At 34.6% G+C, this 102,451-nt stretch carries 97 protein-coding genes (1 of these 97 only partly in view); 76 read left to right on the top strand and 21 right to left on the bottom strand.

Annotated features, from left to right (window positions below):
• Nucleotides 1–291: 291 nt before the first annotated feature.
• From ACQKN3_RS15280 to ACQKN3_RS15245, 8 genes are all read right to left on the bottom strand, one after another.
• The gene (locus ACQKN3_RS15280; protein WP_427712996.1) at nt 292–1,194 is read right to left on the bottom strand and encodes a hypothetical protein; all 903 of its coding nucleotides are present in this window, start codon (nt 1,192–1,194) and stop codon (nt 292–294) included.
• Between the two features lie 25 nt (nt 1,195–1,219).
• Complete coding sequence (locus ACQKN3_RS15275) at nt 1,220–1,906, bottom strand: hypothetical protein (RefSeq protein WP_427712994.1); 687 nt, start codon at nt 1,904–1,906, stop codon at nt 1,220–1,222.
• Entirely contained in the window at nt 1,893–2,525 is a 633-nt protein-coding gene (locus tag ACQKN3_RS15270; RefSeq protein ID WP_427712992.1) for a hypothetical protein, read from the bottom strand. Before ACQKN3_RS15270 ends, ACQKN3_RS15275 begins: the two co-directional genes overlap by 14 nt.
• A 112-nt stretch (nt 2,526–2,637) precedes the next feature.
• Nucleotides 2,638–3,576, bottom strand: a complete 939-nt coding sequence (locus tag ACQKN3_RS15265; protein ID WP_427712990.1) for a hypothetical protein — start codon at nt 3,574–3,576, stop codon at nt 2,638–2,640.
• Between the two features lie 1,052 nt (nt 3,577–4,628).
• Nucleotides 4,629–6,845, bottom strand: coding sequence for a hypothetical protein (locus tag ACQKN3_RS15260; protein WP_427712988.1), 2,217 nt, complete (start codon nt 6,843–6,845; stop codon nt 4,629–4,631).
• An 825-nt stretch (nt 6,846–7,670) separates the two neighbouring features.
• Nucleotides 7,671–9,143 (bottom strand): hypothetical protein, encoded by a 1,473-nt coding sequence (locus ACQKN3_RS15255; RefSeq protein WP_427712985.1) that lies wholly within the window; start codon nt 9,141–9,143, stop codon nt 7,671–7,673.
• A 520-nt stretch (nt 9,144–9,663) separates the two neighbouring features.
• Nucleotides 9,664–11,172, bottom strand: coding sequence for a hypothetical protein (locus ACQKN3_RS15250; RefSeq protein WP_427712982.1), 1,509 nt, complete (start codon nt 11,170–11,172; stop codon nt 9,664–9,666).
• Nucleotides 11,173–11,223: 51 nt separating this feature from the next.
• Complete coding sequence (locus ACQKN3_RS15245) at nt 11,224–11,649, bottom strand: hypothetical protein (protein WP_427712979.1); 426 nt, start codon at nt 11,647–11,649, stop codon at nt 11,224–11,226.
• A gap of 1,306 nt (nt 11,650–12,955) precedes the next feature.
• Between ACQKN3_RS15245 and ACQKN3_RS15240 the strand changes: the two genes are divergently transcribed.
• From ACQKN3_RS15240 to ACQKN3_RS15070, 35 genes are all read left to right on the top strand, one after another.
• Nucleotides 12,956–14,401, top strand: coding sequence for a hypothetical protein (locus ACQKN3_RS15240; protein ID WP_427712977.1), 1,446 nt, complete (start codon nt 12,956–12,958; stop codon nt 14,399–14,401).
• Nucleotides 14,398–17,418: a type IV secretory system conjugative DNA transfer family protein gene (locus ACQKN3_RS15235; RefSeq protein WP_427712975.1), complete on the top strand. Its 3,021-nt coding sequence runs from the start codon at nt 14,398–14,400 to the stop codon at nt 17,416–17,418. Before ACQKN3_RS15240 ends, ACQKN3_RS15235 begins: the two co-directional genes overlap by 4 nt.
• 341 nt (nt 17,419–17,759) lie before the next feature.
• Nucleotides 17,760–18,680 (top strand): S1 RNA-binding domain-containing protein, encoded by a 921-nt coding sequence (locus ACQKN3_RS15230; RefSeq protein WP_427712972.1) that lies wholly within the window; start codon nt 17,760–17,762, stop codon nt 18,678–18,680.
• Nucleotides 18,681–18,729: 49 nt separating this feature from the next.
• On the top strand, nt 18,730–19,674 hold the full coding sequence (locus ACQKN3_RS15225) for a hypothetical protein (protein ID WP_427712969.1): 945 nt from the start codon (nt 18,730–18,732) through the stop codon (nt 19,672–19,674).
• A gap of 307 nt (nt 19,675–19,981) precedes the next feature.
• Nucleotides 19,982–20,482, top strand: a complete 501-nt coding sequence (locus ACQKN3_RS15220) for a hypothetical protein (protein ID WP_427712967.1) — start codon at nt 19,982–19,984, stop codon at nt 20,480–20,482.
• Nucleotides 20,483–20,857: 375 nt separating this feature from the next.
• On the top strand, nt 20,858–22,312 hold the full coding sequence (locus tag ACQKN3_RS15215) for a hypothetical protein (protein WP_427712964.1): 1,455 nt from the start codon (nt 20,858–20,860) through the stop codon (nt 22,310–22,312).
• Nucleotides 22,313–22,334: 22 nt separating this feature from the next.
• The gene (locus ACQKN3_RS15210) at nt 22,335–23,303 is read left to right on the top strand and encodes an SAF domain-containing protein (RefSeq protein ID WP_427712962.1); all 969 of its coding nucleotides are present in this window, start codon (nt 22,335–22,337) and stop codon (nt 23,301–23,303) included.
• A gap of 9 nt (nt 23,304–23,312) precedes the next feature.
• Nucleotides 23,313–24,044 carry a hypothetical protein gene (locus ACQKN3_RS15205; RefSeq protein WP_427712959.1) on the top strand — a complete coding sequence of 244 codons (732 nt, stop codon included), beginning with the start codon at nt 23,313–23,315 and terminating at the stop codon, nt 24,042–24,044.
• 12 nt (nt 24,045–24,056) lie between these two features.
• A complete protein-coding gene (locus ACQKN3_RS15200; RefSeq protein WP_427712956.1) occupies nt 24,057–24,878 on the top strand; it encodes a hypothetical protein in 822 nt (273 codons plus the stop codon).
• Nucleotides 24,875–26,761 (top strand): ATPase, T2SS/T4P/T4SS family, encoded by a 1,887-nt coding sequence (locus tag ACQKN3_RS15195; protein ID WP_427712954.1) that lies wholly within the window; start codon nt 24,875–24,877, stop codon nt 26,759–26,761. The genes ACQKN3_RS15200 and ACQKN3_RS15195 overlap by 4 nt, the downstream gene beginning before the upstream one ends.
• On the top strand, nt 26,761–28,827 hold the full coding sequence (locus ACQKN3_RS15190; RefSeq protein ID WP_427712951.1) for a hypothetical protein: 2,067 nt from the start codon (nt 26,761–26,763) through the stop codon (nt 28,825–28,827). The genes ACQKN3_RS15195 and ACQKN3_RS15190 overlap by 1 nt, the downstream gene beginning before the upstream one ends.
• 158 nt (nt 28,828–28,985) lie before the next feature.
• Entirely contained in the window at nt 28,986–29,456 is a 471-nt protein-coding gene (locus ACQKN3_RS15185) for a hypothetical protein (protein ID WP_427712949.1), read from the top strand.
• A 147-nt stretch (nt 29,457–29,603) separates the two neighbouring features.
• Nucleotides 29,604–29,915, top strand: a complete 312-nt coding sequence (locus ACQKN3_RS15180; RefSeq protein WP_427712946.1) for a hypothetical protein — start codon at nt 29,604–29,606, stop codon at nt 29,913–29,915.
• Nucleotides 29,916–29,936: 21 nt separating this feature from the next.
• Nucleotides 29,937–30,488 (top strand): hypothetical protein, encoded by a 552-nt coding sequence (locus ACQKN3_RS15175; protein WP_427712944.1) that lies wholly within the window; start codon nt 29,937–29,939, stop codon nt 30,486–30,488.
• The gene (locus tag ACQKN3_RS15170; protein WP_427712941.1) at nt 30,475–31,467 is read left to right on the top strand and encodes a hypothetical protein; all 993 of its coding nucleotides are present in this window, start codon (nt 30,475–30,477) and stop codon (nt 31,465–31,467) included. The genes ACQKN3_RS15175 and ACQKN3_RS15170 overlap by 14 nt, the downstream gene beginning before the upstream one ends.
• Before the next feature lie 43 nt (nt 31,468–31,510).
• Entirely contained in the window at nt 31,511–32,119 is a 609-nt protein-coding gene (locus tag ACQKN3_RS15165; protein ID WP_427712938.1) for a hypothetical protein, read from the top strand.
• Nucleotides 32,120–32,341: 222 nt separating this feature from the next.
• Nucleotides 32,342–33,415, top strand: a complete 1,074-nt coding sequence (locus ACQKN3_RS15160; protein ID WP_427712936.1) for an S-layer homology domain-containing protein — start codon at nt 32,342–32,344, stop codon at nt 33,413–33,415.
• 223 nt (nt 33,416–33,638) lie between these two features.
• Nucleotides 33,639–36,512 carry a DUF5704 domain-containing protein gene (locus ACQKN3_RS15155; protein ID WP_427712933.1) on the top strand — a complete coding sequence of 958 codons (2,874 nt, stop codon included), beginning with the start codon at nt 33,639–33,641 and terminating at the stop codon, nt 36,510–36,512.
• 115 nt (nt 36,513–36,627) lie between these two features.
• Nucleotides 36,628–37,692, top strand: coding sequence for a diguanylate cyclase (locus tag ACQKN3_RS15150; protein WP_427712930.1), 1,065 nt, complete (start codon nt 36,628–36,630; stop codon nt 37,690–37,692).
• A 199-nt stretch (nt 37,693–37,891) separates the two neighbouring features.
• Nucleotides 37,892–38,353, top strand: a complete 462-nt coding sequence (locus ACQKN3_RS15145; protein WP_427712927.1) for a hypothetical protein — start codon at nt 37,892–37,894, stop codon at nt 38,351–38,353.
• 326 nt (nt 38,354–38,679) lie between these two features.
• On the top strand, nt 38,680–39,279 hold the full coding sequence (locus ACQKN3_RS15140) for a hypothetical protein (RefSeq protein ID WP_427712924.1): 600 nt from the start codon (nt 38,680–38,682) through the stop codon (nt 39,277–39,279).
• A gap of 14 nt (nt 39,280–39,293) precedes the next feature.
• On the top strand, nt 39,294–40,163 hold the full coding sequence (locus ACQKN3_RS15135) for a hypothetical protein (RefSeq protein WP_427712922.1): 870 nt from the start codon (nt 39,294–39,296) through the stop codon (nt 40,161–40,163).
• Nucleotides 40,164–40,335: 172 nt separating this feature from the next.
• Entirely contained in the window at nt 40,336–40,986 is a 651-nt protein-coding gene (locus ACQKN3_RS15130) for a hypothetical protein (protein ID WP_427712919.1), read from the top strand.
• Between the two features lie 83 nt (nt 40,987–41,069).
• Nucleotides 41,070–42,149: a DNA cytosine methyltransferase gene (locus ACQKN3_RS15125; protein WP_427712917.1), complete on the top strand. Its 1,080-nt coding sequence runs from the start codon at nt 41,070–41,072 to the stop codon at nt 42,147–42,149.
• Between the two features lie 172 nt (nt 42,150–42,321).
• Nucleotides 42,322–43,011 (top strand): hypothetical protein, encoded by a 690-nt coding sequence (locus tag ACQKN3_RS15120; RefSeq protein WP_427712914.1) that lies wholly within the window; start codon nt 42,322–42,324, stop codon nt 43,009–43,011.
• 429 nt (nt 43,012–43,440) lie between these two features.
• The gene (locus tag ACQKN3_RS15115; protein WP_427712911.1) at nt 43,441–44,016 is read left to right on the top strand and encodes a hypothetical protein; all 576 of its coding nucleotides are present in this window, start codon (nt 43,441–43,443) and stop codon (nt 44,014–44,016) included.
• Between the two features lie 173 nt (nt 44,017–44,189).
• Nucleotides 44,190–44,402 (top strand): hypothetical protein, encoded by a 213-nt coding sequence (locus ACQKN3_RS15110; RefSeq protein WP_427712908.1) that lies wholly within the window; start codon nt 44,190–44,192, stop codon nt 44,400–44,402.
• A 208-nt stretch (nt 44,403–44,610) separates the two neighbouring features.
• Nucleotides 44,611–45,687 carry a hypothetical protein gene (locus tag ACQKN3_RS15105; protein WP_427712905.1) on the top strand — a complete coding sequence of 359 codons (1,077 nt, stop codon included), beginning with the start codon at nt 44,611–44,613 and terminating at the stop codon, nt 45,685–45,687.
• A 156-nt stretch (nt 45,688–45,843) separates the two neighbouring features.
• Nucleotides 45,844–46,074, top strand: coding sequence for a hypothetical protein (locus tag ACQKN3_RS15100; protein ID WP_427712903.1), 231 nt, complete (start codon nt 45,844–45,846; stop codon nt 46,072–46,074).
• 24 nt (nt 46,075–46,098) lie between these two features.
• A complete protein-coding gene (locus tag ACQKN3_RS15095) occupies nt 46,099–46,560 on the top strand; it encodes an LPD11 domain-containing protein (protein ID WP_427712900.1) in 462 nt (153 codons plus the stop codon).
• Between the two features lie 647 nt (nt 46,561–47,207).
• Complete coding sequence (locus ACQKN3_RS15090; protein WP_427712898.1) at nt 47,208–47,678, top strand: hypothetical protein; 471 nt, start codon at nt 47,208–47,210, stop codon at nt 47,676–47,678.
• Nucleotides 47,679–47,765: 87 nt separating this feature from the next.
• On the top strand, nt 47,766–48,386 hold the full coding sequence (locus tag ACQKN3_RS15085) for a single-stranded DNA-binding protein (RefSeq protein ID WP_427712896.1): 621 nt from the start codon (nt 47,766–47,768) through the stop codon (nt 48,384–48,386).
• 87 nt (nt 48,387–48,473) lie between these two features.
• The gene (locus ACQKN3_RS15080) at nt 48,474–48,869 is read left to right on the top strand and encodes a hypothetical protein (RefSeq protein ID WP_427712893.1); all 396 of its coding nucleotides are present in this window, start codon (nt 48,474–48,476) and stop codon (nt 48,867–48,869) included.
• Between the two features lie 79 nt (nt 48,870–48,948).
• A complete protein-coding gene (locus tag ACQKN3_RS15075) occupies nt 48,949–50,064 on the top strand; it encodes a DUF6094 domain-containing protein (RefSeq protein ID WP_427712891.1) in 1,116 nt (371 codons plus the stop codon).
• A 318-nt stretch (nt 50,065–50,382) separates the two neighbouring features.
• On the top strand, nt 50,383–51,162 hold the full coding sequence (locus ACQKN3_RS15070; RefSeq protein WP_427712889.1) for a hypothetical protein: 780 nt from the start codon (nt 50,383–50,385) through the stop codon (nt 51,160–51,162).
• 444 nt (nt 51,163–51,606) lie between these two features.
• Here ACQKN3_RS15070 and ACQKN3_RS15065 read toward each other — a convergent pair whose 3' ends face one another.
• Nucleotides 51,607–52,998, bottom strand: a complete 1,392-nt coding sequence (locus ACQKN3_RS15065; RefSeq protein WP_427712886.1) for a primase C-terminal domain-containing protein — start codon at nt 52,996–52,998, stop codon at nt 51,607–51,609.
• Between the two features lie 758 nt (nt 52,999–53,756).
• On the opposite strand from ACQKN3_RS15065, the gene ACQKN3_RS15060 reads away from it, so the two are divergent.
• Nucleotides 53,757–55,328 (top strand): helix-turn-helix domain-containing protein, encoded by a 1,572-nt coding sequence (locus ACQKN3_RS15060; RefSeq protein WP_427712883.1) that lies wholly within the window; start codon nt 53,757–53,759, stop codon nt 55,326–55,328.
• Nucleotides 55,329–55,550: 222 nt separating this feature from the next.
• Here ACQKN3_RS15060 and ACQKN3_RS15055 read toward each other — a convergent pair whose 3' ends face one another.
• The 5 genes from ACQKN3_RS15055 to ACQKN3_RS15035 are packed head-to-tail and all read right to left on the bottom strand — an operon-like array spanning nt 55,551 to nt 57,195.
• Nucleotides 55,551–56,072, bottom strand: a complete 522-nt coding sequence (locus tag ACQKN3_RS15055; protein ID WP_427712880.1) for a hypothetical protein — start codon at nt 56,070–56,072, stop codon at nt 55,551–55,553.
• Nucleotides 56,073–56,086: 14 nt separating this feature from the next.
• Nucleotides 56,087–56,362 carry a hypothetical protein gene (locus ACQKN3_RS15050; protein ID WP_427712877.1) on the bottom strand — a complete coding sequence of 92 codons (276 nt, stop codon included), beginning with the start codon at nt 56,360–56,362 and terminating at the stop codon, nt 56,087–56,089.
• Between the two features lie 31 nt (nt 56,363–56,393).
• On the bottom strand, nt 56,394–56,603 hold the full coding sequence (locus ACQKN3_RS15045) for a hypothetical protein (protein WP_427712875.1): 210 nt from the start codon (nt 56,601–56,603) through the stop codon (nt 56,394–56,396).
• A 28-nt stretch (nt 56,604–56,631) separates the two neighbouring features.
• Nucleotides 56,632–56,796 carry a hypothetical protein gene (locus ACQKN3_RS15040; RefSeq protein WP_427712872.1) on the bottom strand — a complete coding sequence of 55 codons (165 nt, stop codon included), beginning with the start codon at nt 56,794–56,796 and terminating at the stop codon, nt 56,632–56,634.
• 12 nt (nt 56,797–56,808) lie between these two features.
• On the bottom strand, nt 56,809–57,195 hold the full coding sequence (locus tag ACQKN3_RS15035) for a helix-turn-helix domain-containing protein (protein ID WP_427712870.1): 387 nt from the start codon (nt 57,193–57,195) through the stop codon (nt 56,809–56,811).
• A 372-nt stretch (nt 57,196–57,567) separates the two neighbouring features.
• On the opposite strand from ACQKN3_RS15035, the gene ACQKN3_RS15030 reads away from it, so the two are divergent.
• The 27 genes from ACQKN3_RS15030 (at nt 57,568) to ACQKN3_RS14900 (ending at nt 83,247) form a co-directional block, all read left to right on the top strand.
• Complete coding sequence (locus ACQKN3_RS15030; protein ID WP_427712868.1) at nt 57,568–57,777, top strand: hypothetical protein; 210 nt, start codon at nt 57,568–57,570, stop codon at nt 57,775–57,777.
• A gap of 101 nt (nt 57,778–57,878) precedes the next feature.
• On the top strand, nt 57,879–58,064 hold the full coding sequence (locus tag ACQKN3_RS15025; RefSeq protein WP_427712865.1) for a hypothetical protein: 186 nt from the start codon (nt 57,879–57,881) through the stop codon (nt 58,062–58,064).
• A gap of 32 nt (nt 58,065–58,096) precedes the next feature.
• Nucleotides 58,097–60,199, top strand: coding sequence for an LPD1 domain-containing protein (locus tag ACQKN3_RS15020; protein WP_427712863.1), 2,103 nt, complete (start codon nt 58,097–58,099; stop codon nt 60,197–60,199).
• A 37-nt stretch (nt 60,200–60,236) separates the two neighbouring features.
• On the top strand, nt 60,237–60,401 hold the full coding sequence (locus tag ACQKN3_RS15015) for a hypothetical protein (protein WP_427712861.1): 165 nt from the start codon (nt 60,237–60,239) through the stop codon (nt 60,399–60,401).
• Between the two features lie 556 nt (nt 60,402–60,957).
• The gene (locus ACQKN3_RS15010) at nt 60,958–64,278 is read left to right on the top strand and encodes a helicase-related protein (RefSeq protein WP_427712859.1); all 3,321 of its coding nucleotides are present in this window, start codon (nt 60,958–60,960) and stop codon (nt 64,276–64,278) included.
• Nucleotides 64,279–64,365: 87 nt separating this feature from the next.
• Nucleotides 64,366–65,787: a hypothetical protein gene (locus ACQKN3_RS15005; RefSeq protein ID WP_427712857.1), complete on the top strand. Its 1,422-nt coding sequence runs from the start codon at nt 64,366–64,368 to the stop codon at nt 65,785–65,787.
• Between the two features lie 440 nt (nt 65,788–66,227).
• A complete protein-coding gene (locus ACQKN3_RS15000) occupies nt 66,228–67,202 on the top strand; it encodes a hypothetical protein (protein WP_427712855.1) in 975 nt (324 codons plus the stop codon).
• Complete coding sequence (locus ACQKN3_RS14995; RefSeq protein ID WP_427712852.1) at nt 67,203–67,766, top strand: hypothetical protein; 564 nt, start codon at nt 67,203–67,205, stop codon at nt 67,764–67,766. It begins immediately after the preceding gene.
• Nucleotides 67,767–67,955: 189 nt separating this feature from the next.
• Nucleotides 67,956–68,360 carry a hypothetical protein gene (locus tag ACQKN3_RS14990; RefSeq protein ID WP_427712851.1) on the top strand — a complete coding sequence of 135 codons (405 nt, stop codon included), beginning with the start codon at nt 67,956–67,958 and terminating at the stop codon, nt 68,358–68,360.
• Nucleotides 68,361–68,465: 105 nt separating this feature from the next.
• The gene (locus ACQKN3_RS14985) at nt 68,466–69,014 is read left to right on the top strand and encodes a metallophosphoesterase family protein (RefSeq protein WP_427712849.1); all 549 of its coding nucleotides are present in this window, start codon (nt 68,466–68,468) and stop codon (nt 69,012–69,014) included.
• A gap of 39 nt (nt 69,015–69,053) precedes the next feature.
• Nucleotides 69,054–69,224 carry a hypothetical protein gene (locus ACQKN3_RS14980; protein ID WP_427712847.1) on the top strand — a complete coding sequence of 57 codons (171 nt, stop codon included), beginning with the start codon at nt 69,054–69,056 and terminating at the stop codon, nt 69,222–69,224.
• Between the two features lie 84 nt (nt 69,225–69,308).
• Nucleotides 69,309–71,819: a DNA topoisomerase gene (locus ACQKN3_RS14975; protein ID WP_427712845.1), complete on the top strand. Its 2,511-nt coding sequence runs from the start codon at nt 69,309–69,311 to the stop codon at nt 71,817–71,819.
• Between the two features lie 14 nt (nt 71,820–71,833).
• The gene (locus ACQKN3_RS14970) at nt 71,834–72,187 is read left to right on the top strand and encodes a hypothetical protein (protein ID WP_427712842.1); all 354 of its coding nucleotides are present in this window, start codon (nt 71,834–71,836) and stop codon (nt 72,185–72,187) included.
• On the top strand, nt 72,187–73,209 hold the full coding sequence (locus ACQKN3_RS14965) for a hypothetical protein (RefSeq protein WP_427712839.1): 1,023 nt from the start codon (nt 72,187–72,189) through the stop codon (nt 73,207–73,209). The genes ACQKN3_RS14970 and ACQKN3_RS14965 overlap by 1 nt, the downstream gene beginning before the upstream one ends.
• A gap of 561 nt (nt 73,210–73,770) precedes the next feature.
• Nucleotides 73,771–75,033, top strand: a complete 1,263-nt coding sequence (locus ACQKN3_RS14960; RefSeq protein ID WP_427712838.1) for a hypothetical protein — start codon at nt 73,771–73,773, stop codon at nt 75,031–75,033.
• Between the two features lie 105 nt (nt 75,034–75,138).
• Nucleotides 75,139–75,339, top strand: coding sequence for a hypothetical protein (locus ACQKN3_RS14955; protein ID WP_427712836.1), 201 nt, complete (start codon nt 75,139–75,141; stop codon nt 75,337–75,339).
• A gap of 56 nt (nt 75,340–75,395) precedes the next feature.
• Complete coding sequence (locus ACQKN3_RS14950) at nt 75,396–75,563, top strand: hypothetical protein (RefSeq protein WP_427712834.1); 168 nt, start codon at nt 75,396–75,398, stop codon at nt 75,561–75,563.
• Nucleotides 75,564–75,879: 316 nt separating this feature from the next.
• Nucleotides 75,880–76,761 carry a hypothetical protein gene (locus ACQKN3_RS14945; RefSeq protein ID WP_427712832.1) on the top strand — a complete coding sequence of 294 codons (882 nt, stop codon included), beginning with the start codon at nt 75,880–75,882 and terminating at the stop codon, nt 76,759–76,761.
• A gap of 297 nt (nt 76,762–77,058) precedes the next feature.
• Complete coding sequence (locus tag ACQKN3_RS14940; RefSeq protein WP_427712829.1) at nt 77,059–77,475, top strand: hypothetical protein; 417 nt, start codon at nt 77,059–77,061, stop codon at nt 77,473–77,475.
• Nucleotides 77,476–77,521: 46 nt separating this feature from the next.
• Entirely contained in the window at nt 77,522–78,310 is a 789-nt protein-coding gene (locus ACQKN3_RS14935) for an ImmA/IrrE family metallo-endopeptidase (protein ID WP_427712827.1), read from the top strand.
• A gap of 6 nt (nt 78,311–78,316) precedes the next feature.
• Nucleotides 78,317–79,225: a hypothetical protein gene (locus tag ACQKN3_RS14930; RefSeq protein WP_427712825.1), complete on the top strand. Its 909-nt coding sequence runs from the start codon at nt 78,317–78,319 to the stop codon at nt 79,223–79,225.
• A gap of 358 nt (nt 79,226–79,583) precedes the next feature.
• The gene (locus ACQKN3_RS14925) at nt 79,584–80,249 is read left to right on the top strand and encodes a hypothetical protein (RefSeq protein ID WP_427712822.1); all 666 of its coding nucleotides are present in this window, start codon (nt 79,584–79,586) and stop codon (nt 80,247–80,249) included.
• A gap of 260 nt (nt 80,250–80,509) precedes the next feature.
• Nucleotides 80,510–81,037, top strand: a complete 528-nt coding sequence (locus ACQKN3_RS14920; protein WP_427712819.1) for a hypothetical protein — start codon at nt 80,510–80,512, stop codon at nt 81,035–81,037.
• A gap of 268 nt (nt 81,038–81,305) precedes the next feature.
• Entirely contained in the window at nt 81,306–81,617 is a 312-nt protein-coding gene (locus ACQKN3_RS14915; RefSeq protein ID WP_427712817.1) for a hypothetical protein, read from the top strand.
• 2 nt (nt 81,618–81,619) lie between these two features.
• Nucleotides 81,620–82,129, top strand: coding sequence for a hypothetical protein (locus ACQKN3_RS14910; RefSeq protein ID WP_427712815.1), 510 nt, complete (start codon nt 81,620–81,622; stop codon nt 82,127–82,129).
• A gap of 22 nt (nt 82,130–82,151) precedes the next feature.
• The gene (locus ACQKN3_RS14905; RefSeq protein WP_427712812.1) at nt 82,152–82,370 is read left to right on the top strand and encodes a hypothetical protein; all 219 of its coding nucleotides are present in this window, start codon (nt 82,152–82,154) and stop codon (nt 82,368–82,370) included.
• A complete protein-coding gene (locus ACQKN3_RS14900; protein ID WP_427712810.1) occupies nt 82,345–83,247 on the top strand; it encodes a DNA adenine methylase in 903 nt (300 codons plus the stop codon). Before ACQKN3_RS14905 ends, ACQKN3_RS14900 begins: the two co-directional genes overlap by 26 nt.
• A gap of 388 nt (nt 83,248–83,635) precedes the next feature.
• Here ACQKN3_RS14900 and ACQKN3_RS14895 read toward each other — a convergent pair whose 3' ends face one another.
• Both ACQKN3_RS14895 and ACQKN3_RS14890 read right to left on the bottom strand, forming a co-directional pair.
• Entirely contained in the window at nt 83,636–84,043 is a 408-nt protein-coding gene (locus ACQKN3_RS14895) for an ester cyclase (protein ID WP_427712807.1), read from the bottom strand.
• A gap of 46 nt (nt 84,044–84,089) precedes the next feature.
• A complete protein-coding gene (locus tag ACQKN3_RS14890) occupies nt 84,090–84,866 on the bottom strand; it encodes an MBL fold metallo-hydrolase (protein ID WP_427712804.1) in 777 nt (258 codons plus the stop codon).
• A 129-nt stretch (nt 84,867–84,995) separates the two neighbouring features.
• On the opposite strand from ACQKN3_RS14890, the gene ACQKN3_RS14885 reads away from it, so the two are divergent.
• Nucleotides 84,996–85,406: an Lrp/AsnC family transcriptional regulator gene (locus ACQKN3_RS14885; RefSeq protein ID WP_427712801.1), complete on the top strand. Its 411-nt coding sequence runs from the start codon at nt 84,996–84,998 to the stop codon at nt 85,404–85,406.
• A 248-nt stretch (nt 85,407–85,654) separates the two neighbouring features.
• On the opposite strand, the gene ACQKN3_RS14880 is transcribed toward ACQKN3_RS14885, so the two are convergent.
• Complete coding sequence (locus tag ACQKN3_RS14880; RefSeq protein ID WP_427713004.1) at nt 85,655–88,135, bottom strand: heavy metal translocating P-type ATPase; 2,481 nt, start codon at nt 88,133–88,135, stop codon at nt 85,655–85,657.
• A gap of 144 nt (nt 88,136–88,279) precedes the next feature.
• Nucleotides 88,280–88,600, bottom strand: a complete 321-nt coding sequence (locus tag ACQKN3_RS14875; RefSeq protein ID WP_427712798.1) for an ArsR/SmtB family transcription factor — start codon at nt 88,598–88,600, stop codon at nt 88,280–88,282.
• Between the two features lie 453 nt (nt 88,601–89,053).
• Between ACQKN3_RS14875 and ACQKN3_RS14870 the strand changes: the two genes are divergently transcribed.
• Complete coding sequence (locus tag ACQKN3_RS14870) at nt 89,054–90,259, top strand: AraC family transcriptional regulator (RefSeq protein WP_427713001.1); 1,206 nt, start codon at nt 89,054–89,056, stop codon at nt 90,257–90,259.
• Nucleotides 90,260–90,307: 48 nt separating this feature from the next.
• Here ACQKN3_RS14870 and ACQKN3_RS14865 read toward each other — a convergent pair whose 3' ends face one another.
• Nucleotides 90,308–91,078 (bottom strand): SDR family NAD(P)-dependent oxidoreductase, encoded by a 771-nt coding sequence (locus ACQKN3_RS14865; protein WP_427712796.1) that lies wholly within the window; start codon nt 91,076–91,078, stop codon nt 90,308–90,310.
• A 359-nt stretch (nt 91,079–91,437) separates the two neighbouring features.
• Entirely contained in the window at nt 91,438–91,788 is a 351-nt protein-coding gene (locus ACQKN3_RS14860; protein WP_427712793.1) for a short-chain dehydrogenase, read from the bottom strand.
• 418 nt (nt 91,789–92,206) lie between these two features.
• Between ACQKN3_RS14860 and ACQKN3_RS14855 the strand changes: the two genes are divergently transcribed.
• The 8 genes from ACQKN3_RS14855 to ACQKN3_RS14820 all read left to right on the top strand — a co-directional run bounded on the left by ACQKN3_RS14855 (nt 92,207) and on the right by ACQKN3_RS14820 (nt 98,624).
• A complete protein-coding gene (locus tag ACQKN3_RS14855; protein WP_427712791.1) occupies nt 92,207–93,505 on the top strand; it encodes a ubiquitin-like domain-containing protein in 1,299 nt (432 codons plus the stop codon).
• 20 nt (nt 93,506–93,525) lie between these two features.
• Nucleotides 93,526–93,786 (top strand): hypothetical protein, encoded by a 261-nt coding sequence (locus ACQKN3_RS14850; protein WP_427712788.1) that lies wholly within the window; start codon nt 93,526–93,528, stop codon nt 93,784–93,786.
• Nucleotides 93,764–94,342, top strand: coding sequence for a hypothetical protein (locus ACQKN3_RS14845; protein ID WP_427712785.1), 579 nt, complete (start codon nt 93,764–93,766; stop codon nt 94,340–94,342). Before ACQKN3_RS14850 ends, ACQKN3_RS14845 begins: the two co-directional genes overlap by 23 nt.
• Nucleotides 94,343–94,789: 447 nt before the next feature.
• Nucleotides 94,790–95,422: a hypothetical protein gene (locus ACQKN3_RS14840; protein WP_427712782.1), complete on the top strand. Its 633-nt coding sequence runs from the start codon at nt 94,790–94,792 to the stop codon at nt 95,420–95,422.
• Between the two features lie 248 nt (nt 95,423–95,670).
• A complete protein-coding gene (locus tag ACQKN3_RS14835; protein ID WP_427712779.1) occupies nt 95,671–96,105 on the top strand; it encodes a hypothetical protein in 435 nt (144 codons plus the stop codon).
• Nucleotides 96,106–96,130: 25 nt separating this feature from the next.
• Nucleotides 96,131–96,796 (top strand): hypothetical protein, encoded by a 666-nt coding sequence (locus tag ACQKN3_RS14830; RefSeq protein WP_427712776.1) that lies wholly within the window; start codon nt 96,131–96,133, stop codon nt 96,794–96,796.
• Nucleotides 96,797–96,816: 20 nt separating this feature from the next.
• On the top strand, nt 96,817–98,103 hold the full coding sequence (locus tag ACQKN3_RS14825) for a glutathionylspermidine synthase family protein (RefSeq protein ID WP_427712774.1): 1,287 nt from the start codon (nt 96,817–96,819) through the stop codon (nt 98,101–98,103).
• A gap of 32 nt (nt 98,104–98,135) precedes the next feature.
• Entirely contained in the window at nt 98,136–98,624 is a 489-nt protein-coding gene (locus tag ACQKN3_RS14820; protein WP_427712772.1) for a hypothetical protein, read from the top strand.
• A 359-nt stretch (nt 98,625–98,983) separates the two neighbouring features.
• Here ACQKN3_RS14820 and ACQKN3_RS14815 read toward each other — a convergent pair whose 3' ends face one another.
• Complete coding sequence (locus ACQKN3_RS14815; protein ID WP_427712770.1) at nt 98,984–99,613, bottom strand: hypothetical protein; 630 nt, start codon at nt 99,611–99,613, stop codon at nt 98,984–98,986.
• A gap of 270 nt (nt 99,614–99,883) precedes the next feature.
• On the opposite strand from ACQKN3_RS14815, the gene ACQKN3_RS14810 reads away from it, so the two are divergent.
• From ACQKN3_RS14810 to ACQKN3_RS14800, 3 genes are all read left to right on the top strand, one after another.
• Nucleotides 99,884–101,149 carry a hypothetical protein gene (locus ACQKN3_RS14810; RefSeq protein WP_427712768.1) on the top strand — a complete coding sequence of 422 codons (1,266 nt, stop codon included), beginning with the start codon at nt 99,884–99,886 and terminating at the stop codon, nt 101,147–101,149.
• Between the two features lie 276 nt (nt 101,150–101,425).
• Entirely contained in the window at nt 101,426–102,094 is a 669-nt protein-coding gene (locus ACQKN3_RS14805; protein ID WP_427712766.1) for a hypothetical protein, read from the top strand.
• Nucleotides 102,095–102,108: 14 nt separating this feature from the next.
• Nucleotides 102,109–102,451, top strand: partial view of a hypothetical protein gene (locus ACQKN3_RS14800; RefSeq protein WP_427712764.1) — the 5' portion only. It continues 95 nt past the right edge of the window; 343 of the gene's 438 nt are visible here — the first part of the coding sequence; the start codon lies at nt 102,109–102,111; its stop codon lies off the right edge, out of view.

The following is a 102,451-nucleotide window of genomic DNA, read 5'->3' as shown; positions in this document are numbered from 1 at the left end:
AGAATTATACGTTCCCAAAGCATCGTTTGGTAACATTTTGTCACTAACGTTGTATATCTGCATAGTGTCATACTTATTCCACAATCGGGCGCTTTTCTTGAATATTCGCATCCCGAAATAATCAAACTTTTTTATAAATAACAAACTGTTTTGATCAAACTTTGTTTCAAAACAGTTGGTATCTTTCTGTATAAAATCAGCGTTTACAATTTACTTTTAATCAAACTTTATTAAAAAGCTACAAGAGTTCACTTGTTAAGCTAACTAAGTGAACTCTCTTATTATTTTAAATTAGTAAGCTAAAAACTTTTTAGCATCGTAAATTTCGGGTGTACGTTCCAATGGATAGAAACGGAACTGTACATCGTTTTGCATTTGTTTTGGCATTCTGCTAATTAACTCTTTACAGATTAAACTTTTCTCATACTCTTTTAAGACGTTTTCAATGCTCACCATTAAAGTATATTGAAATTTTTCCGCGCCTAATGGAATGGAGATAAGCTGTGCTGTACCGATCCATTTTTCTACCTGTTTAGAAGTTGCCGATAAGAATATATTCCAGCTTTCAAATTCGCTAGAATACATATCAAATTGAATGAAAACTTCTGGTGTTATAAAGTGAATGTCATAAGGTGAAGCGAATACCATCGGTTGTGCCGACTCTTTTTCTTTTTCAAATTTTTCGGCATCATATTCCCCTTCATATCGTAAAGCAATATAACTACCGAAGATTGCCGTTTGCTCTAGCACTAACGAATAATGATCAAATCCATGTGGTAATTGATTTAAAACACGCAATGCTACCGATTGTGTGCCTGGAGAACGGAACCACTCATCACCGTATAGCGCCTGCATGTTTGGGCCAGTACCATTTCGCATAATATTTTCAGTCATATTCCAGAAATCTTTAGGAAATATCTTATCAGAATCCGCTACATCTTTATCTATTTCTAATTCGTTTTTCATTAACCAGTAGCCATGTGTAATTTGAGCAAAGATAACATCTTCAATAATTTCAGTAGCAACTGCTCTGTCGTCGTCAGAATTGAAGTAACTTACGAATTTTGTGCCGAAATAAGAAACGACTGCAGCAATCGATTTATTAAAATCTTTGTCCTTTTTCATTCTGTCCTTCAATAAATTAACCGCATCACTAAGGCTTACTTTTGTTTCAACAATTTCTTCATTTTCCATGAATTTATACCCTCATTTTTCTATATTATTGTTTAAGACTATATCCCGGTGAAAAATCATCATTTATAATTTTCCAAGCTACTGTATCATCATCTAGTTTGATATTTGTTATATAGTAAAGGACTTCACCATTTTCAAATGTATATTTACGGTAGAAGTAACGCTCTACATCTAATTGAATACTTTTTACTTCAGAAACCTCTAACGACACGATCTTATTTGAATCGTCCATATATTCTTGTTGGTATCTCGTTAGAAATTCTTCTCTTTCCTTTTCATCTTGTGGGAATACTTCTGCAAATTCTTCAAGGATGTGAGGTTTAAGTGCTGCATAAAATGAACGCCCATCTATTGCACTTGTATGATATTTGTAAAAGAGATTAGAAATATACAATGCAAACTCTGAAGAATCCGTAAACTTACCCTTAGCCGCAGGCACTTTACTACTATCAAGCAGCTTTACTTTTTCTAATCCGTTTTTACTTGCGTCAATTGCATCCTCAGCTGTAATTGATTTTGCTTTAGCCAGTGCTTCCTTTTGTTCATCGGAAAAGTTATACAGCTCTTCCTTATTAATTTCAACGGTATCTTTCTCCTTTTCAGAAACAGATTCCCCTTTATCAAGCATATTCTCCATAGCATTGTTACAACCAGTTAATAAAAATGAGGATACTAATACGAACGGTACAATTATTTTCTTAACAGTACGCATTTAATAGCTCTCCTTTTGCAAGTTTCCGCAATTTTGATAACGGTACATCGAATAATTTTGTAATTTCCATCGTTTGAATAGAAGGTCGATTTGTTTTAATAGAGTATAAAAATATGCTATTTAAATTTCCGATATAGAAACGGTCTTCAAGATAGACAATATATTTTGAATCAAAGTGTTTATAATAATTCTCTATAATTAAATTAGCCATGCTAAAGCTTAATTTCGGGTTAATAATTGTCGATTCATTTTTATCTTTATTTGCAAATAAGCATAGCCATAACATTAAAACAGAAGCATTTAACTCTTTTGCTGTCAGATTGATAATTTCCCCATTATGATCAACATGTTTTCTAAGGAATTTCTCGACAATGAGTGAATTGCTTAATGAATACTCATACCCTTCTGTTAAATCCACTTTTAAATCGATCATAAGATTCTTTGATTTTAAATAAGCGTATAATACAGATTCTTTACCGGCATCTAGTTTAAAATTAAGACTTCTATTACTAAATGGATCAACTTTCACATAGCTGTTACCAATAAGAACTGCCATTAATAATTCTTCTCTAGCCTGTATATTTTGTTTTTGTAGTAAATCTAATTCCAACGTATTCATCCCTTCTAAACAAAAAAACACCTAAAAAAGACATAGGTATACCCTTAAATAAGGGTAAGAAGTCTTTTTGAGGTGTTCTCAATAAGTAATATTCAATTAATATCATTAATAATCATAAATTTAATTGTAATTGCACGTCTGTCAATTCATTATAATCATTTCTAGTTAGGCGTTCAACATATTGCGTAACAATTTTTAAAATATTCTTTTCAGAACGGCCCAGCATACGACTAATTTCTTCAATCTGTTTATGCTCTTCTCGATATAAATAATTTACATAGACTATCCTAATATCGTCAGAACGTAGATTAAAACCAATTAATTCATTAATACATTGAACATAATAGCGAGTCAGGAATGGTGAGGATTGTTCATACTTATCATTCGTTTTACGGCTAATAAGGAATGTAGTACCGCGCTCTTTGGCTATTTCAATAGATTGATCCATTACCGCTATATCTTCGGGAGCAGTTATTTTAAAAGCCGCTTCATCGCCTTGCTTTGATGTATAAAAGATAGCATAGTAAGGATTTCCGACATTGTCCATTTCTTTGGTGCAATCTTTAATCTCTAACTTAAACATATCGCTTAATTGCACACCATGTAGGTAGAATACCATTAATTGCCTAGCAATTTGATTCATTTTAGGATGTTCTAATACCTTCTGTTTGGCTTCTAAGAGCATAGGGTAATTATAATCAATCGTACTGCCTTGATATTTTTTATCCAGCTGTAATGATCTGCCTTCAAAGTAATTATAGTCATACAATATATCTACTGGAAGTTGACGCGTTTTATATATAAAGCTGAAGAACTTCTTTAACGTCACTTGTTTACGATAGATAGTAGACTTTTGTTGCCCTTTATCTTCTTGCTGCTTTAAAAAACCCGTAACATGATGGGCATTCATCGCTATTAGTTCTATATTTTCATTAGGATATTCAAATTTTAGATAATCTAGAAATTGATTTATCGTGATTGCTTGAAATTTAGCGGTTTTAATATTCAGCTTACATTCATTAATTTGATATTTTACAAAGCCATGTGGCATTAAAACACACTCCTTCCAACTTATTTATAAATTAAATCACTAACTTTATAAGAATATACTACAAGTATATTTGTAGACTAGTAGACTTGTTAATTATACTAGTAGATTTGTAAATTTATTATAGCATGAACAACTATAATATTTATGTGTTTGGATATTTCAATTTTGATTCATTTGAAAAAGAGTGTTTTGATTGGTAAATCCTGTATAGCTCCAGTTCCCCAATAATATTATATATAAATATATAGTTACTGATGAAAAAGTAATTATACCTTTTGGGTATTCGTTATAAAAGATACCTTATAATAAAACTATATAAAAGATTCCTTCATACGTAATTATCCCCAGCAAAAAAACATTACAACCCCTACTTATGTTTCTGTTTATAAAAATGTACTAAGCCTTGATCTATATGCATTTATAAACTATTTCTTATTGAATTAATAATCAATAACAGACAAGCAAAGTCATAATCCAATAAAACATAAAAAGCACTATCTACAAATTATTCTATAAAATTATAACTTTTAGTATCTTTCCCTAAAAAAAAGTTGTTATTCACAAAAAAACGTATTATTAGATTTTTCAATTAATTTAGAGTTATTTTAGTTTTTTATAAGTTACATACAATTTTCCGTAGTTATTCACAAAAAATCGTCTAAATAATAATATTGTAAGGAAACTTTAACTTATTTGGGCAATAAAAAAGCCTGCATTTCAAAATTATGCAAGCCAAAAAGACCACCGTTTTCATTTTGAAAAAAAGTAGTCTGGATTGTTTATTAAATTTACTAAACCTTATTAAAAAACAGCATGCTAAATAAGCCTTATACCTGCAATTTTTAAAAATTTGAAGAGGATATAAGTAATTTTCTAAAAAGGGCATATTTAATAAGCCTCATACCTCCCATTTTAAAAAAAAATGGAGAAGATATAAGTAATTTTTAAAAAAAGGCACCTTTAATAAGCCTTACACCTTCGTTTTTTTGAAAAATTGAAGAAGATATAAGTAATAATATAAGTAGTATTAACGGTAATACGATTGAAGACGGTTAATATAAAGTCGTTTGATCAGTTTTTAAGTATCGTGGCTGCACAATACCATATAGTACTGAAGATTTTCGCATATAACGTTTGTCTGTATATGATAAAAATTCTGTTGCTGGGTTGCTGCTCATTTCAAAGCGCTCAATACTATAAACTGACACAAGATCATTAACTGCTGTAACTAATTTATCTTGCGCATGGGTAATCATTTCTTCATCTATAGTAAATTTCTTTGTTAAAGTACCATTAATTTCAATTTCATCAACCGACCAGGATAGGTTTTTTACGTACTCGTTAATATGCGGTTGAACAGCTGTCATAAATTCAGCACTTACTCCTTTTGCTACAGCTTCTTGCATTAATCTAAGCGGTAGTTTTTGAGCTCTTGTGATTATTTCATTCGTGTATGTAGCAACTACAGCTTCAACTTGAACATTATTCGTACGATGCTCAAATTGTTTTTGTACCGTTTTAATTAGTTCTAATAGAATTTCATTTGTACATGTACCAGTAGTTCTGATAAGACGCGGCAACATTTCAGCAAACGAACGGATGTCGATATTATAGTTATGGTTCATCACCAGTTCACGATATTTGTATTCGACGTCACTTTTGTACTTTTGTATAAATACATTTAACTTAGGGAATAATTCAGTCATTCTAGCAAAAATGCGTTCTACACGGTAATCTATCTCCGTGCTTCCTTCTGAAATGTCATATAAAAACGTACTGATTTCATCGTATGTAAGAACCGAAGAATGTAAGTTACCATAAACGGCCATAAACATAGCTAAATTTTCATACTGCTCACGATTTAAAATCATATTATAGCGAGGCACAATAATTTCATTAATGCTTGATGTACCAGTATCAATTAATAGTGTTGGTAGATGATTATTAACCTCGATCGCAACCATTTTAAACGCATCAACAAACAGTTTTCGTACCCGTGGCATAAAATAAAAATCTTTAAACATCGAATATAAGTTACCTGTTGCTGCATAGCCAGCAAATCCACTGTGATACTTTTCGATAAATTGTTCTAATGCTTCATTATAAATTCTTACTGCTACTGCTGGAGAATCCAATACAGCTGCTAATTCTTTTTTCAAATTAACCATTAGATTTAATGGATTTTCTTCTTGTATATAGTCCCCTTCTGTATTTACAAAAAGTTGACGTATGATTGGTGTATCAGTTAAACGTTCAGCTTTAAACGGGTAATAAGGACGTAATAACCCTTCAACTTGCACAGCGGAACTACAATTGTTCACGATGTTTTTACGGTAAATACCATTAATATTTACAAACAATTCATTTAGAAATGTTTCTCTATCTAATTTGTGCTCAACTAATACACTTTCAACTGCTTGTTCAAACGCATTCAAATACTGTTCTACAGATTGATATTTAGCGTTAGACTCCCAAGTAAATCCAATTGCTTTATGCTTTAATTTGAAAGTTACAAGTGAATTAAGAGAGTATTTTGATAAAGCTACAAACAAATCATTAAAATTATATATATTAGTACGCACTTTGTTTTTATATCCATTCCCACCTACTTCATAGAATCTCTTCACATTCGTCATCCAAGTATGGTGTGAATTTCTCAAACCTGATGTGTAAGCCAACGTATAAATAAGGAATCGATATTCATTTTTAGTTAAAACGCTGTTCACAAAGCCCCAATCTTGTAAGAAAGGAATGTTTTGTACATATTTTAACGTATCTTCTTGCCCTTTATAAATTGCGTCTACTTGACCATGAGTACGGTTAGTTGCAAAGAATTGCCCGTTTTTATAAAGCAGCAATTGTAATTCCTGTAATTCATCAATACTTTTAGTAAATGTATCACTTCGCATATTAATGAATTTACGGAAATCATTTAGATCAACCTTAATTGACATATCTAAATCAATAAATGGAGTAAGGTTATATAGGATGTGGAATAAAGTGCATCTATTAAAATCAGCATGGCGGTTAGCAAATGCTTCAGCAAAGTCACGGCTCATTTTAACCTGCGTCTTTTTCTTAGACTTAATGACTACGCTATATTCGCTTGTTGTATTTAATAATTGTTCTTCACTCAAATTATTAAGGACAGCATTAATCGTTTGTTGGGTAAATTTTTCGGCATTAATAGAATATTTATTATCTAAATTGGTAATGAATGAATTACCAATAGTATCTATATTAGTATTAGCCATAACTTCGTTAGTCATGGTACAACCTCATTTCCTCGTAAATTGTATGTTTATAATTAGAAGTACAATACAATTAACAATTCCAATCAGCTTGCCCTAAAATGTTTGTAGGTTAAATGAAGGTTATTTCTTATAAGAGGAAACCAATTTCGTGTGGAAATAATTGAAAATGGCAAATTTAAGAGAGTTCTATTGCTTTTTAATTTCAAATTGGATAAAATGAAAATGTAAAACAAAAAAACTTAAAACCTCATTTAGAAGTCTGATTGAGATTGTGTTGTATTTAGTTTTCGTTATTGAAAAATTATCTACCCCGCTTTCCTTTTGTGGCTTTTAAATGATCTTAGACAAGTCTGCTGGGCCTCGGAAACCTAGTAGGCTTTTTACTTTGTGCCAATTACTGAAAAGCTTCAGCAATTGTCGGAAAACACTCCGTAAAATAACGTTTCCTTACCTTATATAAAATCTTCGGAAATTCACAGACTAAAAAATAGTTGCACAAATACTATCGTCTGAAGTAGTAAGATTTTAATAAAAATCCAATTGTTCTTCAGAAGAGAATCTGCACGTTTTTAGCATATCAAAAATAGAGTATATTTTGCAAGTTAATTAAGGGGTTTATTTCATTACTTAGTAGAATAATGAAATCGGGTATTTCTTTGTTATACGAAGATTCTGTCATTTATGTTTTTATGGTTGATTTTCTCACACTTGCAATGTATTATATTAACTAACTTAATAATATTTCTAGGTGGTTGCACAAAACTATTTAGAGAATATGCACAAGAAAAGGCCTGTTTACTATGTATTATAGTAAACAGGCCTTTTCTTTTTGTTGGATATTTAATTGTTATCATTGTCTTCAATAAGTACAGCATCCGCTATATTTACTTTTGATTTACGAACCCCCACAGTCTCACTACGACCTTTAGATTCGATTAATCCGGTATTAATAATTGTTGAATCATTTTCATATATGCTATCTTTATTCGATACGAACTCATATTCGTTACGACTATCTGTATTTATATTATTTAATATTTTCAAAACTTCTTCTATTTTATTATCTACCTGAGCTGTTTTGTTAATCACCAACGGGGTACTTATCTGCTCATGTAGTAGTTGGTAATTTTCATCCTTTTGTTTATTAATCTCAATTAATTCTTTATTGAGGTTTTCAACTTCATCTACTATTGATAGACCTAATTTACGTACTTGTTCCTTTTCAGCAGCTATAACCGATGATGTTCTACCTTCGGAAATTTTACTTTCAAGTAAAGCTATTTGTTCCTTTTTAGCCTCAATTAAAGAAGTATAGTCTTTTTCAGCGGGTGCTTTTTTAAATAGCTGGAAAAAACCTGTATTAGCTTTAGAACTCCCCTTTTGCTCCTGTTCCAAGCGCTCAATCTCGTCTTGTAAAAAGGTGATTTTAGAAGTATCTTCATTTTCGGTAGCAATACGTTGATCGTATTCCTTGCTTAATTCATCATATCTATTCATGGACTCTTTTAATTTAGCAGTTAGATCATCAGAATTAGCCTTTTTAACTTCAAATTGACTAGTTAGCTCTATTTGAAGGTTCATTGCTTTGGTATTTAACATATAGTTGTTATTAACCTGATTCAGTATTTCCTCGTTATTTACTCTCATTGTATCTTGAACAGCATTGACAAATTGAATCATACTAGCTTTCATTAAATCGAAATTTTTATTCATTGTGGCTAATTCGATTAATGTTGGATCAGCCTGATTAGTTCGAGGTTTCGCAGATTTTGTTGTATTAGTGTCAATAACAGAACCATTATCCTCAACACTGTACCCCATTATATAAATTAATTGGTTAGTAGCATATTTGTGTTTAGGATTATTATATAAAAAGAAAAACATATACAGACGGAAAATAGATTCAATTGAGTATATGTAATTCGACCGTTGTCCTGAACCTTTTCGTTCAGGATTTACATATGTTAGTAACCCTTCCCCTTGCTCATTTCGCACTCGATTGTATGCGTTTAAAATAACTTGATTGTTCTCCAAACCTAAAACAGTAGCAGCCTGTACATTTTTTAAAGGAGCATAGTTTTCAATATTAATACGATAATAAAAGTCTGCTATTTCTATAGTATTAAATAAATCGTCCTCCAAACCTTTCGATAGTATTTCCGCGATTAATGGGTCGTCAGAACCTAGAAAAGCCGATTTAAAGTAGTGTACAGCCTGTAGAGCATTTTGATATGGTATTGGCTTGTTTTTATAATCTACCGAATCAAGATTGCTGCTGCCGGCAATAGTCTTGGAATCATTACTATTAGTCATATTTGTTCCCCATCCTTTCAAAGTGCATTCTATTTAAAACACAATATGCTTAATCTTTAATTTAAATTACATTGATTAAATTATAAAGTAATTTAAATTTAAAAAATTGTTAAGTAAAAAAAATTTAAAAAAAATTAACTTAAATTGTTGATTTAAAGCGATTTATAAGTCTAAAGCCTAGTATAAGTAAGGATAATTAAAATTAATAGAATTAATTAAAATTAATTATTAAATTATAAATTATTATAGGTTGTTAATTAAAATTAATAAATGCAATTAAAATTAAATTATATAATTTAAATTATAGATGATGTAATTTAAATTACAAATGAATTAATAATAATTAATAATTTTATACTTAAATATTCATTTATTTTGTATACAATTTTAATTCAAAAGCATCTAAAAATGCCATTATATCAATGATTTAAAAATAATTAAGTTTTAAATTATGCATTAATTTAATAATTATACAAAAAACACCTTGTACACTATGGAGTGTATAAGGTGTTACGCTTTATTATAAATTATCTAGCTCTATATCCGTAATACGACGACGTCCTGGTCGTTCAGGTCGGCTACCAGAAGGTCTGCGACGGGGTCCTTCATTAACTTCTAATTCTAAATCGCTAAAGTCAGTAGTGATGTCCGGTTTGAAATTGAAATTATTGTCTGAACTAGATGCGAAATTAGCGAATTTACTCTTTTGAGCTTCAATAGCTGCTAAACGCTCTTGCTCTCTTGCATTAGCAATTTCCACTTCAGCCTCGTAATCTTGAAGAATTGTATTCAAACGTGATGGAAGATCTGACGTTACATATGCTGCGAACGTTGTGATACCCGTTTGAGCGTTATTTGAAATCTGAGATAGTGCAACGTGTGCTGTAGAATGAGGTAATATTGCCTTCAATTCTTCAACATATTTACGAATTTCGTTTTCAGTAATGTCTTTAGGATAAAGAACACCTAACATTAAGCTTTTCCCTAATCGTTGTTTTTCATTAATAAAAGGATCATTATTGTTTAAAATACCTTCAATTTTAACAAACTCTTCGGCATATTTTTTAGAAATACTTTGTAAATTAGCTTGGCTTGCAATATCTTTCATGCTAACTAAATCGCGTAATTCATTAGCAAATTCGTTGTTTTGTAATGAACGTTGTAAATATAGATGCCCTGGAGTACCTAAAATTGTGACGAACTCATTGAAATCCAGTGTAGAGTTGGATTCTAAAGCAGTTAAAGAGTTTAGTTCCATTAATAAGGTTGCTACATAAGCGTTTGATAGCTTTGAAGCGTCCGTTTTGTCGTCAATATTCTTAGAATAATCAGCAAAAGCATTTGAATGATTGAAATGGTCATTATCTACATATAAAACGCTACCAATGCTATCCTCACCACTTTCATATAGCAAACGGTTAATCTCTGCAACAGCTTCAACAGTGTTCTTTTTAAATTCTATACCGGCTTCATCGGGAATTACTACAATTAAGCCAACTGAGTTAGCAATACGCTTCCCATAATTTTCGTAACGATATTTTGCTCGTATTTTTAATACAAGTTCTGCTGTTTGAATTACAGCACCACTACCAGTACCGCCACCCAATGAAGCACAAATCCAAACAAATTGAGCATCTTGGAACGCTTCTGTGTTTAAATGCTTAACATATTGGCCTCTATTTTCTTCAAAGAATACTTTCCCCAAATTACGTTGCTTAGCCGCGCCTTGAAATCCCTCGATTACATAGTTGTCTGCATCCATTGCCGGTGTAAATACTTTTTTATGTACATATTCTAGTGATTTCATATCTGATTCAGATGAATTAAATACTACCGTTGGTACACCGTAAGCCGCAAATTCGTCAGCAATACGTCCACCAGCTTGACCGATACCTACGACTGCAATTTTAATGAATTGGTCAACGTTTCTTTTTAATTCAGTAGCAATTAAATGTTTAGATAATATATCTTTTGATGTTTTTGAAGCATTTTCTAATGTGTATCCAGTTGTTTCGTAATTGTTATACATAATAAAACTCCTTTTAGTTGGTTGTAGTGGTTAATTAAATAAATTACCTGCTTATTTCTTGAATAAATCTGATTTTTCAATGACCGAAACAGTTTCGTTGACTGTTTCTTCATAGAACTTAGGTCTTGTCCTCTTTAAATCATAAATAATGTACTTTCCATTTTGCGTGATTATATACTCCTTAAACTTCCAGTTCTCTACTCTTTTGACAAGCAACATCGCTTCTAAACGTACTAATGTACGCTCAAAAACACGACGTTTGTACAATAGATCGTCTTCCAGCAATTTTAAATGAAACATTGTAAGGTTGTTCCCTGTTAATTGCTTAAATTTAAGAATAAATATAAAAAAATACCAGTCTTGACTATCTAATTGAGTTTGAAGATATTCCAAAGCTACATCGTCAAATACAAATTCGTTAATTTCTTCGTCAAAGTAATTCAATGAAGTAATTTGTCCTGATGGTTCTTCAGCCATAATATCACCTCGTTTACTCTATTTGATTATAGGTTATTAACATTATCTTCCGCAACATTATAACACAAAAAAACATCATGTGTACATATGTTAAGGTTAATTTTATAAAATTAACCTTAACATATGTACACATGATAAAACGTATATTAGCAGTATTTTTAACCCTTATTGAAGGGCTATTCCCTCAATTCCTTTATCATACGTACATTTGACAATTTATCATATGTACATCGGATGTACATATGATAAAGGCATCAGACGTACATCCGATGTACATATGATAAAACATAATTTTTTCTTTGAATTTGTAATTGTAGTATTTATACATTCATTTACGTCCTAAAATTTTTTTCCTCTGACAACTCATACGAAAATCATCTTTATTTAAAGTTGCGGTTATGAAATGAATTTGAAGTAATGTGTAAAAGAAGAGGGAGCTGCTTAATGTTTTAATAAGTCATTATTCGTAATTGTTCAAAACAAAGGCATATTGAATTTAGTTCATTTGTTTAAGCTGAGATACATGTAACGCTAAAAATGAAAAATCGTTTACGCAAATTAAAAATTCACCTAAATATAAAGCGTAAAGGTTATATGCTACAGCATAAATTACGAATGTATAACAGCGTAAAATCATTACCTTTACGATTATTCGAACTCTAAGTAAATTTAGGTTTAAATCTAATATGACTTTGCTGAAATTTGTGCGTTTTTACTTCAGTAGCTAAATAAAACCAAACAATTAAAATACTGAAAAATTTAATGAGTTCTAAAAATAGTTTATATAAAATTACATGTAAAATAGAGCTTCTAAAAAGCAAAGAGAAAATTGCGAGAATTCCTAAAGTGAATAGGGGAGAAAGCCTTAAAATCTGCTTTCCTTGATGGGGGGTATTTAACATTCAACGGAGGCACTTCTTGATGGGTGGTTTTACATACCAAATCCCCCCATCAAGAACCCCCGAATCTAGGAAGGAGGGTACTAACCTAATAATAGCAACATTTCGGAGGCTTTTCGGAAGGACTACTAAAAGGGGTTAGGCAAGGAATCATAACCCCAATTATTTGTACTTAAAATTTGGCCTAATGTTTCTGCTCTTAACAAATGATTTCCCCCATAATAAATCCATAAAAAATAACTCAATATTGGTATGACATAATAATTGTGATACAATCATCTAGGAAAAAAACAGCATATCAAATCGTAGGGAATCCCCCGCCGATCTAAATTACATTCTACGCAATAAGTAGGTGTATTTTAGGTCGGTTTTTTTGCGCTGTAAAAAGTTGAAGGGAGGTGAAAGTAATGAAATTAGAACCCAAGTTATCTCAATATGGCACAACCATTTACACGATTCCTAAAACAAATAATCATTCAAGATTGCTGTTACATGAATTTGAATTAGATTTATTGGAACAGGCAGTGAAGTACACCTATTTAAGGGCAGTCGAATTAGTAGATTACTTTGTAGTTATTCGTGAAAATAATGGTTTCACAACAGATGATGAGGTAAGGGCGAGACAGAATGCAGCTAAGAGGTTGATCCGTTTTAAAGAGGCAGGCGTACTAAAGGCAAATGATGCTAGTGAATACAAAGGGCACAACCTTTTGTATAAGCGTATTTTCTACACGTTTACTAAACGTACACTTGAAATTCTATACGCTCTAAACCGATTAACGGATAATGAGCTTGCTTATTATACAGTGGTATTAGAGAAAAACATGCGATTTAAACCGCCATCCATTCACAGTGTAGCCATCGCTGCATTAGGAACTCGGCTCGACTTACAGTTAAAAAGTAAATTGGGTAATGATGATTTCGTTATCAGTAAAGGTACGACACATCCACTCTTTAAAAACTATACCGATGATGCGGACCAAATTTTCCCTGACTTATTGTTAGAGTTTCCTGACCTTAACAAACTACTTGTTTTTGAAGTGGACGGAGGAAGGCAATTACGGGATGTAATTGAGAGTAAGTATTTCCGCTATAAGAAAATGTTCTCCAGTAATTATGTAAAAAAGTACAACAACGAATTACAGGCGCACGTAATCTTTTTACCAATTGACGCTAATTTCTTAACCGATGAAAACCGCAGTAGCAAATCACACCGGATAAAATATTTAAAGAACTGTATTCCTAGCTTCGAAAAGTGGGGCAGCAGTTTAAATATGTTCACCATTCGCTATAGTGCTATCGAGGAATTTGTAAATCGAACAATAACGTTTTCAGAACAATTAAGTGAATATGGTTTAAATGCTCTTATGAACCAGTGGATCTTCAATTTAGAAAGTGCTTTAATGCCGCTTAATTATAAAGTAACGGTTTTAACTGAACAGGAACTATTACCACAAACGAAACCTACAGCTTTTTCCCCGGATACTGTTATTAAGCTAAAGCAAGTTGGGAAGAAAGAGAAACATTACTTTGTTCTGTATATGAATAATGGGGAAATTCGAAGCCAGCAACGATATTTAGAAACGATTCAGCGCCTAACAGCCATTAACGAAAGTGAGTCCAACAACTTACACATTAACTTATTGCTGCTATATGGTACTTGTCATTCAAGGGCAACAGATGCATTAGACGATCTTGTTATATCTGATGCGCTACAAATCTTTGCTACAAGTGAGGAAGAATGGAGGGAACTTGCTACAGCGGAAAATATGGAGCAAGTTGTATTACCCCTATATGAGCAAAACAACAAATTGCTCAGCTATACTTTACGGAAGGAGAACTATCGCTTGTGAAGCAATCCGAACAACAAGAGAAATTAAAAGGTAATAAAGCAAATTCTAAATTGCCCCAATTAACCGAGCAACAGAAAAAGAATTTGAAAAAGCGATTGCCTATTACCATAGTGAGTGTACTTCAATTGATTACGCTATATTTTACAGCATGGTCTTTTGTTAAAATCGTTTCACTCATGGTCGGACATTATTACGGTGAACAGGTGTATTATTTACCATCACTATTTTTTAAATTTAATAATGTCGATATGTGGTTTATCCCAATCGTAGCCGTTGTATCAATTTACGGCTGGCTATTAAGTACGCGAGTTGTAAGATTCAAAAAACCGAAATGGCGAGTAGTTCTATTCTGGAACGCAATACTTAGCAATGCATTCACATTAATAGCATTCGGTATGTCACAGTTACAGAAGAACTTTTTACCGTTTTTCTACGAACGACTTAACCGCGTTATTTACACAGATGATGTATTAGACGAAATCTTATTCCAACAAGTACAAGGATTCTTCTTTACCGTCATGTTAATACCGCTAATCTTATTCGGCTTTTTATTTATGTTCCTCATGACTAAATATCGAAAGCATGATGCAGACTTAATTAAAGCTTTTTATCAGTTTGAATGGACGGGTGAACGATTACGTAAGTTTGAGAATATTGGTAAAACGGAAGACGTTATTATTGAATATCCTGACATTGAACTCGGCATGAATAAGAAAACAAATGAAATGGTTGTATTACCTGGTTTTGACCGTTCGCTTAACACCATGATCACCGGGAGTATTGGTACGGGTAAGACAGCCGCGCTTGGTCTTCCTATCATAAATCAGGATTTACACTATATTACTAGATTCATAAATGCCTATCCTACAATTCGTGAGGACGAGAATTACATAAGTGAAGAAATTCAAGGGCGCTTTATGAATGGTTTATCTATTGTAGAGCCATCAAATGATTTATGCCAAAAAGTATATAAACTAGCGAAAGCTCATGGGATTCCCGATGAAGCAATCACATATATTGACCCGACGAATCCGAATACACCATCTATTAACTTTATGCGCGGTCCAGTAGATAAAGTGGCAGAGGTTTTCGCACAAGTAATGCAAGGTATTAACGATAACGGAGGAGGGGGCAACCCATTCTTCGAACAAGCTCAACGTAACCACTTGAAGCAATTCATTTATTTACTGAAGCTACATGATCCAGAAGTTGAAGCAACTTTTGACATGCTAAAAGAAATGTATAACGATACCAACGTTGTACATGAAATGCACTTAAAGTTAAAAATCCAAATTGATAGAGAATATGGCAACGGCAAACAAATTGACCGTAAGCTAGAACGTGACCGTTATAACTTCTTTATCATTCTAAAAAACTTAGATAAATGGTTTGATACGGTAATCGTTCCAAAAGAAGAACGCGGACCGCAAGGAAATCAGAAAGTTTATAATGATGATGGGGCGCTCGTTTATGTCGATACCCAGGAATCGTATGTACAAGGATTACGAAATTTACTATCCGATATAGGGGCCAATCCTCTACTATCTCGTGTATTAAATGGACATTCTGACTTTGATTTTGATGCTCACATGGGGCGTGAAGGTGGTATTTTACTTGTTAATACTGCAAAAGGTCAGCTTGAAGGGTTATCTCCCGTATTAGGGAAACTCGTTTTAATGTCCTTACAAAATGCCGCGTTCCGTCGTGAGCCAAACGTTAGTACATTCCATCATATCCTTATTGATGAAGCGCCAGAATATTTATACTCTAACTTCGCCACATTCCCAACACAAAGCCGTAAGTTCAAAGTAATGTTAACGCTATTACAACAGACGCTTACACAATTGCGCGGTGCATTTGGTGAAGATTACATGAATACAGTCGTTGCAGCCATGCGTAACCGAATGGTCTATGCCGATGTATCAAGTTTTGACGGGAAGTATTTCAGTGATATGTTTGGTGAAGTGGATGAATTTGAAGAAGGGGAAAGCGAAAATGCGGTTTCTCCGTTACAAGACAGTCCTGAATCCCGCAGTGGGTCAAGCTATAAGAAAACACGTAAAGCTGCTATGTCTTCAGGCGATATTCTATTCCAAGAAGCGTTTGAATGTGCAGTAAAAATTGTAGTAAACAACAAATCTATGCCAGTACAACGTATCCAAGCAAACTTTGTACCGAAAGACGAATTTAAAGAAGCTGTTATTAAAGTAGATCCTGCAGCTGCAAATGTTTGGATTGAAAATCGCTATGCAGAACCAACAGAAGAAATGATTGTTGAAGATACAGACGATGCAGTATTAGACACAGTGGTTGATGCTGAATTACCTCCAGTAGCAGCCGTTGAAGAAAATACGAAATCAGTGGAAAATGCAGAAGTTGATAAAACAATCAATATTACGCAACCCGCTTATCCTAAGCCTACGCCTGTTGTTTCTGTACCAAAGCCGAAGAAAAGAGCACCTCAAAGCCCTGTACAGACGATCGTTGTTTTTGACGAGGAATCTGAAAAACCTAAAATGCGTCCAAAAGCAGAGCAACCAATCGAGGAAATGAAATCTCCGGTTGAGCAGACGATGCCACAAAAGCCTGTTCCAACAAAAGTAGTAGAAACCGCTCCGTTAGGCGAACTAGCGACTGGTTCAGCTAAATCAAATTCAACAGCAGCACCGACAGCAACTCTTACACAAGAGGCACAGCCGTTAGATACCGTTTCAATTACTACGACAGCGACTATTCCAAATGATGAAGGATTGCCAGAGGTTTCAATTGGTCGTAAAAAGGTGAAGGCCGAGCAACCAACAGCTCCAGTAGTAGAGGAATCTCCTGTACAAATTGAGCAAGATGGCGCGGCTCCAGCACCTAAAGAGAATGAGCCTGTCATTGAGACAGCACCCGTTGTGAAGAAAAAACGTAGTCTGTCTCAAAGCACAGAAGTCTATAAAGAGGCAGAGTTAGACGAAGCAACAAAAAACTTCGCAAAAGAACTACAAGATGGATTAGATAGTAGACGATCTTAAAACAAACACTTGCTAATATTGGCACAATTATTTAAGATAAAACTAATCCAACTAACAGATAGTTTGTAGTGGTCATCGTGTATTTTAAAATTTTGATGTCACTAATGCATCATCTACAATTATATAAAACAACAGAAGGAATACCCTTCTCGTATTGATAATGGCTATGTAAAGCCGTTTGCTTATAACAGCGCATTTGTTGCGTTTATTTAAGCATGGAATCAATAACGAGAAGGGTTTTTTTTCATTTCTAGGAATGTTGAAGAAAGAGCTACAGAATTACATTCGAGTTAGTATGGTTAATCAAATTAATTAACAAATATTTTAGGAGGCTATATAAAATGGCAGAAGAAACTTTCGTTGCATCGTGGGTTAGCGAAGATCAATTAAACGACATTACAACAATCCACCGTAATCATGAAATCATTGAGGGTATTGTACGTAGTATTTTCAAAAAGAGCTATCGAGTATCAGATGGACAAGGCGGTGCTAAAACCGTATCAGGAGAAGTATTAGTTATTGCAATGCCTAATGGTGTTACAGCATATTGCCCAGCTCCAGAGTTCTCGATTCGCCCGTATACATCATATCGTCATTTTGTAGGTCGTAAAGCTAAATTTATGATTGAGCGTATTGATTTAAACGAACAAATTGTTACGCTATCAGGTAAAAAAGCACAAGCAATTACAGTTGATGAATTATGGGAAACTGTTTTAGCAGCAAAAGAAGAAGACACACTTAGCGAATTAGTATATGAAGGTGTAATCACCGGGGTACAAGCTGATTTCCGTGGTCTATTCGTAAATATTGATGGATTCGATACATTCATGCCTCGTGCTGAATGGTCTTATAATACCCGTGACATTTTAGAAGTTGAAGCGGGCGAAATTATCCAAGTGAAAATCATTCGTGTAGATGAAGAAAATAGAAAAATGGTGGTATCTCGTAAATTAACATTGCCGGATCCATTCTTATTCTTACGCAACTTGCCACAGGATGCATTAATTGCGGGACGTGTTACTCGTGTGCACCCAGTAAACGGCATTCATGTTGAGCTTGAAAATGGCTTAGATGTGAAAGCAAGTAAGAAAAAAGAGTTAGAAAATCCTATTGTAGGTGACTTGGTAAGCTGTCGTATTGTTACACCAATTGAAATGGATAATGAACGTGGACGCATTAACGGTCGTGTATTAATCATTCAATATCCTAACGGGAAGCGTAAACGTAAAGAACTAGGCTCATTCTTATTCTCGAATGACTAATGATGTTCTTCATAACGTTTCGTACACGCGAGAAGATGGGACATATTCCTTGTGGGACCACCCACAGTTTAAAGCGATATTAAGGCTTCCCAAAGGTTTCCGACCTGCTTTAGAACTAACACCCGCTTTAGCTGAATTCTATTCGTGGCCCGAAGATATTCAAGAAGCTCGCTTAACTGTATTAACAGTGATCGGTGATGCCATTTGTGCGAATGAGGGTCAGCTACGTCGCTACATGATTTCTAAAATGACAGCATCACAAACAAGTCAGCATATTGAATATCTACGTAAAAAAGGGTTTGTACAGCGTTATAAATGCATTATTGATGGCTACAACGATGAAGATGGTGAGCCAATTAAAATTAATACACCTGCACCTATCAATTTAGGTCCGGCCGGCTATCTATTATTAACCTACCTGAACTCTGCTCGTTCTTATATGGACGCGGAAGCATGGATAAAGGGGAATGGATCTTCCATGATTCAACGTTTTGTAGCAGCAAATGAAATCCGTTGCAAATTCGTTGAGTCCAAAATTGCTCGTAGTTGGTCCTGGTATCCTTCGTTTGCCGATGACGGTTTTCGTCGGTTAAAAAAACCTATGGCCATTATGGGCGTAGGGGAAGATACAGAATTTGAAGATAGCCGCGCTTGGATGATTTTTGAACGGGCGCAGCTTAATCAGAACTTTATTGGTTACTTTAAAGATCGGTTAAACCTGTACCGCTATCTTTTTGATAAGTATGGTTATCTTCCAGTCCGAAATTATCCAGACGATGGGGAAAAAATTGTTGTCATTTCATGCTCCACTGTAAAAATTGCAGAAGCATTACAAGAAGAAATCGGCTTACATAAGTTTCCGTTTACAATTTGGGTATTGATAGATGAATGGTTTGACACTGCTGAAGATAGTACGGATATTACGAAAGCATTCGCTTCACCAGTGAAAACACCAACAGGCTATGTATTACGTCGCTTCAAAGTTAATTTATAACGAGAATAATGGGCTTGAACGATTCAACTAGAACTGTTCAAGCTTGTTTTCTTTCTATATCAAGTATCTTGGAATTATTAGGTGTAATGGGACTTATTTTAAGGGGGACATAAAAATCAAACATTATTTACAGTCTGAATTTAAATCGTACCTTAATGATCATAAGGCCAACTGTATAATTAAAAATTCCGAATCGAACTTTCTCCTGCAGCTAATTCATACACAGCTAACCCGGACAAATTTGGATAATTACTTTAAAACATTAGCAAAGGTTAATTATAGAGAAACACCCTATCTTTATTCCTTTTTGCAAAAACATATTGTTGCTAAAAACCACTATGACAAATGGTTACAACGCAATATATTAGTGACAGGAAAAACCGATGAAGATATAGAATGTATCACCTCAGAGTTTACGAATTACTTAGCGGAAGAGAATGACTCGTTTATTTGTATTCGCTATGCTTTTATGAAGAACTTTGATGTAGAAGGGCTTGAACGATTGGCTGATACGTGGGATACAGTAATTATACAATTCAATCACACTGACGACTTTTACTCCTTGTATAATTTATCTGAAAGCCTCCTAACAAACCTAGCCAAGCGAACAAGCATTGTTATTATTTGCCCTGAAGATATAAAAGAATGTGTGCTTCAATGCAGTAATGAAATTTGGAACTTTATCTTCCTGTTTGAAAACTATGTGCTCCGCATGATGGGCAGCAACAGGTACTTTAAAGTGATATCCAATAAGAAAATCGTAAACGAACTATTCGATTTATACCCTACATACTACAAAGTTGTATAATTTTTGTAATATAGTAGGAAAAACCGCTTTTTCATATTGATTTTGAATTGGCAATATGTTAAATTTATTACAGTCATAATTTACTTGTGACTTGCTCGGTCATTCTGTGACTTAATGTTACTTTTTAATGATCAAGTTTCTTGAATAATTTAATTTATACACTACTTGGCGGGGTTTTGGTTGGCTCTGCTAAGTGCCTTTTAAGGCAATAAACTTAATATTAAAGAATTGGGAATACCCCAATCTTATCATTTTGCAAACGTCAGCATGACTATGACCATTTGAAGGTCGTTATTGCTGTTTTTCGTTTGTTCGTTGATAAGATTGGGGTTTTTTGTTTGCTCTTTTTTTGTGAGCAAGGAAGGAGTTTGGAACGTGTCTTCATCTGTTTTATTAGCAATTGGGGAACCTGGTCTATCAGACAGTTTACGCCAGTTGTTAGAAAATGGTGGTCTGAATGTACTGCAAGACGAGGTTTTCTCATTGAAGTACCTTGATGACCATGTACAAGGGCAGCTACCAAACATCGTTATTATTCACGATTTGTATTTACCTTCTGACACCGAAAACCAAGAGGAAAAGGAAGAGGAAGTATTACAACTACTAGAGAAATGGCGTGCAGATTACGATAACGACTTACGTGTAGTTTACATGTGTGTGCGTGAACATAACGATCCATTCATCGGGCAGTTAGTCGCTCGAAACGTTCTTGATATTTTTCATAAAAAAGAAATTTCAGCTTCACGTTTTGTTGACCAGTTAATTGAGCCACCGCGCTTCAAAAATGTGCAACGGTTAGGTATCGGAAACCTTGACGTTGAATTTTTAGATGAGGAAGAAGTCGCTCAGCAACAGCCACAAAGCATAGCAGAAACACTTGAGTATGAAGAGGGAGAAACGTATAGCGAGCCTCAACCAACTAAAGAAAAGCCTATTAAAGAGCCTCTAGAAATCGGGAAGAAACTTGGAAACGTAGCTGGCAGTATTGCAAAAGGTACTTCAGGTCTGATGAAAGGTGTATCGGAAATCATGCCAAAAGGTTCGTCGTCGGAAAACGAACATAACGAGCTTATGATGAATGATCTATTAGACCTTATGCCGATTGAGGTTGATGATTCCAATGTGAAATCAGCCATTATCGGTACAGTATTAATTGCTGTCACTGGAACGAAAGAACATATCGGCTCTACGCATACAGCGTTATCCGTAGCAGCTTATTTAAGTAAAGTAGGGCATTCGGTAGCAATTATTGAATGCAATGATACGGATGATTTTGAAAAAATCCACGCCTTGTACGAAGGTACAAAGCAGTATTTGAAAAAAGAGCACTTCTTTGAGATTAACGGAATTCATCATTACAAGTACCGCTCAAATTTCGATTTAAACGAGATTTATTACCGATATGAATATGTAATTATTGATTACGGTGATTTAGACGAAGCCACAGGCTATATTGAGGAATTTAAACGTGCTCACGTTCGCCTAGTGGTAACAAGCGGTGATGAATGGAAAACTGGCTGGGTTCATGAATTTATGCGGAAAAATAAGACGATGAAAGAGGATTGCGACATTATAGTACCGGCTGTCTCTCGTGAGAAGGCGGAGGAATTTGCCGAATTGCTGAAATACGACCAGGTATTTGCTTTCCCTTGTCAGGATAATCCGTATGAAATTACAACGGAAACCGAGCAACTTGTACATACATTACTCGGTTCGTACATTAAAGCCCCGTTACATTCAAAAATGGTATCAACTAAAGTTGTTGTTTTAGCATGTGCACTCAGCGTCATTGCGACTGCCGCTATCGTAACAATCTTTAATTATCTATAAATCTTAAAGGAGGCACAAATACGTGGGTATTGTCCGTACTAGAAAAAAGAAACAACTTTATACAGCAATCGCTTCGGCGGGCGCAACAGCTATCATTGCAGCTGGTGGATTTTATTGGTTTTACCAAGAATCCAACGAACGTGAAATTGAATTAAAAAACAAATATCAAGCACAAGTAGAGGAACTAGAAAGTATCGCAGCTCAAAGTGTACTCGGTTACGCATTAAAAGAACCTGTCGCGCGCGGTGAGGTTATCACAGGCGACGACATTCAAGAGGTTTATGTATCCGAAGCGGGGGCCGGGGATCTGTTCTTATACAATCTTCTTGATAGTCCAGAGCATACATTTTATGCACGCGCGGATTTATCCGCTCAAACAACTTTAACAAATGCAATGGTATACGAGGATGAAAAAGTAAATGATGATACGCGTGAAATCGAGTATTCATTCATTGACCTACCTTCAAAAATTGCAGTAGGCGAATATATAGATATTCGTATTCAATTCCCAACGGCTGACGAATACGTGCTTTTATCTAAGAAGAAGGTTAAAGACGTGGTTGGCACTACAGTTTGGTTCGATATTGACGAAGGTGAATTATTAACAATGTCTTCTGCGATGGTTGATGCTTACTTAGAACAAGGTACTAAAATTTACGCTGTCAATTATGTTGATGATCAAATGCAACCTAAAGCATCTATGACATACCCAGTTAAAGACAATGTCAAAGAGATTATCCGTACTACACCTAATATTGTAGAACGCGCGAAATTAAACCTTGAAAAACAAAATCGTGCTCGTTTAGAACAAAACTTAAACGACATGGGCATTGATCAAAAAGCAACTGTTCAAACAGGTGCCGCAGCAGTTGAATCAAAAGTGAACCAAGAGAACGCTCAACGTTCTGCAGAAGAACGAGTGAATGCACTTAATGAGCAAACGCAAACTCAAGCTCAAACTCAAGAAGATCTAGTTCGTGGAAGTGAGTGATAATAACCCATGATTAAAGTGCAATTATTAGGTACTCGCAATAAAACTGATTTAGCAATATTTCTGGCAAATGCAGTAGTAGGGCAAGGCAAACGTGCTCTTATTGTCGATTGTACGAAAGAACAACTATACAAATATGGTTTTGGCCATACGGATAGCGACAGCGAAATTTTTGAAATTCAAGGTGTTGACGTTTTAACAGCTGCAGTTACAAGTTGGGACGACGTTGTAAAGGCTACACGTAAAGAAAATAGCGATGTAACGAATTATGAAATTGTTATTGTGGACTTTGATCACTTAGCTCCATTGCAAGGTGATTGGGCTGATTTCAACCGCACAATTTACACTGGCGATAATGATCGCTTTGCTATTAACCGTGATGTGGAGCTGTTACATAGCTTTATGGATATGGTTGGTGAAGATTTACCAATCCAACATGTACATTTTGAATCAGCTTACCACGTGCCGGCGGGCTACCTTGAACTATTAATGAACAACCGCCTTGAATTTAAAGATATTTACTATGAAATCGAATATGACGAACGTTTAGAGAGCATTCGCCAGTCCATGCAACATAACCGTATTATTCCACAAACTAAAATTTCGAAAGAATATCGCGTAATGATTAGTGAAATTGTGGCTTCCTTATATGGTGTGACAACGAATGAAGTAAGTGAAGGTGTAGAAAAACCATCTATATTCTCACGTATCTTCTCTAAACCAGTAAAAGCAGAAAAATAGGAGGTGTAGCTCATGGGTAAAACGATCCTGTCATGGTCGCCAATTCATGGTCAAGCTAATACGACGTCAAATATATCGTCGCTGGCCTCTTTACATGCGATGGGAAATGACTATACAAACCTAATTACGCATACTCAATTAACATTTTCTTCGCTAGAGTCACTTTTCGGAAAAGTGAACATAGCAAAAGGCTTTGAGGATTCGGGTATTGCCGCGTTAGAGCGACTTAATAAAAGTAATTTATTAAAATCGGATGCCGTTCGTGATTATACAGAAACGGTTTATCAAAATTCTTTAGACCTTCTCGGCGGTCGCAAACAGTTCAGTGCAGATATTGAACAAACCGAGCGCTTATTATTAACAGCTGCACAAGCCTACGATTTCGTATGGGTTGATGCACATAGCGGAGGACGTAATGCTTTAACAATCAGCTTGATGGAAAAAGCAGACTTAACACTCGTCAATTTACCGCAAAATCGTTATGTATTGGACCGCTTCTTTAGCGGTGAAGACTTCCCGGAAGTTTTAAAAGGGCGTAATTACATCATTTTGATTAGTTCTTACGATAAAACGTCTTCATTCTCTTTAAATAAAATCAAACGACTTTATAAAGTGAATGTACCAATTTTTGAAGTACCGTATTCGGTGCCATTTAAAGACGCAACGAATACTTTACAACTGGCTGAATATTTCTACCGTAACTACATGGCATATACGGACAAAGAAAATCCAAGCCATGATTACATTAAAGCACTTCGTAAAATCAATCATCACATTACAAAATCATTCGGCTTTACTAGGAATGGTGATGTAGAGGAGGACGAGGACGAATGAGCTTTTGGGTAAACATATCAATTATTTGTATAATTGTTGCCTTTATCCTCTTTATTATTGCATTACGTTTTGTTCAGCAAAAAAACTTGAACATTTTTAATAAAAAGTCAGAGGACAATCGTGCTTTGTATACGCAAGAGGCATTATTAGATTTCATTAAAAAGCGTATGACTGAAATTACTACTGTGAACTTATACTCCATGAATCTCACTGAAGACGAGTTCAAACGTAAAGCTCGTCGCCGTGAAGAACTACGCGAAGCTTTAAAAAACTGTAATACAGGTGATTTATCTTCAAAAATCTATGTACGTGAGTATATTTTCGAATTGTTACAAACGGAGTACGGCATCAATGAGGAAAATATTGATTGGGTTATCCCTTACGATTCACCTGCTGAAATGTCTGTTCGTGAAAAATTCGAAACATTACTGTACTTATCAGGTAAAAAGCATGGCAATAAAGGTTTTGGCTACTTAGCTGAAACGTATAAACTTGCTGAACCGAAGGAAGATGGCAGTTACCGCATTACGATTCTTGATGTGGAACGTATGTACAAAGACGTTGTTCGTGGCCGTAAAGTGCAATTTGAGGATAAGCTACGAGTTGTTACTCAAATCATTTATTCGCAATTTAAAGGCTTTGGTATTGTTGATGAAATTCGCGATATGGCGATTGATGGGGTGTCAGGCGGTGTTTCTGGCTTACCGGATCGTGTAAATGCAATGACTCACGTACCTCAAATGCTTGAAAAAGCAATGGAGCAAAAAGGCACGAGCTTAAATAGTGCATGGGTGATGTATAAAGGTAAAAGTATTCATTTATCGTTCCTATCATTTGGACATGAAAGTGAACTGCGCCGAGTAGTAACGAACATTTATAAGTTCGGCTATCCTGGTCAATTATCTGAGAGCCGCCCTTACATTATTAATGAGATGTACGATGGATCTCGTGTCACAGTTATGCGCCCAAAATTTTCGGAGAGCTGGGCATTCTTCATTCGTAAAAAGTTTGATGCGAAATTACTTACTTTAGAGCAGCTAATTACTGCACCACGTAATGTACTTGCAATAGATACGTTGAAATACTTAATGAAGGGTAACCGAACTTGTGCCGTTACAGGTGCTCAAGGTAGTGGTAAGACGACTCTATTAATGGCAATGATTCAACATATCCATACTGCTTTAAACTTGCGTATTCAAGAAACGAGCTTTGAGCTTAACTTACGTACGCTTTATCCAAACCGAAATATTTTATCTTTCCAAGAAACAGATTTAGTTTCCGGGCAAGATGGTCTAGACCTTCAGAAGAAAACGGACGGTGACGTTACGATTTTAGGTGAGGTTGCAACAGACCCAGTAGCAAGTTGGATGATTCAATCAGCACAAGTTGCTTCACTATTTACTTTATTTACGCACCATGCCAAAACATTCTCGAATTTAGTTTATGCATTGCGTAACTCGCTACTAAAAGCCGGTAACTTCTCAAGTGAATCGATTGCCGAGCAGCAAGTAGTAAGTGTTTTAGAGTTCGATATTCATTTAACTGCAGAAGTAGATGGCACACGTTACATCGAACGTATTACTGAATGTATTCCAATCGAATACGAGGATGAAGGGCTTGTAATGGCTGCTCTTGCAAAAGGGCAAAACACTCGTGAAGAAAAAATTGACACGCTATTAAACTTAGGAACAACTTTCCTACGTCAGCAAACGCAACGTAAACACTTCACTAGCCGCAACATTATCGAGTACCAAAATGGTGAGTATGTTGCTGTAAATCCTATTTCAGAAGAGCGTCAGAAAGAAATCATGCAGCGATTAACAACTGATGAACGTGAAGAATTTACGCAGTTTATCAATAAATATTGGGGGGCATCGGCATAATGGCAACGTTAGCAGGCTTGTCACAATACTTTGTCGCGATAGGCTTAGCTGGCTTCTTAATTGTGTTAGCTTACTTCCTTGCTATGAGCCAACGCGACAAAAACAATAAGCGTAAGGTGCTAGGCCAAAATAGAAGTAATAATAAAAATGCAACCTTCAATATCTATGCGCAAAAGGGCTACAACCAATTAATCCGTATACCAGGAGTTCGTAAAGTTGTTCTTCGTATCCGTAAACGTTTAGAAACACTATCGATTTACGATGAATATACGTTACGACGAGAAGTAATGAAGGTCGTATTTACAATTTTAAGTGTCATTTTAATCGTTGTAATTTTACTCGTACTTGTACGACCAAGTGTAATGGTAGTCTTTTGGATCCTTCTAGGTTTAGTTTTCCTAAGTGGTGCACTAATTGATTTCTTCGTACACCGAGTAGAAATGCGATTACTACAACAACTTAAAGCGTTCAACAACCGCGTGCGTTTCTATTACCAACAAACAAAAATGGTAGACGATGCCATATTTGATGCAACGGCACAGGTTGGACCGGAAATGAAAATTCAAGCTGAGCGTATTTACGACATTCTTACTTCGCTAGAGCCTGAAAAGGAATTAGCGAAATACGAGGAAGTTGCGCCAACTCGATTTTTAAAAGTTATCGCGGGACTTAGTTTACTTGTAAAAGAGCAAGGCGATAAGTTTTCGGAAAAGGGCAGTGCTTACTTACGTGGTTTATCTGCTATTAATGAAGAATTAAATAGCGAAATTTTATATCGTAATAAGCTGTCGTACCAATTACGCAGCCTTAGTACATTAACAATCGTTCCAATTTTCTTCGCCCTACCAATTAAAAACTGGGCGATTGATAAATTCCCAATCATGCAAAGTTTCTATGATTCTCGTATCGGCTTTGTATGTGAAGTTGCAGTATATGCTACAGCATTAGTTTGTTACTTGGTTATCCGTAAAATGCGTGAAATTCATGAAACATCTAATTCAATGGGTGTGAAACGAGTATTTTGGGAAGAAAAGATTTTCAAACGGGTACCATTCGTTGAAAAAATCTGTAAGGCCTTGTCACCAACGCCTTATACGAAAAAGCACTTTCAGTTACAACAGTTAATTAAAGATGCCAATTCACCATTAAAAATTGATTGGTTAATGCTTCACCGCATTCTAATCACTTTATCGGTAGTCATTTTCTTAACAGGCGGGTTGATTTTTGCCCATCTTCGTGAAGAAAAGAGCGTTTTAAATAGTTCACTTCCTTCTACACTATTTGCGGGCGAGCTGTCAGATGAAGAAAAAGGCATTTTAAAAGAACAAACGGCATTCGATAAGCGAGTGATCGAAGAGATTCAAAAATCAGATACTACGGTTACAGAGGCTGAAATGAAGTCATACCTAGCAGCACAGCTGGGGGTTGATGAAAAAGATCCAAAGGTAAATATCGCTTATGACCGTATTGCTGAAAAATGGATTGTTGTGAAAAATGCTTACCTGAAATGGTGGGAGTTTGTAATAGCGATAGCCATTGCTTTCGCTGCTTCATACGCTCCTATCTGGAATCTTCAACTTAAACGTTATTTACGCTTTAAAGATATGGAGATTGAAGTATACCAACACTTAATTTTAATCAGTATTTTAAAAGAATTTGAATCAATGAGTGTTTATAAAATCCTTGAATGGATTGAACGTTTCTCGATTGTTTTCAAAGAGCCCGTTCAAATTGCTTTGCAAAACTTTGATGCCGGCCCGGATGAAGCACTCGACAAACTAGGAAAAGATATTAGTTTTGAAGGTTTCCAGCAAATTGTTGAACGTTTACGGTTATCTATCATTCGTATCTCGATTCAAGAGGCATTTGACGACATTGACATTGAAAGAGAATTTTATTTTAACCAACGTAAAGAAGAACAAAATCGCTCAGTCGATAGTAAGGGAATCATTGGCGGCTATGTTGGTTTAGCTCCAGTCATGGTATTAGTGTTTTTATACCTAGTAATTCCATTGATTTACATTTCTTTAATTAAAACAACAGATACAATGCAACCTTTCTTATAATACCGGCTTGCATTGAACGGCTACGAATAGATTCGATTCAATGCAAACCAATTAAATTATTTATTAAAAGTGGCTTTAGAGGACAGAATAATCCCTCCTTTTTTTAACAAAGTCCTTTAAATCTACGAAATTAAAAAACAGAATGGAGAATTCATCTTATGTCAGAAACGGTATCAACTGCCCTCAAATTTGGTGCAGCATTATTCTTAGTATTAGCTTTAATCGGTTTAGCAGTAAATGCTTTCAGCCCAGCAACAGACGCAACAAAAACAGCAACAACAGATTTCTCGAACACAACAACAGAACTAAAAGATCAAAAGTACTTAATCTATGACAACACTGTAATTTCAGGAAGCCAAGTAGTAAACGCTTTACGTAAATTTGAAAAAGACGGTAAAACTCAAACAATCGGTCTTTATGTTGAAACAGGTAAAAACAACGGCGCGGGTGTATGGTACTACTCTGAATTCGCATCTGATAAATTAACAGAATCTACTACTCAAGATTTAACTTTAACTAGCACAGTAACAGATAACAACTATATCAATCCATCAGGAACTTTCGAGTCAATAGTAGATAGAGATAGTAACGGTGTTATTCGTGCAATCAAATTCACTCAACAAAAATAATCTTTCTTAAAAAAAAGGGGGGTATTGGGAATGACGTTGCTACTTATGTGGTGGCGGCATCATTCCCTACTTTTTATGAACAAATCAGTAATAGGAGTAATAGAATTAGCCTTTGCCACGATAGTATTCTTGGCAGCTTTAGTCTATATGATTTACCAAACAACCGACATAGCACCTGCATTTGACGAGATTGCTCCGTCACAAGCAACTGTGTACTCTATCCAGCGAGATATTCCGAATGAGGAAGATGTTGCATGGACGGGGGCACAGGTTGTTGGTAAATTATATCGTCTAACTGAAGACGATGTGGAAATCAGAGTAAATGGCGTTTCATTTAGAACAGACGCTGATGTAATTCGTCTTGGCGATACAATTAATAAGTACAGAAAATATACTCAATCAGTAAGTTACGATACCAATGGGAAAATGACGATGATCGACTTTACAACAATTAATTAAGTAGAGAGGAATGTATAAGGAATGCCAAATGCTATATCCAAATTATTTGCTGTCATTTTAGCAATATTGGTGTTGTACTATGTGCCAACCTATCAAATTTACAAAAAGCAAGAGGATTTGGCTTACTTAAATACGTATGAAACCGTTACGGCATTCGTCGATAATGTACGCATGAAAGGTTACATTACACCTCAGATGTATGAAGATTTTCAAAAGAAATTAATTATAGGGGATGTGCTGTATGACGTTGAAATGACGCACAAACATAAATTGTACGTGCCAGTTTATTCGGACCCGGCTAATCCAAATTCATTTACAAGGGAATATCAAGTACACTATAGCGAATATTACGAAACACAAATTTTAGATGTGCTCTATGGTGATCCAACCAAAAGTATTGAACAACGTACATACAAGCTAGAAAACGGTGATTTCTTCAGTTTATACGTTGAGAACAAAACAAAGTTTAAATCAACTATGGTTTTAGATTTCTTAACGGGAGCTATTACAAAAGATAATGAGGTTGTCGTTTCTGTACCATACGGAGGCATGATACTAAATGAAGATTACTGATTATATCATTGTATTTTTGATTGTTGCATTACCAGCTTTCTTCTTTATTCAAATGAAAGCGGAAAAGACAACCGATTTTGTTGAAATGAATCATCATAATGAATGGTCCTTAACTGTATCTGCTCACGACGCAATTAATGTGCTCTCTACAAATGTTGTGCCAAAACTAGAAGCAGGCTACCACTCCTATAAAATCAGTCCAAGCGATCCACAGCTTGCTTATGAAACATTTATCCATTCATTAGCTGCAAATTATCAAGTGCAAGATGGTGTTTCTGTAAATGTTTTAGAGCGATATGTACCTGTATTTGCAGTTTTGGATTACGATGGCTTACTGCTGAACGTGTACAAAGAATATAAAGATGCAGATGGCAATGTTATAAATGAACGTACATGGCTACCAAAAATCCCTTTCAGCTATACGGATAGTGAAGGGAACATTATTAACTTCACGATTGATGATACGGTTGAAATTTACGACAGTACATTAAAAGAATGGTACGACGGTAAACGTGGAGAACTGGCCGCAGACGAAGAAATTACGATTCCTTTATTAAAGGATGAAGATACGTTTGAAAAAGAGCGAACACAAATGATTGTTAATACATTGCAAGAGAATATTGCTTATTACGTAAATAAGCACAATGTTTATACAAAATCTTTAGATGTTACTTATACATTTACAATGCCGCTTATTGAAAAGGAAGATTGGTATAACACAGTTGATAATATCGGTGTTTTTGCTTTCTTCCAAGGCTATCAATATATGCTGAATGACCAACAATATAATGAATTTGCTTTTGTCGGCACTCGGCTTGATCGTAAAGATCGTATTATGGCCGGTATAGTGGATGGACATAAACGTTTTTGGTACGAATCATGTAATTTTCCATATCAAGCTACTGAACTTTACAGCAGTAAAAAAGATGCTGCTAAAAACGGATATAGCGAACTTTCATGCGTGAATCAGTATCAATAAAAGATAAAAAAAACAAACAATATGATGTTAGGGAGGAATTTCAATGGAAGCACCAATTAGTTTAACGAATCATTATATCCAAGTACCTTTTGCCAAAATTATTTTTCCGTACGACACAAGCCTGTTTGAACTGAAGCACAGTGAATTAGTGAAAGTGAAAAATGAACATGTTGCCAGAGGTACTTCTCACCAAGTCGTGTATTTAGATCGTGAAGAAGACGTTATGCAGTTAGATAGCAAACTTTATGTACAACAAGTTGCTCACCATAACCCGCGCATTACTTTTGGAAGAATAGAGCTGTTAGCGGATGCGAAAGTTTGTACTCGTACAGGCTTAGTACAGCGCATTGTGAAGGAAGGGGCGACTTTAAAAGTCCTTGAAGTGATACCTCATAAAGAAAATCCTGATATTGTTCGTTACCGAATTGGCAAAGATAGCTATATTTCATCATTAGAAGCAGTGAAATTTATCATTGGTCATATCACAGTAGCGAACAATGAAAAAGTGTATACGAATGGGACATTTTATAATTTAACTGCAAATGTGCCGTATTTTTACGATAAAGTACATGCAAACATAATTCATTTAACCGAATTAGATATTTGGGTGGATGTTTCAAAGCTTGGTACACATAGGTTTGAGTTGATTTAGTGAAAGATGATAAGTTTTTGTATTTAATTTTAATAACTAAAACTTGACACTTTAGCTATTTTACGATATTATTGATTTACACACTAAAGCCGTTCGTTCGGCACAACAAATCAATCACTATCACACATATCACAATCAGTAATACAATATCAGGCAGATTGCCCCTTAAAAAGAAGGTGATAAAAAAACGTTTCGAAAAACAAACAGTTGGAGGAAATTAACATGAAAAACAGCAACAAACTTTTATTATCTACACTTGCGTTAGCAATTGCTACACCGGCTTTCGTTATTCCTTATGACAGCACATCAAATCAAGTAGAGGCTGCTACTACATACGCTAAGACATTTAGTGACGTATCGAAAAAGAACGTTTATTACGATATCATTCATGAAATGGCTCAAAGTGGAATTATTAGTGGATATGAGGATGGTACGTTTAAACCTAGCGAAACGATCTCTCGTAAACATGCGGCTGCATTAATCAGTCGCGCAATTGATAGATTACCAAAAACAACGACTTTTAAAGCACCGAAAGATTTATCTACAAACAACGCTTATTACAACGATATTAAAAAGCTTATGGAAGCGGGAATATTAGCTGTCGATTCAAAGGGCAATATTAACCCGAACAAAGCTTTAACGCGTGGGGAAATGGCAAAAATTTTGGCTATTGCATATGACCTAGATACAACGGGGACGAATCCATTAACAGATGTATCAAAAGCGAATGCAAAGTATGTAAGTGCATTGTATAACAATGGTGTTACTACTGGATATGAAGATAAGACATTCAGAGAAAATGCTTCGTTGACACGCGCACATTATGCTGTATTTATGCACCGAGCGCAAAAATTTAAAGAAGCAAATACTATCACTATTGAAGATATTTCAAAAATGTCTCAAGAAGAAATAGATAACTTAAACTACAAACAGATTGTTAGTTTATTAGAGCCACAAAAATATGGTTTAGCGGGTGAAAAAGTTCCTTTACCAAAGGGCTATACGGATAGAGCAGCAGCAACTAAGGATGCTAAAGCAGTTTATGCTTTATTTCATGGACGACAAAGTTTAGATGCAAATAGTTCAACACCTACAATTTCAAATGTAGGAATGGACAATTTTATAAGAAATATTTCTAAACGTATTCAAAAGCCAACTGCAGATGTTATATCCATGATAAATAAAGTTACTTTAGAGGGTATTGCCATTACTTCAACAGAAGATGACCCTGTAAAATTCGCCATGTATTTCAATTATGAAGAAGATCGCTTATATATTAGCTTTAGAACTTTTTAGGTTTAGGAGCTAATATATGAAAGTAAAAAGAATAGCATTTTTATTTTTAATACTGACCATACTTTTTAATTCATTAGGTATAGAAACTAATTTTGTAAAAGCTTCGACCACCTTAGCACCTGGCACTTATGTTATTCGAAATGTATTAGCCCATGACCCCGGACAAAACCCTGGTCCTCAAACCGTTGCAGATATTTTACGATACGTAGATTCCGGTGGGGAAATGCCGGGGCGAACGGGTTGGAGTGCATATGAGTTAGTTTGCGTTAATGGTACTTTTGAAAAAGGGCGATCTGTTCAAACTTCTGACAGTGGACGTGATAAACGTTATTCACCTTCGGAATATAGAACAGAAATTATTAACAGCTTAAGGTCTGATGGCTATTCCTCTTCCGAAGCAGAAGCCATTTACCAAGCTGCTGTTAGTACAGGCGAAAGTTTAGTTTATCAAGCTGGTTCAAAAAGAGATGTTTCTTCAACTGGTGAAAGAAAATGGCACCCTTGTCGAGCAGAAGAACGCGGAGGATATTATAATAATTTAGATTTCGACCTAACTTTGACTATAACTATTGTTGAAGATGGGGGTCCGGTAATTTCACCTCCAGGTGGCGGGGGAGAACCGACATGTGAAGAGTTAGGGAATTGTCCACCACCACCGCCACCACCGCCAATAACGGTTCCTGGTAATAATGCTTGGCCATCCTGTAGTTTCAACATTATTTATCAAGGTAGTGGAGGAAGTATAAGGGATGGAGTCAACTCTCCACGACCGAGCGGAGAAATTAATTCGAATAATGGTCAGTTTAATGTTACGCAAGGCATTCCGACCAGTGAATTATTGAAAACGAATGCGCGGAGTGAAGAGTATATTTACGGGTTAAATTTTGAAAATAATACCGGCATAGTTGCTTATCAGATTACCGCTACAAAGACATTTAATTTAAATTGGTTTGTAGGGGATCAAGAGTATCTCAGCACAACAACAGAAAGTGAAACAGTTACCGTTACACGAGATTGGGCTTATTGGGAAGTAATCACATATTGGTTATCTCAGTTAGATAGCGCAACAATGAAGAATTACGCTTTGCCTAATGGCGAAGTAAACATGCCAGCAAATCTAAATGTTAGTGCAACTGCTTCAACAGATAAATTTCAAAATAATCACGTATTCCCAGCTCCTTGTCCGACGGTTGTATTACCATCGGAAAGTATTAATGGTTCGTCTGCACCTAGTTTTTATGGAGAAGCTAAAGCAGCAGCAGAATCCGCTACAGGTCTGACACAAGTTAGAAATGACCTTGCAACGTTTAAAGGTTCTACTATTATGAGTAATAGTTTAGCTACAACAAGCGGACCAAGACCAAGTACAATACCAGCTCCAAGAATGGTTGAGTTGAAAAGGGAAAACTTATTAATTGATTCCAACAAAACGAACTATTTTGAAGCACCAAGTACTGGGACGATGCATTATAGGTCCGTAGTTAATATTAATGGTCAAAATCCAGTGAATTTCCCGTTTAACGTCAACCATGTTACGGTACACACGCCTGTTGTTATTTATGCAAAGGCGACGGACGATAAAGAACATGACCAGCGGACAAATCCGCCTACTCGATCTAATCCTGTAAATAATGACACAGAAATTGCGGCGTTTGTTTTGGACAGACCATTTACAATAAGTATGCCAACAAAAGGACAGCATCGAAATATACCAGGATATGGAAATAGAGATTATGCTAAATGGACTCGTGAAAAATTGGTTCGATTCCCATTTGACGTTTATTCGGAAACAAAGCAGCGTTTCTATCCGGCTAATACATGGATTAACATTCCTGTTGATATAATAGATGTAAAATTCTTTTTACCAGTTTGGGTTCCTGAAGGACGTTATACAGTAGATTTCAAAACAATCGCTGAAAATGCTCCAGCAGCTAACGGAGGGGAAGAACACGAAGCAAACGTGACCATTCCTAATGGTGTTGTAGCAGGTCACCAATCAGCTGCCCATACTGCGACAGACAACATTAAAATTGATGTAGTGGGTCGTTTATATGATTTCAATGTAACTGATATTACAGATTACAACTGGCAAGACGTATTTAGAACTTCTGATGGCTTTACGTTAAATAACACACGCTATTTCGTTGGCAGTAATGGTATTGATGGCGATAGTCGAAACTTAGATAGTCAATTTGTTTTACCTGTAAATCATAGTTCGCATCCGAATGGCTATACGAATGTAGCGATTAAAAAAGGTTACACTTTCCGTTTTGATCTTAAAACAAAAGGAAACATGCAAGCTGATAATGATGCAATTCGCATTAAGCCGACATTCTACTTTGTAAATAAAGACGGTTCGAATAGACGTGAGGTTGATTTATACTATCACGAGGTTACAAATAACTTTGTAAAAGTAGGCTCTGAACAGGATAAGACTTATCGACAAGTTGTGCTAAATGATGCACAACGTAACATTACTGAAACTGAACTGATGGCAAACGCTGATTATTATTATCGTCATGCTGATATTTACGATGGTATGGAAGAATTAACGAAAGATTACTATGCTACATCATTTGCTCGTAAGTATTTACGTTCTTTCTCTAAAGAGGAACAAACTACTGGCCCTTATGGTTGGCAAATTCTAAATTGGAAGCTCCGTACATTTATCGGTCCAGAAGAAAATGAAGTACCTGCTAATACAATGGTACCTCCATCGGATGCTGTTGCTTCACAGCAAGCATGGTATGGTGAGTACAGTATTCCATCAAACGTATATGCAGTGGAAAAAGGTAAATCTTTAAGTGCAACAGGACAAAGTAGCGAAGGATTAAGCGGTAATAATGCCGTATTCCTAAATGATGGCTATATTATCGTCAATTTCGACATCGAATCCCTTGATTCAGGCGATCTTGATAACCCGCGCTTACAGTACATTAATGCACCGTTAGTCAACCAATGGTACACAATGGAAGGCTTCAAACGTTCATTCGTTGCCGCATTTGGCAACACATTTACTTCTAAAGATGGTGATGTTGCTTATTACCATGGTGATCAATCATCACAAAATGACTTTAATAGTTCCGTTACGCACTAAATACAGTAAACAATTTCAGCCCCTTCTACTTATTATTTCATAGTAGGAGGGGCTATTTTTAAGAAAATAAGTTGTAGATCAAAAATCTAAGTTTTGGACTAACAAGGAGAAACTAATGAATATTACATATGACATTTCAACAATCCCTTTGCTGAACGTAGCAATTTTACTGCTATTATTAACGGTTGTATCAACACGGATTTACTTTAAGACCAATATTAAAACGGATTTATATTTAACCTTCGCCTTTGCCCTTATAACAATTATTGCATTACCTTTATACTGGCACACAGGTGAGCGGTTATTTTGGAGCCGCACACAGCACATTGCTTTATTAAGTGTATTGGCTTTGACATTAGCAGTGTACTGGCTTGCGGAAAAACGTACACGATCGGAGAGTTTACCTATCATGGTACTTACCGGCGTAACTGTCCTAACTTTGCTTGTATCGGAACTCGCTGCAGGCTTTATAATTTCCATCACTTTATTTCTAGTGTCGATTTGGATGTTTTTACAAGGTCGTGCTAAGAATACTCTACAATATGTACGAGTAGTATTTTATGTTATTATATCTTTATTAATAGTGTTAGGCATCGTATTTATAGGACCGCCAGCAGCATTATTATTCTCATTAGTATTAGTATCTTTACTACTATATGAAGCAGTTCGTTACTTTGATCGTGTCGTAAATCTATTGAAAAATGCGGGTATCAATTCTATGACTGATGCTTTGACAGGGCTATTTAACAAAGGATTTTTACAAAAAAAATCCGCGCAGCTTGTAGCCAAACAACCAATTTCGATTATTTTCTGTGATATAGACAATTTTAAGAAGTTGAATGATACAATGGGGCACGAACATGGTGATAATGTTTTAATTGGTACAGGACGGGTAATAAAAGAATTGGCGAAAAATGTTGCCTATTGCTGCCGATATGGTGGAGAGGAAATCGTTGTAATTTCAATCTTACCATTAAAAGAAACTGCAATTCTTGCTGAGAAAATTCGGGAAAAGGTAGAGGCCGAACTAAATGTAACGCTAAGTATTGGCGTGGCAAATTCTACTGAAATTCAAGACGTACCTATGAATGAATTAGCAAAAAGAACAGTAAAGGTTGCAGATATGCGTATGTATCAAGCAAAAACTACAGGTAAGAACAAAGTTATATACAAAGATTAAGGAAATTTCTGAAAAATAAAAGGACAATAATATTTCATAAAGTGTAAAATTATGTATACTTATGTCCAATATTTGTATATCTTTCATTTAATGTTGTATATATTGCAAATTGTTAGTAAATTAGAACTAACGAAATATAGTTAGTGATACAATATATACTAGTTAAAACTTTCATTATAGTTCCGGGGGGAATTTTAGTATGAAATATACAATACCGACTAATGAGATTGTAAAAGATGTTGTTTTAACTCCGCCTGGCTATCGTACAGGGTTGAACTATGATAATGTCAAAAATGCAGTCGTTCATTGCTCTTATCAGTTTATTCGTACAAAGTGTAGAGCTGATAATAGCTCTAGTAACAATATTTTTTGTGCTTATATTTTAGCAACGAAAATTTTTATGTATCCAAAAACCGACGATCTTAAATTTAGCTTAGAAAATAAGCAATTTAAGAAAATTAGTCGTGTAGAGGATGAAGAACGTGTGTATCATATTCGATATAAAAATGAACAGGCAGGTTCATTAGAATTTCCTTTTATCGAAGCCTTACATGATGAAGACACTCAAATCGTTTTAACGGACGATGAATACCGATTGCTAACAGACGACAGTAAAACATCGCTATATGATTTTATAACGTTTAAATCTGAAAGTAATTAAATCAATCAGACAGCTTATAGCACATATTGTATTGTGTTATAAGCTGTTTGTTGTTAATATAAAGGTATAGCTTTTTACTTTCTTTTATTATGCCGATACCTTTTGAAACCATATTTTGATGTTTCAAATGTAGTAATCGAGTGACTTTGAACTTACAACAGCCTTTGGGTTGGATTTTATAACTTTGGATAACTATGTCCAAATTTAAAATTCTACCTGATTGGCTGTTTTTTTTATGTCTTCAAACGTCATTTTCAGCATTTTATTAGGTCGTAATAAGCTCTTTTTTTAATTTATTAATTATTCAAGAAGGAGCCAACCAACCAATGAACAACCAAAATTTATCAATTCAAACGAAAGTAGAGGTCGTAATGTGTATTGAAGGAAAAACTTTCGAGGACATTACAAAAGAATTAAAAGGTTTAAATTTCGCTTTAAATAAAGATGGATTCTTAGTTTATAACAGTCCATTTGTCAATCCTGGAGACAAACAACCTTTAATTTTCAAGTTCAAACCTTTAACAGAAGGTTCAAAAATTTATCGTGTGTGCATTGAAGGGCAAATGGACGGTATTCGCGCTATTTTAGAAACTGCATTTAGTCGCTACAACGTGAATTTCCGTATGCTGCAGTTTGATGTAGAGTTAGAAGACTATTCAGTGGCCAAATGCCAAAACATGATAGCAGAAGATACGAATTGGGGGAAAACAGAAGATGCACGCATTTTCAATGTTGCTTCAAATCGTAATTTAGCTTGCTTATTAATGGACACGTCGATCAAATTCCAAACTCGTGACAAGTTAGATACTTTCGAGCAAGTCGGAGCTGCTATTCAAGAGTGTAAATACCAAATGGATGTATTCGTTCCTACTACGGAATTTAATTTGTTTACATTCGAAGAAGTATTATCACTGTCGATCGCGTAAGGAGGAATTTGAAAATGACTAAGTTCGTAATTTTTGATGAAAAGCAAGCAGAGAAGGATTTATTAGAATATGTAATAACAGGTGCACACGCCGAGCGTTCTGCTTGCGAGAAGAACGGTACTGCCGCACAAGATGCATTGAAAGACATTCTATTGAGCAGCAGTGATGAAAAACGTCACGAGTATTCATTAGCAGGTCAGAAGATCATCGCGAAGTTTGTTGCAAAGGACATTAAAAATACTAACCATTCTAAACTCATTGAGGGCGTATTTGAATTTGTACGAAGTGAAGCCTTATCTCAAGCAATTACTTTAGATAAGGATAAACTTGCAGAGGACGGTATTGATATTGCTGATTTCAGTAATTACCTATATAAGCCTACATACTTTGTACGTTTTAGTCCTAACAAGTTTGCAAAGAGCTTCAATAATTCATTATTTACTGCGACAGATGATATGTATGGGTTGGAGACAGAGGAATTGGTACGTCGAATCATTTTTAACAAAGAGCGTCATGTGATGTTGGATGAATATTATACCAACGTCATGCGCCCGTTTAAAATGATGAAGGACCTGAAGTTTACTTCTAGTATGGGCACAGTTAGCAAAGTTGCTAATAAACCGGTATGGGATATTAACGCTATCATTCAAACTTACGGTGATGATTTTATCATTAAATACGGTAAGGCAAAACTTACTGAATTAACTCGGTTTGTTGAAATTGGAGCTATTCCAAAAAGTGTTATTTCAGAAAGTCAGATTGTAATCGATCGTCGTTTAGACTTTATGGTTATGACAGAGGAAGCAGAGCGAAGAGCAATGGATATGTACGGAAATATTCTAGCTCAAAAAGCAAAACGCAATTTGACACGTTCATTTGCATAAGAGTAGACAGTGAGAAGAATCGAGGGCATAACGTCCTTATTCTTCTCATTTTTGATTTTCAGGAGGATTTTGAAGGAGAAGGGAACAACTTATACCCTTTTACTTTATGTGCTTTAAAACGGCTTACAAAAGCCTTTAAATACACACTTAACATACATTGGAGGATTTTACCATGACAAAAAAACACATTATCACAGAACCTATTTCTCTATTCCCGGAGGCTATGCAAAAACATATAGCCTACGCACTGGTGAATAAAAGAATCAGAGGTGAAGCTTTAACGGATGCCTTAAATAGTCGGTTATGTGATTTAGAGGACACAATTAGCCTTGCAAAATATAAAAAAATGATTGAACAAGGCGTAGAAAAATTTTATGTAAAAGGCGACTTTTATGTAGGTGACGCTTGGTATTTTGAAATGGATGATAAGAGCGCGGTTGAGCGATTAACGTTTAGTAAAGAACTTAACCATGCTTATAAAATCAGTACAGAAACAGATGCAGATGGTTACTTTGTGACTACTCTTCATTTATACCAAACTCTGACACCACGTATGAAAATTGTTGGCGACTCGATCACGTACCCGTCTAATTGCAATCTGGAACGTAAACAGCTTGGTTGTGATACAGCCAGCTTCGTTTTAGGGTTAGGGGATTTACAAACGAGTATTAGTACAATGGCCGACGGTTATTATGGCGCGGTGTATTGGCTACCGAAACTTAATGAAGTGATTATTCAATTTGATTTAGATGGCGCTGCTATCAGTAAAGAATCGTTTGAACAAACGTTGAGAGCAGTATTGGAAAGTAGTTATAGAAAATAACAGCATCTTGCTAAGAGGGAACAAAAGGGTTTTTCGTATGTATTTATACGAAAAGCTCTTTTTTAAATTTGGAGGGAATCACAATGAAAAAATTAGGCAGTAAAATCGATTTATTTTCGAGCATTTTTAATGAAGTTTCAAAAGAGGATAAAGAGAAGCCAATTCAAATATTAGAACTTTTTGGAGGTATTGGTGCACCAAGAAAAGCACTTAAAAATTTAGGGGTAAAACATAAGCTTATTGATTATGTTGAGTGGATGGAAAATCGAGTGCGCGCTTACAATGCTATGCACCCGCATAAGCATGAACAACAGGATATTAGAGGTTGGAACTTACGACCATGTTTGTTAATACATGGAAGTCCGTGCCAAGATAATTCTGCTGCTAACCTCAACGATGATCAGGGTAGGTCAATGTTAATGCTTGAAACCATCCGAATTATTTCGGAAATGGGCGACTGGAAACCAAAGTTTGTTATTTGGGAAAACGTAAAGGGCGCGCTTTTTAAAGATAAGCTACCGATATTCAACAAATACCTGAAAGAAATGACAAATCTCGGCTACACAAATTCATTCGAAATTTTATCTGCAATGGATTTTGGTGTACCGCAGACACGCGAACGTATTTTTTGTATTTCGATATTAGGTAACGAAACTTTTGACTTCAGCAAATTACGTAGACGTCCGTTACGTCCAATGAGCAGTTTTAAACAGGCCGAACATGAAATTGAGGATATTGAAAAATACGTTGTAAACGCACCTTCAATGTTAAGTCGAATCAAAGATTTAGCGACTCCAGAGGAAATTGAACGTAACAAAACGAAATTCCGCTATCTTGAAACCATTAGTAGCTTTTGCAACACGATTACCGAAAGACCGGATCGTTGCCCTGCTGCAGGTGTGTTTCGTATGGAGGATGGTCGTTTTCGATATCCAACTGAGCGTGAATGGTGGAGGCTTATGGGCTTTGACGATTCTGACTTCGATTTAATGTTACAAGAGTTCCCAACTAAAAAAAATCAGCGTAACGCCACACTTTATGCGTTAGCTGGTAACAGTATTGTCGTTCCTGTCATGGAGGCTATTTTCGAAGTTATCCTAAGCGGTAATTACGCTGTAGCTCTACAAAGCAACACTACTGAATCAAGAGTATTAGCTTGTTAAACATAATGAAAGATAAACCATAAATTTGCCTACAAATCGGAAGCAATATGCTTTATATTCGGAAACCTTATGGTTTATTTTAGAAGCTTTATGCTTTTTTCGGAAACTTTATGGTTTACATCTTTTAATTAAAAGTAAATTTGAACTTTTTTATATGGAGGAATTTATAGTTATGGATATGATAGTGACAAATAATGTACAGGAATATAAAAAAGGTGATCAAGTTTATTACACACTTGATGAAAGAAGTCCTGTAGGTACAATCGTCGAGCATAACAAAGAGGATGATACCTTTTGCGTTAGAAAAAACACATATGAATGTTATTTTAGAAAAGGCATTATGTATAAAAAAACAGACGAAAGCGCGGATATGATTGTTCATAGGTCTATACTAAAACCTTATGTAAAACCAATAAATCCAACGTTAAAAGATATGGTTGGAGGAGAATTAGCAAAAGTAATCACAGAAGGTTTAGATGAATTAACGAATGCGGAGAAAGTGAATTTATATAAACATATTGGAGAGCTCATTAATTTTTATCAATCAAACGATAGATGGAATGAACGTAATGTATTTCCTACGTATTATGTGAAAATATATGAAACCATTGATTGGGGTTTTAAAGTAGGAGATAAAGTTATGGAGCTTTCATCCAAAAGATCTTCTGTAGCTGTAGCTGTGATTAAAGAATATTACAAAGAAAATAATACTTTTTTAATCCAAAAAGCAACAGGGGGGTTGGTTATTGTAAGAGGTTGTATACTAACTCCTTATACAGAACCGCAAGAGCCAAGTGAGATTGAACAAGTAGAAACAATTAATCATATGGATTTAGTTGAACAGTTATCTTTCACCTTTTAAAAAAGGTATAACGAAACAGAGGATTTTTAGAATTATAATATGAGCATGACTACCGTTTTTATTCTAATACGGGTGTTATGCTTTTTTGTGCATTAGACAGTTTAATAGAGAGGATAAGACTAAACGGAAGATAATTCTAGAAAAGAAGAATATTTTCTAATATAGGAATTGCTAAGCTATTACTTAGATGATAGAATTAAATAGTCTTATTTTATTTATTTTATTATGCTCACACAACCATTAATTATTGTTGTATTGTGAAGCACTTTGAACTTTTGCAGCCTATGGGTTGATGATTAGAAAAATAGCATCGGGTATCCGTATGTCATTTTTTAACATCCTCAACTTTCATTGGCTGCTTTTTTTGCGTTCAATTGTCAATAGGACACAAGCGTATTAAAAATCATCGAGAAAGGAGGAATGACTATTATGTTAAGTAATGTAATAGAGTTTTTTACAACAAACGTTTTATTAGGAGTTGTCATTGTCATTATTGCAGGTTTCATCCACTCTTTAACAATAGATTACTGCAAATTTAAAATGGACAAGAACAAACCAAAGAGTGAACTTGCAGCGACTACAAATACACCGCAAGAGGAAAAATTTATTGATGGCGAACAATTTTTATATATACTGTTTTTAACAGGAAGTATATTTTGTTTGTATTTACCAATGATGCTTTTAACTTTTTATGTATTAAACGATGCTGGCTTAGTCGAGATTGTTGTTAAGCGTATACAAGACGGGGCATTTCCAAAAACAAAAGTAACTTTTAGTCCCATGTTGTTATATGGCTTAGGACCATTTTATTTCTGGCTCATTAAAAAGATTATAAAAGCGGGTAGAAGTAAACAGTCAACAGAAGTGGAAGCGTTAGAAGGAAAAGTTAAGTACAAAAACATAATTGTAGTATTTGAAATTATGTATAATAAAGTACAAGACTTTAAAGAGAGAAGACAAAAAAAAGGGTCCTCAGAAGAAAAATCTGAAGACAAAGAAGTTTAATGTAATATTAGTGTAGGTGAACTTACTCAAAATGTACAGTAGTTTGCTGAAAAAACGTATAAACAATTGGCTCGTCACATATTTAACAATTGTTTATACGTTCCACTTGTATTTAAAAATCGTAGCACCTATGTTATAATTTTCATTAAATAAAGGGTGCAGGAGGAAAACATATGAATAACACAATGACAACATCTAAATGGTACTCGTTGACACCTGATGAATTACGATCGGTTGTTAATAGCCCTAAAAACGAAGGTTTAAAAGGCGGAATAATCACGTTTATTATTGTGATGGCAAACGTATTACCAATGTTTATTAAGTTTCCAATAAAATTTATTAAGACATACTTTAATGTGGTATTTACTAAATTTATTAAGGAATAATGAATAAACAAAATGACTATGTGAAAAATATGTAAATTTAACTTTATTATAAGGCATTGTTTTTAAAGATTTTTAATCAATTAAAATGTTGAACCAAAACAGAGGAATTTTAAATATTTATAAAGAGTAAAACGACTAAAAAAATTGTGATCTACAGCAGATTGCAATTATGGGTAGTCGTTTTTTTTTATTTAGGAGGAAAATCAAAATGATTAACGTTAAATTTAAAGGAAATGCAATTAATGGTGAAGTGATTTATTTCTATGATAATGAAAGAAACTACTGCACAAACACTTTTAATTTAGATGTGGTAAATATCCATGTTAAAGAATTAGAACATATCAGCGTTTTTAATGAATCCGTATTATATAACCCATTACTGAATCCTCTTATCGAGCATACATGCGTTATTTTGGCAGTTGGAAAGCAAGATTTAACGGTATATGCCTATTCGTTTCAGCTGGGGACAATTATTAGTGTACCTATAGCATGTATTATTGATATTCGTTTAGATAATGAAAGTAAGTTAAAACGTAAACATGATGTGAGTTTATTAGAAGGACTGAAAGAAAGTTTTAATAAATTATTGGAAGAGGCCGGAACATTTGAAAATCGCTTTATCGATCACGAGAAGATAGGTATATATGCGACTGAAGTACAAAATAAAGTACTAATTACTAATGAAGTTTTTCGAACAGTAACCCCGTATTGGCTATTTGAATCGATTGAGGAAATCTATTCTTATAGATATGGCAATCCATTTTTACAGCCGGTTTCAAAAGTCTGCCCAGAAATACAAGTGGAATTTGAAGAAGATAACTCACTTCGATTTAAGTATGCTGCACGTTTCCCTGTAAATTTAGACAGTGAATTTGAAATAAGAAATTCAATAGAAAAGTTTGCTGAAATTAAAGATGGTTTTACTTCTATTAGTGATGTAAGTATCCATCCTTCCAAACGTGAAGAACTGGAGCGTTATATCATTTCTTTAAATGACATTGATTTATTAGGGGAACTTGCGATTGTTGAAAACACATTACGTACAATTTCAAGAATCGTAACGCACCGAACGGATAGTTATTGTTTTGCAGAGGCGTTACCGCTGCAGCTTCATTACAGTCAGTGGAATAATGAACTTTTCTATAGATTAGAATTACATTTTAATTTCGGTAAAAACGCACATATTGGTGATTTTGAAGACTTATTAAAGCAAGCGTTCAATGACTTCTTTAACATTTTCAAAGATTCATTAAATGAAGTTACCGAAGAAGCGTTACCGTTTTGATTGGTACTATTATCTTTCTAATAGGAGGCGCGGCGAAATCGAACTAATAAGGGTAAAGAAGGAAATTTAAAATATAAGAGGCGGCGAAACGACTGATCATTCACAATCCATATTTGTGTTTGTTTAGTCGTTTTCTTATTACCAGGAGAACTAATTATGAATAATTTAACACTAGAAATTGGCGATGTTTTGATAACAACAAATCAAAATACAGTACGCATTGCATCAAAGAGTAACCTGGCGAAGAAATTTATTTCGCTTGAACAAGCAAATGAACTACTTGTAAACAACCAAATTGCACTTGTAGCGGTTGATTTTGGTGGGGATGAAGTATTTGTTACCCCGGCTGCTGCAATTGAACATAGAGCATTTACAGAGGAATTTTAAACTTACGAAAAGAGGGCATGTGAAATGGAAACGATTGTACTAAATTTTATTGGAAAAGATTCATGGGGAAGACCTGTTTTTAAAGATGGAAGCGGACAAATGTTTAAGGACTTAAATTTAGGAGATACACCTATTCATCTTTGCACAGCTTACGGAGATATTGAAGCTGAGCCAGACACACCAATTTCTTATATTGACCATTATAAAAATGTTCATTTTGAAATTAAGGGATTGGAAAGTGAACCCTCTAGTGAAGATCGATTTAATTATGTGATGCTAAGTCGCCTAAAAATGGATTGTAACTATTTTTTAGGTTTCGGAAATGGTCATGTAAAGCACCTTTATTACGACACAATTGACGAACATATCAGCGAAATGAAGAAATTATATAATTCATTTTCTGATGATAAAAAACCTGAATGGCTTACATTGGATGAAATTATAGATTATGAAAATAAAATGAAGTTGTACATTCGTAAACTTTAATTAAAGAAATTTGGCTACCAACCATTTTTTAGAGTTTAACCATATATTTTTTAAAAAGACTGTGCTCCTGCTTTTATTAAGCTGGGAGACAGTCTTTTTTTATGTAATGATAAATTAAAAAAGACCGCCGGCCCAATAATATATTGGTTTGGCGATCTTTTATTAGGGTTTAAGAGTTGCCCTCCAACAGAAGCGTAGAACGGTAATCCTTAAAATGTGTGATACAAAATCACTTGTAGCAATCAGCTAACTCAAAAAACAAAACTATACCATTCAATTATAAGACTTCTACAATTTTATAGCCATGACAATCCTTTGTTTTTTACGTTTTATTTTATTGAAAAACAATCTATTTTAAGTTTACTTTACGCTATATTATGTTAAAATAAGAGTATAACTTTTTACTTTATTTTATTATGCGAATCAGACACAACCACAATCATCACATTTTCAATGATTGGATCTGATTGTCAGCGACTTTGAACTAACACGGCCTTTGGGTTGAATTATTTTGGTATAGGATTTTTCTGGATTTTTCTAGATTTTTATCCTATTCTACCTAACTAATTCTTCCTGAAGGCCTTTTTTTGTTGTTCAAAATAACTTAAAAAGTGTATAAATTAATTTTATTTCAGGAGGTTCCAATCATGGAAACAACATTAAACATTATCACAGAAGGTACTCGCAGCTTAACAGCAGCAGAACAATTAACAAAGGAACTAAAATTCGAAAGCAGATTATTAGGTAGTAAAGACGCGTATATCGAAATAGAATCAGATAACGATTATGCATTTTATACTGACAAATTCTTCAACACACCTGCATTAGACCGCTCAGCTTACCGTTTAAAAGTATCATTTGAAGATAAATCAACAGTTTATTTCAAATTATGCGTAAACAATAAGAAATTCACACCTGAATATCACGCTAATTATTTAGTGCAAGATATGGTGAATATTTTAAAAGTTGATCGTGTTATCTGGAGCATTGATGGCTTTAAATCAGTACACTTTACTCAACCTAAATTAGTCGCTTTACGTCCAGGTTCACTCCTAGACAAAATGAAGAATTTTAAACGTACAGTCAATGAGTTTTTTACTTTTGACGACGAGTATTAATTTTAGTATTTGCAATTAATAATTTATCAAAAACAAAACTAAAAAACATAAAAGAGCAATAATAGCTCTACAGGAGGAAAATATATCATGGCTAACAAATCTAACGAAGCAAACTTTCAAGGACGTTTAACAAAGGACGCAGCATACTCAGTAACTCCAGGCGGTACAAAGGTTTTCAAACTTTCACTTGCAGTTCCAAACGGCAAACCGAAAAAAGAAAACGGACAACCGGTTATGGAAAATGGTCGTCAAGTGTTTACAGACGATGTACTTTTCATTGAAGCTACTGCATTTAATAATTGTGCGGATAACCTTGTAAACGGAGCCTTAAACCCTTTGCTGATTAAAGGTGCAACTGTAAAAGTTACCGTAAAATTTGAGGGTATTAATACTTATCCAAAAACGGACGGTTCTGGAATGGGAGCATCCGCTAACTGGTCGATTGGTTCCTATAGTGACGTTTCACTAGTGTCACCACCTAAGCCTAAAACTCAAGAACAAGGACAAGGGTATTCACAGCAGCATTCGCATGTAAATAATGGCGGTCAAACTCAATCGTATGGCAACCAACCAAACTTGCAACAGCAGCAGTATAATAACCAACCTTATGGAAATCAACAGTATGGTGGTCAACCTCAAGAACATTATGGCAACCAACAATTTGGTAATCCAAACGGTCAAAACCCAAATGATGATTTACCATTTTAAGAGGGATATTAACTAAATAAAGAGGGAGAAAAGAGCTTTTACGAATTATTTCGTAAAGCTCTTTTTCATTTTCTAGGAGGACTTTATATGAAAAATCAACGATTGAATGTGTTAGGCCGTAAAGTCAACAGCATGGGCTTAACCGAATTTCATTTTGATAATTTAAAGGAGCAACAAGAATTTTTAGAAGGACCTGTTAATGTGGAAGAGCTTATGAATGACATTAATTTATTTGCTAGTGACGATGTTGAAGCAACAATTGACACACTGAATGTCATAGTTTCATATGGTCGAGATGATTATGGCGATGATATACGACAACACATTTTTGGCAACTGCTATTTTGCAACCGTTGATGAAAATGGTAAAACAGTGGAATTATCAAAAGATCAGGTAGCCACATTAATCGAACATTCACGCTACGGTTATTTAAAAGTAAATAACCATCGCATTATGAATATTGATATGTCAGCTTTTATTTAAATTAAACTAACAGATATTTAAGAGGAATTAGCAGTACACACATTTTCTGTGCTGCTTCAACTATTAGGAGGAATCTATTATGACACGCATAGGAAACAAGATTAAGAGTGGTTATTACCCGAGCCAGCAGCCCCAAACTGTATATATGAAGCAATTACTAGAGTTTTCTGGTGATGCTATCGCTATAGATACAACTTGCGGAACAGGTGAGGTTTTAGCCTATTTAACAGCTCAGCCAGAGAATGAAAATGGAGAATCAGCGAACAATGTTGTAACTTATGGCGTTGAAATTGACTTAACACGCGGTGAGCTTGCCAAAGAAAATCTCGACAACGTAATTGTTGCACCAATTGAATCATGTATTATTTCAAATGATGCTGTTCAATTCGCTTACCTTAACCCTCCATATTTAGAAACGATTAAAGATCATACAGGAAAAACAGAACGTATGGAATTTATTGAGTTAGAGCGTATTTTACGTTACTTAGCTCCAGGTGGTGTATTAATGTATGTAATTCCTTATTATCGTCTAGGTCACGAACGAATTGCACGTTTGTTATCCACGCATTTCAATAAAGTTAGTGTCATGCGCTTTACTGATGAAAACTTTGACGAGTTCAAACAGGTAGTTATTATTGGCCACCGGAAAAAGAATGCCTATAAAGAATTCAGCGAAAAGCTATATGACGCGTTTATGAGAATTGCTAAATGTGACGTAGATGCAATTAAGAAATTATTGCCTACACTAAAAGATCATGCTGAAAATCCAGAAAAACGTTGGGTTATTCCGTCAACTACTGCGAGCAAATTAAAACGCTTTGAAACACGTTTAATCGACAAATCGGCTCTTGCTATGGCATTACACGAAAATGGTGAAATGACACGTTTTGTTAATAAAAACAGACCGAAATCAGTGGACTTAAACGGTAAAACTCCACCATTACCATTAGCAGCAGGTCAAATTTCTTTATTACTTGCTGCCGGCGGTATCAATGGACTAATGGGTATTAAAGAGGAAAACGGTTCAGTTATTGCGAATCCCGAGGATTTACATATCCTCAGAGGGCAGGAGCGCGTTTCAAAACAAGTAACTGAAGAAAAAACTGAAACAGGCGTTATTTATAAAACTAAAACTAAGCGTGAGGTTGCTATTAAAGCAATTTTACCTACAGGAGAAATTAAAAAATTCATGTAGTAATAACAAATTGAGTAGAAGTACAGAGCAAATAAAGTTGGAAATAGTTTATAAAAGTTGGAAACACATAATTTAGAAAGCTAATTTATCAAGGTTTCTTAATTTAAGTAATGAAAATTTGCTTTTGTGTTTCCAACTTTATTTCTAAAACTAATTAGTAGATGAACCAATGAGTCCTTATAAATTCAGACTTATAGTTTCTAACTTTATTTGTCTTAAATTAATACTTATTGAGCAAAAGTTGGTAATGTAACGAAAAGTTATATTTCCGGCTTTTTTGCATTTCTTTGTTAGCAACTACCAGGAGGAAAATTAAACATGTTATTTGTATCTAAATTAACTCCGATTGTTGGAGAATTATTGAAATTAAGTGTCTTTAAAAGCGTTGCAATCCGTGAAATTGAAGCCATTTCTGAAACAGAAAAGAAAGGGTATGTTGAATATTACGACACATATGCCGCAACACAAGTCCCAACAGAAGTATTAACATTTTACAATCGCGTACGCTTAAAAGATGGTAAGTACGGTATCTCTGCTTTACGCGTATATTTTCATGGTACTGAAGACCATTTACGTGTAATTGGATATACTAGCAATTATCCATACGTAAATCAAAGTATTTCTTATAGCTATATGAATGAAGAATTAAGTAAACAGTCTACATATGTAGGCGATGTAATCATTACTTCATTAGATCAGCTTTATGATGCTTTAAAACAAATGATTCTCGATGCGAAAGGATTTCTAGATATAAAACCAAACAAAAACATTCATCCATGCTTTGATGAACTAATTTCATTCATTACAGACGCTTACGGTCCTAATTTCTATGCATTGGATATGATGTCGCCACATATAACAGCGCATACTGCTTCGCTTGGTATAATTTGCGAAACTGGCTGGGGCGATGATTATTATTTCAATGTGACAAAAGACAAAAAGCATGTTGCAATGAAAGTTGATATTGACGCTAGAGAAGTTTTTGAAGGTGATAACTCAACTTATCGTGAACTCAAAGAAATAGGTGAAAAAGGTATTATTAACACAATTAAAGAGTTTTTTAAAGAACGAAACTTTATAAAAAATATAAATAATTAGTATTCTCACCCATATTAATCAAAATGGATTAATATGGGTTTTTTTATGTTGTTTTATTCCTCACAATGGGATTACCGCTACATCTGAAGAATTATCAGCAAATGCCAAACAGGTTACTAATATAGCCAACGGATCCGAAATAATATCAATAAATTTATCTACAATTGCTGCATCTACGAAGGAACAGACCTCTATTATGAATGAAACAAAACAATCCAAAATACAATTCCCCCTAAGAACCGTTAGCATAATTAAGAGCTCTAACAGTTTTCTTTATGAATTGGAATTAAAAATAGGGCCGGTTAGATCTCCAGTTATATTAAACTCATTACTAGCTTTTTTAAGATAGTTGCCATTAAGTATATTAACCCATGCATAACACGAACAAAGCGCTCCCGTTAATATATATGTAAAGGCAATTTGGAGTATTAATTAATAGAGTCTTTAGCTAGTATTTATTGCTATGTTTGTAGGCACATCGAATATACCAGTCGGAAGATTACTAGAGTGAGAATACTTCGTAATAATAGTATTGCGTAAATATTTTTTATAACGGCTTTTTGTTTCAGTAATCTCTTTATGTTTTAGTGCGAAATATTTAATAATAATATTGATTGTGGACCATTTTGTAACAGCTGCGCGGCCTTTACCGGTTACAACCTTAATGATCTTATTTGATTTTTTTAATAGGGCGTTTAATGTACTTTGTTGGCACCCAATTTGTTTGCAAATTTGTTTTTGAGTTAACGTAATGTATGGTGTATTGTTTAGTGGAATTGATTCCAAGTATGTTATCAAATCAGATTCCCATTCATGAATATGGCTGTATTTTCTTTCAGAGCGTACTTTTTTAAACTTGTACCAATTAGTGTAAGGTTGATCGATTTGGTAACCTTCTAAAATTTGATCAATATATATTTTATCAGGACCATTATATCTACCTGAATAAGCTGAACGAATAGAAGCTTGAATTTCTGTTAACTTTAATGGAGATTTTAACCCATTATTAAATTTGGATATTAATTTTGTTGCATCTGTAGTTGGTAAACCATCGGCATAACAAGCAAGTGCGATGGTAAAGATTGTATTGTTGCGGCCCAGTTTTCCTTTATGCCCCTGAATACATGTTAACGATAATATTTTTTGAAATGCACTGGACTCAAGATAATTCATATTCATTTGTTTTATATATGTTGTAAATAGGCTGCGTCCCTTATCATCATCCATTTTTTCAGACCAAGTAATCATCGCTTCAGGTGAATAAATGTCTCCTAATTGTAGCCAGACTATATTGCTTTCCTTTGGCACTCTAAAAAAACCGAAATCGTTACAATAACGATCCGCTTCTACCGATACAAGGCTTTCTTTTAAATTAAGGGCAATGCGTTTGGCTATATTCAGACTTAGGAAATTTCCATTACTGGAGATTTTCATTGGTTTACTTAATACAAAATAAACTTGATAGCCATTGGGAGTACGAATAACCATGGTTGGCGCACCAATGCTATTATCAATACATGCTAGGAGAATATCTTGTAATGAATATTTTAAAGTATCTATATCTACTACAAATGTATTGATTTGCTTTAAATTTTGTTCAGTAAAGCCATACAAACATTTTTCTGGGCTTTTTCTGGATAGAAGGTTATAAGTGTTTGGTGTGAAATGAGAGAGCTTACAAAGAGATTTGAGCAATATTTCATTTGATTGAAACACTTTTCCAGTCGAAGAAATATTAGAGAAATCTGATTTCTTTTCAACTCCAAATATGATAGCGTTATGATTATTTTTTAGTAAAGTAGTATAGAAGGATTCTATTTTTAACGCCATTCTCATATTTTTCACCGTCCACTTTAAAATAATAAAGATAATTATAATAAAGTAGTTTTAGGGGAATTTAGCTTCCTCTAGAAGTAAAATGAAACAAAACTAAAGGGTGTCTCAGGTGTTGGTATAACTAGGTTTTGAGCTGTTTCATTTTTTTGAAAAGGTGAACGGGTTTGGCTGAAATTGATACGTTTTGTTTCATATTTGAAATGGGGCTCAAACACTAATATAACAAGGTTTAAGGAGCTAATTGAAAGTTTTTAAATACTAAAATGAAACAAAATTAGGTCTTTTGATATGTACGCCTTTGGCAAAAAATGCTTTTTTGTTTCAAAATAATGAAACATTCCACTTTTATAGTAAAAAAATGAAACAAAGTTGTTTATCAAAAAAACACAGTTTAACCCTTGATATTAATGAGTTTATGCTGTTTCATTTCAATTCCAATGTGTACAGTATTGGCAACCGAAATAATAGAGAAAATTTTTAAAAATATTTTTAAAATTGATGATACCAATGTTTATATAAATTTTTGAAACAGAAGGTGTACGGGTTTGGCACTAAAAATGAAACAAGATTAGAATACGTATAAATTTTTGCAATAAATATACTAATATTTTGTATTTATATGTTTCAAAATAGAATTTTAAGTATTCTTGTTTCATTTTTTGCATATAAAGTGTACGGGTTTGGCTGAGTTGTTTCATTTTGTCGAATCATGCTATTTTAATAAATAAGTTTAAACGAATAATGGAGGTGCTAAGTTGATGAAAAGAAATAATACCAATAGCTCACTTCAAAAGTTAGCAGATTTTATTAGCGCTAAAGCTGATAGTGATATTATAACTCGGCCGGCTCTTGAGAGGGTTATACAGCAGCACCAAATTGAAATAATAGAGTTACTGTCACCGATTGTTGAAATTTCAGATACAGAGAGTATTGAGTCAGCATTAATGGCGTCTGTTTGGGAACTTTTATATGAAAAGGATTATATTTTTACTAATATGAATGCGGATTTTCAATTAATCCGTGACGTAGTTACCAGTCCCAAAAATTTTAACAAGCATAATGATGAGAAAAATAAGTCAGAGCTTATTGATTCACGGGGGGTTCTTCGTGGCGTTGCTGAAGTTCGATTAGATACCGATAATGAAAGTCCTTTATGGATACAACTAGTCGAACAAACTTTATCGTCTCTAGATGAATTCACTGCAGATCTGTTCGATTTAATATCATATCTATGGGTTGTTTCTCCCAAAAATAGTGATGGATATATTGTATTTGAGAGTGATTATGCTTTACGTTTACGGTTTGCTGATCCTCTGGCTGAAGATTTTAAAATACGAGAACGTGAACGCTTTAGTATTATGCGTCGTGTTGCAGCATTATCAAGTATTTGGATATCCATGAGAGACGATAACATAACTGTAATTAATTACGATACATTATTAGATGAGGACCGTAAAAATTATGATTTCCAGTCGCTTACTCAAATGTTCCATATAACATCTTTACAGATGGCATATGACCGAACAACTGGTGAAGCTAAAGGGATTTATTCATTACAAATTCGTCCTACTCCTGTAATTCAACGTTACTTAAATAATGCAAAACAAACATTTGGCCCTCTAGACATGAAAGTATTCAAATTTCATCATATTACGCAAAGGGAACATAAACGATTAACGCGTTTTTTAAATTACCAATGGAAAATACGAACTATACAACGGTCAGTAGCTCGCCCATTTAAAGTAGAGACTTTAGTAAATGTAATGAAATTTGCCGCACGGACACGCTTAAATACGCGTATGGAAGTGCTCAGAACTGTTTTAAATGATCTTGTCGAGACAGGGGTTATTAAAGACTGGTATTATGGCGAGGACTTCGATGAATCGAAGTTATTAAAGCGTGGAGGAAGTAAGATTTGGATGGAACAAAACGTCTTTATAACACCACCTGACACACTAACCGCGCTTAACAAAGAGAAAATTTTATTAGAGAATGTTAAAGAATCTTTTGCATCAAAAAAAGTTGAGGTTGTAAATACGGAGCAATTAAGTCTTCTTTTAGAACAAGGAAAAGAAAAGTTATCAGTTGCAAGCAGTAAGTCCAATGTGGAATCAATAACAACTGAAAAAAAACTGTCACTCATAAACGAATACATGCAAAATAATGGTTTTACATTACGGATGGTCAGCAATGAAACGGATGTATCCACATCCACATTAATGCGTTATTTAAATGGCAGTGTCAAAAATATGAAACAGCCTACTATAGATGCACTTTATAGTTGGTATGAAACGAAAATAAGTAATGGAAGTAACTATAATAAAGATTGATAATTAATTTTATAATAGTACACCTCGTAAAAATTTCGAGGTGTTTTTTATTTGAATCCATATCAAAACTAAAAAGGACAAAAAATATTCTTATATGCATAAGGTGAAATTTTAGTGAAAATATTTTTAAGTTTTATTTGTGAAGCTTTGAAATAAAGTTTGAGCAAAACACCTCATAAATTAAAACCCGATAGAGTTCTGAGAGTTCAGCAAAAAAGTTGACTAGGCTTTGTTCAAATAAACGTAATAATCCATCATTTCTTTGTATGAAACATTCCTTATATTAGCAGTAGGGAATTGCTTCATGAAAAAGTCGATTTCGGAATCGTGCTCAGTGCTTGCGAGTAGAAATACCATATTCTCTTTTTGTATCATATCTGAAACAATTAATTTCGATAAATATACGTTTTCACTGTATGCTTTGTCAGCAAATCCGTCTTTTATGTATAAATTTGAAATGAAAAGTGTACCGTTTTTTAAAGCCTCTAAGTCATCACCATCTTTGTAAAAAAAATGTGCGGCAGAGGTATAGCCTTTCCAGTTATCGATATGTAAAGTAGGAGAGCTCTCGTTAACTAAACCTTCCACTTGCATCATCGTAATTAATGGCTCAATTAACCGGTTTGGCTTTAATTTATAATCGCTTTCAGTGATGTTGATAATTAGTATACCAGGCTCTTTCGGAAGCTTCATAGGCTCTATAGGCGCTTTTTTGATGCCAAGTAATTTTAATACTCTACTCATGGTGTGCCGTCCTCCTAATTTAATGGCTTATTGTTTTGTTTTGCTAGTTGCAACTGTTGGGCAAAGCGGCTAATCTGGTTCTGATCAGACCAATCGCCTTGAAACTTTGTAAAGTGGAATGTAAAGTTAGTTTCGCTGTCAAAATAAACGATGGGGTGAAAAACGTTTGTTTTATCGCGAAATATACTTTCAGGAAGAGCAGAAGTATGTTTAAACAAATCCAATACATCCATTGTTATACCTGTTGCTTTATAATCTTCATCATTAAATGAAGAAAGTGATTTATACATAAACACATGACCTCAATTTATTTTAAGTATTTTACGGAGTAATTTTTCTATATTCCCAATCGCCATCCAATTCCTCAATGCCAGCTTCAATAAATTCTTCGTCAGATGGGATACTTTCGGTTGGCTCAATTTCGCCAACACTAAGTAAATATTCACGAATTTCCATGAACGTATCTTTCTTATAGCTAAGCGCGTCAATAATTTCGCCACTTTCTATATGAAGATATTTAGGATTGTACATAGTATCGGTCCTTTCTTTACGGCATAAATTAAATTTCCTTTGTATTTAAAGTTTTAAAGACATTGTATACTTTCATAATACTTTCTTTAGTATTTGCATATGGACCAAAAAATTCATTATTTATTTTTAAAATAAATTGATCAGATGTTTTAATAACAGCAATTTTACCGTTGTCAATTGTATTAATATCCATGATAAGCCTCCATTAATTGTTACTGGATTTATTTTTTATAATTATTTCTAACATGGCCCGCAATGTTGCAACTTCATCCTTTTCTAATAGGACGCCTTTATAAGTTATGGGAACCGATTGTCCAATAAAATGAAATAATTCGTTCGGGTCTTCTCTCACGCTATTTGTTGGTTCTGAAAGTGCAATAAGGTTCGAAACTTCGATGTTTAATTGGTCCGCGATCAGGCGCAAGTTTTTAGTAGAGGGAGTGTTTATACCGCGTTCCCATTTTGATACCATCGTTTTTGAAAAACCGCCAATTAATTGACCAAACCCCTCTAAGGTTAGACCTGCATTTAATCGTGATTCACGAAGAAAACGACCTAGCGGTGTACTATCATGATATTTGTATTGTTCCATATGTCACCTCTGTAAGTTTCTTTCTGTAAACTTTACAATGTGTAACGATCATAAACTATGTTATTTTGAATTACAACCACTAACTACATACCGTTTTGAATTTACAGCTAGTCATTAACTATAATTGTGATATAATATACGTATTAACTTTTTTTATTTTATTATTGCAAACTTTCGGGACACCACATTTACGTATCCTATAGAAATGTTTAGCAGACTTTGAACTTATGCAGCCTTTGGGTTGATTTACGATATGGAACAATTATGTCCATTTCTAGTAAATTAATCGATTGGCTGCTTTTTTTTGCGTTCAAAAATAAGTTATACAACCAACCAATCAACCAAATTTATTCAAGAAAGAAGGACATTAGTATGAACAAGAACACATTAGAAGGCCGCATGAAATTTAAAAAAGAGGAAGCGATTCAACTACTTAAGCAAGAAGCTCGTTATATCGAATTTAACGAAGATTTTGGCTTTATGTATGAGTTGAAAAAACAAGTTTACGGTAAATTAAACCGAATTGTAATTGGACTAAAGAAAGGTGATCTTAAAATTCACGCAATGGATGAAATTAATTAATTTTTCCAGTCCAATTAAAATTTAATATGAGTATTTGAAAGCCCGTTTTTATAGCATGTTTGCTATGAAATTGGGCTTTTATTGATTTATAGGAGTTAATTATGGATAGAGCAAACAAAAATATTTGCATGAGCAAATACATTAAATCGGTTGAGGCATCATTACACGACACACATTTACTTGAAACTGTAATGAATGACACCGTCCCCACTATCATTGAACGAAATTCAGAGGGCTATTTACGCGAACTATTATCAATGCACGATAAATTATCAAGCATTTACTAATCAGCGGCACAACATTTAGGAGGAAAATAACTATGCTATTTGATATGTCACAGTATACAAAAATTTTAACAGAGGGAACGCCACTAACAATCGTAACAACTTCAGCTGTAAAACAGGTTACCCCGGCAGCAGACGTTAAGGAAGACAAACCTAAGCGTACTCGCCGTAAAACGAAAGCAATTACAACTGAACCAACTGTAAAAGAAGTAAAGGCCACTGAAATTACAGTAGAAAAAGTTAGTGAACTAATAGAGCCGGAGCCAGCCAACCCGTTAGATGTGCGTGTTGAGAAGCAAAAAAATCGTCAAGTTTCCTATGATGTGGGAACAAAGGTAGGCGGATCGGCTAAAGATTATCACGCTAAATTAAAGGAGCTGGAGAAAGCCTTTTTAGAAAATCCGACTGCTCAACAGTTAGACAAACTTGCAGAACATGATGAATCAACTGCGAATGAGCTTGCTAACCGTAAAGTCGTATTCTCATGGTTTTCAATGCAAGCAGCTTATGATCGTGGTGTTGAAGTTTCAGCAGCATACGGTATGTCTCTACTTATTCGACGCTTACCGATTAATGTGAAAAAACTGAACCCAGCTTTAATGAATCGTGAACGCTATATGAAGGTTATGGAGTTTATTTCTGCAGAGTTAAAAACGGTTGTCACAATACAACAGCTACGCCATGTTATAAAACGTTTAGCCGTACTTGGGGCAAATCTGCATACGTTAGAGTATTACGAAAAGAGCATTGATTTTAAAACGAACCGTATTGACGTTTTATTGGAGAAATACAAAGAAGATCCAGAGTTTTACGAAGGCTTAATTTCTCGTATAAAAGCAGAAATTGAACTGGCTAAAGGATACGTTCAAATGTATGAATTAAACGATCAAACAGGAGTACGTCACCTTGATACGTTCACCAAATTTATAGTTGAACCTAAAAAGGTTACGAAATTCATTGATACCGCGAAAACGAAATATTCTACTTGGGAACACTATTTTAAAGAGAATACAAAGGTATCTGATGGTGAAGAGGAAGAAGAAAAACCGAAAAATGTTCGTAAGCCGGTATGGGAAAGAAAGTTGCCAATAAATCCAGTACGTAAAGGCGGTCCACTTGTACCTGAATTTAGAAAGCCGGAAGATTATTTATTACATTTCAATTTCCGCGCAGTAGAAATGGGTATTTGGATGAAAGATGAGGATGCATTAGCTCACTTGATTAGTAGCGGTGCTGCTTATACGGACCTGGCATACATTTTAGGAATTGATAAGCAACATATTTCTCTAGGTAATAAATTAGCAATGGCATTTGGTGCTCGTGGGAAAAGTAAAGCTGCTGCACATTTTGAACGTGGCTTCAATGTAATTAACTTTACAAAGACGCGCGGATGGATGGGGACAGCTGCACACGAATTTTTCCATGCATACGATTACTATTTATCACAAAAATTAGGGATAAATACTGCCGAGCTTTTAACTGAAATGGTAGACAAATCTGTTTTACCGTTAGAAGTTCAGTTTGCTGTAGAGGAATTATTAAATGTTTTCCGAGAAGGTTCTTGTACGACTCATTTTACAATTAATCCTACGAATCAATATCGTATTTCGAAAGTTTCTCGCAAAGTATTTGAGGAAGTCGATGGCGATATGCAGGCGTTTGTTGATTACTTCTTATCTGATTTTGATGAAAAAGTAAGCAACTCACTTTACAGCTATTATAGCGATTCTGTAAAAGAGAAATTAAAGGCGAAATACGCACGCAAGCGTACTAAATTATTAAGAGAAAAATGTGAAATTGCAGCGATTCTACACCTTGATAAAACAGGGGAGCAAGTTTACAGTGTACCTTACACAATTCACCAAACTCGTTATTATACAAATGCTGAAATTTTAGATCGTGGTAAAAAAACAAACCGCTACTGGTCTTCGGACGTTGAATTAGCGGCACGAGCTTTTGAAGCATACATTAAAACGAAAATGAATGAAAAAGGTATTGTAAGCGACTATTTAGTTTGTGGCTTAGATGCTGAAGCTTACCCAACTGGTGAGGAATTAGAGCGCATTAATCAAGCAATGGAAAAATTCCTAGAAGTTACGCTCCCTTATTTACGTGAAGAACCTGTTACTACTAAATAATGGACCCATTAAAACTAGAAAAAGGGAGTTATAAAAAATGAAATTTGAAGTATTAATTTCGGTAGAAAAAGTAATCAGTAAGTCTATTGAAGCGAGTACCGAAGAAGAAGCCATTGAAAAAGCCACTCATTTATTAATGACTGGTAAAGAGGATTTTGCAACTATACTAGATATAAGTGTCACTGAGGGTAACATAAGCTAAAGAAGGAATATGATATATCAATATAAGAACTGCAGCAAATACTAAAAAAGTATTTGCTGCTTTTTATTTGATATTGAAAATGAATCGAACTGACATTTTTTATGCTTTATTTTAGAGTCAATCAATGCTATATTAGTATTATTCTATTTTGTTTATTTTATTATGCTCACACAACTTTTTATACGTTATTGCGTAATTTGTTGAATGTGAAGCGACTTTGAACTTGTTACGACCTTTGGGTTGATTGATTTGAAAACGCGGGATTATTCTGTCCTTTTTCGTTTTCCAACAATTTATCCTGGGTCGTTTTTTTATGGGCAAATTAGGATTGTATCTTGAAATTTTAGGAGGGTTTACGTAATGTGATTTATTCTAATCGTTTTCGTTTAGAGCAAGGTTTTTATCATTACAAAAAAATAAGTATTAGTAATCGCACACCATTTAACGCTGCGGTACATACAAGAGGCTATTCGAACAGTTATTAAGAGCACATTTATCTCTTATAACGATTGTCGGGTAGTCTTTTTTTATTTCAACTAATTAGGAGGAAGTCAAAATGACAACTAAAGACAAGGAAATTATTTTAGCAGATTTACAGGATTCAAACGAAACACCAGCAATGTTACAGGTGCTTTCAGACAATACGTACCAACAAGCATTTGTATTCGCTTTAGCAGTAGAGCCTAACCCAAGTAAACGTGCATATGATTCAGATAAAATATTATTAGCAATCATTGCAGGCGCGGATTCAGCTTTACAGTCAATTAAAGGGAGTATTGATGTTGGTTCACAAGGTCTACGTTTTGGTCTAGCTGAAAAAACAGAGAAACAATTTGTGTTAAACAAAAAATTGCTATCACTTGGAGGCGAAAAAGGGAAGTACAGTCGTTTAAATATGCCGATTGTCAACTTACCTAATGCAATGGGGATTGTGCATGAGGAAGTGTCTACAAGCTCGAAATACGTGCTTTCAATGGACGACAACCCAGCTGATGCCATTGCAGACTTTATGGGTACTGCGTACAACTTACAAATTCTTAATGAATGGAAAGACATTCTATTCAATAAATTAGTTGAACTAGATTACGTAAAACAAGTCGATATGTATGTTGATCCGATTGCTTGTCCAAGTTTACGTCTATATAGCGTAAGTATGGATGAAGATCAAGCAGACGCATTCATGTCCGATATGTTGAAGTCGAAAGTAATTCAATTCCCATACGAAGGCGACGGCAGCCGTTTAAACGAGATCAATGAATTAGGGGATTACATGCTAGAATTTTCAGAGCCAATGGCCGAGAAGATTACACAGCAGGTTAAACCGCTTCATAATCCAGCGACAGACGAATATTTACCGGTGTTTGATACATTCGACCGTAAATTATTCCCTGTACAAGCTCATGCTAGTACAGCTATCGCAAAATTACTGTCAAACCCAAAAGATTCCTCAGTTGTGCTACAAGGTGAGATGTCCACAGGCAAAAGTACCATGATGGTTGCTTCGGCTCATGGTTATGCAACATTAAAAGGTCTAGAAGGTTACTTCTCAGCTTTAATTTGCCCACCGTCACTAACAGTGAAATGGCCTAAAGAAATTAAAATGGTTATCCCTAATGCAGAAGTTCATGTTATTAAACGTACAGAGGAATTTATTAAATATCACACTGAATGGCAGCGTGCAGGTCGTCCAAAACCGACTAAGCCGACATTCTTCATCTTCTCGTTTACTACGCTTCGTAACGATTCGGCTAATCAATCAATTGTTGACTACCGTTTTACTCGTACGAAACAGCAAGTGAAAGATGGTGCGAAACCATATCGTGATGGATACCATTGCCCTGATTGCGGTAAGCCACACCAAGTAATTTTATCAACAACATTTAAATTAGATGGCGATAAAGAGGTTGAAGAGCATACTACGCGTAACATGGAGGAAAAAGAGTTTGGTACTTCACGTCGCTTAGGGAAAAGTACTTCAAATCCACCAAATGGCTTCTGTTATTATTGTGGTGCTTCATTATGGTCTAAAAAAGTTAAAAGACGTTATGACAATTATGCTGATTATGCGAAGCGGTACCTTAATCCGTTAACTTCTGCTATTGCTAAAAACGATCAAGCCGAAATCATGGCATTACGTTCGAACCAACCAGAGTATCCAGCGAGTACATCTATGCCTCGTCGTGTTGCTGCTGCTGAATATATTCGTCGTAAATGTAAAGGTTTCTTTGAAGTATCAATAGCGGATGAGGTCCACGAATTAAAGGGAGGCGCAACTGCACAAGGCCAAGCACTCCACAGTGTTGTCAAAGCATCTAAAAAAATGATTGCCGGAACTGGTACTTTATTTGGAGGGAAATCTAGCGACGTTTTTTATCTTATTTTTCGACTATTCGAGAAAGAAATGATAAAAAATGGGTTTGACTTCCGTGAAATTACTCCCTTCATGGAGCAATTCGGTAATTTAGAGGAAATTAATTTTGTCCCTGATGGTGAAGGGCAAGAGTATACAAATAAAGCTTCACGCGGTGGTGCGAAAACTCACAGAAAGAAAGAGATTCCTGGTTATACACCAAGAATTTATCCAACATTCTTCTTGAAAAACGTTGTAAACGTTCGATTAAAGGATGTTTGGCCAAATCCTGTTGAGCTTGTTGACACGCCGACAATCTTCTGTGAAATGACACCCGAACAAAAATCAGCTTACGAAAGTATGATTTCTCAGTTTGAGAGTGAAATTGACGGACGTGAAGATGGTTTTAAATTATATACGCAAATGATTGACTATGGTATTTCATATGTAGATAACCCAAGTAAATTCCCAAGTGCGTATTACAACAATAAAGAGGAACAACGACGTGAGCTCATTTGGGAGGCGGAACATTTAGATGATGATGTTACGTATCCAAAAGAGCAGAAATTACAAGAAATTGTAACCAACGAAGTGAACGAAGGTCGTCCATGTATCGTATATGTTACCGATACTGGCAGCAGCGTAAAAGAGCGTGACATTAGACCGCGCCTTAAAAAGAAATTAGAGGACATTGGTGCAAAAGTTTGTATTCTAGATTCAACAACTACCGCTACAAACCGTCGTTCAGAATGGTTAGAGAAGAAAATTGTTGAGGAAGGCTATGATGTATGCATAGTGAGTCAAGAATTGGTTAAAGTTGGTTTAGACTTACTTTGTACGCCAACTCTTATTTATTACCAGTTTTCTTGGTCTTTATACACCCTTCAACAAAGTTCTAGACGTGCTTGGCGAATTGGCCAGACAGAGGAATGCCGACTATATTATTTGGCTTATGCTGATTCGTACCAACAGTACATGGCTACGTTAATTGCGAAGAAGGCAAAAGCGTCAAATTCAGTAAATGGCGGCGATGTTAGTGGTGATGGACTTTCTGCAATGTTAGGCGATGAAGAAGACTTGCAAACAATGTTATTGAAATCTATTAAAGAAGGTAAAAAATTAGACGGTCTGGCTGAGGACTGGATTGCGGATGCATCTGAAAGATCGAAAGAACTTTTAGCAAACATCGGTCAACCAAAACTTATCGAACGTCGTCTTAAAAACATTCAAGCTGCTGAAGTAGAAAACGTTACACTTGAAGTAGAGGAAGAAAAAGCGATTGAATTAGACGTAGATTACGGCGATTCTCGTGAAGATTTAGATAATGAAGCTGCGATGGATATTGCGGATGCATTTGCTGTTTCTGATCAAGTATCACAAGTAACTACGGATGTTGCAGTTGAAATTAAAACCAACATCATCACTTTAGGCGAAGTAAAAGCAAAAGCTGAAGTGAAAGCTAAAAAGTCAAAAGCGAAGAAAAAATTAAGCGACGATCAATTAACATTTGATTTATTCGCTTTATAAGAGTCACTTGAACACGTTTACCCCTTAATTGCGGGTGAGCGTGTTTTTATATAAATATTTGCATAAAAGCAGACGGAGGAAATTAAAATGTCATTTTTCTTAGGAATTATTTTCACAGTTACAGTTATCGGTACTATCTTTGCAGTAAAACGATTTGCATTAGCACAGCCAGCAGCAAAAAAAGCTGAAGACTTTCCGATTGTTATGAATCGCTCATTAATGCCATCTAATCGAGGGACGTTAGAAATCGTTGATACAACGAATTTGCCGGCATATTCAAAAGAAGATGTTAGCTCGGTATTCCCTAAAATCGTTTCAAATGCACACATGAAGCATGTTGAAAATGTTGAGGTATTTATAGAAGATGATCGTAATAATAATCAGTCAGAACAATCCTTAGAATCAATTTTTGCTATGTACGGTCAAAATAATGTACCTGGTACAACTACTTATGAAGAAACTTCAGTAGTAGAGCCGGTAGTAGTGCAACAGCAGGTAATTACTCAAGAAAAGCAACCACAACAATATGAAGAAGTTCCACTTGATGAAACGACAGAAGCATTTGTTAACTTCTTATCAGAAGGGCTTCAAAAGGTTGAACCAGCTCCAGTAATGGAAATGCATGAACCAATGAACACTTATTATGATCAAATAGCTGCGACCTATGTTGATGAAGAAGAAATTCAAAACGATGGTGACTATGTTTTTGGAAATGAGCAAACTCATTTACCAGTTGCAGAGGAACAGATTCAACAACCAATGGAAGTAACGGCAGAAGAAGTACAGCAAATAGAACCTTCAAATTTAGAAACAGGTGAAATGACTGTAAATACTAATGTAAAGCCATTGGAAAACAAATTAAACATTTTTGGTGATGAAGAGGAAGAACAAAATAATGAGGAAGAAATTATTTTTGCAGATAATCCTGTATTATCGACTGAAACAATTTCTGCTGCCCCAGTTGTAGCACCTTTTATTATTTCTTCAATCCCTAATGCTACTAAAAAAAAGAAGGAAGTTTTACCAGCAATGACTAAAGAGGAAAAGTTTTTAAACGATGTAACACACCAATTATTAAATGTAAGCCCAGTTGAAAAAGAGCTGATTAATAATTCGGTCGAGGACAATTCGGAAGAAGTCGAGCCAGTCGTGTTATCGCTAGACGATTTATACGACCCAAACAATCTTGATGCTCGTTTTATGCGAATCGCTGAATACTTTGCTGATGTATGTGAAAACACATTATCAGAAGGTACTCATGGTTTTAAGACGTTTGTGGTTCAGGTTGTAGGAACTGAAAGCGAATGTATTCATGTAACAGATGGTACAGGTCGAATTTGGTTTGATGTTGAAGCCTTCCAAGAAAAAGAGTTCCAACGTGGCGACATTTTATTAATTGAATCTAACTTTGGCGAAGTTGTAACATGCAGTAGATTATCTAATATCGAACTAGAGGATATGGAGCAGTATGAAATTACTGGGGATGAAACATATTCACTAGCTTTATAAAATTAAGGTGGTCTATATTACTAAAAAAATTGAGGGGACCGAAAGATTTTTTCGGTCACTTCTTAAAGTATAGGTTTAATTGCTTGTTTCAAAAGTAATGTATATACCCTATACTTTAAGAAGTTCATAAGCAAATAAAATCATATAAAAATGTGACGATAGGCACAGAAATTAATATATTCATTTTGACCAAATAACCTATTTAACAGGTAAAAAGATGAAAAATGCGCAAAAAGAGGACGCGACTTTCTCGAAAAGTCGCCATTATACAGCTTCATAGCGGTTTTTTTGCTATTTATGACTTCTGAAAAATTCTTAATTCCTTTTGTACTAAATGTTTTTTAAAATTGAGTTTAGAGCAATATTTTGATACGTATAGGAAAAAAGAAATGGATTGATATATTAATTCAACTAATTTTTAAAATTGAGGGGGAGAAAAAATGTCTATTCAGCCTTTAACTGAACAGCGACCACATGCTACTTCACGAAATAATAGCAGCAAGAGTAATCAAAAATCGATTAATACAAAAAGAAACTTAATTAATTCGGTTCACGATACAATCAAGAACTCAGGTACATTTACGTCACTTACAAAAGCCTCTATATCAACGGACAGAGGAATATTTAGTACAGACGAGAAGGGGAAACTGACAATTATCGATAATAAAGTTAGTTATAAATTCAACAATAACAATAAAAGCTCACACTCGTTGTTATTAGAAGAAATTGGGAACTTTTCAAAAGATTTTGCAGGGGATTTACATACGTTGTTATATCGCAAGTTTATAAATTTCATGTACTATCTGCATAACGAATTAAACAAGCGCGGAAGTAAAGCAAAGTTACGAATGACAATGGATCCTACATATATTATTAATCAAGGGTTTGATGAATCATCAATAGAAGTTAATATTAAAATTAACCCTGAAAATTTAAAAAAGAAGCTATCTCCAAAAGAAATGACGTTATTAGGTATTAAAGAAATGGATAAGTATATTGATATAATTATGCCGCTATTCCATTTCCTAGACACAATCAGTAAGAAAAAGGCCCAATTCATGATTATTAAGGAGAAGGAAAAGGGTGTTTTTCATTATGAGTGGACGTTTAATTTAAATTTATGGCAGTTCGATAAAGCGTATACTACACAAAATATTCCAAGTAGTGGTGATAAAAAGTACGATGAACAGTACAGTAACGTCATGAAACAGTGGAGCCGTAAAATTGGTAACGTCCACCGAAATGAAACGGGAAATCAACGTGACCAAATATTATATTCGATTGATCCAAATGATTTGTACCTAATGGAATCAGAGAATGAATTTACATCTAACCGTGATAACTTACCGTTTGACTGGGGGCAAGTTGATTTAGAAACGTTATTAGCCTATGACAAACCTAAAGGGGGTAAATAAATGAAGCTTCCATTAGTGCTAGCCAGTGCTTTATTTCCCTTAGGAGATCCGTCCAAAAATGGCGGCGTTGATGAAAATGGTGACTTCATAACAAATGGCTCAGATTTATCTTCAACATTAGATAAGTTGAAATCTGAATCGAGCTTTTTAACCGTCGATGTGTGGGACGTCGGGTTAAAAATCATTACTATTTTCTTTATTTTAGGTGTGCTTTTAATGATTATGTCCATCATTTTTAAAAATGGACAATGGCAAAAGTGGGCCCAGGGTACAATGCTAGTTTCTTTTGCTGCGATGATATTTATTCGAGGTATACCAATTGTAATATTATCCTTTAAAAGTAAAATGGATGTACACGAAGCATTTGACGGTTTATTAATTGTATTAGAGCAAGTAACCATATTCATGGGTATAACGGGATTATTCTTAGGCTTACTGTTCCGACTAGCATATAAACTCATTGAGCATCCAGAATATCATCGTTGGTCGAAAAACGTAATCGGAATATCAGCTGCAATGATGTTCTTTTCAATCTTTGGACCAATGATATTCAAGGTTTTTTAAAAGAAAACACTTTAATTTTCGCCTTATAGTGCTATAATTATCAATATATTGACGAAAATTATATTTAAATGTAGGGAATACCCCGACATTCAATACAGATTAAGCCTTATTTACATGGTATGTAGGGCTAGTTTTGTATTGAATTGTCGGGGTTTTTTTTATCTTTTTTGGAGGGCAAACGGAGTAAAAATGAGGAAAATATTATTAGTCGCTAGTGAGAGTAGTGAGTTAATTTTTTGGCGACGGGTACTCGAAATATCAACTGATAGTTCGATTGAAGCTAAATTAATTACAGCCATAAATGATGTGAATTCATTAATGTATGAAGACTATAAGTTTGCAATTGTTATTAGTAATCAAGAAGAAGCGATTGTTATTAATGATTTAATGAATGAGCTACGTGATCATGCAATTTCAATTATTGTGAACAAGGAATACGCCATGAGATTTAGTAACTTGCAAACGTTGTTAAAACGCGGTATTCGCGGGGTTATTGATGAAAACTTATCAATAATGACTATTAGTAAGTTACTTGAAATTGTTGAATTAGGGGGGATTCAAATTGACCCCAAAACTTTTGCTATCCAACCTTAGTGTAAAGTTATAGTAATTAATATTTAATATAAATACTTTACAACAGGATTGTTTTTGTTTTACAATGTTAGCAATCTACGTTGTAAATCAAACAGGAGAGGCACAATGAAACTGTTAGCATTTGCAGATATTCGAACGACAGAGGAATTACCTGACGTTGAATGTGATTTAATCGTTTTGTTAGGTTTTATACCTAGTAAAAAAGTGAGTGAAATAGAAAGAAAGTATTGCGATGTACCAATCGTTGGCTTGCTTAGTCAAAAGTGTTCCCGCTCTTTGTATGAGGATACTCGAATTGTAGACCTTCATGGGAGTGTTGCTTCAATAAATGGCATACGATTCGCCGGCTTTGCTGGAGTACCATTACCTACAAATGAAGATGCTGCAGCGGGCTATTATACTGAAGATGAAGTGAACGCATTTATTGATAGGATGGCCGTCAGTAATGTAGACGTACTCCTTTCTTATAGCAACCTTGCTTATGGCGGAATGAAATTGCCAAATGCTGAAGATGGTTATAGAGCATACAATCGTATTGTGATGGAGAATATTACAACGAAAATTATACATGGTCGCTTACACTCAGATTTTAAACGTAGATTAGGAAACGTCGATATTTATTCGGTCTATCCGTATAAACTTATACAAATATAATTCATAATCAAAATCGTTTAATTGGAAGGGTGTTTATAAATGAAAAGTAATGAAAAAGTAGATTTGGCTCCAGGATCAGTAATTACAACTTGTGCAGGTTGCGGCATTGAAATGGTAACATTTGAAGAAATGGCTGGGGCAGCACCATTTTGTAGTGAACGATGTGAGGAAAATCATTCATTATTTAAATTAGATAATGTTGACCTGTAAGTTTGTGATATGTAGAACCACACTATACGGAGCTTAGTCTTATGGCTAAGTTCCTTTTAGTTTTTTTAGAAAGGATTTTTTCAAATGCCAGATGTTTTATATAACTCGATAATAATAGCGGAAAAACCCAGCCAAGCCAGCAGTTATAAAAGTGCGTTTAAAAACACAGGAACACACCAAATAGGTGATTATCGCTATTACAGTGTTGCTCCATGTGAGGTGTTCCCTAAAGGCGCATTAATTTTTAGTGCTGTCGGGCATCTACTAACACTTGCTGAACCTCATACATATCAAGGGTTGGACCATTTAGCGCAGTGGGACATAAAAGATATTCCAATGCCTGTCCCATTGCCATATAAATACGTACCGGTTAAGAAAACCGAAAACGTGTTAAAGGCGATCGCTAGTGTTACAAGAGCAGCGATAAAACGCTTTGGAATCAGTAATATGACTTTTATTGGGGCTGCGGATATAGACAATGAAGGTAGTGCAATACACAACTTAATATTTCGACATATCCTTACAGAGCAAGAAATGAAACAAGCAAAATTTAAACGACTCTTCATAAACTCAATGGAAGCAAAAGCTGTTTATCGTGGATTTTGTAACCTTGAAAATAACGAAAAGGATTTAAGAATGGCAGAGAGTGGTTTTACGAGAGCATCTGCCGACTGGAGCATGGGGTTAAATATGACAAGGCTTCTAACGATCCGGAGTAAACAGGTCATAGATGAAGTCGTCCATAAAATGAACAATAAAATACCGTTCGTGAATGAAAGACTCAATAAATTACCGAGGAAAATAGAAGTACGGAATAGACCGAATGATAAAAAGGAAATCTCCACATTGTTCAATTCGGACAATATTTATACTGGGGAGCCGGTTACGGTGACAGCTGATGATGTGTTTTCAAGTGGAGCTGCGCGGATGGGCCGGGTTGTTACGAATATATGTCACTTCATTTATGAGCGGGAAAATGAAATCGATAACTTTGTAGAACAAAATTTTTATGAAGCGCATGCGGATTTTAAAGCAGCCAAAGGATCCTATCGCGGAAAAGTAGAGGGCTTCAAAACATTTGAATTGAATGAACTTCAGCAAAAGTTGGCGATGCATTCATTAGTAGACGGTCAATCGTATGCTGCCAGTGTCACCGCTTTGAATACTGACCGAAAAAAGTCATCGTCTCCAGCTTTACACTCGCTAACTACATTACAGGCGTATGCCAATAAGAAATGGAAAGTATCTGCAAAACAAGTTTTATCAGCAGCGCAAAGTTTATATGAAAAGCATAAGCTCACTACTTATCCTCGTACCGAGTGTCAGTACCTAACAAATCTTGAATACGACTATTTAAAAGGGAATTTAAATGAGTATAAAGCCGCGCTTGGGTGGACAAATATTGCTACACCTCAACTAGAGGCTCGAAAGCGATATATAAATCCTAGTGCAGTTGAAGAGCATCATGGTTTAACGCTTACTCGTACCATTCCAACACAACAAAAATTAGCTGAACTTTCTCCGCTTGAATTGAAAATCTACTTGGAAGTTGCTCGTACTACAATTGGTATGTTCTGCGAAGATTATGAGTATGATCAGACCGAAGTTATTACGACAATTAATAATTTAGATTTCCGTTCAGTTGGGAAGGCCGAAGTAAATAAAGGCTTCAAAGTATTGTGGGAAGGTGAGGAAGTTACAGCTGCAGCTAAGAAAAAAGCCAAGAACACGGACGAGTCTGAAGAAGATGCTAATCAATCATTACCGATTTTAAAATTAAATGAATCTGTAAATGGTACTGTTCGCGTAAATAACGGCTCAACGAAGCCACCAAGCCGCTATTCAGAGGCAACGCTATTAAAGGCAATGGAAACGGCAGGGCGCTTTGTTGAGGATGCAGAAGACAGCGAAATCTTAAAGGAAGTAGATGGAATTGGGACACCCGCAACTAGGGCAGATGCTATTGAATCTTTAAAGGCTGCTAATTATGTAGATGTCGAAAAAAACAAACTCATACCAACAGCTAAACTAATGATCATATGCAAATTGACGGAGGAAACAGTTATGGCTAACCCGATTCAATCTGCGAAATGGCAGAGGTATCTAAAGTTAATCAAAGACGGTGTACCGGGCAAAACATATATGAATTTCATGGAAGCTAATCAGGAATCCGTAAAAGGCTTTAAAGCGAAAGTGCTTTTTTTCTCTGAACATCCAGACGTTCAAAAATATATTGCTGTGCAAATTCTCCGTATTCAAAAGGCTAATGCCAACTATGTATGCCCGGTTTGCAAGTCGGGCCAAGTGAAGCTAATCGAAAAGAAAGATAAATCATCAAGCTTTTATGCATGTAGCCATTTCTTTGATAACGATAATAAGTGCAAGTTCATTATGAACAGTAGCTTTGGAGGACACAAATTCACTAAAGCACAAGTTCAGAAATTATTAACTAAAGGCGAGACAGGTGTTATTAAAACATTGAAATCGTCTAAGGACCCGAAGAAACCATATGCTGCGAATATTAAACTTAATCTTTCTAGTATGAAGTTTGAATTAGAATTTGCAACGCCTGCAGCACCGAAAACAAAGAAGTGAGGTTACGCTAAACTATGATCTATTTATCAACGTTCAAAATCATTGTATTGATAGTTGCGTTAGTTGGTATGGCGACAGTTGCCATGAATTACGCTATGACGAAACGTGAAAACAAAATTATCCATGTTGTTACGTCATATATGCTTGTGCCAGCGTGTTTAATGAATGTAGTGGTTTTAACAGTTATGCTATTTTGTCCGTTATTAACAGATGGCTACGCATTACTCACTGTTTTATTTAGCGCATGTATTACGTTAATGATAATACTGGTATCCGTGATTTTTGTTACAACAATTATAGAAACTGTGTTTGCTATAGCAAGCAGTAACAGCAAACAAAAAGTTGAAAATAAAGGAGAAGTTTATTAATGGTAATGGGATTCTTTAGAAATAAGAAGGATAATGAAGAAAAGCCGGTAAGACAAAATGTAATTGCAACAGAGCCTTTTGTTGAACAAGAGGACTCTCCGCCAGTGGGGAATCCAACAGACTTGAGCTTACCCGAAAAGAAAATTCCAATGACTCGACCTGTACAGTCGAGTAAACAAAAACGTACACTTTCAGATACAGTAACTTTTAATGATGAAAAAACGAAAAGAGAACCAGCTTCTCCAATTCATTCTCAAAGTAAAACGGTACAATCAACAGTTCCAGCAAAATCAGAGGGAAGTGTTTTAACTGAGCAGCAACAGGATGTATTGGAAAATGCTCGTAAAGTCTTCCTAAACAGTCATGTAACTGAAAGTAAGCCTGATTTAGAACGCAATATCGCTGAGGATGCATTAGAAGAAGATAATCCGAAAATTCCTGATGTCGTGCAAGTTAATCAAAATTATATTGATAAAGAAGAAGAATTTTATCGTCCAAAAAGAGAGGAAAAGAACTTACCTGAACATGTTGAAGTGGAAGAGATAGTTGTACCAACGGAACCTGAAAGACCTGTAGTAGTTAAAGCGATGGCAGATGATGCCGCGCTGGAACGAAATCTTGAAATCTTTGAAAAAGACATTGTGTTTGAAGAAGACTCAGCAGCGCCAATCAGAATGATTGAGCTAGAGGAAGATATAGAGGAAAGTGAATTAGAGGCTATTCGACGAGCAGAGGAAGAAGAAAATCGTGAGCTTGCTCGATTAAAACTTAGTGAACAATCGATGAAGAGTGAAGGGCACCATACTTCGGTAACAATTGTTTATTCTAAAGAAAGCCGAGTAAATGAAAGAACCTACTATTTCCCAATAGCACATAATGATTTCATAGATAGTTATGCACTAGAAGTTGAAACGATTGGCCACTTTACAGCAAAGGATATTTACGGCAATCTTATTACAATTAATCCTTCTAAGTTGCATACGATCGAAATTAAAAATAGTCAAAATAGTCTACTCGACTAATGTAAATATCTGTCCTATAACTATATTTAGTGACATTAATATCAATTTTATCTAATACAAAGGATAATTCATCTGTTTGTTTGTATGGGAACACACGTTGTTATAAAATCTAATGTGTAGCGGACTTGTATTTCCCCCCCGGGACTATGTATGTCCGCGAAATTTTCTTCTTTGCCACCTTGCTACTGTCTTAGCGGGTGGTTTTTTATTTACTATTTACATAGTCTGCAATAATCTACTATAATAAAAGCATATTTATTTTCTTACTTTATTAATGATAGCACTAGCTTTTTCGCTTTTCGCTAATCGACTTTGAACTTTTCTTAGCCTTTGGGTTAAAACTTTTGACGGAATCTTTCTGTCCAAAATTTTAATTCAACGGCTATTTTTTTCGTTTGAATCGGTATTTTAAATAATAAAGAGGATAAATTTAAATTTTTAGAGGCATTTCAATTAACTAGCATAAACTTGTTCCCAACTTACTTGAACAAGTAGCTATGTTTATTTGAAGTGCCTTTTTTTATGGAAAATCTAAATTAAATTATTCGGAGGAAACTAATCATGAACAACCAACCAAAAGAAGTATTAATGAACACCGAGGACATCCCAAAAACAATTACTAAAACGGTACTGCGTGCTTTCTGTATTAAAAACGACAGCTCAAGTAATTTAGACGAAAAGACTTTATATTACATGGAGCCGCATAACAAAACGCACTACTTTGTTAGTAAATTCCCATCTGCTAAAACTTCTCATATGGGAGTATATAGCGCGGATCGTTTTAAAGTGGTACGTGAAGAAGTCGTTGAAGTAGACAATCCAGCTTACAAAAAAGCACTAAGCGCACTAGCTGAATTAGAAGCTAAAGAAAATGAGCAGTCAAATGAAATTGATAATGAACCTGTATTGGATAATTCATTAGCAATTTTTTCAGAGCCAGCTCTAGCAAATGAGGTCGAAATAGCAACTTTTGATACAGGAATTAATGAGCTTATTAGCAATGTAGCCGAAAATCCTGTTTTAGAGCCTTCACAGCCCCAAGAAGAAACTTTACCTTCTACTAATGCAGTTATTGTTGAAAAAGCGGTAGAAGAAGAGGAAACCCCTTTAAAAACTGTTAAAGAATTACCGTTTGCACAACATTACAATGTACAAGGTGATGATGAAGAACCACCGTTTACAGATACTCATAGAAATCTGGAACATGAGGTACTTTATGAGGCGAAAGTAGTCTACCGTCGTCCTTCGTATGCGATGTTTGTTGAGCTTGGGACCACACTTTACATTAAGCGTCCTAATACCAATTACGCGTATTATCATAAAAATATGTGTCATGTGTATACAGATGCGCAAGGAGAAGTTCATAAAGGGGCATTACCGCTAAATTACTTTGACGATTTTAAAATAGTTGAAAATGTTGAAGAAATTCAAAACAGTAATAATGCTGCTGAAACGACTGCTACTGTCGAAGCAACTGCTGAAATGAGAAATGATGAAGTTGTTTCGAAATTAGAGCAGTCACTACCTGTCCTGGAGGAAGTCGTAGAATCCGCTAAAACTGTCGATGAAGCTACACCAACTGTTGTTAGTGAATCTATCGAGACGATTACTGCAGAAGAAGATTTCGTTCAAGAGGTAGAACAAATTCAAGAGCCCATTCTTACTGAGGAAGCGGCACAAGAGGAAACTACAAACAATTCTAGTAGCGTAATCAATTTATTTGATATGCCACTGGATGAAATAACAAGTAAAAAGCGCAAAAAAAATCCACCAAAGGAAGATCCGGCCGACCAATTAGATTTGTTTGCAGGTGTATTCTTTTGATAATTGATTTGCCGCGCACATTTAACAAGGAGTATCCAACTGCAACTATGACAGCAGTAGGATACTTTCTTTTTATAAACTAAAAACATTTTGGAGGAATTGAGCATGATTAAAGTAACAAAAGAGAAATGGAATCGTATTCCCGCTGATTATAAAGGTAAATGGGAAAGATGGATCAAAGAAGATGGCTGGCAGCCTAATCTACCTAAAGAGTATATCGGGAAAAGAACGGTTGCATCGGGTTGTGTAAGTGATGAAATCGGCTCGTTATTAACGGAGGACATTCATTTTGTAATTGTTGATTAATTTAAAAAATTAAAAGAAATGATTGAATGAAAAAATAACTAAGAGGTGTATATATAATGGCTATTAATGTTGTTGAAATGTTGGAAATATCGCGTGTAATGCAAGAAATTAAAGGCAGTAAAATAGAAAAGTGGGTTTCGGAAGAAACTCACGAAGATATTGTTGTTATTGATGAAAATGGTAATCGATATGAAGTGAAATACATTTCAGCGAATCCTAAATAGTAGGACCATCATATAACCAAACTGTCAGAAGGAAAATAGAAAGAAAGTATAGGAGTTAGCCTATTTAACCGCAAGTGCTTACAGTGCATGCGCGGTAAGTAGGCTTTTTCTATTACTTTAAGGAAGGATTGTAGAAAATGTACGATTTTTATTGCCCGAAATGTAAAAAGTATTGTGATTTCAAGGAGGAAATTGAACTGTTAGAATGCGGCTTCGGTGGTGAGTTTCAAGAAACCCATTTCCCCTGCAACACAGCAGTTATAGTAATACCGAAATACGGCACTAAGAAATTTACAGAGGGAGCAGTCGAATAGTAATGAACTTAACAGAAGAATGGATTTTAGAACAATTACAAGTAGAGGTTGAATTAAACAGCTATTTACAAAAGCAACAAGGCATACAAGTCATGCAAGTACTAAATTATAATGAAGAAATATATCGTGACGAGGAACGCAGCCCCGAGGACTATAGCGTATATAGGAATTGTGATGTACGTGTCCGTTTATTTCGGGCTACTGATTCAAATAATGTAACGTTTGAAACAATGGATCTTAATTTCTATAAATGTATTTCTGCTGGGGATGGAGCAGCCTTGTACGGAAATGAAGTGCTTTATCAAGAATTAGTGCATTTTAATAAGCGCTTATTCGATAACACAAGCTTTTTTGAACTGCAATCAAAGCAAAAGTTCAATAGCGACAATGTACAGGTATCTCCAAAAGCAACCGTCGTTACATTTTCTTCGAAAGATATGGATAATGCGCTTATTCAAATGTATACAAGAGGGAGACAACCCATTTCTGGAAAATCGCTTGAAAAGCAACTGTACGAAAATGTTTTTCACCCTTTACTTGAAAAGTTTGTAGCCGCGCAACCTGATGAACTAGAGCATATTCATTCTAAAATGGAAGACAGTCAATATTATGTGAAACATTTCAGAAACGAATATATTCGAAATATCCATAAGTGCTTACCTACTTTCAAATTATATATTCAGAACTGTTTTGGACTAAACCAGTATGATTATTTCTTTTCAGCACTTTATTGTCTTGAAATTGATAATTATAGCGGTAAGTACAGAATGCTGTACGATAGAAACATCATGACTATAGAGGAAGGTATTGAACAGATCAGCAATACAATAAAGTACAATAACGGTCATGCAATACAACAATTTTTAAAAGCGACTAATGATTAGCAACGTTGAATATCCTTTCGATTACTGTAAAAAGTAACGGAGGGGTATTTTTTTTGCTTACTAAAAACGGTGGCGGTTAAATTACCACTCACAGTTAATAATATAACTGGCGCGGGATTGTTGTTCATCAACTTTTTAGTCCCTTTTTTAGGGAAAATAATGTTGTTTAAAAAGTTAATTGAGTTAAAACGATTAATCTGTTCCTTTTTCGGGGAAATTGAAGTATAATAAGTATGAATGAATTGTCCAAAACATAATAAATATTCATTCGAATTAAAATTAATTAGGAGTGATTACATGAATAGTCAAAACAGGGATACGAGAGACCCTAAAATAATCGTATCTAATAATTTAAAGGAGTTTATTGAATACACTGGTCGATCATACTCTTGGTTTATCAAAAAGACTGAAATACCAAAAACAACATTTTACAAAGTTTTAAATGGTGAAGGTGATATTGATAAGCACATACAAAAAATTTTAGACCTCTTTGGTATAGATGATCCATTTTACTTCCACAAAACAGATTTTAAATTACCGCAACGTGAGAAAAAAGTCGATATAACTAAAATGGCTGCAGCTAACTATGTTTTCGAAAAAGGTGAAGAGAAAGAGTTCCAAAAAACATTAAATATGCTAAATGATTTTATAAACATAATTGATATTTTAAAGAAAAATAATCTAGATCATGTAAATAAGGAAATTTATAAGTAATTAAAATAATAAGAACATATATAGGTATCGATAGGAGTGAAAACAAGTGATAAATAAAGAAAACATTAGAGAAGTCATTCTAACAAATAGAAAATTACTTCCTGGAATTTTATCTAAAGTAGATGAAGTTTTAAGTAAGGGTATTCAGTTTAAATTTAAACCTTTGCAAAGTATTCAAAGCTATTTAATTAAAAATGCTGAGGTGATTTTAGCGCCGTCGAAGTCACTTTCATATGGCGGGATGGTACTATACCGTAATTCAAATTATTACATCCATATAAATACGCTCCAGCCTAAAACATATCAAAACTTTGTATGGGGGCATGAATTTTATCATTTTGAATTTGAAAAAGAGCGTATTCAAAATGTAGATGAACCTACGTTTATAAATAATCCAGCACTTGATATTCATGAGCGTATGGCTAACTTGTTTGCAGCAGAATTACTCATTAATAATGACAGTTTAAAAGTGCTTTTTAATGAAGTTATGGAACAAAATCCAAATGACAGGCTTGAAGTAAATATTATTCGACTCATCCCTTACTTCGAGCTTCCTTACAAATCTTTAGTAATTAAGTTAGCTCAAGAAGGCTTAATTTCTATTGACCAAGCAGAAGTGATTATTGAATTGCAATATCGCAATTATTTACCAACAGATTTTGACTTATCAATTTTAGAGCCAACAAAGGCGATTAGAGTTGATAGTTTAAATATATTATTAGAAAAAACCATGGCATCAAATGTTTTACATGATTCGGATATTGATTCAATCATTTCAATCCGAGACAAGCATTTGAAGGACTTAGATGCTATACGGTATAACAAGGAGGAATAATAATTTATGGAAGAAAAACAGTACAATGCACCACAATTCTGCGAGGATATTGCAGAACACTTATTGAAAGGAGAATATATCGATTATGAACAAGTTGAAACGTATTATTTCATTGACAACAATACGTTAACCGATTTAGCCGCCTTAGCTAAACGTCACCCAGTGGAATTTCACACATTAATTCAACATTTAATGAACATTGGCAGTCCGGTGGCATTTATTCTTACTGAAGTCATATTTGAAGAAAGTATCAGTAACGTAAAAAATAAGCATCATTTCAACGCACTGTATAAGTCATTTTACAATGAATTAGGTGCAATTGCCCCTGTGTATATCGTTACTATGCAAGAGAATTTTGACCAGTTTGAAGTCTTAGATGGAGATTTTGAAACAATGTTTCCGCAGGATAAATATATTGACTTCGCAAAGCACTTAAATAGCAACCCAGGGATTTCTACCTTATTGAACGCTGCTACAACTATTAGTGACGTCGATAGTGCGTATCGGTCAGTGAGGGAAGATGCGGGCGAGCGTATGGCATTCTTATATATTCATGCTATGCTAGCCTCTCGAAAAAAAACTGTTAGGTTTTTAAGTAACGAAGACAAAGGGGTATATGGTAAGTGGTGTCAAGTTTATAGTGAAGACGCAACGCTTCACTCAATGGTAGATATTGCAGACGAAGATGAATACATACAGTTATTCCGTGTCGAATCATATCATAAAGTACTTTACGACTATGTAAGTACGCTAACTGAGCAAGATAGAAAAGACTTTTTATCTAAAGCGAGGCAAGGTGATTTGTTAAATTATCCTGTACGCTATACAGAAAAAACTGTAATTAAATACAAGGGAATTACCAATGAAAAATTTAATGATATTGTTATGGATGGGAACAGCACCATATACCATTAACAACAGATAACAGCCGCGCATTATAAATATATGCGCGGCTGTTTATTTTTTTGCTTAATGCAAGATTAAGTCTTGCTATTTTGATTGTGGATCTAAACCGGGCACAAATGCACACATGACGAATAATTAGTTTAGATGAATGTCCTTAGATTAATGTAAAAAGATATTTATGAACACTTATTTTTAAATTCATTTAAAAAATTTCCCGATTCTCAGGAAATAAAATGATTTAAATATGAATTAATCACTTATAAAGGTGTCATATTCCCAACTTATAAATCCTCTTTTAAGGAATATTTACCAGTATAATTTGGTTATCGGAATGGTATCCGACATAATAAGAGGGGGGAAATATAGTATGAGAAAGATATTTATAATTATGTTAACTTTAGGGCTTAGTTTATCTTCACTTACAGGATTAAACGTAAAAGCTGCAAACAATGAAGAGAATGTTCCGGAAATAGTTGACGGAACAAATATGAGTCTTCAGGAGATTGATGAATTACTTAGTTCATCTACAGAATACACAATTGAGCTTTCTGATCAACAAGTTGCTGAGCAATATGCCTTAAAAGAGGGAGTTTCTTTAGAAGAGGCATATAAAGCAGTAGCAGGTTATTCAAGTCAAAAAAATAAACTAGGAACATTAGCAGCATCTTCATGTTCATGGCTTGCAACCAATACATCGGTAACTATTAAAAATAAATCATATAAGCCAAATCTAATTGTTTATGTAGAGATATGTCGTTCAGGCGCGCAATATATTAACACTAACAAAAAACCTTTACTACAAGAGTTCCAAGCAAACGCAATTTCATTTAGTGGTACTATAAGTGTTGAACTTTTTAATGGACATTTTTATTACATTGTAAACGGTAATTTTTATAACTCGACTTCTACTACCCATACTGGAACTACAGGCGTAACTACAGTTTTTAGTGCTACTTATTCTGTAGGTTCAACTAGTAATTATTATGCATCTCTAACGACATCAAGAACAAAGCGTGATGTTCTGGGATATTAAGTTAGTATCTTCTATATACACCTTGTTTAATTTAAAGTAATCAGTAATGATTGTGGATTCTAACCCCCCATAAATATTAGATACTAAACTAATATTTATGGGGGTTTCTATTATTATTTATCTTATGGGAACAGATGGAAGGTGAAGGGAAACCGCCAATCATTTTTTGTAATTTGTATATTTATTATTGTATAGTTGAAAAATGCTGGATAAGTAAACTTAAATAGGTATAATTTTAAAAAAAGGGGGTTTTCCCACTCATGAAGAAATTTTTACTTTTATTTAGTCTCTTAACATTATTAGTTGGTTGTAACAATACAGTCGAAGCTGAAAAAGTATATACGGGAAAAGATTTAACAATTGGTATCATTGGTACAGCACCTAAGATCAAAGAAACTAATGTTACTTTTGAAAAAATTGATTTTAACGATTTAACAACTAATTTAGAAAAGATTACTTCTGATTTAGATGCCATTATTATTACAAAAGAATTTTTAAATGAGGCAGATGAAGATAAATATGTTAGTGTTTACATTAACTCAACGATTCCAACATTTTTTATGGAATCTACTAAGGCACATGTACCGTTTACAAATGAAGGTGTGGACTATGAGGACTTCCCTGAAGTAGATGCTTCTATCTATGCAATTGGTTTTCTAAGTACTGAAAGTGATGAAGGGTTTAATGAGCAAACTTGGAGATACCAATTAAAAGATAATAAAGAAAATGAACAAAACATCCAGTTAGTATACACTCGAATGTTTGAGACAATCGAATCTTTTAACTAAATGAGTATAAAGCTTTTACCTTATAATTAAACTAATAGCAGCCGCGCAATCGAAAATTATATGTGCGGCTGCTATTTGCATTTTATTAAAAGGACAATGAATAATATATACACATAGTGAACAGAGTCAGGACTATTCAAATAGTCTCGACTTTTTTTATTGTTAATTTGTTATGTTTTATACATTAATATTAAATATAAAAACTTGACATGGATAGTGAACGATATTATGATTATGTCAAGATAAATAGAAATCGAGGTTTTGATGAATGGCAAACCAACTTCAAATTCTCACCGAGAATTTTATGCAAACAGCCTTTAAATCAATGGTATATACAGCTAAGCAAGAGGGCATTGAATTAGACGAAAATCAAAATAAAGTATTGGATTTAATTATTGCAAATTCATCAACAGAATTAGATACGTCTGATATTCCAGATTTTTTGAACATCATTATTAAATGGTATGAGGAAAATACAGAGGTACTAAAGCAAAGATGCGAAAATTGCGGTGATCCTTTTAATGAGGATGCACGAACAGCGGTTAATACATTATGCGAAGATTGCAGGGAGGAAAATTAAGAATGAACGTTTCACAGACCCAGTTTTTAAAAGAATTGCAAAGCCAACTCAAAGTTGATGAAAAAAAGCACAAAACCTCGTTGTGGACTGTAATGGATTATAAATATGAATTATGTGTGCCAGCTTCAAAAGATTGTTTTGCGATCTATTCACCATTTACATATGAATTGTTACAACCAGATAAAGAAACATTTAACAATTTAATTGAGCTATTCAGTTTAGAAGGAGAGGCTACCAATATTTTAGATAACCTTGATTCACTTGGTGAAGATGAAATATTAGCGTGGGTGCATGAGCATGTTGATACAGAAGCCATATCGGTGCCGCAACAACAAGTGAGCTTCATAGTTAATAATCAGGTCTTTTTAACAAAAAAAGAAGTCGAACAATACTTAGAAAATGATGGTGCTAATAATCACTCACAAGATGCACACCCGTATGAAATGTCTCTTTATAAATCGGGTGCAATGGAAAAATTATTGGACATAGTTACAAACGCAGTATTTGAATAAAAAATATAGAGGTGAAAATTAAATGAAAGAACCAGTCAAAGTTGCGGTTGGCGAAATTATAGTGGAATGGTATTACCGATATTGGGGTGAAAAAGGAAAAGGATTTATCGAACATAAAGTCGCTCGTGTAACCCCTACAGGCCGCATTAAAACGACAGAGGGATTGGAATTGGATGAATATTTAAGACCGCGTGGAAAATCTCGACAAGGTAGTAGTGGTAGTTACAATTTTAACAGATGAATTAAAGGCGGAAATATATCTTCAGAATTTGAAAGACTCTTTAAAGGTTCAATTGGAAAATCTGGATCTTCATGAAAAAGTAACAGCTATTGCCCCATTAAAAAAGCGCTTGTCACCATTACGTTATCCTGGAGGAAAAAGTAGGATGATTGATTACTTATCAACGTTATTGCGACCGGAAAAATGCGATACGCTTATTTCACCTTTTTTAGGTGGGGGTGCGTTTGAGATTTCTTTGCTCGAAGCTGGAGTTGCAAAAAAACTCATATTAAACGACCTGGACTATGGTATTTATAGTTTGTGGTGGACGATTTTGCACATGCCAGATACATTAATTAGTCGAATTGAATCTTTTAAACCTACTCATAAGGCTTTTTTTCAGGCACAACAATTAATTAAGTCTGATTACCGTCATTTAGACATGTTGGAGGCAGCATGGATAACGCTACTTGTAAATCGCCTTGCTTATAGTGGTATTGCTAAAGCTAATCCATTAGGCGGTAAAAACGGTGATATAAAGAGTTTAACATCAAGGTGGAATCCGCGTACATTAATCAGCCGTATTAATGGCATTTATGCACTGGCCGATAAGATAGAAATTCATTGTGAAGATGCAGTAACTTTTATTGAAAATCATTTTTGGGAAGAGAATGCCACGCTATTTATTGATCCACCTTATTTTGAAAAAGGCCACGCCTTATATAACTTGTTTTTTACAGAGAAGGATCATATAAATTTAGCTTGGACGTTGCAAACAATTCATGATAGCTTTCCAAGCTCGGACGTAATAGTTACATATGATTTTCACGATTTTATTGATGGTATTTATAATAAAGTGGAACAGCGAGAGGTTATAGGACGACAATATTCAATCTAACTTTTTCCTAGTAAAAGTTACCGCAACAATAAAAATGACTGATATGAAGATTGGTCATATATAAAGGAGAAAACTATTGGCTTTTGGTAAAGATATTTCAGTTGCACTAAACAACTTACGTGAAACCGATCCTACAGCTTACGTGTAGATTATAAATAAAGATGTACTGTTTTTATAAAAGATGTACCGTTTTGAAAAAAAGTGTACCGGAATTTCCTATTTCTAAGAGGGAATTTCGGTTTTTCTTTTGAATTAAGAACCTTTGAAATGAAAATAAAGTTATTCAATTAAAGGGCCATATTGTGGAGTAATGCCTAAATGGCATATAGGTCTTACTTGGAATAAAAGAGACCCTAAAAGGGTCTCTTTCCATACAATAAATTTAAAGTTAATCCTTTATTTGTCGAATGATATCATGAACATCTACAAAAGATCTTTGCTCAATAATTTCACCTTCAGAAATACGTAAAAGTATCATAAGAGAAAATTTAGCGTCTTTTCCATTTGCGGGTACACCGGCAAATGGGATACCAGTATGTTTTCCTTCAAAGATAAAATAAGCGGCAACAAGATCTCGTTCAGCTACCATTTCTACAATGGGCATTTTAAAGCCCGGGAAAGCATCAAAGTTCTTCTTTTCTGATTCAATAAGGCCTTCTACACCCGGATATGGTGTGTCAATTTGTGGGTAAAATACATAGTCTTTATGGCAAAAATCTTTAAGTGCTTCATAGTTTTCTTGTTCAATTGTATCAAAAAAACTGCGAACTAATTCTTTATTAGCTTCTACTGACATGCTTCCAAACCAACTTTCAATTAAATTTTAAGATGCATCAATTATCTTAAAATGAATAAGATTCTCCATCATCTGGTACTAATACATTAGAAATTCCTTTTTCATTAATAAAGCTTTTTAATTCTTCTCTTGATAATCCCCAATGGTTTACAGCTTCCATATGAACAGCAACAATTTTAGCGTTCGGAGCAGCCTTTACTACCTCATAGACGTCATCTTTGCCCATAACCAGAGAACCACCCACAAGGAATTGGTTGTCTCCTGCATTGAGTACAATGATTTCTGGATTATGCGTATCGATTACTTCTTGCACAGCTTCATACCAAACTGTATCTCCAGCAACATATAATGTTTTCTCATTTGCATGTTTAAAGACAATACCACATGTATGACCCGCATGCTGTAAGATTTCACCTCTACCGTGTTCGCCTTTTGTTTTAATTAAGTGGACTCCTTCAAAAACAGTATCCTCTTCTAAAATATCAACATTTATGAAACCGGCGTTTTTAATTTCTGTTGCATCTTCACCATTTTGAGCAAAAACTTTAATATCTTTTGGCAATGCTTCTATTGCAGCCTCATCCCAGTGGTCTAAATGCATGTGAGTAACAATAACAGCATTAACATTAGAGATAATATTCTCAATGGACATCGGTAAGCTGACTAAAGGATTTTTTTGATCTTGTCTTGGTGCAGGTGGTAAACCTACATCCGAACCAAAGGCTGGAAGAGTCCCTTTTTCTGCAAACATTGGATCGACTAAAAATTTTTTCCCTGCGTATTCAACAACGATTGTTGCATTACGAATTTGATGTATATTCATGATATAAACTCCTTTTTTTTGAAAATTTCTTGGAACAATGTATAGTCTATACTATGACCCATTGACGGATACATAGATTAAATAAAGTCTTTTGACCGTTTTACTTTATTAATGAAAGGAATTAAATAAATGTTGGATTATACGGACATGAAGATCTTAGATGAATTATCAAGAAACAGTCGAATTACAATGAAAGAATTAGGAGAAAAAGTCCATTTGACTGGACCGGCCACATCGGCAAGAGTGGCAAAATTAGAGGACAGTGGAGTTATTGAAGGGTATACGATTAAAGTAAACCGAGTTAAATTAGGTTGTTATATACATGCTTTTATTACCATTATTACAGAAAGTATTTTTCATCAACCTTATCTGTCATTTATTAAAACGCAAGATGAATATTTAATAAATAATTATAAAATCAGTGGAGATGGTTGTTATATTCTTGAATGTAGATTTCCTTCCAACGAGTTAATGAATCAATTTTTAGAAGAACTAAATAAACATGCTAACTATAAATTATCGATTGTTATAAGTAAATAGTGTATCGATAGAAATGGGACTTTGAGGAAAGGTAGCCAAACTAAACTGTTGGGTTAATTCAAGAAAAATGGTGCTTTTATTAGTTATTCCATTAAAGGGCCATATTTTTGAACAACTAGTTGTCTTGAAAGCAAAGAGATTATTATTGAAATGGTAAGTTTTAAATAAGATTTCATTATTATGAAAGTTGAGAATTTAAAATAACTACAAAAGAGATGCCTCTGATTTAGAAGCATCTTTTTTATGTTTCATCCTTTAAATTTAAGTAATCTGATTGAATTTAAAATGACAATCAAAGCAGCGCCTGTATCACTTAATACGGCCATCCAAAGTGTAAGGTATCCTGGGAAAATTAAAGCTAGAGCAGCGACTTTTATGATGATAGAGAACCAAATATTTTGCTTAATAATTCGTAACGCTTTTTTACTTAACTTCATTGTATGCGGTAATTTTTCAAGATTATCAGCCATTAAAACTATATCTGCTGTCTCCATAGCAGTATCTGTTCCAGCACCACCCATGGCAATACCTAAATCGGCTGTTGCGAGTGCAGGAGCATCATTTATACCGTCTCCAACCATTGCTACTTTATGTCCTTCATTTTGTAATTGCTTAACGGCATCTACTTTGTCTTCTGGTAATAATTCTGCAAAATAACGGTTTACATTTGATTCGGATGCAATTAATTTTGCTGTTCCTTCATTATCTCCTGTCAACATGACTGTTTGCTTAACACCACTTTGTTGTAATGCATTTAATGCAGCTGCAGATGTGTCTCGGATTGTATCAGAAACAGCGATAATCCCCATGATTCCTTCTTGCGATCCGATGATTACAACAGATTTACCTTTTCTTTGAATTTTTTGAACAGGTTCAACCACATTTTCTAATGATATATGGAGATTTTCGAATAATTTTAGATTTCCGGCGTAATATGTTTCTTCTTGAATCGTCGCTTGAACACCTTTCCCTACAATACTCTTAAATGAATCACCATTTTTGGATTTTATTCCTTTTTCATTCGCATGATTCACGATTGCTTTTGCTATAGGGTGTGTTGAATATTCTTCAAGAGTGAGTGCAATTGAAAGTAATTCCTCTTCAGATTTGTCGAAAGATTTTATTTCAGTTACTTTCGGTTTCCCTTCAGTTAACGTACCAGTTTTGTCAAATGCGATAGCAGTAATAGCACCTGCTTTTTCTAGGAATGTTCCACCTTTAATTAAAACACCATTCTTCGCTGCATTTCCAATTGCTGATACGATAGCAACTGGAGTAGATATAACTAAAGCACAAGGACAAGCGACAACAAGTAGTTCCAAACCTTTATAGAACCACTCACCCCAAGTGCCAAAACCTAATAGAGGTGGAAGTACCATCATGACTAATGCCACAATGAATACAATCGGTGTATAAATACTTGCAAATTTATCGACAAAGGCTTCTGTTGGTGCCTTTTTCTCTTGTGCCTCTTCGACTAATAGAATAATTTTTGAAATCGTCGTATCTTCAACTAGCTTCGTTACCTTAATATCAAGGGAACCATGTTCGTTGATTGTTCCTGCATAGACAGTATCGCCAATCGTTTTATCTACAGGAATCGATTCACCTGTAATCGGTGCTTGATTAATACTGGATTCTCCAATGACGATTTCACCATCGAGTGGGATTTTTTCGCCTGGTTTCACAACAATAATGTCACCAACGTTGACTTCATCGACAGGTACTTTTGAAATCTCTGCTCCAACTTTAACCCATGCCTCAGCAGGAGCTAAGTCCATTAAATTACGAATGGAATTTCTAGTACGTTCAATTGATCGATTTTGAAGGTAGTTACCTATGGCAAATAACCAAACAACGGTTGCACCTTCAAACCATTCGCCTATAATAGCAGCGCCAATAGCGGCCGCAGACATGAGTACATTCATATCCAATGAACGACTTCTAAGTGCATAGAAAGCACTTCTAACAGGCTTAACTCCACTAATCACCATTGCAATAGCGTATAGAATAGTCGATAGTACAGGAGGGATTCCAGCAAATGATCCGATAAATCCAAAAGCCAACAATACACCAGACAAAATTACCAAATTATTGCCGTTAAATATTTTCCCTTTTTGTTCAACTTGTTGCTGTAGGTTCTTATCTACTAATGACGCTTGATAACCGATTTTAGAAACTTCCGAGATAATCTCCTGTACACTATTCGAATGTTCAATTTTCATTTTCCCCGTAGAGAAATTGACGTTTACACTTTTAACCGATGGAAGGGTACTTATGTGATTTTCGATACTCTTTGCACAACTACTACAATCCATACCAACAATATTAAATGTTTTTATATTTTCTTTTTGCTTTAAAGATTCTGCAGAAAAGCCCAGCTTTTTGATTTCTGTTTCAATTGGAAGTAATGCATCAGAACTAGTCGCAGCAATCTGCATTTTCCCAGTGCTGAAATTAACCTTAACTTCCGCTATATCTTTAAGTTTACTCAAGCCCTTTTCAATCGTTACGGCACATGCACCACAATCCATTCCATGAACTCGATATGACATTTTTTCTAAGGGTAATGAAGAAGCTAAATCGGACCCGTTTGACGGTTGTTCAAGAGCGCTTGAACTTGCTTCCTTTGATGAATGACTACAACAACATGCTACTTCTTCATCTTCTGATTCATTTGAACTGTTAGTACTACAACAACTCAATTGTTCTTGATTCGAAACCGGAATAGACGAATTTTCTGAATCCTTGACACTTGAACAACAACTTGTTTGATTTGAATCCGTTTTAACAGTTGAACTGCAACAACTAGTTTCGACTGTTTTTGAACTATTATTTGAGCTACAGCATTCTTTAGCCAATGTAATTTCCTCCTAATCTATATGACGATCACAACATGCCATATCATTTTCTACATCTTCAAGAACAACATCAAACATGGTTAATAAATCTCTTATCTGTTGATTCCGTAAGCTGTAGTAAACGTATTTTCCTTCATTTCGACCGACAATGATTCCACAACCTTTTAAACAAGCGAGATGTTGTGAAATGTTCGACTGATTCCCATTAATTTCTTCTATAATTTGAGAAACTGTTTTTTCTTGTTCTTTTATACATTCAAGAATTTGAATTCTTGTTTTATTTGAAAACCCATGAATTAACTTAACTTTCATGTCTACATCCATTATTTGCATAAAATACCTCCTACATATTAGTAAAAACGAATACGTTATGTTACTATCATATTAGCTTTTTCTAATATGTGTGTCAATTTTCTTTCAGAAACCAATTTTTTTAAGGGGAAATTGAATAAGGAAGGTAGGGCGCTTTTCTTGAAAAAAAGTCCCTTGTTCAATTAAAGGATCAGATTGTTGAATAACAATTTTTTTAGGGATGTTTCAAAAAATGCCCCAAAAGACGGTCTGTGAAGGTTATACTTCAACTAACGGAGAAGATTACTTCAAGAATAATTCCCACTAAATAACTAATACGATTGTGGAAAGTGTCAATATAAATAAATATAACCTTGTAGGGTGATATTTATTGTTTAGTTTCTTGTAGTACATGGAATGTCTATAATAATGAGGTTGATGGATCTTAGTTATTGACTGACAAGTTATTTAACCAATTTAGGAGTGGCAATAGTGATGAAACAAAACTTAGAATATATCTCACAACTAGTGTATGACACCTACAATATTCCACTTTTTATTTTCAATAAAAAAAGTCAGCGTACTCGTACTATTGGCGAAAGCTTAAAGTCCCCAATATTTGATTCAGTAGAACTATATCTAAATAGGCTTATTCAACCTGAGGACCAGCAAAACGTTCCTTTACTCCGCATTACAAACTATTTAGAAACATTTATTATCTTACATGTATCTTCAGACGAAGCAGTCATCATCGGACCTTTCACTAACTTCCAAATGACCGAAAACAGTGTAAATGGTATTGTGCATGATTATCATATTCCTTTAAGTTACCAGGAAGAGTTATACGAGTACTACAGTCAATTAGAATTGTTAAATCAAAAACAAATTGTATCCCTCTGCTCACTTACGTATTTTTTAATTTATCAAGAGCCTCTTGATAGAGAACAAGTGCGATCTCAAATTTTTAATTTGGATGAAATTGAACTAGCTCATTCTGAACAGGTAATACGGCATCTTCGTTTAGAGTCTTCTTTTCATTTGGACCATAAAATTGAACAAAAAATTTGGCAATATGTAAAAGAAGGTAAAAAAGAAAAACTGTTGCAGCATCTAGAATCTATTGACATGGAAGGAATGAGTCAACTTTCGAAAAAAAGCCACCTTCGTAACATGAAAAATCAAGTCATCATTTATATCGCACTCGCGACAAGAGCAGCTATTGAAGGTGGGCTTTATCCTGAAATTGCCTATACAATGAGCGATCTTAGCATTCAAAAAGTGGAAGAAACGCATGACTTACAAAAAATATTTTTAATTGGTGATAGTTTATTATTTTCATTAGTTGACCGGATGAATGAAAACAAGGAAAGTAAGCATTCTAAAGCTGTGAATATGTGCAAAAATTATATATTTAATCATATTTTTGAACCCATTTCGATTCAGGAATTAGCTGACCTCGTTCATTTAAATCCTGTCTATTTGTCACAGCTCTTCAAAAAAGAAACAAATAAACCCCTAGGGAAATATATTCAAGATGAAAAATTAAAGGAAGCACAAAAGCTATTAATTCAATCGGACAAAACCATCGCTGACATATGCATGCTGTTGCATTTTAATAGCCAAAGTCACTTTACAAACTTATTTAAAAATTATACAGGTATAACACCAAAAGAATACCGAAAGCATCCACCCATTTATTAACAAAAAAAACGGCTAATCTGTTGTAGATTAGCCGTTTGCCATTGAAAGCTATGCGTTAATGATGACGCCACCATCAACATTCAATGTTTGTCCCGTCATATGTCTTGAATCCTCACTTGCTAAAAATAGTACGACCGGTGCAATATCCTCATACGGCGTACCGAAACGTCGAATCGCTGTTTCTGAGAAACCTAAAGCAAGTGGAGAGCGATGTTCTTCAGGCAATTGATCAATATAGGCTTGAATACCATCCGTAATAGCACCTGGGTTCACAACATTTACATTAATATTGTCTACACCCCATTCACGTGCAGCTACACGAGATAGTGCACGAATCCCTTCTTTAATCGCTGCATAAGCTGCATAGCCTTCTTGTCCTTCATTACCACTGCCAGAGCCGAAGTTAATAATTTTACCACCGTTTTCCTTCATGTACGGGTAGCAAAGTTTCATAAAGTCCCACGTTGTCACAAGACCTGTTTGGTAGCTTCTATCAAGTGTCTCACGTGTATGTTCTAAAAATGAATGAGGTGGCTCAATCGCTATTGCTAAATTTACTAAAATATCTACAGTTTGATAGTGTGCAACCGTTTCTGAAATAAATGCTGTTGACTCTTTAAGATCAGTAGCATCAAATGCTTTTGCAAATACATCTGCACCTTTATCTTTGCATAATTCAGTTGTTTCATTAAGACCGTCTGCATTAATATCACATAATGCTAGTTTAGCACCTTCTTCTGCGAAGCGAAGTGCAATATATTTACCTAATCCGCCGCCTGCTCCTGTAATAACAGCAACTTTTCCAACTAATTTGTTCATGATGTATTCTCCTTCTTTGCTAACAATTACTTTACAATGAATGAAGTAACCTGTTAGTCAATAACAAAGATTTGTAGTACGGTTTCATTTTAAGCAACTTCTTTGATGTAAAATACTAATTTTTAAAGATTTTTATAAGTATTTATAGGTTTTTTATTTTTCATTATTTCAAAATATTTCATTTCGTAATGGAAAGTAAAATTCAGTTTGGTAGCCATCAATAATACTTCTGTTCTGAAAATCTTATTTTTGTGCTAAACAGAGAATAGCTAGTGTCATCCTTATGCAACAATTGGACCCGATTCTTCAATAAGAAGATCGCATTTTTCATTAAGGGCCATGTATCTTTAAATATACGTTTAAATCCCGTAATGAATCATATATTTATTTTCATTTTTTGCTTGCATTATTTTTTGGCCCAGTTCATTTAAATCGTCAAATTGTTTCAAATCATCAGTAGATAAAACTATATCTAAAAACGTGGGTAATGATTCTGGAGGAATAATAGTAATACCGTGATATGCCAATCCGTATTCAGGACGATTTAAAGAATGGAAATAAGTTTTCATTAACGATAAGGGCTTCATTATATTTGTAATTATCTCATCGTCTACAGAAATACATTGAGACTTCTCAGGTGCATAGTTCTTGTAGGATTTTTCGGTAATATCGATATCTTTTATAATTCCAAATGCGTGTGTTAAGGGCATTAGCAACCACCTCTTATTATTGTTAATCATAATACTACTATAAATTTCTTGAATAATTAAAGGTTGAATAAACGTTACCAAAGCGTCTTTTGATATCATCTCATAGCTTAACATTGTAAATGTATAAATCTAATCCTACCTTATGCAACAATCGGGCGCTATTGTTGAGTAACACAGTAAGAAAATAATCAAATTTTTATAAAAAACTAACTTATAACTACTAAGGGAGAATCTATTTTGAGGCATCTTTTTTTTATGGCTTCTTTTTATTTATTATAAAATAAAGATTTAAGGGGATTTTGTTCAAACCTTATTTTAAAGCTACATCTGTATTAATAATTTCATAAAAGGACAAGGATCGTCGTCGCATAACTCGCCAACCTATACTAAAATTGTATTTAAGGGAGGCGTTTTTTTATTGAATGACATTACGATTGACCAATTATTATCGCCAAAACGTAAAGCCAAAAAACGATTAATTATCGGCTTTTTAATAATTATATTACTTATAGTGGTTGGAATTTTTATATACCAAGTAACTAAAGTTGAAGTGAAACTTGTTACCAATGAGGGGGAGAAAGTCGTTTCTACCCATGCACATACAGTAGACCAATTATTAAAGGAAAAGAAGTTAGAAATAACGGAGCATGACAAACTTTCACCTTCAGGCGGTTCAAAGATTGAAGAAGGTATGACGGTTTACTGGGAACACGCAAAACCGATCAGTATTAAATTGAATGATGAAGTAATCAAAGTATGGACGACAGATAAGCTCGTGAAAGATATTTTAGCTGAAGCGAATATTACCGTGGGGCTACATGATAAGTTGTCAGTTGCACTCGATAGTGAAGTGGATAAGAACCGAGAAATCATTATACAACAAGCATTTCAAGTAACAGTAGTTGATGGGCTTGATATTAAAAAATATTGGACAACTTTTACTACAGTTAGTAATTTTCTAAAGGAAAAAAATATTAAATTAGGGGAATTGGACCGAGTGAACTACAGTTTTGATTCCTATATTAAAGCTGATACGAAATTAAAAGTGATCCGCGTTGAGAAGGAAACCGAAGTTGTTGAGGAATCCGTTGCCTTTTCTACTGAAAAGAAACAAGAACCCAATTTATTAGCTGGTAAAAAGGAAGTTTATTCGGAAGGCCGTAATGGGAAAAAAGAGCGTACATATGAAATTGTGAAAGAAAATGGTAAGGTTGTTGCCAAATCGGTTATCGCTGAGGAAGTTACTAGAGAGCCAGTTACCGAGGTCATTTCAGTTGGTACAAAGATTGTTGAACCAATTGTAGCCGCGACTCCTGAGCAATCTATAAGTGATAGCTCAAATGATTATTCCAATGACCTTTCTTCAGATAATTATTTACACGATGCTTCAAGTGTTTTTGCAACAGTAGATAATGAACCGACAAGCAGTAAACAAGAATTGTACGTAGAAGCAACAGCTTACACACCGTTTTGCACAGGTTGTTCAGGTATTACAAAAATGGGTATCAATGTTCGTATTAATACCAACATCAAAGTAATAGCGGTAGATCCAAGCGTTATCCCGCTAGGGTCGAAAGTGTGGGTTGAGGGGTATGGGTACGCCATTGCTGCCGACACAGGTGGAGATATAAAAAATGACCGTATTGATGTGTTAATGCACTCCAATAGTGAAGCATTTATTTGGGGACGAAAAAGAGTAAAACTACTGATATTGTAAAAATAAAGGAAGGGGTAGAAATGATGGGAATTAAGGTTGAAACGTTAGAAGAAATTAAAAATTTAGCGGAAGTATCATTATATCAACAAATAACGTACAAAGATTTCATCTATCAGAGAATCCAGATTATTGATGAACCGGTTATTGCCTTCTTTAATGACACTGAAAATCATTTAATCCGAATTTTTAATGATGGCAGAATAAATATTATGTACTGCTTCTTAGATATGCTGCAACCGGGTGTATATTCTTATAGAAATGATCATCGGAAAATACATTAATAAATCTAAGGAATTAAAAATGAGTGCACAATATAAATGTAGACAGTATGAACAAAGCATTAAGGCAGCTTTAAATTTAAAGGGCTTACCAAAAATCCTATATGCAGACAATAAATCAGTGAGCATTAGCGCTTTTGTCAAAGCCTATGGCAATCGAGCAGATACAAAAGCTAAAGGGTTGTTTTTACATAGAAAGCTTCCTTTTCCTTTCAATCATAAAGGCGTGATTATAATTAGGGAAGATTCAGTTGCAACGCTGGCACATGAATTAATGCATTACAAACAATGGACAATGAAGAATCATTGGCTACGGCGCGGTCCTTTCAAGACTGCTTACTACAACTTATTTTATTATTTTTACCCAACGGAAGTTGAAGCTTTTGATTTTGCCGAGCAGTTTATTAAAACAGCTAATTTAAATGATGAATATTTGTATTATAGACAGTTAAGGCAAGCATTGAAACGTAACAATTTTAAGAGTTTAATCGTTGTAGCGATTTTATGTATATTGGTAGGAATGGATATTTATTATCTGCTGAAAGATTTAGAAAGTTAATCTCCGCGCATCCGCCTGTCAAAATATATCTATATATACGTATATCCATATATTTTTAAATTTCTATTATAAAAACAAAAAAAGAAACGACTATATTAGCTGAAGCTAATCAGTCGTTTCTTTTTTTGTTTTCTTTTTAGTAGGGAATCCGTACTTTTTATTTTCTTCAATTAATTTTTTTGCTAAAACTTTTGCCTTTTCTTTTTTGCTCATTTTCCTTCAACTCCTTACTCCAAGTGTTACCTATATAAAACATTTTTATACAACTAATTTTTTAGGAGATACAGATAAATCTAGGAATGAATGAGTGTTTCCATAGGATAAAAAAGTCCAAAAAAACAGCCAGTTTTTCAGCATAGAACGCTCTTCCCTTTTCATACACTGGGTTAAGTCTAGGAATAAAAGAAAGATTCCATATTGTAAACTCAGAAAAATGGGGGGATATTCATGGTTGGGGTAGAAACAAAGGGGAAACGACACAGAAGTGATAAGAAGCGTGATGTAAAGCCTACCATTCTAGTGGAATTGAAAGATGCCATTTATCGACTATCATATATTACAAAAACAAGTGTAAAGGACGTAGTTGAGCAAATGATCCTTCACTCTATAAATAGTCGCAAAATAGTAGATGATTTATCTAAGTATTTTCGTAGGCAAATTCATATGAACGATACTATCTTTCGAGGGAATATTGAAATGCCGCGAATCGCAAAAAGAGAGGAAGGAGAAAGAGAACAGGTTACAACGCGGTTGAAACAGAGAGATTATGAAATTGTATCTGCTCTAGCTTATGCGCTTGATGTTAGTCCAACGCGAGTGTGCGCAATACTGTTAGATGCTGCTATGCACGATTATGATTTTATTAATTCGTATGTAAAAAAATACCTCACAACTGAATTAATGCCTGGTCAATTAAATGAGCTACAACAGATATTAGTTTATGTAAACGATGTTGATGAGGTTGGAGAAAAGCTGTCACTAGCCGATTTACTTTCGCGGATAGTAAATGAAGTAAGTGTACCTATTACAAAACTGAAGGATACTGTAAACGATTTTATAATAAAAAATTGGCGTGACTGATTATACATTTCCAGTAGAATGGTGCAAGAAATAAAAAGAAACAAAGGATCTGCTCAACGTATTCTAGACCAAGTATACAAACAATGCTAAATTAAAAAAATGTTGTGTCCTATTATGTGGGATATTCAGGGGAAGAGGGTTTTTATACTTTATGATTACTACAACTTTGGCAGTGATTGGTGGAGGAATTATCGTTACACTGCCTATGCTAATTCTCGGAAAGCCTGTTGCTTATGATGAAGAATTTAATGAATGGCGATAAGAAAGCCAGTAATATCCAAATATATTTAATTAAGAGATGTTTGTATTTAAACTTTTCAGAAGTTCAAAGGGCAGCTGAATTTTATTTCGGCTGCCACTTTCAATATTCAGTTTCACCGGGCAATTGTTCGCTTTCTTTAAATGAAATAAGGGAAGGAGCACACCTAATAAAATCAACCTTAAAAGCACAAAATGTACTGTTTTTATCCGATAAAATAAAGAGAGAGTTGAGAATTATTCAAGAACTACCCACAACTACAAATGAGGAATTGGGTGTGTTTTTCCGAACTACTAATGAAAAGCTCTTGTTTATCGAAAGGCAAATACCTTCAAAATATAGACGCGGTTTGTTGATATTTAATCTAGTTGAAACGTTAGCTTTGTCCTTAACCACGTTAGCTACGTTTTATATATTGAAATAATACATAAACATAAGGGGAATATAGCATGAGCAATAAATTAATGAAATTATCAGCATTAACAACGGTATCAGCTATGGTATTAGCTGGATGTACGGCACCTTCCGAAACCATTCTGGATCAATCAAATATCACATCTTCAACTCCAAATACCGAAAATGAACATTTAGACATTGAAACGGTTCCCGATACAATGACTGAGGAAGAATATGCAGATATGAAACTTGAAGAAGAACTGGCAAACGTAGAAGATAGCGAATTTTTCAATACGTGCGACAAGTGGGAGGAAGACGACGACGGCTCTGTAGAGTGCCTTGACGAGAATTCCGAGTATTATGCGCAGCACTTTTTCAATGGTTTAATGTTCGCTACGGTGGGGGCGATGGTAGGGAACTCAATGTATAAATCTATGAACAAGAGAGACGGAGAATTACGTCAATCCATTATAAATAATGCTGTTGTATCACCAAATAATAAATCGAGTAAATCTAATGCAAATTCCAGCAAAACAACGAATAGCAGTGGCAATGTAAAAAGCAGTAGCAACAACAACAGCAGTAATAACAGCAGTACCAACAATAGCTACAGCAATAGCAACACCAACAGCTACAGCAACAGTAGCAATAGTTATTCAAGCGGAAAATCTGGATTTAGTTCAGGCGGAGCTTCGCGTGGCGGTTCAGCATCTTCATAAGAAAAAGGCGGAATTTAGTTATGGTCAACAATACATATAGTGAAAAACGAGAAGCATTTTATCAAGCATTCCCTGATTTCTTCTCAGACATTGATCAGTTGGAATATGCTCTATATAATGTAATGCCTTTATCTGAAGCGACTATTAGCGAATTAGAGTATGCTACTAATATTTTATGGAAAATCTTTCAAAAGGTCGCTAAACAGTTCAAGCATTTACAGCCCCAACAGTTACTTGCATTAGGTATTAGGGAAGAAATGATACCTTACATACATTTAGATTATTTACAGCAACAGTCGATACTTGCACGCTTTGATTTTATTTGTTCCGAAGATGGTCAGATTAAAGTGATCGAATTAAATGGTGATACACCTTTCCTCATAACAGAAACATTCAGAATGAATCAATTTTTGTGTGATGAGTTTCAGTTATCTAATAAAAACAATGAAAAAGTCTTGGTAAAGAGCTTGTCACAAGGTTTGTTATCTGCCTTACATTACTTAAATAAACCAATTAAAAGTCCGTTAAAGGTTGTTATTACAGGTAAACAGGCAGAAGAAGATATTGAGGAATACACACACGTTAAATACTTACAGAGCATCCTTCCATTCGAGCTCGAATTTGTGCCGATTACACAGTTAATTATTTACGAACAAGACACAGGCACAATTGAAAGGGGGCTATACACACCAAACATGGGGCGTATTGATATTTTATATCGCCCAGCTCACCCATTGGAATTTTTAGTTGATGATATTTCTAATGATGAAGAAGCATCTCGAATTGGTCTTTCATTGCTAGAGCTTGTTAAAGATCGTCAGTTGGCTATCATAAATTCACCTGCTGCATATGTATTACAATCGAAAATTTTATTATGGCTTATTTGGGAACGTCGCAACGATCCTAAATTGTTTACAAAAGAAGAACGTGTGGCTATTGAAAAGTACATGCTACCAACCTATCTGTCAGCTGAGCCATTCATAGTAAACAATTCAGCTTATGTAAAAAAGCCGGTATATGCCAGAGAGGGTAATACAATCGAAATTCATAAAGCTAATGGTGATATATTAGCAACTTCGCAATTTACTCATTACACCGATAATTTATATGTGTATCAGCAATACATTCAAATGCCAGAAGTCGAAATAACGCTTAAAGATGGGAAGCATATAAAAAAATGGCTTATCGGTTCGTTTGTAGCAGATAACCGCGCCTGTGGCTTTGCTTGTCGTGTAGGGAACGATATTACCGAGTGGGATTCCCATTGGCTTGCGATTGGCATGGTAACAGAGGACGATCGTGTGTAAAGGATTTATTTCAACAGAGGTGTACATAAGTTTTGATTAAGAATAAAAGAAATTGTAGAATTATTTATTTTTGGAATTTCCAACAGTCGCGTAACAGATATGAATATTATTTGGAACTACAGGATAAGCGATTACTTGGAATGTATGAAGATGGTTTTGTTGTATTGTTAATTTATTCAACAATACCGCGCGGTCTATTTAAAAAGAGTGTACGTACTATTGAGCTGCAGAAATCTAAAAAGGAAGGTCTGGCTCGATTGACCGAATTACATTCAATAGAAGGAAATAAAAGCGATGTAGAACAATTTATTGTAGAGCCCGCTCATAGTGAACGTTTCAACTTAGCTCTATATCCTACAAATAATTCGTTATTACTTCATCGTTTTGAGAAAGACCAACCACTACCTAAGTTTGCATTTGATACGGTACAAGATGCCGAAAACTTTTTATCCGAATTAAATGTAGCAACACAGCTATATATCACTGAAAATAATGAAGTGTGGAAAGAGATAAATTGCTAATTATTTAGTGGTCTGTTTTACAAGGATTTCGTCCACTAGCTATACTAATGGTCTGTTTTGGATAAAACAGTCACCGTTAGTATAGGTTAGTACCTCAATTTAAGACGAAAATTACACACAAAAAAAGCGACCACTCTCCCAACAACGTAAAGAGTAGCCGCTTTTTTTATATTGGGTAATACAATACCCATTCCTAAAGGTTGTTTAACGATTAGGAAAGTCAGTCCTTACTAAGGTAAAGTTATCAACGTGGGTTGATATATGGTTGCTGACTCAACCTTTAATAGAATTATATGCTTTGTAAAACTATTTAATACATCTTATTAAACTATTTCTAATAACAATATATAATTTCATCTTTACTTTAAATTATTTACTGTTTCCATTATCTTTGTTTTTATTTGTTCTTCAGATTGCTGAACGCTATCAAAATCACGATATAATGACCGACCTGTTTCAAGATGCAATCCCCATTCTTCCAATAATGCAAGATAAGTACTCTCTATATGATTTAAACTTCCATGTGAGCCAACGTATCCGTTCCCAGCTTGAAAATTTTCAAAACGAACAGGATATTCTTTTATATGTGCTCTACTTACCCAAGGAATCAATTTAGGATAACCGTCATAGTCAATTACAAGTGAATTAGTATAAGTATCATTTCCATTTAATAAAACATTACTAAGCTGCTCCCTTGTAAAAATCGGGTTAAGAGGTTTTGTAATTCGGTGCGCAATAATTTCAATCTCTGATTTATTGTCAAATAAATCAGAGATTTTCTCATTCAAATCTATAACTTCCCCGTTAACAGAAATCGGATTATTAGATTTTAACCAGCTATCTGCTGCTGAATAACTCGGGAATAACATATCGGTATCCGGGTTAAAAGATTTAAAATCACTTTGTTGGTTCCACGAACTATCCTTAGACAAACGATAAGTTTCATCAAGACCAAGTAAATATTTGTAGGCGTTAATAGAAAATAACATACAATTCCTCCTTATTGTTTATATACGGTATTAACTTACCATGAATTTCCTGACGTTGAAAGTGGACAATTTAGAAACCACAGGCTTATTACTCTCTTTACTGTTTATTGTTACAGTAAGCCGCAGATTATTATTCTGAGTAGCAAGAGGGACCAGGTGTAACAAATTGTAAAAAAGGGTTTGACAAAGGATAATATGAAAATTTTTGGATTAAAATTAAGATTTTTGTTATTGTAGTATAGATAATTATTTAGAAGGAGTTTTTTATGAATGAAGAAATTTAAACACTTAGCATTTGCAGCAGTTATTACATTAGTAGCCAGCATGGCAATAGCAAACGAAGCACATGCAAACGATCTTGAACAAGAAGTAAATTTTGACCAACCTTTCGAGGTGAATATTAGCAAAGAATCAAAGTATTACAATTTTGAGCTTGAAAAGGATGGCCGCCTAGTTGTTGAATTGGATGCTGCTGGTAATTCTTGGGCCGTTCTTGATATTGTAAAAAATCGTACTACTGTTAAACAAGAACGTATCTCAAATATTAACGACAACAAAGAGTTTTCGACATATACATATGACCTACCTGCAGGGAATTACACACTTGTATTCACTGGGAGTTACCTTAATAGAGGGCATTATAACGTGGATTTAGACTTTACAACGTTTGCATCGGATGAAGTGCAACCGAATAATACAATCGACCAGGCGCAGCCAATTAAATCAAAACAATTAATTAATGGATTTATAGATGAAGTTAATCTCATTGATTATTATAAAGTTACATTAGACAAGCCAGCGGTCGTTGATGTTGAAATTAAGGGGTATTTAGACGGGTACACTTCATACAAATTATTAGATACTGATATGAATGTAATTTTTGACAAACGTAAAGACAGTACCTATACAGAATTTGCAAAGATCAACCAAACAACAGAAAAATTAAAACCGGGTGAGTATTTTATAGCTGTTTACGCTGAATACCGTTATTATCCTCGGGGGAAATCTACAGGTAAATATCAATTAATGGTAGATGTTAAGAATGAAATAACAAACAATGCTATTACCAAATTTAAGGACTATAAACCAGGCTTGTACTGGACGGAGCCTTTTGCATGGGGATTTGGGAAGAATGTTATTAATGGTGATAAAACTACAATGAAGTTGAATCCAAATAATAAAATAAACGAGTCGCAATGGTTAGCAATGTTACTTCGCTATGCTTACGATGTTAAGGATGCTACAAAAGGGAAGTGGCACGATCCTTATTACGCGAAAGCAAAACAATTAGGCTTAAAAGTATCAAATAAGCCTAGTTATAATTTAACTCGTGGTGAAGTTGCCCAAATGCTTGCTACAATAGCAGAAGGCAAGACGATGACAGAGCGAGAAGCGGTATTATGGATGTTTGAAAAAGGGCTTACTACAGGCACAAATGCAGCTGCAGGAGCTACTTACGAGAACTTTAACCCTAAAGGGAACATGACGCGTTCACACGCTGTAACCTTTATGTATCGTTTATTTGAAGAACAATAATTAAACTAATAGTAACCAACTGTTTTGAGCAAACCCGCCTCAATTCGGTTGGTTTTTTCTATGTAGGAAACTAAAACTATAAAAATTGTTGTTTTGACAAAGGATTGGACCCTATTGTAAGAGATTCATACCATTTTTACTGATAAGATTAAGTAATAATTCAACACATTATAAATTAAGGATACAATACTTCATATTATCCGACGCTATAATGTTAAATAATATTTACATTACAGGTCAATAAGATGAAAAAAGACCTGATGAAAGGATGAACACATGAAAAATACCGATATATTAGCGGTTGTAGGGTATGTATCATTTATATATTGCATTATCTATTTAATTTTCAGCATTATTTACTTTGTTCTCAATACGAAAGAGGGAATAAAAAAATTAAATCGATGGAACGATAAATTAACTAAGGTTCGATGGATTAGTAAACAATCAATATTAGTAACTGGCGCTTTCATGTTATTCAAGATCTGTTTAACGATAAATTTAATTTTATTTAATCCAATACCATTGCTACTCATTGTCTATGCGTATTTGACGAATATTGTATTGTTATGTATATTTGTTCGAAATACTTCAAAGCTTTCAGCACATTATCGAATGGCAATTAACCCTTACAAACAATTTAAATTGTTTCACATTCTGTTAGAAAAAGAGGACAATTATTTTGATTTCTCACTACAGTATTGGTGCCTATTAATGGCTGTTTCAACGTTCTTACCAATAGGAATAGTGCCTTTATTGTTAGTGATTCAATTCTGGCCATTCTTAATCTATTTAGAGTTTTATTTTAAATACAGAAATGAATATTCTCGTAACAAGCAAAACAGCCTTACGACAATTTTATTACAATTAATTACATTGAACTTGCTCCAACCGATCTTTTTGTCCCTAGCAATTAAAGATGGTATGAAAGCAGCTAATAAGCAGTAAGAAAGGCTGATTAAATGGAATATTATCTTTACAATTACAAAGTGATACAACCACGTTCAAAAAAATATTTAGTCGTTGATTTTATGGAAGGGGAAAAATGTATCGCCCTATATAATTTTGTAGTCAATGCATTTGCAGATAGAATAAATAACGAATTAATCGGACAAATAAACACAGCATTTGAGAATGTTTTAACTTGTGGGATTAAGCGTGAGTTTGTTGAGGGGAAATACAGTGGCTTAGATATTCGGTTTGATTATACTGAGGTTTTTGACACCTATTTCGAGTGTGATCCAAATTCCAGCAATCAGTTAAGCATGTTCGTAGATACACGTGAACTCTATTACATGTTGATAA

It is taken from the genome of Solibacillus sp. NPDC093137 (genome assembly GCF_050280445.1).
In the GTDB taxonomy this organism is placed as follows: Bacteria; Bacillota; Bacilli; order Bacillales_A; family Planococcaceae; genus Solibacillus; species Solibacillus isronensis_B.
The sequence above is the reverse complement of the archived record's forward strand: the minus strand, read 5'-3'. Positions and strand labels throughout refer to the sequence as shown.

What these genes read in the sequence shown, in the direction of transcription:
- ACQKN3_RS15280 (WP_427712996.1), bottom strand. Translation starts at nt 1,194, where the DNA reads ATGGAAAATGAAGAAATTGTTGAAACAAAAGTAAGCCTTAGTGATGCG.
- ACQKN3_RS15275 (WP_427712994.1), bottom strand. Translation starts at nt 1,906, where the DNA reads ATGCGTACTGTTAAGAAAATAATTGTACCGTTCGTATTAGTATCCTCA.
- ACQKN3_RS15270 (WP_427712992.1), bottom strand. Translation starts at nt 2,525, where the DNA reads ATGAATACGTTGGAATTAGATTTACTACAAAAACAAAATATACAGGCT.
- ACQKN3_RS15265 (WP_427712990.1), bottom strand. Translation starts at nt 3,576, where the DNA reads ATGCCACATGGCTTTGTAAAATATCAAATTAATGAATGTAAGCTGAAT.
- ACQKN3_RS15260 (WP_427712988.1), bottom strand. Translation starts at nt 6,845, where the DNA reads ATGACTAACGAAGTTATGGCTAATACTAATATAGATACTATTGGTAAT.
- ACQKN3_RS15255 (WP_427712985.1), bottom strand. Translation starts at nt 9,143, where the DNA reads ATGACTAATAGTAATGATTCCAAGACTATTGCCGGCAGCAGCAATCTT.
- ACQKN3_RS15250 (WP_427712982.1), bottom strand. Translation starts at nt 11,172, where the DNA reads ATGTATAACAATTACGAAACAACTGGATACACATTAGAAAATGCTTCA.
- ACQKN3_RS15245 (WP_427712979.1), bottom strand. Translation starts at nt 11,649, where the DNA reads ATGGCTGAAGAACCATCAGGACAAATTACTTCATTGAATTACTTTGAC.
- ACQKN3_RS15240 (WP_427712977.1), top strand. Translation starts at nt 12,956, where the DNA reads ATGAAATTAGAACCCAAGTTATCTCAATATGGCACAACCATTTACACG.
- ACQKN3_RS15230 (WP_427712972.1), top strand. Translation starts at nt 17,760, where the DNA reads ATGGCAGAAGAAACTTTCGTTGCATCGTGGGTTAGCGAAGATCAATTA.
- ACQKN3_RS15205 (WP_427712959.1), top strand. Translation starts at nt 23,313, where the DNA reads ATGATTAAAGTGCAATTATTAGGTACTCGCAATAAAACTGATTTAGCA.
- ACQKN3_RS15200 (WP_427712956.1), top strand. Translation starts at nt 24,057, where the DNA reads ATGGGTAAAACGATCCTGTCATGGTCGCCAATTCATGGTCAAGCTAAT.
- ACQKN3_RS15195 (WP_427712954.1), top strand. Translation starts at nt 24,875, where the DNA reads ATGAGCTTTTGGGTAAACATATCAATTATTTGTATAATTGTTGCCTTT.
- ACQKN3_RS15190 (WP_427712951.1), top strand. Translation starts at nt 26,761, where the DNA reads ATGGCAACGTTAGCAGGCTTGTCACAATACTTTGTCGCGATAGGCTTA.
- ACQKN3_RS15185 (WP_427712949.1), top strand. Translation starts at nt 28,986, where the DNA reads ATGTCAGAAACGGTATCAACTGCCCTCAAATTTGGTGCAGCATTATTC.
- ACQKN3_RS15180 (WP_427712946.1), top strand. Translation starts at nt 29,604, where the DNA reads ATGATTTACCAAACAACCGACATAGCACCTGCATTTGACGAGATTGCT.
- ACQKN3_RS15175 (WP_427712944.1), top strand. Translation starts at nt 29,937, where the DNA reads ATGCCAAATGCTATATCCAAATTATTTGCTGTCATTTTAGCAATATTG.
- ACQKN3_RS15170 (WP_427712941.1), top strand. Translation starts at nt 30,475, where the DNA reads ATGAAGATTACTGATTATATCATTGTATTTTTGATTGTTGCATTACCA.
- ACQKN3_RS15165 (WP_427712938.1), top strand. Translation starts at nt 31,511, where the DNA reads ATGGAAGCACCAATTAGTTTAACGAATCATTATATCCAAGTACCTTTT.
- ACQKN3_RS15160 (WP_427712936.1), top strand. Translation starts at nt 32,342, where the DNA reads ATGAAAAACAGCAACAAACTTTTATTATCTACACTTGCGTTAGCAATT.
- ACQKN3_RS15155 (WP_427712933.1), top strand. Translation starts at nt 33,639, where the DNA reads ATGCCGGGGCGAACGGGTTGGAGTGCATATGAGTTAGTTTGCGTTAAT.
- ACQKN3_RS15150 (WP_427712930.1), top strand. Translation starts at nt 36,628, where the DNA reads ATGAATATTACATATGACATTTCAACAATCCCTTTGCTGAACGTAGCA.
- ACQKN3_RS15145 (WP_427712927.1), top strand. Translation starts at nt 37,892, where the DNA reads ATGAAATATACAATACCGACTAATGAGATTGTAAAAGATGTTGTTTTA.
- ACQKN3_RS15140 (WP_427712924.1), top strand. Translation starts at nt 38,680, where the DNA reads ATGAACAACCAAAATTTATCAATTCAAACGAAAGTAGAGGTCGTAATG.
- ACQKN3_RS15135 (WP_427712922.1), top strand. Translation starts at nt 39,294, where the DNA reads ATGACTAAGTTCGTAATTTTTGATGAAAAGCAAGCAGAGAAGGATTTA.
- ACQKN3_RS15130 (WP_427712919.1), top strand. Translation starts at nt 40,336, where the DNA reads ATGACAAAAAAACACATTATCACAGAACCTATTTCTCTATTCCCGGAG.
- ACQKN3_RS15125 (WP_427712917.1), top strand. Translation starts at nt 41,070, where the DNA reads ATGAAAAAATTAGGCAGTAAAATCGATTTATTTTCGAGCATTTTTAAT.
- ACQKN3_RS15120 (WP_427712914.1), top strand. Translation starts at nt 42,322, where the DNA reads ATGGATATGATAGTGACAAATAATGTACAGGAATATAAAAAAGGTGAT.
- ACQKN3_RS15115 (WP_427712911.1), top strand. Translation starts at nt 43,441, where the DNA reads ATGTTAAGTAATGTAATAGAGTTTTTTACAACAAACGTTTTATTAGGA.
- ACQKN3_RS15110 (WP_427712908.1), top strand. Translation starts at nt 44,190, where the DNA reads ATGAATAACACAATGACAACATCTAAATGGTACTCGTTGACACCTGAT.
- ACQKN3_RS15105 (WP_427712905.1), top strand. Translation starts at nt 44,611, where the DNA reads ATGATTAACGTTAAATTTAAAGGAAATGCAATTAATGGTGAAGTGATT.
- ACQKN3_RS15100 (WP_427712903.1), top strand. Translation starts at nt 45,844, where the DNA reads ATGAATAATTTAACACTAGAAATTGGCGATGTTTTGATAACAACAAAT.
- ACQKN3_RS15095 (WP_427712900.1), top strand. Translation starts at nt 46,099, where the DNA reads ATGGAAACGATTGTACTAAATTTTATTGGAAAAGATTCATGGGGAAGA.
- ACQKN3_RS15090 (WP_427712898.1), top strand. Translation starts at nt 47,208, where the DNA reads ATGGAAACAACATTAAACATTATCACAGAAGGTACTCGCAGCTTAACA.
- ACQKN3_RS15085 (WP_427712896.1), top strand. Translation starts at nt 47,766, where the DNA reads ATGGCTAACAAATCTAACGAAGCAAACTTTCAAGGACGTTTAACAAAG.
- ACQKN3_RS15080 (WP_427712893.1), top strand. Translation starts at nt 48,474, where the DNA reads ATGAAAAATCAACGATTGAATGTGTTAGGCCGTAAAGTCAACAGCATG.
- ACQKN3_RS15075 (WP_427712891.1), top strand. Translation starts at nt 48,949, where the DNA reads ATGACACGCATAGGAAACAAGATTAAGAGTGGTTATTACCCGAGCCAG.
- ACQKN3_RS15070 (WP_427712889.1), top strand. Translation starts at nt 50,383, where the DNA reads ATGTTATTTGTATCTAAATTAACTCCGATTGTTGGAGAATTATTGAAA.
- ACQKN3_RS15065 (WP_427712886.1), bottom strand. Translation starts at nt 52,998, where the DNA reads ATGAGAATGGCGTTAAAAATAGAATCCTTCTATACTACTTTACTAAAA.
- ACQKN3_RS15060 (WP_427712883.1), top strand. Translation starts at nt 53,757, where the DNA reads ATGAAAAGAAATAATACCAATAGCTCACTTCAAAAGTTAGCAGATTTT.
- ACQKN3_RS15055 (WP_427712880.1), bottom strand. Translation starts at nt 56,072, where the DNA reads ATGAGTAGAGTATTAAAATTACTTGGCATCAAAAAAGCGCCTATAGAG.
- ACQKN3_RS15050 (WP_427712877.1), bottom strand. Translation starts at nt 56,362, where the DNA reads ATGTATAAATCACTTTCTTCATTTAATGATGAAGATTATAAAGCAACA.
- ACQKN3_RS15045 (WP_427712875.1), bottom strand. Translation starts at nt 56,603, where the DNA reads ATGTACAATCCTAAATATCTTCATATAGAAAGTGGCGAAATTATTGAC.
- ACQKN3_RS15040 (WP_427712872.1), bottom strand. Translation starts at nt 56,796, where the DNA reads ATGGATATTAATACAATTGACAACGGTAAAATTGCTGTTATTAAAACA.
- ACQKN3_RS15035 (WP_427712870.1), bottom strand. Translation starts at nt 57,195, where the DNA reads ATGGAACAATACAAATATCATGATAGTACACCGCTAGGTCGTTTTCTT.
- ACQKN3_RS15030 (WP_427712868.1), top strand. Translation starts at nt 57,568, where the DNA reads ATGAACAAGAACACATTAGAAGGCCGCATGAAATTTAAAAAAGAGGAA.
- ACQKN3_RS15025 (WP_427712865.1), top strand. Translation starts at nt 57,879, where the DNA reads ATGGATAGAGCAAACAAAAATATTTGCATGAGCAAATACATTAAATCG.
- ACQKN3_RS15020 (WP_427712863.1), top strand. Translation starts at nt 58,097, where the DNA reads ATGCTATTTGATATGTCACAGTATACAAAAATTTTAACAGAGGGAACG.
- ACQKN3_RS15015 (WP_427712861.1), top strand. Translation starts at nt 60,237, where the DNA reads ATGAAATTTGAAGTATTAATTTCGGTAGAAAAAGTAATCAGTAAGTCT.
- ACQKN3_RS15010 (WP_427712859.1), top strand. Translation starts at nt 60,958, where the DNA reads ATGACAACTAAAGACAAGGAAATTATTTTAGCAGATTTACAGGATTCA.
- ACQKN3_RS15005 (WP_427712857.1), top strand. Translation starts at nt 64,366, where the DNA reads ATGTCATTTTTCTTAGGAATTATTTTCACAGTTACAGTTATCGGTACT.
- ACQKN3_RS15000 (WP_427712855.1), top strand. Translation starts at nt 66,228, where the DNA reads ATGTCTATTCAGCCTTTAACTGAACAGCGACCACATGCTACTTCACGA.
- ACQKN3_RS14995 (WP_427712852.1), top strand. Translation starts at nt 67,203, where the DNA reads ATGAAGCTTCCATTAGTGCTAGCCAGTGCTTTATTTCCCTTAGGAGAT.
- ACQKN3_RS14990 (WP_427712851.1), top strand. Translation starts at nt 67,956, where the DNA reads ATGAGGAAAATATTATTAGTCGCTAGTGAGAGTAGTGAGTTAATTTTT.
- ACQKN3_RS14985 (WP_427712849.1), top strand. Translation starts at nt 68,466, where the DNA reads ATGAAACTGTTAGCATTTGCAGATATTCGAACGACAGAGGAATTACCT.
- ACQKN3_RS14980 (WP_427712847.1), top strand. Translation starts at nt 69,054, where the DNA reads ATGAAAAGTAATGAAAAAGTAGATTTGGCTCCAGGATCAGTAATTACA.
- ACQKN3_RS14975 (WP_427712845.1), top strand. Translation starts at nt 69,309, where the DNA reads ATGCCAGATGTTTTATATAACTCGATAATAATAGCGGAAAAACCCAGC.
- ACQKN3_RS14970 (WP_427712842.1), top strand. Translation starts at nt 71,834, where the DNA reads ATGATCTATTTATCAACGTTCAAAATCATTGTATTGATAGTTGCGTTA.
- ACQKN3_RS14965 (WP_427712839.1), top strand. Translation starts at nt 72,187, where the DNA reads ATGGTAATGGGATTCTTTAGAAATAAGAAGGATAATGAAGAAAAGCCG.
- ACQKN3_RS14960 (WP_427712838.1), top strand. Translation starts at nt 73,771, where the DNA reads ATGAACAACCAACCAAAAGAAGTATTAATGAACACCGAGGACATCCCA.
- ACQKN3_RS14955 (WP_427712836.1), top strand. Translation starts at nt 75,139, where the DNA reads ATGATTAAAGTAACAAAAGAGAAATGGAATCGTATTCCCGCTGATTAT.
- ACQKN3_RS14950 (WP_427712834.1), top strand. Translation starts at nt 75,396, where the DNA reads ATGGCTATTAATGTTGTTGAAATGTTGGAAATATCGCGTGTAATGCAA.
- ACQKN3_RS14945 (WP_427712832.1), top strand. Translation starts at nt 75,880, where the DNA reads ATGAACTTAACAGAAGAATGGATTTTAGAACAATTACAAGTAGAGGTT.
- ACQKN3_RS14940 (WP_427712829.1), top strand. Translation starts at nt 77,059, where the DNA reads ATGAATAGTCAAAACAGGGATACGAGAGACCCTAAAATAATCGTATCT.
- ACQKN3_RS14930 (WP_427712825.1), top strand. Translation starts at nt 78,317, where the DNA reads ATGGAAGAAAAACAGTACAATGCACCACAATTCTGCGAGGATATTGCA.
- ACQKN3_RS14925 (WP_427712822.1), top strand. Translation starts at nt 79,584, where the DNA reads ATGAGAAAGATATTTATAATTATGTTAACTTTAGGGCTTAGTTTATCT.
- ACQKN3_RS14920 (WP_427712819.1), top strand. Translation starts at nt 80,510, where the DNA reads ATGAAGAAATTTTTACTTTTATTTAGTCTCTTAACATTATTAGTTGGT.
- ACQKN3_RS14915 (WP_427712817.1), top strand. Translation starts at nt 81,306, where the DNA reads ATGGCAAACCAACTTCAAATTCTCACCGAGAATTTTATGCAAACAGCC.
- ACQKN3_RS14910 (WP_427712815.1), top strand. Translation starts at nt 81,620, where the DNA reads ATGAACGTTTCACAGACCCAGTTTTTAAAAGAATTGCAAAGCCAACTC.
- ACQKN3_RS14905 (WP_427712812.1), top strand. Translation starts at nt 82,152, where the DNA reads ATGAAAGAACCAGTCAAAGTTGCGGTTGGCGAAATTATAGTGGAATGG.
- ACQKN3_RS14895 (WP_427712807.1), bottom strand. Translation starts at nt 84,043, where the DNA reads ATGTCAGTAGAAGCTAATAAAGAATTAGTTCGCAGTTTTTTTGATACA.
- ACQKN3_RS14890 (WP_427712804.1), bottom strand. Translation starts at nt 84,866, where the DNA reads ATGAATATACATCAAATTCGTAATGCAACAATCGTTGTTGAATACGCA.
- ACQKN3_RS14885 (WP_427712801.1), top strand. Translation starts at nt 84,996, where the DNA reads ATGTTGGATTATACGGACATGAAGATCTTAGATGAATTATCAAGAAAC.
- ACQKN3_RS14875 (WP_427712798.1), bottom strand. Translation starts at nt 88,600, where the DNA reads ATGCAAATAATGGATGTAGACATGAAAGTTAAGTTAATTCATGGGTTT.
- ACQKN3_RS14870 (WP_427713001.1), top strand. Translation starts at nt 89,054, where the DNA reads ATGAAACAAAACTTAGAATATATCTCACAACTAGTGTATGACACCTAC.
- ACQKN3_RS14865 (WP_427712796.1), bottom strand. Translation starts at nt 91,078, where the DNA reads ATGAACAAATTAGTTGGAAAAGTTGCTGTTATTACAGGAGCAGGCGGC.
- ACQKN3_RS14860 (WP_427712793.1), bottom strand. Translation starts at nt 91,788, where the DNA reads ATGCCCTTAACACACGCATTTGGAATTATAAAAGATATCGATATTACC.
- ACQKN3_RS14850 (WP_427712788.1), top strand. Translation starts at nt 93,526, where the DNA reads ATGATGGGAATTAAGGTTGAAACGTTAGAAGAAATTAAAAATTTAGCG.
- ACQKN3_RS14845 (WP_427712785.1), top strand. Translation starts at nt 93,764, where the DNA reads ATGATCATCGGAAAATACATTAATAAATCTAAGGAATTAAAAATGAGT.
- ACQKN3_RS14840 (WP_427712782.1), top strand. Translation starts at nt 94,790, where the DNA reads ATGGTTGGGGTAGAAACAAAGGGGAAACGACACAGAAGTGATAAGAAG.
- ACQKN3_RS14835 (WP_427712779.1), top strand. Translation starts at nt 95,671, where the DNA reads ATGAATGGCGATAAGAAAGCCAGTAATATCCAAATATATTTAATTAAG.
- ACQKN3_RS14830 (WP_427712776.1), top strand. Translation starts at nt 96,131, where the DNA reads ATGAGCAATAAATTAATGAAATTATCAGCATTAACAACGGTATCAGCT.
- ACQKN3_RS14825 (WP_427712774.1), top strand. Translation starts at nt 96,817, where the DNA reads ATGGTCAACAATACATATAGTGAAAAACGAGAAGCATTTTATCAAGCA.
- ACQKN3_RS14815 (WP_427712770.1), bottom strand. Translation starts at nt 99,613, where the DNA reads ATGTTATTTTCTATTAACGCCTACAAATATTTACTTGGTCTTGATGAA.
- ACQKN3_RS14810 (WP_427712768.1), top strand. Translation starts at nt 99,884, where the DNA reads ATGAAGAAATTTAAACACTTAGCATTTGCAGCAGTTATTACATTAGTA.
- ACQKN3_RS14805 (WP_427712766.1), top strand. Translation starts at nt 101,426, where the DNA reads ATGAAAAATACCGATATATTAGCGGTTGTAGGGTATGTATCATTTATA.